Source organism: Bifidobacterium sp. LH_558 (genome assembly GCF_056356295.1).
Genome location: NZ_JBKETZ010000006.1, coordinates 57,672 through 173,014 on the forward strand (window position 1 = coordinate 57,672; position 115,343 = coordinate 173,014).

The following is a 115,343-nucleotide window of genomic DNA, read 5'->3' on the forward strand; positions in this document are numbered from 1 at the left end:
GGGACCGCCAGGACAAGCAGTCCAAAGAACTCACCGCCGCCGAACTCGACTTCGGCTACCGCATGAGCGCGCTGAAGGCCAGCATGTACGCCGCCCCCGCCATCCCTAATGCGGAGTTCTTCCCCACGCCGCGCTATGTGGTGCTTTCGGTCACCTTCGCGCTGAGGCATTCCGCCACCGGCGTGGTGGGTTACGGGCAGCTCGCCAAGGCGCTCGGCGTCGAGGTCGGCGACCGTATGGATACGCAAGCCATCCGCGACGCTGTGCTCAAGGTGCGCGCCGCCAAAGGCATGCTGGAGGACGCCACCCGCTACCTCACGTCCGCGATGGCCGAGACCAAACGCGACGACCAGATCGGACTGGCGCTTGTCGGTCAAGCCAAGTCCGAGCAGGCAGCGCAGGCCGCGCAAGACGGACAAAGCGAGCAAGACGGAAAAGCAGCGCAGGATGCCGTCGGAGCCGGATTGCCGGATCCGGATTTCAATCGCCACAGCTGCGGCAGCTTCTTCATGAACCCGGTGCTCTCCGCCGAACAGGCGGCGCGCCTGCCTGAGGACGCTCCCCGATTCGACGCGACGCTGCCCGACGGCACGCCCGGCGTGAAAACGTCGGCCGCCTGGCTGATCGACCATGCCGGTCTGCACAAAGGCCATAAGCTCGATCCGCAGGCCAAAGCGAGCCTGTCCACGCTGCACACGCTCGCCCTGACCAACCGCGGCGGCGCGAAGGCCGCCGACATCGCCGCGCTGGCCAAAGCGGTACAGGACCAGGTCGAAGCGAGCTTCGGCATCCGATTGGTTCCCGAACCCGTCGTCATCGGCCTCGACCTGCGCTAAGCGGCGGGAGCGGCGGTCGCGGCGGCCGGTGTATCGCCACGGCCCTATACTCGGCTGAGAGAACAGACGGCCGTCGGCCGCGTCACGGGAAAGCAGTGGACATGAACGTATTTCGCACCAAATCCGTCGAACAGACCTTGGCGGAAACCGGCGAGGAAGGGCATGCGCTCAAACGCAACCTCAAATGGTGGGATCTCGCCGTCATGGGCGTGGCCGTGGCCGTGGGCGCGGGCATTTTCTCGGTGGGCGCGCAGGCCGCCGCCTTCCATGCGGGCCCGGCCGTCGTCATCAGCTTCCTGATCGCCGGTCTCGTCTGCGGCGCGGCCGTGATGTGCTATGCGGAATTCGCCTCCATGCTGCCCGTGGCCGGCTCCGCCTACACCTTCACCTATACCACGGCAGGCGAGATCGTCGCGTGGATCATCGGCTGGGACCTCATCCTTGAAATGATGATGGCCGGCTCGGTCATCTCCAAATACTGGGGCGTCTACCTCAACGACTTCCTGCATCTTGTGGGACTGGACGTGAGCACCGTCGTCGCCGTCGGTTCGCTGAGCATCGATGCGGCTCCGATCATCATCGTCGCGTTCTTCACCACTCTGCTGGTGTTCGGCACGAAAATCGGCGCGCGCGTGGACGGCGCGATGACCGTGCTGAAAATTGCCATCGTGTTCTTCGTCATCATCGTCGGCTTCTTCTACGTCAAAGCCTCCAACTTCACGCCGTTCATCCCGCCGAGCGAACCCTCCGCGGCGACCGGCGACGCCGCGCTCACCACCCAGCCGTTGTGGCAGTGGATCACCGGCATGAACCCCACCATCTACGGCATCCCCGGCATCCTCTCCGGCGCGGCGCTGGTGTTCTTCGCCTTCCTTGGCTTCGATGTGGTGGCCACCACCGCCGAGGAGGTCGAGAATCCCAAGAAGAACGTGCCCTTGGGCATCTGCTCCGGACTGCTGCTCATCATCGTGATGTACGTGCTGGTCGCCGTCGTCACCACCGGCATGGTCTCCTATAAGGAACTCGCGCAATACGACAGTCCCTCGTTGGCCACCGCCTTCGAATCGGTGGGTGCCACCTGGGCCGCGCAGATCATCAGCTTCGGCATCGTGCTGGGATTGGCCACCGTGGTGATGGTGCTGCTGCTTGGTCTGACCCGCGTGGTGTTCGCCATGAGCCGCGACGGTCTGCTGCCGCGCGGCCTGTCCACCACGGGAAAGCACGGCACTCCCGCGCGTCTGCAGATCGCCGCCGGCGTGCTTGTGGCCGTGGTCGCCGCTTGCTTCCCCATCGACGTGCTCAGCGACATGGTGAACATCGGCACGCTCTCCGCGTTCACACTGGTCTCCATCTCCGTGCCCATCATGCGCAAAAAGCGCCCCGAACTGCATCGTACCTTCACCGTGCCGGGCAATCCATGGCTTCCCATCCTCATCGCCATCGCCAACCTGTGGCTGATGGTGAACCTCTCCGTGCTCACCTGGATTCGTTTCGTCGTCTGGTTGGCCCTCGGCTTTGCCATCTACTTCGCCTACGGATACCGCCACGCGCTGCTCGGCAAGAGGGAAGAGCCAGTAGTACCCTTAGAGCAGTAACGCTGTAAAGGAGGAACCATGCCATACGTTGTCGCTGAACCGTGCGTGGACGTGCGAGACAAGGCCTGCGTGGACGAATGCCCGGTCGACTGCATCTACGAGGGCTCCCGTTCGCTGTACATCAATCCCAACGAGTGCGTCGACTGCGGCGCCTGCGAACCCGTGTGCCCCACCGAGGCCATCTTCTACGAGGACGATCTGCCCGAAGCGTGGGCATGGTATAAGGACGCGGCCGTGAGCTTCTTCGCCGAAGTCGGCGACCTTGGCGGCGCTTCCGCCAATGGCCCCATCGGCAAGGACCCCGAGCAGGTGGCCGCTCTGCCCCCGCAGAACGCCTGAACCGAAGGTTCGCGCGAATCTCGCGCGTCTGACGGAGTGGGTAGGCCGCGCGCCTGCCGCAACGCTGTGACTGAAGAGGCTTCGGCTGCCGCCGGAGCCTCTTCGTGCTCTTCGCCCGACCAGCCGGTTTACGTGACCGGATAGCCGGTCGAGCCTTCCCCGACCGGAGCCCGGCGCTCCGAAACCACTACGAAAGGCCGATTCATGGGCTTCCACGCATATGAAACCCCCTACGATTGGGGTCGTATCGCCGCATACAAGACGACCGCGAAAGCCGCGCCCGGCGGCATGATCGACCTGTCCGTCGGCTCGCCCGCCGACCCCGTGCCTGCCAGCGTGCGGCAGGCTCTTGCCGATGCGGCCGACGCGCCGAACGCCTACGGCTATCCCGCCACCGCGGGAACCGCGGACCTGCGCCAAGCCATCGACGAATGGTTCCGCGAGCAGCGTGGGGTGGATCTCAAATCACTGAACGCGGGCGTGACGCCCACGGTCGGATCCAAAGAGGCGGTCGCCCTGATGGCGAGCCTGCTGCACTTGGGACCGGGCGATGTGGTCGTGCAGCCGCGCGTGTCGTACCCCACCTATGAGATCGGCACGCAGCTGGCCGGAGCGAGCGTGCTCAAAGTCGACGATGTGGCCGATGTGGACTCGTGGGCGAATGTGCCGAACGTGAAAGCGGTGTGGGTGAATTCGCCGTGCAATCCCACCGGAGCGGTGATCTCCGCCGACTGGCTGGCCGAAATCGTGGCCGCCGCCCGACGCATCGGTGCCGTGGTACTCTCCGACGAATGCTATGCGTTGATGGATTGGCGTTCCGGCGCCAGTGCTGCTCCATGCGCGCTGAACGCCCAGGTGTGCGAGGGGAGCGCCAGCAACGTGCTGGTGCTGTATTCGCTGAGCAAACAGAGCAATATGGCCGGCTATCGCACCGCGTTCATCGCCGGCGACTACCAGCTCGTGGGCGAGATGGCCGAATACCGCAAACAGATTGGCCAGATCATCCCCGGGCCGGTGCAGGCCGCCATGGCCGCGGGACTGCGCGACGCGGACGCGGTGCGCGCGCAACGGCAACGGTACGCCGCCCGCTTGAAGATGCTGGTGGAGGCGCTGCGCTCGCACGGATACGACGCCGCCATGCCGCAAGGCGCGCTGTATGTGTGGGTGAAAGCCAAGTCCGGTGACTGCTGGGCCGATATGGCCGCGCTCGCCGAACTGGGCGTCATTGCCAGCCCCGGCGAGTTCTATGGAGCACCGGAATACCTGCGGTTCTCCGCCACCGCCACCGACGAGTCCATCGCCGACGCCTGCGCCCGCCTCACTCGCTAAACTCCTCTTTCCCTAGTACGCGCCGAAACTGGCCGAATGCTTGCCGAATTTGCGTCGGACCGCGTCAAGCGCGGCCTCCGCATCGCGCAACCGGGCGGACGAGGTCTGTTCGGTCGGGCTCGCGGATTCCTCCAGCATGTCATCCAACGAAGGCTGCACTGCGGTACGTTCCGCCTCGCTGAGGCCCGAGGCGGACACTCCGGCCAATCGGATTTGTTTGGGTAGGGGAGTGTCGGGGCCGGCCGATTGCGGCATCTCCAACATGGCCTTCAACTGACTCACGCTGTGCGGGTACAGCGTACTCGCCGCATCTGTGGGGCTGTCCATCGTATGCGAGCGGGTGCGGTAGCTCAGATCGGCGAACCGCAGCTTCACCGTCAGCGTGCGCGCCACCAGACCGCGACGGCGCAACGTGCTGGCCACGTCATCGCATGCTGCGCGCAACAGGTCGCACACCACGCGCATATCGGTGGTGTCGCGTTCCAGCGTGTTCTCCGATCCGATGGATTTCTCCGGCGTGTACGGCACCACCGCACGCTCATCCAACCCATGCGAGGCCATCCACAGACCATGCGCGGCCGCCGGCGATCCCGTGGCGCGGGCGAGCGCGGTCTCGTCGAGCGCCGACAGATCCTTCACCGAATGCACGCCCCACGCGTTCAACCGCTGTTCCATCGATGGGCCGATGCCGGGAAGGCCGCGCAACGGCATCATCTGCACGAATTCGGCGGATTTCGCGGCGGGAATGAGCAGCATGCCGTTCGGTTTGGCATTGGTCGAAGCCATCTTCGCCACCAGCTTGTTGGCCGCGATGCCCACGGAACAGGTCACATGGAAGCGGCGTTCCACCTCGCGGCGAATCCATGCGCCGATCGCGCTGGGCGAGCCCCATCGCAATAAGGCGGCGGAAACGTCCATATAGCCCTCGTCAACCGAAACCTGCTCCACTTGGGGCGTGACCGCGTGGAACACGTCGGTCATGATGGCGTGCGAGACGCGGCGGTAATACGCCATATCCACCGGCAGGAAAATGCCGTTCGGGCAGAGCTGCCGCGCGCGGGCGGTCGCCATCGCGGAGTTCACGCCGTATTCGCGCGCCTCGTAACTTGCGGCGGACACCACCGAACGCACACCGGTGCCGATGATCACCGGCTTGCCTTTCAGTTCCGGGCGGCGGGCGATCTCCAGCGAGGCATAGAAGGCGTCCATGTCGATATGCAGCACCGTGCAGCCCGTCTCGTCATGGCCCCAATCGCGTTTGGCGGCTTCAAGTCTCGGTGCGGTGCTCATAACCCACCAGTGTAGTACATATGTTCGAATTATGGGTTTTCCGATTTGTTGAGCTCCGCTCGGGGACGGCGAATAACCATTATCAACGTCATCCTGAGCGGAGTCCGAAGGACGGAGTCGAAGGATCTCACGCGCGGCATGTCCGCCGTTCGGTGGTTGGGGTAGCCTAGTCCTCCGTGAAGAAGGCTGTGCTTGATGTGTTGAACCGTGTGCCGGTGGTCTGTATCGTGGTCGGACAGGCGTTGATCATCTATATGGCCACGGCCATCGCCAAACTCGCATTCACGCAGCTCGATCCCCTGTATGCGGTGTGGTACCGCGTCGGTTTCATGGCGGTGCTGCTGATGGTGTGGCGCAGGCCATGGTCCAAAACCAAGCGGGAGGCCATGTTCCATCGCACGCCGCGCGGGTGGGCGCTGGTCGCGTTGCTTGGCTGCTCGATCATGCTGATGAACACCATGTTCTATGTGGCAATCAGCAATATGGATATGGGCATCGCCGTGGCCATCGAATTCCTCGGTCCACTTGCGGTGGCGGTGATTACCGGCAATGGATGGCGCGAACGCATCGGCATCGGCATCGCCGCCCTCGGCGTGGTGCTGCTGGCCGGCATCTCGCTCACCGGTTCGTCGGGAGGCAATTTCGCGGTCGGTCTGATCGCGATTCTCATCGGTGGCACGATGTGGGGCGTATATATCGTCACCGGACGCAAAGTGGCTTCGCGTGGCAGCTCTTTGGATAACCTCGCCGTCGGCATCGCCATCGGATGGCTGGTGCAATCGCTGTTCCTTGCCGTGCCGGCGATCTCGCATGTCGTGCATCCCAAGTCGGACGCCACATGGGCGTTGGAGCCAGGCGGATCGTGGATGCTGCTCGGACTGCTGTTTTTGATCTCGCTGTTCGCCTCGTTCATCCCCTATATGGTGGAGCAGGTCACCATGCGGCGCACCACATCGGGTGCGTTCTCGGTGATGCAGTCGATCAACCCCGCCGTCGCCGTCGCGGTCGGCCTCGCGATCGGAGAAATTCCCAGCCTTGGCGAGCTCGGCGGCGTCGCCTTGGTGATTCTGGCCGTCATCATCACCTTCTCCGGTGATTCCAACCCCTCTTCTGAGCGGGATTGAGAGTTTGGTGTGTCGGGCCATCGAGCCTTGCCCATGTAAAACGATTGATTCTCGAGTTTGGTGTGCAAAATCGGCCTTGTCAGGCAAATCCGACACACCAAACTCGTTATCGCCCCATAATCCAGGTCCATCAGCCATGCCGAGATGGTTCGATCTGTAATCCACAAACCCTTGGAAATACTGGGTTTTCAGGGTGTGGGCATACGAAAAAGGGCGGTACCGCGTACCGTCCTTTTTCTCCTCGCGGAGTCAGAGGGATTCGAACCCTCGAGCCGCTATAAACGACTAACACCTTAGCAGGGTGCCCCTATCGGCCACTCAGGCATGACTCCGGCATTGCACTCGTATGAGCACAACAGCATATTACATTACCACTGGGTGTGGATACGACCCGCCGCGTCGGGAAAGTCGTGCGGAAAAACCGAAAACGTCTGCGAATCACTGTCCGTTGTCTGTCGTTCATCGTCCATTCGTCCCCCGCGCATAGTTGCTTATATTTCCAATGGCCGCAAGCCGTTCGGGCTCCTCGCCGAAGGGGCGCGTATGCGCAGCAAAGACTAGACGTGAAAACCAAATCGGAACCCCTGTAGGTGGAGTCGGAGGTACGCCTTTGTCCGTCCGTCTCCACATGACATCCTAGCCCCTCATGTCCATTGTCGAGGAGCGCGGCGCGTCCCGCCTCGCCGGACGCGCGATTTTCCAATACCTGCAATGGCCAGTAGTCTGATAGGGAATGCGTGAGAAGAGCTGGGAGTCCGACATGAAGCATGCGAACGGTTACGGCCAATACGGCGCGATGCGCGATCGCGTCAACACCGCGTGGGTGGTTCCCTTAAGCATCGTGGTCGCCATCATCGTGGTGATCGCGGTATGGTTCGCCACAAGGAGCGCCGATACGATCGGCACCACGCCCGGAGCCGATCACAGCGCCAGCGCCCAGACCGATTTGGAGAAAACCGAGGCCACTCCGACCCCGGTGGTCGAGCACCATGGCAACTCGCCGGACTGCCCCGACACCGACTGCATCGCCATGCTCGTCAACGGCGACCTGCTGTTCCACGAAGGCCTGTGGAGCCAGTTCGCCGGCGCGGACACCTCCGCCACCGACGGCACGGCGTTCAACTTCGACCCGCTGTTCGAGCCGATGCGCAAATACATCCAAGCCTCCGACATCGCCGTATGCGAATTCGAAACGCCTATCGCCCAGCGCGGCGGCCCTTACGCGGCGTACCCGATTTTCAACATCCCCGCCGAGGTGGCCGACGCGGCCAAGAACGTGGGCTATACCGCCTGTACGCACGCCACCAACCATTCGTGGGACCAGGGTGCCGACGGCATCGCCCGCCTGTGGGACACGCTGGAGGCGAACGGCATCGCCCAGACCGGCTCCTATAAAACCGAAGAGGATTCCACCAAGCCGCTCGTCATCGATTCGCCGACCGGCGGCGGCAAGCTGGGGCTGGTCACCGGCACGGTGTCGCTCAACGGCATGACCGCCGACTATGACTGGCAGGTGGACCGCCTGCGCGAATCCGGCGACCCGAACTACCAGTCGGATATCGACAAGGCGGTGGCCAAGGCCGAGGCCGCGCGCGAGCAGGGTGCCGACGTGGTGGCCATGGCGATTCATTCCGTGCAGGAATACATCGACTACGCCGATTCCTGGCAGATTTCCGAAGCCCACGCGCTCGCCGACACGGGCGCGTTCGACGTGATCTATGGCGCCGGATGCCATTGCGCGCAGCCGATCGAGAACTACAACGGCACATGGATCATCTACGGTTTGGGCAACGCGGTCACCGAATCCGCCAACACCCCTGAGACCATCGTCAACAACCAGGGCGTCACCGCCCGCATCCAGTTCGCCGGCAAGAAGGGCGTCGCCGGCTCATGGCGCGTGAACCGCATCGACTGGATCCCCACCGCGAACGTGCGTCAGGGCGGATACCAGTGGTGCTCCATCGCCGCGGACAAGCCGGATGGCCCGTGTTGGGGCGATGACCAGGATGCCCAGGTGCGGCAGCGCATATGGGACGTCATCTATTCGATGGGTGCCGACCAGAATGTGGTGCGTGAGTGGAACATCACCGAGGAGCAGGCGCAGCAGACCGCGCAATAGCGTCTTCGCTCGTCGCTTGCCGTCTGGCCTCGACCCTCGACCTGCCTTTGCTCTCGGGGCCGTCGCTTGCCGTCCGCCGCTCTGGCTGCCACCCGCCGCCGCCTTTTTCGGCCGGTATGCCTAATGTGTTGCCCATGACGCAAGTATTCGAAACCCAGCCAGACCGTGCCGACCTGCCGCTTGTGGTGATGCCTGCGGTGCTCGATGCGATGGTCGAACCGATCAAGGCCCAGTTCCCGCAACTGCGCGACATCGCCCGCGTGCGCATGTTCGAGGAGTTCACCTCCGACGACGACACGCTTGCCGAACGCGCGCAAGGCGCGGATGTGCTGCTGATCGGCGGCTACCATATCAGCGACGCGCTGCTGCGCCGCCTCGCCGACGGCGGCATCAAATGCCTGGTGTTCTGCGGCACCGGCGTGGCCAGCTACGTCAATCTCGAATTGGCTGAGACGTTGAATCTTCGCGTGTGCAACGCCGAACACTACGGCGACAACGCGGTGGCCGAACTCACCTTCGCTCTCCTGTTCGAACTTGTCCGCCGCACCGGCGAACTCGACGCGGCCACCAAACGCGGCGACTGGTCCTGGCACGGCGGCGACGGCCTGCAACTGGCCGGCAAACGCATGGGCATCATCGGACTCGGCGGCATCGGCGCCACCGTGGCCCGCATCGCCCGCGCCCTCGGCATGCAGGTGAGCGCCTGGAGCGCGCATGTGCCCGAAGAGATGTTCGCCGGCTGCGGTGCGACCCCGGTGGCCGATCTGGGCGAGCTGATCGAAGAATCGGACGCGGTCTGCGTGCATATGCCGCTGCTGGAAGGCGAGCATGGCACGTACGGCATCATCACCGCCGACCATCTGGACCGCCTGCGCCCGGGCACGCTGTTCGTCAACACGGCCCGCGCCGAGGTGATCGAGCCGGGCGCGCTGCTCGCCCGACTGCAACGGGGCGATATTCCCGCCGCGCTCGACGTATACGACCATGAGCCGCTGTCCGCGGATGATCCGCTGTGCCAGATCCCCGGCATCGTGCTCACGCCGCATGTGGGATGGCGCACCGACGGCGCGTTCGTGGAACTGACCCGTCAGATGGTCGCCTGCGCGGCCGCCTTCCTGCAGGGCGAGCGACTGAACGTCGTGGTGTCGGAACGCTGATGCGCACGATTCTGAACGCCGTGGACGCTCCGGCGCACGCCTCGCTGGTGGAGAAGAAATCCGAGTTCATCGGCGACGCCGCGCATATCGACTCGCTTGAGGATGCGCTCGCGTTTGTGGAGACGATTCGCGAGCAGCATCCCAAAGCCCGTCATGTGGCATATGCGGCGGTGACTGGTGGCGCGGACGGCCGGCTGAGCGAACGTATGAGCGATGATGGCGAACCCTCCGGCACCGCTGGCAAGCCGATTCTCGACGTGCTGCGTCAAAGCGGATCCACGGATTGCGTGGTGGCGGTCACCCGATATTTTGGCGGTATTCTGCTGGGCTCGGGCGGTTTGGTGCGTGCGTATTCGTCGGCCGCGTCGTTGGCGATGAGGGCCGCGACCACGGCGAGCATCGTGCCCTGCCAACGGTATCGGCTGGTGTTGGATTATCCTCAGCTGGCCCGTTTGCAGCAGTTGCTGGCGCAAAGCGACGGCACGCAGGATCGTGAGACCTATACGGACAAGGTCGAATTGGTGGTGTCTGTGCCGGCCGATCGTGCGGCCCGCTTCGAGGATCGGGTGCGCGAATCGTTCAACGCCGCGTTGACGCCGGAGCCGTTGGATTGCGTGAACCGCGCCGTGCCGGATGCTAGCGCGGGCGCCGGCACCGGTACCGGTGCGCTCGGCGCGTGACGCGGTTTGCTTGGCATGCGACGCGGCTCGCTTGGCATGCGACGCGGCTCGCTTAACATGCGACGTGGTTCATTCGGCGCGTGACGCGGTTCGCTCGGCATGCGACGTGGTATGCCAAAGAGACAGAGGCATGTGATACTCCTGTTGTCGACACGCCCTTTATAGGTTGCTGATCCCATGCTCCCGGCGTGGATGTTTTGCCAGTATGTGCTGTTTCATCCACGCTGAGCGATGCTTGGGTGTGGTCGATTCGTTAGTGTCTGCCCGTTCATCCACGCTGTAGAGGCCGTCAACGTGGATGATTTGTCAGTGTCTGACTGTTCGTCCACGCTGAGCGTTGCCTAGGCGTGGGTGATTCGTCAGTAGCTGCCTGTTCATCCACGCTGAGGGTCGTCAGTGTGGATGATTCGCTAGTGTGTGGCGTTTCATCCACGCTGAGGCATGGCTATCCGTGGATGTTTGGTTGGTAGCTGACTGTTCGTCCACGGCAGGGCGATGGGCGGTGGATGCGGGTAACGTCGCGGACCCTGAACTAAGCTGTTCGGTATGACCGACGAGAACAGCAATGAGACCACAGCCGCCGCGCAGGGCTTCGAGCCGCTGACGGAAACCTACGAGCGTCTGCGCCATTCCACCGATTCCGCGGAACTCAGCGAATTCGCGCGTCGCCCGTTGCCCGACCGCGCCGATCAGGCCTCGTTCTCCCGAGCCACGGCACTGTTGGAGGCCGTGGCCGGCAATCCCCACACGCCCGTCGAGGATCGACTGTTTCTTGCCCAAACCATGCCGTTCCCGAATGTGCTCATCAAACTCTCGGTTGATGCGGAGCCCGCGGTACGTCAGGCCGTCGCCGCCAACGAAGACAGCAAGAACTGGCTGCTTGGCCGCCTGACCAAGGATCCGATTCCCGAAGTGCGTGACACCGCGCTCACCAACAAGCACACGTCGTGGAAGATGCGTTTGGAAGGCGCTCAGAATCCTGAAACGGATACGCAGACCTTGGAGTATCTCGGCGCTCTCGGCACGGAGCTCGAGCCGGGCGCCTCGCCGATCCTTTCGTCCATGGTGCGCCGTGCCGTGGCGCTGAATCCCAACACCAGCGCGCAAATGCGTGAGAAACTGGCGACCGATCCGTCCGAAGAGGTGCGTCGCGCCGCCGGGAGGTAGAAGACTCCATGGGGGTGGAGGGGCCATCGGAGAGGGGTTTCAATCGTCTGGTTTCCGGTCGGAGGGCGTTCGGAGGGCGTTCGGAAGGCGTTCGGAAGGCGGGTTTTCGCTGGCTGATGTTCCGAAGGGTGTCGTCGGTTTTTAAGAGAAGACCCGCTCTCCGGTTGGTGAAAGGCGATGCTTGGCTGTGGTTTCAGGCATCTTCGCGCTGATTGTGATTGTGGCATGTTGTTGCGTCGCTACCGATAGGGGGTGTTGGGCGATGTAGGGGGTCGCGGGTGAATCTTTTTTCCATGAAACGGAGGGTTGCGGGCCGGACAATGCCCCGTCTTTTTTCATGACAACGATTGCAGAAACCGCAAAACAGCCGCGTGGCGCGGTTTGTCGGTGGTTACACTAAACACTATGACAGAGAACAACGAGAGTGAAGAACGTCTGGCACGACCGCTGATTCGTTTGGCTCGGTTGGTTGGGGTTGCCACAAGCTACACCGGTATGAGCCATGACTGGCATGAGATCGACGATGACGTTCTGATCGACGTGCTGGCCGCGCTCGGCATCGACGCCCGCGACGAAGCCGCCGCGCTCGACTCCATTCGCAGGATTCTGCGCGAACGCCACGGCCGACTGGTCGCCCCCACCGTGCTGCATATCGCCGGCCGCGAAGGCCGCGTGCTGGTGAACACCGGAATCCTGGAGATTCCCTCGGGCGCGATCACCCTGGAGAGCGGCGAGGAGTACGAAGGCGTGCTGGCTCCCGGTCCGGGCGACGGCTCCAAGGCCTATGAGGTTGACGGCAAGTTCGTCTCCACCGCCTCGCTCACCATTCCCGAAGACCTGCCGATCGGCTACCACACCCTGCATGTCACGGTCGCCGGTCGCACCGAGAGCGCCACGCTGATCAGCGCTCCCGAGCGGGTGGAGTTGCTGGACGGAATGAAGTCCGGCCAACTGTGGGGCTGGATGGCGCAGCTGTATTCCATCCGCTCCGCCGGCTCGTGGGGCGTGGGCGATTACGAGGACCTCAAAACCCTGTTGGTGGAGTCCAAGAAGCGCACGGGCGCCGATTTCATGCTGATCAATCCGATGCATGCGGCCGAGCCCGTCTCCCCGCTGACCCCGTCGCCGTATCTGCCGGTTTCGCGCAGTCTGGTGAACTTCACCTACATCCGCCCTGAAACCGTCGCCGAATACGCTCAGCTGGACGAGGCCACGCGTGCTCAGATCGACGCGCTTCACGCCGACACCGATCCGCTGAACGGCGATTCGCAGATCGTCGACCGCGACACCATGTGGGCGGCGAAGATGCGCGCGTTGTGGCTGATCTTCAAATCCGGCCGCAGTGCGGAACGCCAGGCTCTGTTCGACGCGTTCAAAGCGGAGCAGGGCGATGATCTGGAGGCATACGCCACGTGGTGCCTGTGCTATGACAAGTGGGGCGCGCCGGACGGAAGCGAGGGGAACTGGGAGCGCGTGCTCACCAAGGATTCCGAGCAGGTCGTCGCGCTCAGGGAGCAGTTCCCCGACACGCTCGACTTCTACCGTTGGATGGAATGGATCGCCGTGGAGCAGTTCAACGCGGCGCAGCAGTCCGCCCGCGAGGCGGGGATGGCCATCGGCGTGATGGCCGATCTGGCCGTGGGTGTGCATCCCAACGGCTCCGAAGTGTGGTGGAATCCCGAGCGCTTCGCCAAGGGCGCGACCGTGGGTGCCCCGCCGGACATGTTCAACCAGCAGGGCCAGAACTGGAGCCAGCCTCCGCTGAGTCCGCTCGATCTGGAACGCACCGGCTACGCCGCCTACCGACAGATGGTGCACGGCATGTTCGCCCGCGCCGGCGCGGTGCGCATCGACCATATCCTCGGACTGTTCCGCTTGTGGTGGATTCCTGAGGGCCGCAGCGCGATGGACGGCGCCTATGTGCATTACGATGCCGATACCATGCTGGGCATCCTCGCGTTGGAGGCCTCGCGTGCCGGCGGTGTGGTCGTCGGCGAGGATTTGGGCGTGGTTCCCGATTATGTGGCCGATTCGCTGTCCGCTCATGGCTTGCTGGGCTGCGCGGTCGAATGGTTCGAGCAGCGCGACGGCGTGTTCCGCACGCCGAAGCAGTGGCGCGAATACGCGCTCGCTTCGGTGAACACGCATGATATGCCGCCGGCGGCCGGCTATCTCGAATACGAGCATGTGAAGATCCGCGAGCGTTTGGGTCTGCTGTCGGGCCCGGTCGAGGAGTTCCAGACCAGCGCCCAGGCCGAGCAGGACGCGATGATCGCGATGCTGGTCGACAACGGCTACCTCGACGCGCAAACCGCCGAGGACCGCATGGCCAACGAGCAGGCGATTGTGGAGGCGCTGTACCGCGCGCTCACCGATTCGCCGTGCAAGCTGCTCGCCGCCTCGATCACCGATGCGGTGGGCGAGAAGCGCGCGCAGAACCAGCCGGGCACCAATAACGAGTACCTGAACTGGCGTATTCCGTTGGGTGACGAGCGCGGCAACGTGGTTCCGGTCGAAGGGCTCTTCGACCGCGGGTCCGTGCAGCGCATCGCAGAGATCATGCGGGGCTGACGCGCAACCCGCTGGTTGCCCAAAGTCAAGGCTGGCGATATACTAGTGGATTGTTGTGTTTCCCTAAGGGGTCCTTCAAAGCGCTTTCCCACTCGCCATCGAGGACTTTCAGGGAGCCCACGGATAATGAGGCTTGAAAAGCCGGGCTTTGCGCCGCTTCAACGCATGCCTGGACTTGGAAGGCCCGGAACACAATGAATAGAAAAGGTACACTAGTGAAAACTTTCACTCCGAAGCCAGCTGATCTGACTCATGACTGGTACGTTGTCGACGCCACCGACGTGGTGCTCGGTCGTCTCGCCTCCCAGGTCGCAACCCTGCTGCGTGGCAAGAACAAGCCGACCTTCGCGCCCCACGCCGATTCCGGCAACCATGTGATCATCATCAACGCCGACAAGATTGCTCTGACCGGCAACAAGATGGGCAAGGAACTCTACATGCACTCCGGCCGTCCGGGCGGTCTGCGTCGCGACTCCTACGCCGAGCTGCTCGAGAAGAAGCCCGAGCGCATCATCCGTTCCGCCGTCAAGGGCATGCTGCCGAAGAACCGTCTGGCCAAGGTGCAGCTCGATCGTCTGCGCATCTTCCGCGGCGCCGAGCATCCGCACGTCGCCCAGAAGCCGCAGGTTTTCGAGATCGCCCAGGTCTCGCAGCAGGCCAAGTGAACCGTAGGAGGAGATAAGAATCATGGCTGAAAACACCAACGACTCCCAGGTTCAGGAGACCGAAGAGCTCACCAGCTACACCACCGAGACCAACGCGGGTGCCGGCACCGGCACTTCCGCGATCGAGCCGGGCTACGGCACCGGTCGCCGCAAGGAAGCAGTCGCCCGCGTGCGTCTGGTTCCGGGTTCCGGCAAGTGGACCATCAACGGCCGCACCCTGGAGGAGTACTTCCCCTCCAAGCTGCTGCAGCGTGAGGTCAACTCCCCGATCGTGCTGCTGAAGCTCGAAGGCAAGTTCGACGCGATCGTCCTCGTTGACGGCGGCGGCACCACCGGCCAGGCCGGCGCCATCCGTCTCGGCGTGGCCCGCGCGCTCAACGCCATCGACCGCGATGCCAACCGCGCCACCCTGAAGAAGGCTGGCTTCCTGACCCGCGACTCCCGTGTCGTGGAGCGCAAGAAGGCCGGTCTGCACAAGGCTCGCCGCGCACCGCAGTTCTCCAAGCGTTAAGCTTGGCGCGATACGCGCTATACGAAAGGCTCTCGGATTTTCCGAGAGCCTTTCTCGTTTCTTGGAGGTCGTCATCCCACCTGTTTCATCAGGCTGATGCTCAAGGCGGGGGCGGTCCAGACATTATCGTCGGGCTGCTCCGCTGCGGTCGCGCCAGCCGTGCCTTCCGGCTGGGATTGGGGCTGGGATTGGGGTTTGTTCTTGGCGGCCGATGCGTCGCGTGCGTCGCTGTGTGCATCATCTTGCGCGCTGGTATTGCGCATGCCGGCTCCCTGCGCGATGGCCCTCTGCGTGCTGACGTCACGCATGCCGGCCTTCTGCGCGCCGCCGCCTCGCGCGGCGGGCATCGTCAGGGAACGGGCTTCGTCTTGCGCCTCGACCATCGACACCAGATGGATCGCATCGCCGTTCTCAGGCCGCTCCTGCATCCGTTTGATCAGATAATGCACGGAACTATCGGGCGGTACGTTCTTCGTCCACGAGGACTGCGAATCGTCCGTGGGGAGATCCTCCACCGTCAACCCGTGCCCGGGGCGCTGCCCCGTCGATTCCGCAGAGCTCCACACCGGCGTCCATTCGCTATCGGATGGCAGGCGGAAGGAGACATCCTCGTTCACGCCGTTGATCAGCAGCAGCACGTCCACCTCGTTGTTGGAGAGCAGTCGCATGGTGAAGCTGCGCATCCCCAGATCGAACCAGTCGCGCTCCATGGGGGTCGTGCCGTTGGGCAGGAACCACTGCACGCGGCTGGAGGGTTTGAGCAGTCCCAGCTGGCTTAATCGCGTGAAGAAATCCTCATGATGGAACATATCCAGCGAACGGCGCAGCGAAAGCAGCCGCGAGACGGTTTCCAAACGGTTCATCTGCGGTGTTTTCTCCGGCGCGAACAGCCAGTCCCACGTCAGCCAGGTGATGTCGTTGTCTTGGCTGTAGGGGTTGTTGTTGCCGTGCTGCGTGTTGCCGAACTCGTCTCCGGCGAGCATCATCGGGGTGCCGAGGCTGAGCAGCAACGTGCCCAGCATATTCATCGCCGCACGTTCGCGTTTGAGGATGATGGCGGGGTCGTCGCTCGGACCCTCCACGCCGAAGTTGGCGGAATGGTTCACATTCGAGCCGTCGTTGTTGTTCTCGCCGTTGACCTCGTTGTGCTTGACCGCGTATTGCGTCAGGTCGGTGAGGGTGAAGCCGTCGTGGCAGGCGACGTAGTTGATCGACGACGAGGCGCCGCGCCCCGGATCGGTGGCGAACAGATCCGCCGATCCGCACAGACGCGTGGCCATCTCCTGCATGCCGACGCGGCCCGTTCCGGGACCGGCTTCCACATCGGTGAGCCAGAAGGTGCGGGTCGTGTCGCGGAAACGGTCGTTCCACTCGCCGAAGGGGCTGCCGAACTGGCCGGTGCGCCAGCCGAGATTGCCCAGATCCCACGGTTCCATAATGAGTTTGAGATTGCCGAGCAGCAGATCGGAGCGCAGCGCGTACAGGAAGGGGTGGTGACGGGTGAATTCGCCGTCGAGCCGGGCGAGCGAGGCCGCCAGATCGAAGCGGAATCCGTCGATGCCGATGCGTTTGGCCCAGTAGCGCAGCGAATCGATGGCGAAGGTGATCACATGCGTGTTCGTGAAGTCGAGACTGTTGCCGCATCCCGTGGTGTCTTCGAGGCGGCCGGCGTTGTCTTTCTGGTGCCGGTAGTAGGAGATGGAGTCCAGTCCGCGCCAGCAGGCGGTCGGTCCCTCCACGCCACCCTCGCAGGTGTGGTTGTAGACCACGTCCATGATGACTTCGAATCCCGCCTCGTGCAGGGCGCGCACCATGTCGATGACCTCCTGACGCACCGCTCCGGCGCCGCGTTCGCGTGCGGCCTTGGTGGCGTAGGAGGGTTCGGGGGAGAAGTAGTTCAGGGTTGAATAACCCCAATAATTATTGCGGCCGTGCTCCTGGAGGAACAGTTCGTCCTGTTTGGCTTGGATGGGCAGCAGCTCGAGGGAGGTGACGCCGAGGTTTTGCAGATAGCTCAAGGTGATGGGATGCGCCAGGCCCGCGTACGTGCCGCGCAGCTCCTCGGGCAGCCATGGGGCGTTGGCGGTGAAACCTTTGACATGCAGCTCGTAGATCACCGTTTTGCTCCACGGCACATGGGGGTGGTCCGGGTCGCCCTCGTGCTTTTTGGAGTCGCGGTCGTCGATCGCCACCGATATGGGCATGTGTCCGAGCGAGTCGATGGTGTTCATGGGGCCGAACGCGGAACCCTTCACCTTGCCGCCCACCACGTCGCAATCATAGGAGAATGCGGCCGGACACAACTCCATGGAGCCGTCGATGCCTTTGCCGTAGGGGTCGAGCAGCAGCTTGTAGGGGTTGAACCGCACGCCGTGCTTCGGGTCCCACGCGCCGTCCACGCGGTAGCCGTAGCGCATGCCGTCCCACGCTTTGGGCAGATGCACATACCACAGTCCGTAGTTCGGCCCCTGCATGCGGAACAGCGTCTCGCGCACGTACAGCGATTCGATGACGCGCGAGCAGACGGCGAATTCCTGGATTTGGCGCACGAAGGGCACGTTGGGGGTGTCGAACAGGCGGACGGATTCGCCGAAGAAGGCGCTGGGCTGGTCGATGGGTTCCAGCACGGACAGCCAGACCTGATCGGCGGTTTCCGAACGCACGACGGCATCGGCGCCGCCATCGTCGGTGAAGTACAGACCGGGCCTCGTCGCATACCGGTGGAGTTTCGGATTTCTCATGGGTCCATTCTACCGACACGCCATGCAAAGAAGTTTTAGAAAACGAATTTGCAAAACAGAATTAAATAAGATATGCTCATTCTCAACACCGCACCGCGGAAGGTGCGGCGGCAACACACAAATCATCGTGGATCACACGCTTTCGCAGTGGAAAGGACAATCATCATGAAGGCTCTTGTGCTCACCGGCGTCAAGGAATTCGAAATCCAGGAGCTACCGACTCCGGCCATCGCTCCGAACGAGGTGCTCATCAACACCGCCTACGCGGGCGTGTGCGGCACCGACCATGACCTGTACGCAGGCCGCCCCGGCTCTGCCGCCGCTGTGCCGCCGATCGTTCTCGGCCATGAGAACTCCGGCGTGGTCGCCGCCGTCGGCGCGGAGGTGACCAATGTGGTCGTCGGCGATCGCGTGGCGGTCGATCCGAACATCTACTGCGGGCAGTGCGAGTTCTGCCTCACCCAGCGCCCCGAGCTGTGCGACCACCTCTCCGCCGTGGGCGTCACCCGCGATGGCGGCCTCGCCGAACAGTTCACCGCGCCGGCCACCGTGGTCTACAAGCTGCCCGACAACGTCTCCCTGCGCGACGCCGCCGCCATCGAACCCGTCTCCTGCGGCGTGCACGGCCTCGACCTGCTCGACCTGCATCCTTACCAGAAGGCTCTGGTCATCGGCGACGGCTTCATGGGCCAGATCTTCGCCCAGCTGCTGCAGGCCTACGGCGTGCATCAGGTCGACCTCGCCGGTATCTTCGATGAGAAACTCAAGCGTAACCAGGAGGAGTTCGGCGTCACCAACATCTACAACACCACCCGCGAAGCCATTCCGGCCGACTCCTACGATGTGGTGATCGAAGCCGTGGGGCTGCCCGCCACCCAAGCGCAGGCCGTGGCCGCCACCAAGAAGGGCGCGCAGGTGCTGATGTTCGGCGTCGGCCCGCAGGAGGCGCATTTCGAGATGAACACCTACGACATCTACAAGAAGCAGCTGACCATCCAGGGCTCCTTCATCAACCCGCTCACCTTCCGCGACGCGATCTCGCTGGTGGCGTCCGGCAAGATGAACATCGGCGGCCTGATCAGCCACGAGCTGGAACTCGAAGAGGTGCAGGACTTCCTCGACGGCAAGATCGCCGGCGTCTCCAAGGCCGTCGTCAAGCTCGGCAAATAAGCGTCTCTGTCTTCCGCTGCCGGCACCGGTCATACCCCCCGCCGGGTGCCGGCAGTCCATACAAGCAATACGCCGCATGTGCCCGCCGATGCCGTCATCGCCGGCGGGCGTATGCCTCATCAAGGAAAGAGTCAACGATGACCTCGTCTTATACCTCTTCGCGCGGCGCCGCGTCCGCCACTCCTTCGCCGAGTCTCCCGGATGGCATCGCGTTCGCCGCCGCTTCTTCGGCCAAACAACCTCGGCAGGCCCCTTCGCGAGGCGTGGCAGGGCGCACGGCGTCGCGCGGCACCACCATCGCCTTGTTCGCGCTGTCGCTGCCGCTTAACGCGTTGGGCAACGTGCTCACCGCCGTCTCCAGCAACCGCGTCGCCGGCGAAGGCGCGCAGGCCTCCTATCTCGGCGCGGCCTTCTGGACCGCCGCTGAATACAACTTCGCCGACGTGCTGCCCTCATGGCTGAACATCGGCGGTATCTTCAACCTGCAGTTCTGGTCGTTCTTCCTCGTCGGCTTGGCGGTGATCGTCGTCAACCAACTGCTGGTCGGGCGTGTGAACTGGGCTCGCATCCTCGGCAATGTGGTCTTCCTTGTGCCGTTCTCGCTGCTGGTGGGCGTGTTCACCGACTTCTTCCTTGGCCGCTACACGCCCGGTTGGAGCGGTCTGCCCTATGCCGATGCGAACATCGCCATGCATGTGGCGTATGTGTTGGTGAATTTCATCGGCGTCGCCTGCATCGCCATCGCCATTTCGATCTACCAGCGCGCCAATATCGCGCTGCATCCGGCCGACGACCTTATGCAGATTCTGCGGTTCAAATACTGCAAGGGGAACGCCGCGGTGGCCATGTGGCTGTCGTATGTGCCGCCGGCGTTGGTTGCCGTCATCTCGATTGTGATGCTGTCGGTGGCCAACGGTGGGCTGACGGTGAACTTCTTCGGACTGGGCACCGTGTTCGCCTTCCTGTTCCAAGGCGGCATCACCGGCTGGGCGGACACGCATGTATTCCCTTCGTTCACGCATCAGGCGCTCGACGTCGGTGCCGTCGCCGAATAGCGGATGTCATTCGGCGGCGATATGCCCGGCGTTGCGTCGGCGCGAGGCGTGACGCGCTGACTTACCCTAGAAAACAAGCTTTACTCAAAGGAGGAAACCATGACCACACCCATGACCGCGTTCACCACCGACCTGCAGCATTCCGGCATGCCAGCCAAGAATCTGGACGAGACCATCGAGTTCTACACCACCAAGCTCGGCTTCGAGCTGGCAGGACTGTTCAAGAACGGCGAGAACCGCTGCGCCTTCCTGCGCTACGGCCACCTGACCATCGAAACTTGGGAGGGCGATCCCGCGCCGATGACGACCGGCGCGATCAACCACTGGGCCTTCAATACGCCGGACATCGAGGCCGCGTTCGAGAACGCCAAGGCGCTGGGATTGGACTTCAAAGACACCGAGATCCAGTCCATCCCCACGTTCTGGGACAACGGCATCCGCTATTTCAACGTCTATGGCCCCAACGGCGAGACCATCGAGTTCTGCCAGATCGTGTGAGGCAGGGATCCCTCGACTGCGCTGTGCTCCGCTCGGGATGACGAGGAGGATGTTGCGCTCCGCTCGGGATGACGAGGAGGATGTTGCGCTCCGCTCGGGATGACAAGGCGCAGCGCCTCGTTGGGGATGTTGTGAGGACATCTTTCCGTCATCCCGAGCGAAGTCGAGGGATCTGGAAGACCGTGACGCGGGACTTACATGCCGCAGATTTCGTCGATATAGGTTTGGACGAAGCGTAGGGCTGCGCCGATGATGTTCTGATCATCGGCGCAGCTGCTTTTGCGTAGTTCGAAGCGTTCCGAGGCGAAGGGGCTGAGCGCGTCCACGCGGCGTTTGAGGTCGGTGATATCCGCGTCGTCGAGGTAGCGCGCTGCCTCGCCGCCGATGATGATGTCGCCGGCGAGCACGGCGCGGATGTTGGCCACCGCCTGCGCCACATTGTCCAGCCATTCGTCGAAGCGTTCGCGATGGTCGCGCTCGCCCTGCTCCAGCACGCTGAAGAAGCCTGGCAGACTTTCGCCGTCCTCCATCAGCATTTCGGGGGAGCAGTAGACGTCCACGCAGCCACGTTGGCCGCAATAGCATTCCTCCCCGCCCGGCACGAGCCGCATATGTTCGATGGTGCCATTGCATTGGTTCGGCCCTTGGTAAAGCTGCCCGCCCACGATCACCGCGCCGCCCGGCCGGCGTTCCAGATACACGCAGACCGCGTCGGTGATGGTGTGGTCGAACCACAGCTCGGCCATGGCGGAGGCGTCGGAATCGTGGATCATCAGCGTGGGATGGTCGACGCCTTGCGCGAGCGTCTCCAAGGTGAGTCCCGTGTTGCCTACGATGTTGCCGAAGGTGATGGTTCGCCCGTCAGGGGAGACGATGCCTTGGATGGAGAAGGCGACGCCGAGGATGGCGCTGCCCTGCTTGGCCACGGCATCGGCGAATTCGGTGACCATCGCGCCCAGCTTGCGGTAGTAGGCGTCGCTGTCGCGGTATTGGGTGGTTTTGTGTCTGCGGGCGATGACGTTGCCGCGCAGGTCCACGGCGCACATGGTGATGCCTCCGGCGCAGGCGGCCACGCCGATGGCGGCGTGGGATGTGGGGGAGAACTCGTAGGTCTGCGCCTTGCGTCCGCCGGTGGATTCCTGCGGGGTGCCGCGGACGATCAGCCCCTCCTGTTCCAAGGCCCGCAGATTTGCGGTGATGGTGGGCAGGCTGAGTTCCAGATCGCGTTCCAGCGTCTGTTTGGTGACGTCGTGATGCCGATAGAGATAGTCGGTGATGGCGCGGCGGTTCTGTTCCTTCAACGCGGCGACGGACGCTGTCTTCATTGTCGGCTCCTTGACCTCATGTCTATGCCGTATTTCGACGATATCTGGCATCACTTTATCAAAAGTATTTGCTGAATGTTGGGATGAGCGGACGGATGTCTTCCGCATACGGGATTTGCGCAGGTGTGGCAGAAATGGCATAATTTCAATGGTTGCTCGGGTTGGAGCGCCCGACTTTTATAAAATAGCTTTGTGTAATGTTTTCGGATGGAAAAACTTATAGAAAATAAATTTCAAAAAGTTTGTCCGAAGTGATGTTCGTTTTCGCACATTGAAGTCAACAAAATCGCTCATTTGTTTGAAAAATACTGAATAAAAGGCAAATACGGACAAAAATAGAACGTCAAACTCACAGAAGAAAACACGAAGTGTGCAACACGGCAAATATGCATAATGGGTTGTTCTCCGGTAATCTGTGACTTGGGTCACAGATAGGTTCTGCGACAACAACCACCCTTTGCGACATCCTAGATCGAGGAGGACCGAAAGTGGCAGAAGCAAAGAAGAACATCGAGGCTACCAAGCCGAGCCCCGAAGAGAAGCAGGCCGCGGCTGAGGCCGAGGTCGATGCTCTGGTCAAGAAGGGCCTGAAGGCCCTTGAGGAATTCGAGAAGCTGAATCAGGAGCAGGTCGACCGTATCGTCGCCAAGGCTTCGATCGCCGCTTTGAACAAGCACCTCGTGCTGGCGAAGATGGCCGTCGACGAGACCGGTCGTGGTCTCGTGGAAGACAAGGCCACCAAGAACATCTTCGCGTGCGAGCACGTCACCAACTACCTGGCCGGACAGAAGACCGTCGGCATCATCCGTGAAGACGACGTCATGGGCATCGACGAGGTCGCTGAGCCCGTGGGCGTGGTCGCCGGCGTCACCCCGGTCACCAACCCGACCTCCACCGCGATCTTCAAGTCGCTGATCGCGCTCAAGACCCGTTGCCCGATCGTGTTCGGCTTCCACCCCGGCGCGCAGAAGTGCTCCGTCGAAGCCGCCCGTATCGTGCGCGACGCCGCCATCGAGGCCGGCGCCCCGGAGAACTGCATCCAGTGGATCGAGCACCCCTCCATCGAAGCCACCGGCGCTTTGATGAAGAACCCCGGCATCGCCACGATTCTGGCCACCGGTGGTCCCGGCATGGTCACGGCCGCGTACTCCTCCGGCAAGCCCGCCCTCGGCGTGGGCGCCGGCAACGCCCCGGCCTATGTGGACGCCGACGTCGACATCGTGCGCGCCGCGAATGACCTCGTGCTCTCCAAGCACTTCGACTACGGCATGATCTGCGCCACCGAGCAGGCCATCATCGCCGACAAGAGCGTGTACACGCAGCTGATCACCGAAATGAAGCGTCGCAAGGCCTACTTCGTCACCAATGAGGAGAAGGCCAAGCTGGAGCAGTTCATGTTCGGCTGCACCGCCGGCAGCGGCATGAAGCCGGTGCTGAACTCCAAGGTTCCGGGCAAGTCCCCGCAGTGGATCGCCAAGCAGGCCGGCTTCACGATCCCCGAGGACGCGACCATCCTGTGCGCCGAGTGCAAGGAGGTTTCCGACGACGAGCCGCTGACCCACGAGAAGCTCGCCCCCGTGCAGGCCGTGCTGAAGTCCTCCTCCAAGGACCAGGCCTTCGACATGGCCGAGGCCATGCTCAAGCTGGGCGCCGGCCACACCGCCGCCATCCACACGAACAACGAGGATCTGGTGCGTGAGTACGGCCAGCGCATGCACGCCTGCCGCATCATCTGGAACCAGCCGAGCTCCCTCGGCGGCATCGGCGACATCTACAACGCCATCGCTCCGTCGCTCACCCTGGGCTGCGGCTCCTACGGCGGCAACTCCGTGTCCGGCAACGTGCAGGCCGTGAACCTCATCAACATCAAGCGCATCGCCCGGAGGAACAACAACATGCAGTGGTTCAAGATTCCGTCGAAGACGTACTTCGAGCCGAACTCCATCAAGTACCTGCGCGACATGTTCGGCATCGAAAAGGTCGTCATCGTGTGCGACAAGGTGATGGAGCAGCTCGGCATCGTCGACAAGGTCATCGACCAGCTGCGTGCCCGCGCCAACCGCGTCACCTTCCGCATCATCGACTACGTCGAGCCGGAGCCTTCGGTCGAGACCGTCGAAAAGGGCGCCGAGATGATGCGCGAGGAGTTCGAGCCCGACACGATCATCGCGGTCGGCGGCGGCTCCCCGATGGATGCGGCAAAGATCATGTGGCTGCTCTACGAGCACCCGGAAATCGCCTTCTCCGACGTGCGTGAGAAGTTCTTCGACATCCGTAAGCGCGCCTTCAAGATCCCGCCGCTGGGCAAGAAGGCCAAGCTCGTGTGCATCCCGACCTCGTCGGGCACCGGCTCCGAGGTGACCCCGTTCGCCGTGATCACCGACCATAAGACCGGCTACAAGTACCCGATCACCGATTACGCGCTGACCCCGTCCGTCGCCATCGTCGATCCGGTGCTGGCCCGCACCCAGCCGCGCCGTCTCGCCTCCGACGCCGGCTTCGACGCCCTGACCCACTCGATGGAAGCCTACGTGTCCGTGTATGCGAACGACTTCACCGACGGCATGGCGCTGCACGCGGCCAAGCTTATCTGGGACAACCTGGCCGAGTCCGTCAACGGTGAGCCCGGTCTGGCCAAGACCGAGGCCCAGGAGAAGATGCACAACGCCGCCACCATGGCCGGCATGGCCTTCGGCTCCGCGTTCCTCGGCATGTGCCACGGCATGAGCCACACCATCGGCGCGCTGTGCCACATCGCCCACGGCCGCACCAACTCCATCCTCCTGCCGTACGTGATCCGCTACAACGGATCCGTTCCGGAGGAGCCCACCTCCTGGCCGAAGTACAACAAGTACATCGCCCCGGAGCGCTACCAGGACATCGCCCGCAACCTCGGCATCGACACCGGCAAGACCCCGGCCGACGCCGTCGAGAACCTGGCGAAGGCCGTCGAGGACTACCGCGACAACAAGCTCGGCATGAACAAGAGCTTCCAGGATTGCGGTGTGGACGAGGACTACTTCTGGAGCGTGCTCGACCAGATCGGCATGCGCGCCTACGAGGACCAGTGCGCCCCCGCCAACCCGCGCGTCCCGATGATCAACGATATGAAGGACATCGCCATCGCCGCCTACTACGGCGTCAGCCAGGCCGAAGGCCACAAGCTGCGCGTCGAGCGCGAAGGCGAAGCCGCCACGGAGGAAGCCTCCGAGCGTTGATAGCGCCTAGGCGTTGAAGTGATTAAGGGCCCGGCTCCTGTTAGGGAGCCGGGTTCTTTTTGTATGTGTATATAGGTATATGGGGCGGGATGTAAATACAGAGTCTTGCGTCCATTTAGATATGGTCGCCTTTGTCATGGGTTGGGTTTTGTTATAAGGATGGCTCCGGCGGGTGAAAAGCCCACTGGGCTTTTCACTGGTCCGCCTCGCGCGGTCTGCTTATGCATTTCTTCGAAATGCGGCAGACCGCGTGCGACGACACGCCCGGATTCAATTAGACCGTACCTGATGCTTTAATTGAGAAGTTGCCTGTTTTGGGCTCGCATATTGGAATCAAAAAAGCGAGCGCGGACCAAGAATGACCACCAGTGGTTCTTGGAGGCCGCGCACTGATGACGGATGACCGCCAGTGGACGTATGTCCAAGGGAGGCCATGCGCGCCGGTGCCCTAAAAGAAGCAGGATTGGTAAACAGTACACGAATCGCTAGAAAGGGCGGACGGCAATGGCGGGACAGAAAATCCGCATCAGGCTTAAGTCCTATGACCACGAGGTCATCGACCAATCGGCGAAGAAGATCGTCGAAACGGTGACGAACGCGGGCGCAACTGTTGTTGGCCCCGTTCCGCTGCCGACCGAGAAGAACGTTTTCTGTGTTATCCGTTCTCCTCACAAGTACAAGGATTCTCGCGAGCATTTCGAGATGCGCACGCACAAGCGTCTCATCGACATCGTGGACCCGACCCCCAAGGCCGTGGATTCCCTGATGCACATTGATCTGCCCGCGGACGTCAACATCGAGATCAAGCTGTAAGGGGAGGAGGAACCGCTATGTCGCAACGAGCAGATCGTAAGGCCCTGCTGGGCAAGAAGCTCGGCATGTCCCAGGTGTGGGATGAGAACGGCTTCTTCGTTCCCGTCACCCTGATCGACGTGTCCACCAACGTGGTCACCGCCATCAAGACCGATGAGACCGACGGTTACACCGCGGTGCAGATCGGCTATGGCGCGATCGACCCGACCAAGGTGACCAAGCCGCTGGCTGGCCACTTCGCCAAGGCTGGCGTCACCCCGCGCCGTCACCTCGTTGAGGTGCGCGAGGACAACGCCACCGAGTATGAGGTGGGTCAGGAGCTGACCGCCGAAGTGTTCGACGAGGGCACCGAGGTCGATATCACCGGCACCACCAAGGGCAAGGGCTTCGCCGGCACCATCAAGCGCTGGGGCTTCAAGTCCTACCGCCGTACCCACGGTTCGCACAAGAACGAACGTCGTCCCGGCTCCGTTGGCGCCTGCGCCACCCCGGGTCGCATTCTCAAGGGCAAGAAGATGGCCGGCCGCATGGGCCACGTCACTTCCACCGTGCAGAACCTCACCATCGTTTCCGCGGATGTTGAGAACGGTGTTATCGCTGTCAAGGGCGCCGTTCCCGGCCCCAAGGGCGGTATCGTTCTCGTCCGTTCGGCAGTGAAGGGAGCCTGATAAATCATGGCAAACGTTACTCTGAACGTCACTGACGCCAAGGGCAAGGCCGCCGGCACCGTTGAGGCTCCGGCCGAGCTGTTCGGCATCTCCGCCGAGGACATCCAGTCCCACGTGCCGCTGGTGCACCAGGTTGTCGTGGCCCAGCTGGCCGCGGCCCGTCAGGGCACCCACTCCACCAAGACCCGCGCCAATGTTTCCGGCGGCGGCAAGAAGCCGTGGAAGCAGAAGGGCACCGGTCGCGCCCGTCAGGGTTCGACCCGCGCTCCGCAGTGGTACCACGGTGGCGTCGTGTTCGGTCCGCACCCGCGCAAGTACGACCAGCGCACCCCGAAGAAGATGAAGGCCGCGGCCCTGCGCTACGTCCTCTCTGATCGCGCCAACGCCGGTCGCATCGCCGTCGTGGACTTCGGCATCACCGAGCCGTCCACCAAGGCCGCCGTCGCCGCGCTGACCCCGATCACCGAGAACAAGTTCACCACGGTGGTCTTCACTCGTGACAACATCAACGAGTGGCTGTCCGTGCGCAACATCCCGACCGTTCACCCGATTTTCGTTGATCAGCTCAATACGTACGACGTGGTCACCGCGCAGTACGTGGTCTTCACGAAGGAAGCCCTCGAGGCTTTCGTCGCCGCCAAGACCGAGCCGAAGGAGGCCTGATTTAGATGGTCGCTATTCACAAGCCCGCACACGACGTGATTCTTAAGCCCGTCGTCTCCGAGAAGAGCTACGCCGCTTCCGACCAGGGTCAGTACACCTTCGTGGTGGCCCCGGACGCGAACAAGGTGCAGATCAAGCAGGCAATCGAAGAGATCTTCAAGGTCAAGGTGACGAAGGTCAACACCCTCAACCGCGCCGGCAAGCGTCAGCGCACCCGCACCGGTTTCGGCCAGCGTGCTTCCCAGAAGCGCGCGATCGTGACCGTCGCCGAGGGCCAGACCATCGACATCTTTGGTAACTGAAGGCTAGCCGAGAAAGTCAAAGGAAGAACTACATTATGGCTATCCGCGTTTATAAGCCGACGACTGCAGGCCGCCGCAACGCGTCCGTCTCGGATTTCTCCGAGATCACGCGCTCCACGCCTGAGAAGTCGCTGGTTCGCAAGCTGTCCAAGACCGGCGGTCGTAACTCCTATGGCCGTATGACCTCCCGCCATCGCGGCGGCGGTCACAAGCGCCAGTACCGTCTCATCGACTTCAAGCGTTGGGACAAGGACGGCGTGCCCGCCAAGGTTGCCGAGATCGAGTACGATCCGAACCGCTCCGCCCGTATCGCCCTCCTGCACTATGCCGATGGCGAGAAGCGCTACATCATCGCGCCGAAGGGCATCAAGCAGGGCGACGTCATCGAGACCGGCGCCCAGGCCGACATCAAGCCGGGCAACAACCTGCCGCTGCGCAACATCCCGACCGGTACCGTCGTGCACGCGATCGAGCTCCGCCCGCTGGGTGGCGCCAAGATCGCCCGCTCCGCCGGCACCTCGGTGCAGCTCGTCGCCAAGGACGGAAACCTCGCCCAGCTGCGTATGCCGTCCGGCGAAATCCGCAACGTCGACGCGCGCTGCCGCGCCACCGTCGGCGAGGTCGGTAACGAAGAGCACGCCAACGTGCAGCTCGGCAAGGCCGGTCGCGCCCGTTGGATGGGCAAGCGCCCGATCACCCGTGGTGAGTCCATGAACCCGGTCGACCACCCGCACGGCGGTCGTACCCGCGGCGGCAAGCCGCCGGTCTCCCCGTGGGGCAAGGGCGAAGTCCGTACTCGTCGTCCGAAGAAGGCTTCGAACAAGATGATTGTTCGTCGTCGTCCGAATGGCAAGAACCGCAAGTAAGGGAGTATCGAGAAGATGACTCGTAGCATCAAGAAGGGCCCCTTCGTCGACGCCCACTTGCAGAAGAAAGTCGACGATCAGAACGAGAAGGGCACGCACAACGTCATCAAGACGTGGTCGCGCCGTTCGATGATCACCCCGGACTTCATCGGACACACCTTCGCTGTTCATGACGGCCGCAAGCATGTTCCGGTGTTCGTCACCGAATCCATGGTTGGCCACAAGCTCGGTGAGTTCGCCCCCACGAAGACCTTCAAGGGTCACGTGAAGGACGACAAGAAGTCCCGCCGCTAAAGGAGAGAATGACACATGGAAGCTAAAGCAATTGCTCGTCACGTCCGCGTGACGCCGCGCAAGGCTCGCCGCATGGTCGACCTCATCCGAGGCAAGCAGGCGACCGAAGCCGTTACCATCCTCAAGTTCGCCCCCCAGTCCGCGGCCCTGCCGGTCCGCAAGGTTCTGGAGAGCGCCATCGCCAACGCCCGCGTCAAGGCCGATAAGGCCGGCGAGCCGTTCCGCGAGAACGATCTGGTCATCAAGGAGACCTACGTCGATGAGGGCGTGACCATGAAGCGCTTCCGCGCTCGCGCCCAGGGCCGTGCCGCTCGTATCAACAAGCGCACCTCCCACATCACGGTCGTCGTCGCTAACAAGGAAGGAGCCCGCTAAAGATGGGTCAGAAGATCAATCCGTTTGGCTACCGTCTGGGCATCACCGGAAACCACCGTTCCAAGTGGTTCTCTGATTCCAACAAGGCCGGCGAGCGTTACCGCGACTTCGTCCTTGAAGACGATCAGATCCGCAAGGAGATGAGCAAGGACCTCGAGCGTGCGGGCGTGTCCCGTATCATCATCGAGCGCACCCGTGATCGTGTCCGCGTCGACATCCACACCGCCCGTCCGGGCATTGTGATCGGCCGTCGTGGCGCCGAAGCCGAGCGCGTTCGCGCGAAGCTGGAGAAGATCACCGGCAAGCAGGTCCAGCTCAACATCTTCGAGGTGAAGAACGCCGCCCTCGACGCCCAGCTCGTCGCCCAGGGCATCGCCGAGCAGCTCGCCAACCGCGTGACCTTCCGTCGCGCGATGCGCAAGGCTCAGCAGGATGCCATGCACGCCGGCGCCAAGGGTATCCGTATCAAGCTCTCCGGCCGTCTCGGCGGCGCGGAAATGAGCCGTTCCGAGTTCTACCGCGAAGGCCGCGTCCCGCTGCAGACCCTCCGCGCCCTGATCGACTATGGCTTCTTCGAGGCCAAGACCACCTACGGCCGCATCGGCGTGAAGGTGTGGATCTACAAGGGCGACATGACTGAGTCTGAGTTCGAGGAGCAGCAGTCCCAGCAGAACAACCGTCCCGGCCGTCGCGGCGATCGCCGTCCGCGCCGTGGCAACCGTCCCGCCGCCCAGCAGCAGGCCAACGCCGAGGCTCCCAAGGCCGAAGCCGCCGCCGAAGCTCCCCAGGCAGCAGAAACGAAGGAGTGAGCAAGAATGCTTATCCCAAAGAGGACTAAGTACCGCAAGCAGCATCGCCCCACCCGTTTTGGCATGTCCAAGGGTGGCAACGAGATCAATTTCGGTGATTTCGGTATCCAGGCGCTCGCCCCGGCTTACGTGACGAACCGCCAGATCGAGGCCGCTCGTATCGCCATGACCCGCTACATCAAGCGTGGTGGCCGCGTGTGGATCACGGTCTTCCCGGATCGTCCGTTGACCAAGAAGCCGCTTGGCACCCGAATGGGTTCCGGTAAGGGTACGCCCGAATTCTGGATCGCCAACGTCCGTCCCGGTCGCGTTATGTTCGAGATCGGCGGCGTGTCCGAGGAAGTCGCTCGCGAGGCCCTGCGCCGCGCCATCGACAAGCTCCCCATGAAGTGCCGTGTTATTGCGCGTGAAGGTGGTGACATCTGATGGCAGTCGGAACCGCTGAATACTCCATCAAGAATCTCAACGAGAAGACCAACGAGGAGATCGAGGGCTTCCTGAAGAAGTCCAAGGAAGAGCTGTTCAACCTGCGCTTCCAGCATGCGACCGGTCAGCTCGAGAACACCGCTCGTCTCAAGGCCGTCAAGCACGATATCGCCCGCATGTACACCGTGCTGCGCGAACGCGAGCTTGGCATCAGCCAGGAGCCGGCCGCAACGGAAACTAAGGAGAAGTGATCATGGCGCAAGAGCGTAACTTCCGCAAGGTTCGTCGCGGCTACGTCGTGTCCGACGCTATGGACAAGACGATCGCTGTCGAGCTCGAAAAGCGTTCGACCCACCCGCTGTACGGCAAGGTCGTCCGCACCACCAAGAAGGTCAAGGTCCATGATGAACACAACGAGGCGAAAATTGGCGACCTCGTGAGTATTATGGAGACTCGGCCTCTGAGCAAGACCAAGCGCTGGCGTCTCGAAAGCATTATCGAGCGCGCTAAGTAACACAAGTTCGGCAAGGCTCCGCGCACACCGGGAACGGTGAATCCCTTACGGGAGAACCGTTCCCGGTGTGCGGGGAGAACCAGCTCGGCTAAGGAGAATCAATGATTCAGCAGGAAACGCGGCTTCATGTCGCCGACAACACGGGTGCCAAGGAAATCCTGGCCATCCGAGTGCTCGGCGGATCGAAGCGACGCTATGCCGGCATCGGCGACATCATCGTCGCCTCCGTCAAGGACGCCATTCCTGGCGGGTCGGTCAAGAAGGGCGACGTGGTCAAGGCCGTCGTCGTCCGTACCGTTAAGGAGCACCGTCGTGCAGACGGCTCCTACATCAAGTTCGACGAGAACGCCGCCGTCATTCTCGGCTCCGGCCGTGAACCGAAGGGCACTCGTATCTTCGGACCGGTTGGTCGTGAACTGCGCGATAAGCGCTTCATGAAGATCGTGTCCCTCGCCCCGGAGGTGATCTGACATGGTAGCCAAGATCAAGAGCGGCGACCTGGTGAAGGTCATCCGCGGTAAGGACCGCGGCAAGGAAGGCACCGTGACCCGTGTGCTCTCCAACGACCGACTGATCGTCGAAGGTGTGCAGATCGTCAAGAAGCACGTGCGCGCCACCCAGCAGGGCCAGCAGTCCGGCATCGTCTCCACCGAGGCGCCGATCCATCGCTCCAATGTGATGCTCATCGACCCGGAGACCAAGCAGCCGACCCGCGTGGGCGTGAACGTGAAGGAAGAGGCGCGTGACGGCAAGGTCAAGACCGTGCGCGTGCGCGTCGCCAAGAAGTCCGGAAAGGAGCTGGCATGACCGATACCACCGCTATCGAAGCGCCGGCAACTCCGCGCTTGAAGGTGCAGTACCAGGAAGAGATCGCCCCCGCGCTCATCAAGGAGTTCAACCACTCCAACCCGATGCAGGTGGCTCGTGTCGAGAAGGTCGTCGTCTCCATGGGCGTCGGCGCCGCGGCTCGTGACTCCAAGCTCATCGAGGGCGCTGTCAAGGACCTCACCCTGATCACCGGCCAGAAGCCGAAGATCACCAAGGCCAAGAAGTCCGTCGCGCAGTTCCACCTGCGTGAAGGCCAGGCCATCGGCGCGTACGTCACCCTGCGTGGCGAGCGCATGTGGGAGTTCCTCGATCGTCTGCTGACCCTCGCGCTGCCCCGCATCCGCGATTTCCGCGGCATCAACGGCCACCAGTTCGATGGCCAGGGCAACTACAACTTTGGTCTCACCGAGCAGTCCATGTTCCACGAGATCGATCCCGATTCGATCGATCACCAGCGCGGTATGGACATCACCGTGGTGACCTCCACCAAGGACGACAAGGAAGCTTACTCGCTGCTGAAGCACCTTGGCTTCCCCTTCAAGGAGAACTGATATGGCAAAAACCGCTCTGAAGAACAAGGCGGCCGCTAAGCCGAAGTTCGCTGTGCGCGCCTACACGCGCTGCCAGGTCTGCGGTCGTCCCCACTCCGTCTACCGCAAGTTCGGCCTGTGCCGCATCTGCCTTCGCGAGAAGGCCCACCGCGGCGAGCTGCCCGGAGTTACGAAGTCCAGTTGGTAAACATCGACGCTGAAGGTCCGTGGCCCGGCTCTCATCTGAGGGCGGGGCGGCGGAAACCACGGCGAGAAAGGGCGTGAAGCCCACAATGACAATGACAGATCCGATTGCAGACATGCTTACGCGTCTGCGTAACGCGAGCGCGGCAAAGCACGAGACCGTGGATATGCCGTACTCCAAGTTCAAGGCGAACATCGCTGAGATCCTCAAGCGCGAAGGCTTCATCAAGGACTTCGCCGCTAAGGAAGCGAAGGTCGGCCAGACTCTTGAGGTCACCCTCAAGTACGGTCCGAACGGCGAGCGTTCCATCCAGGGCATCAAGCGCATCTCGAAGCCGGGCCTCCGCCGTTACGCGAAGTCCGACTCCCTGCCGATGCCGCTCGGTGGCCTCGGTATCGCCATCATCTCGACTTCCTCGGGATTGCTGACTCAGAAGGAATGCCTCGACCGGGGCATTGGCGGCGAAATCGTCGCCTACGTGTGGTGAGAAAGGAGAGCTAGATCATGGCATCGCATATTGGTAAGCTCCCCGTCGCCATCCCGGCCGGCGTGGAAGTCAAGATCGACGGTCAGAACTTCGAGGCCAAGGGCCCGAAGGGTACCGCCACCTACGAGATTCCCGAAGGCGTCACCGCCTCCGTCGAAGGCACCGACATCGTGCTGACCCCCGTTGATGACCTGCGTCCCACCCGTGCCAAGCACGGTCTGGCCCGCTCCATCATGGCCGGCATGGTCAAGGGTGTGCACGAAGGCTACGCCAAGACCCTCGATATCGTCGGCACCGGTTACCGCGCCGTCGTCAAGGGCAAGGGCATCGAGTTCTTCCTCGGCTACTCCCACACCATCACGGTGAATCCGCCGGAAGGCATCGAGTTCGAAGTGCCGAACCCCAACCAGGTGATCGTCAAGGGCACCGACAAGCAGGCCGTTGGCCAGGTGGCTGCGAACATCCGCAAGCTGCGCGCTCCCGAACCCTACAAGGGCAAGGGCGTCAAGTACGCCGACGAGCGTATCCTGCGCAAGGCTGGAAAGGCTGGTAAGTGATATGAGCGTCACGATTTTCGGAAAAGGCAAGAAGGTTGCGCGTCTGCGCCGCCACGCCCGCATCAGGAAGCACATCACCGGCACCCCGGAGCGTCCGCGCCTGGTGGTCACCCGCTCCAACCGTCATATGGTCGCCCAGGTCGTCGACGACACCAAGGGCATCACTCTGGTGAGCGCCTCCACTCTGACCGCCGACTTCCAGGGCTTCGAAGGCACCAAGGTTGAGGCCGCCAAGAAGGTTGGCGAGCTCATCGCTGACAAGGCCAAGGCCGCCGGCATCACCGAGGTCGTGTTCGACCGCGGTGGCAACAAGTACACCGGTCGCGTCGCAGCTGTCGCTGAAGGCGCCCGCGAGGGAGGTCTGGCACTGTGAGCGACATCGAAACCCAGAAGGAAACCCAAGTGGCTGAAGAAACTCAGAACACTGCGGCTCCCGAGGCCAACAACGCGGACCGCAAGTCCCGTCGTGGCCAGCGTGGTGAGGGCCGTCGCGGCGAGCGTCGCAACCGTCGCGAGGAGAACCGCGGCGACGAGCTGCTCGATCGCGTGGTGACCATCAACCGTGTGTCCAAGACCCACAAGGGCGGTCGTACCTTCAGCTTCGCCGCTCTCGTGGTGGTGGGCGACGGCAACGGCACCGTGGGCGTCGGCTACGGCAAGTCCCGTGAGGTCCCGGCGGCTATCGCCAAGGGCCAGCTGGACGCCAAGAAGCACATGTTCAACGTGCCGCGCATCCGTGGCACCGTCACCCACCCGGTGATCGGTCATGACGCCGCTGGCACCGTCCTGCTGCGTCCGGCCGCCCCCGGTACCGGCGTTATCGCCGGCGGCCCGGTTCGCGCCGTCATGGAGTGCGCCGGCATCACCGACGTGCTGACCAAGTCCATGGGCTCGGCCACCGCAGTGAACATGGTCCGTGCGACCGTCGCCGCCCTCAAGCAGCTCGAAGAGCCCGAGGAGATCGCCGCCCGTCGTGGCCTCTCCCTTGAGGAAGTCGCCCCCGACGCCCTGCTGCGCGCCCGCGCCACCGGCATCGCCGAGGCCCGCAAGGCTCGCGAAGAGGCTCAGGCCAAGGCCGCCCAGGCTGAAAAGGATGGTGAGTGAGCATGGCTAACCTGAAGATTACGCTGCATCACGGTCTCGTGAACCGCACGCCCAAGCAGCGCGCCACTGCGCACACGCTGGGCCTGCGCAAGATCGGTCAGACCGTGGTCCGCCCGGACACCCCGGCCAACCGTGGCCTGGTGAACGTGGTTCGCCATCTGGTTACCGTCGAGGAGGTTGACTGATTATGGCAGATAACGAAATCCTGCAGATGCACGACCTCAGGCCCGCCCCGGGCGCCAAGAAGTCCCGTACCCGCGTGGGTCGAGGCGAAGGCTCCAAGGGTAAGACCTCCGGTCGCGGCTTCAAGGGCCAGACGAAGCGCACCCACGTGCGTGCCGGCTTTGAAGGCGGCCAGCTGCCGCTGTACATGCGCCTGCCGAAGCTTCGTGGCTTCAAGAGCCCCTTCAAGACCGAATACCAGGTCGTCAACATCTCCCGTCTGGCCGAGCTGTACCCGGCCGGCGGCGAGGTGACCGCTGAGGATCTGGCGGCCAAGGGCGCCGTGCGCGGCGGCCAGCCGGTCAAGGTCCTGGGCGACGGCGAGACCACCGTGGCCTTCACCCTCAAGGGTGTTAAGGTCTCGGCTTCCGCCAAGTCCAAGATCGAAGCCGCCGGCGGCTCCATCGAAGACTGAGGTCTTTGACGGAACACGCTGAAAAGGCATGAATATGAGAAGACCCTCTTCCGCCTTGGCGCGGACGGGGGTCATCTCATATGCGGCTTGCATATGACAGAACTTGCCCAGTCTGTTTTCAGGTAGATACTCTAGGTTACACTCGTGCGTTAGAGTTTGATTTTTCATGGCATGCTCAGGCATGCGATAGGGAGGAACCCAGGTGAGGACGCTAATCCAGGCCCTGAAAACCAAGGAGTTGAGGAAGAAGATCCTCTTCGTCCTGTTCATCATCATCATCTACCGCATCGGCTCCTTCATCCCGACGCCGGGTGTGGATTATGGTGTGGTGCAGGAATGCATAGGGGACATGAGCTCGACCTCCGAGAACTTCATCGGACTGGTGAACCTGATCTCCGGCGGCGCCATGCTCCAGCTGTCCATCTTCGCGCTGGGCGTGATGCCCTACATCACCGCCTCCATCGTGGTGCAGCTGCTGCGCGTGGTCATCCCGCGCTTCGAGGCGCTGCATAAGGAGGGCCAGTCGGGCGAGGCCAAACTCACCCAGTACACCCGATACCTCACCATCGGCCTGGCCGTGCTGCAGTCCACCACCATTCTGGTGACCGCCCGCTCCGGCGCGCTGTTCAACTACCAGTGCTCGCAGGTCATCCCCGACGGCTCCGTGTGGAACCTCGTCGTGATGGTGCTCATCATGACCGGCGGCACCGGCCTGATCATGTGGATGGCCGAGCTCGTGACCGAGAAGGGCATCGGACAGGGCATGTCCGTGCTTATCTTCATGTCCATCTGCTCCGGCTTCCTGCCGCAGCTGTGGGAGATCGGCTGGGGCACCGACGGCACCGACGGCGACTGGACCAAGTTCGCCATCGTCGTGGCCGTGCTGCTCGTCATCCTCATCTTCGTCGACTACGTGGAACTGTGCCAACGCCGCATCCCGGTGCAGTACACCCGTCGTATGATCGGCCGCAAGATGTACGGCGGCTCCTCCACCTACCTGCCCCTGAAGGTGAACATGTCCGGCGTTATCCCGCCGATCTTCGCCTCCTCCATTCTTGCGATCCCGACCCTGATCGCGCAGTTCGACTCCGACGCCGACTGGGCCGAGTGGATCAACAACAACCTCGCCGACACCACCTCCGTGTGGTACATCGCGCTCTACGCGCTGATGATCGTGTTCTTCTGCTTCTTCTACACCTCGATCACGTTCAACCCGGACGAGACCGCGGACAACATGAAGCAGTACGGCGGCTTCATCCCCGGCATCCGCGCCGGCAACGCCACCAGCCGCTACCTGAGCTACGTGATGAACCGACTCAACACCGTCGGCGCCATCTACCTGCTCTTCGTGGCGCTGATCCCCACCGTGCTCATCATGGCGCTGGGCCTCAACACCCAGCTGCCGTTCGGCGGCACCACCATCCTGATCATCGCGGGCGTCGGCCTCGACACCCTGCGCCAGGCCAAGGCCCAGACCGAACAGTTCCAGTACACGGGCTTCCTGTTCGAAAACACGGACAAGGTGGAAGGTAAGTAGCCTTTCATGGCGGTGCCGCTTTCTTCAAACAAGAAAGCGGCACCGTCGTTCATACACAACACAATCCACAATCAAAGGAACCAATATGCGTCTGCTGATCATGGGCCCGCAGGGTGTGGGCAAAGGCACCCAGGCCGCCAAGCTCGCCGAGCATTACGGCATCCCCGCCATCTCCACCGGCGACATCTTCCGCTACAACATCAAGAACAAGACCGAGCTGGGTCTTGAGGCCATGAGCTACACCGACAAGGGCGAGCTGGTGCCGGACGAGCTGACCAACAAGATCGTCAAGGACCGCTTGGCCATGGACGACGCCAAGAACGGCTGGATCCTCGACGGCTACCCGCGCAACGCCTCCCAGGTTGAGGCTCTGGACGCCATGCTGGCCGACCTCGACACGCCGCTTGACGCCGTGGTCGCGCTTGACGCCGACATGGACGTGCTGATGGAGCGCATGGCCAAGCGCGCCGCCGAGCAGGGCCGCACCGACGACACCCCCGAGGTGATCGCCAAGCGTCTGGAGACCTACGCGCAGGAGACCGCTCCGCTGCTGGACACCTATGGTGAGCGCGGCCTGCTGGTCGCCATCGACGGTGTGGGCGAGATCGACGCCATCCAGGCCAACATCGTGGCCGCTCTGGATGCGAAGGTCGCCTGACCTTTACCATCGCCACCCCAAAAGACTAGAAAACGACACGCTACGGCGTGTCGTTTCTCTATTTCGGCTAGTCTTGCAATTTGGTGTGTCTTCGGATGCGCCGTAGTAATCATCCAAAGGGACAGGAACTGCAGACACATGGCAAAAGACGGTGTGATTGAAGTCGAAGGACAGGTGGTGGAAGCGCTGCCGAACGCGATGTTCCGCGTTGAACTCGAGAACAAGCACATCGTGCTCGCCACGATCTCCGGCAAAATGCGCAAGAACTATATCCGCATCCTGCCGCAGGATCGTGTCGTGCTTGAGATGAGCCCGTACGACCTGAACCGCGGACGTATTACGTACCGCTACAAGTAAAGGTACAAGTAAAGGAAAACCATGAAGGTCAGCCCTAGTGTGAAGAGGATCTGCGAGAACTGCCGCGTGATCCGTCGTCACGGCCGCGTCATGGTGATCTGCATCAACCCGCGCCACAAGCAGCGTCAGGGCTGAGAGCAGATTCCAGCGGCATAAGAGAATAAGGCACTGAATCACAGTCCTTCGGGACTGAACCCCGGGTACGCAGGCCCGGGCCGGGAATCCGGACGATTTGGTGCAAGACCTGCGGAGTACAGAAGGAATCGCAATGGCACGTCTTGCCGGAGTCGACATCCCCAATGAGAAGCGCATCGAGATCGCCCTCACCTACATTTTCGGTGTGGGTCGCACTCGTGCCAAGGAAACGCTTGCCGCGACCGGTATCAATCCGGATATCCGCGTCAAGGATCTTACCGATGAGCAGCTGATCACGCTGCGTGACTACCTCGAGGCCAACTACAAGATCGAGGGCGATCTGCGTCGTGAGATCGACGCGGACATCCGTCGTAAGATTCAGATCAACTGCTACCAAGGCCAGCGTCACCGTAAGGGACTTCCCGTGCGCGGTCAGCGCACCAAGACCAACGCCCGCACCCGCAAGGGCCCGAAGCGTACGGTCGCCGGAAAGAAGAAGGCCACCAAGTAGTCGGTGGCACGCTCCAGGCCACGGGATGAGCTCATTCCATCGCCTGGACATCATCAAATAAGTTCGTTACTAGGAAACGAGGGTCAATGGCAGCTCCCAAGCAGGCCGCGCGCAAGCCTCGTCGCCGGGACCGCAAGTCGGTGCCGGTCGGGCAGGCGCATATCAAGTCCACTTTCAACAACACGATCATCTCGATCACCGATCCGTCCGGCGCTGTGGTGTCCTGGGCGTCCGGTGGCGACGTCGGATTCAAGGGCTCCCGTAAGTCCACTCCGTTCGCCGCTGGCATGGCCGCCGAGTCCGCCGCCCGCAAGGCGATGGAGCACGGCGTCAAGAAGGTCGACGTGTTCGTCAAGGGCCCGGGTTCCGGTCGTGAAACCGCCATCCGCTCCCTGCAGTCCGCGGGCCTCGAGGTCGGTTCCATCACCGACGTGACCCCGCAAGCACACAACGGCGTTCGTCCTCCGAAGCGCCGCCGCGTCTGAGCACTCAGAAAATCAATCCATCCAACCCGCTTTGACCGGTGAGTGCACCGCCGACCAAAAGCTGAAAGGATAACACAGTGCTTATTGCACAGCGTCCGACACTGACCGAGGAGTCCCTGAACCCGCAGCGTTCGCGTTTCATCATCGAGCCGCTCGAGCCTGGCTTCGGCTACACGCTCGGCAACTCGCTTCGTCGTACGCTCCTGAGCTCCATTCCGGGTGCCGCGGTGACCTCTGTGCGCGTTTCCGGCGCACTGCACGAGTTCACCACGCTGCCTGGCGTGCAGGAGGATGTGACCGAGATTCTGCTCAACATCAAGGGCATCGTGCTCACCAGCGAATACGATGAGCCGGTGGTCATGTATCTGCGCAAGAGCGGCAAGGGCGAGGCCACCGCGGGGGATATCACCCCTCCGGCCGGCGTGACCATCGCCAATCCCGATCTGCACATCGCCACCCTCGCCGAGGACGGCGAACTCGAGATCGAGTTCACCGTCGAACGCGGCCGTGGCTATGTGCCGGCTCAGATGAACAAGCAGGACAGCGATGAGATCGGCCGCATCCCGGTCGACTCCATCTACTCCCCGGTGCTCAAGGTGAGCTACAAGGTCGAGGCCACCCGTGTGGAACAGCGCACGGACTTCGACAAGCTCATTCTGGACGTGGAGACCAAGCCCGCCATCTCCCCGCGTGACGCGGTGGCTTCCGCCGGTTCGACCCTGGTGGAGCTCTTCGGCCTGTGCCGCGAGCTCAACATCCAGGCCGAAGGCGTCGAGGTCGGTCCGGCTCCCGTGGCCGAAGAGACCAACCCCGAGATGGCCGTGCCGATCGAGGACCTCAACCTCACCCAGCGCAGCTACAACTGCCTCAAGCGTGAGGGCATCCACACCATCGGCGAGCTCGTCTCCCACACCGAGCAGGACCTGCTCGACATCCGCAATTTCGGTATGAAGTCCATCGATGAGGTCAAGGACAAGCTGCAGACCCTGGGTCTGTCGCTGAAGACCTCGCCGATTGCCTTCGACACCACCAACCTCGAAGGCGGCACCTTCTTCTCCCCGGAAGACGAGTGAGAACAGCCGCTTTTGCATAACCGTTCGGACGATGGGTCGCGGACGCTCGGGCATATGCCCACCTGCGACCCTGCCGAACAATAAGGAGAAAACCCATGCCTACACCCAAGAAGGGCCCGCGCCTGGCGTCCAGCCCCGCGCATGAGCGCCTCATGCTGGCGAACATGGCCACCAGCCTGTTCCAGAACGGCCGCATCGTCACCACGCTGCCGAAGGCCAAGCGCCTTCGTCCGCTGGCCGAGCGCCTGATCACCTTCGCCAAGCGCGGTGATCTGCACTCCCGCCGTCGCGTGATGCGCGTCATCCGCAACAAGTCCGTGGTGCACATTCTGTTCACCCAGATCGCCGAGCAGATGGAGCAGCGTGAAGGCGGCTACACCCGCATCGTGAAGATCGCCCCGCGCGTCGGCGACAACGCCCCCGCCGCGATCATCGAGCTCGTCACCGAGCCCGTGAGCCCGAAGAAGGCCGTGGTCAAGGAAGCCGAAGCCGCCGTCAAGGTCGCCGAGGAAGCCCCGGTCGAGGTCGAGGAGACCAAGGTCGAAGCCGTTGAGGCTGCTGAGACCGAGGCCGTTGAGGCCGCCGAGGTGGAGAACACCGAGGCTGAGGCTGAGAAGGCCGAGTGAACTAGCTTCACAACGCGTTGACAAGGGTCGGAAATCCGCACAGGGTTTCCGACCCTTGTCGCTTTCCTGCGGCGGTATGGCCGTAGTATGGAAGCCATGACACGACTTCGCATTGATTTGGCGTACGACGGCGGCGGATTCTACGGTTGGGCGACGCAGCCGACGCTGCGCACCGTTCAGGGCACCATCGAGGCGGCGTTGCACACCGTGCTGCGTGTGCCGCAAGACGATCCCGACCAGCGGCTGCGGCTGACCGTGGCGGGCCGCACCGATACCGGCGTGCACGCCAGCCATCAGGTATGCCATATCGACCTCGACGAGGCGCTGCTGGACCGAGCGGTCGGCCATATGAACGTCTCCGGCATCGAGGCCTTGCATCGCAGGCTCTCGCGCATGCTGCCCGACGACATCACCCTCCATCGAATCAGCCGCGCCCCCGAAGGCTTCGACGCACGGTTCTCCGCGCTGGAACGCACCTACGTCTACCGCATCGCCGACCGGGGGAGTGAGGTCGACCCCAGATTGCGCGGCTTTGTACTGCATATCGACGACCGGCTCGATCTGGACGCCATGAATGCGGCCGCGGCGATGACCATCGGTCTGCATGATTTCGGATCCTTCGCCACGCCGAACCCGGGCGGCACCACCATCCGCGAGGTGAAATACGCGCGGTGGGAGCGCGTGCCCAGCCGCCCCCTGATCGACGCCACCGGACTGGCCTACGAAACCCCCGCCGTGGAATCCGGCCTGATGTGCCTCACCATCGTGGCCGATGCCTTCGCGCGCAATATGGTGCGCTCCCTGGTCAACGGCTGCGTGCAGGTTGGGCTCGGCAAACGCGACCTCGACTGGTTCGCCGGCAAAATGGCCGTGCCACTGCGCGAGGGATCCACCGGTCCCATCGCCCCGCAAGGGCTCACGCTGGAACATATCGCCTATCCGGCAGACGACCAGCTCGCCGCCCGCGCCGAAGCCATCCGCGCCGTGCGCACACTGTAACGGACCCATTCTGGGATACGCGAGCTATTTTCGCGCCCGTAACACAATCGCACGCTGGCGGAAACCGCGCCGCTCTAGTCTGAACGGCATGCCCGGCATCGCGCGTCTCAAAACGAGGGAGTGGCGTCGGGCCGATCCACAGGCATCCACCCAGGGAGCGGAGACGATGATTGAACGTGCGGCGCGTACACTCGCGAACGAGCTGATCAACCGACGCGAGGACATCAACCGGGAGCTCAGTCGCAACGGCGTGCGGTTCGGCGTGACCAGCGACGGGGAATACCACGATCGGCTGTTTCCCTACGACCCGATCCCGCGCATCATCGAATCCGACGAATACGACCAACTGGAAGCTGGGCTGAAGCAGCGCGTCAACGCGCTGAACGCCTACCTTGCCGACGTCTACTCCGACAAGCGCATCATCCACGACGGCGTGATTCCCGAGGAATTCGTCTACACGTCCGCCGGCTATTTTCCGCAGGTCAACGGCGTGACACCGCCGGGCGGGGTGTTCGCGCATATTGCGGGCGAGGATCTGGTGCAGGGCGAGGACGGCCGCTGGTGGGTGCTGGAGGACAATCTGCGCATTCCCTCCGGCGCCAGCTATCCGCTGTTCGCGCGCGATATCGAACGGCGCATCAATCCCAAACTGTTCCGCGAAGTGCGCGTGCGCGACAACCGCGATTATCCGAGGCTGCTGCGCAAAGCCATGGATTTCGTCTCCACCGAAGGCATCGCCGTGGTGCTCACGCCCGGCCGATACAACTCCGCCTTCTTCGAACACGCCTATCTGGCGGAGAAAACCGGCGCGACGCTCGCCTTCCCCGAAGACCTCGAAGTGATGAACAACCAGCTGTTCTTCCTTGACTACGCAGGTAACAGACATCGCGTGGGCGTGGTCTACCGCAGGCTTTCCGACGAATACCTCGACCCCTTCGCCTTCAACCCCGATTCGGTGATCGGCGTGCCCGGGCTGCTTTCCGCCTACCGTGCCGGCAATGTGGCGATCGTCAACGCGCCGGGCAACGGCGCGGCCGACGACAAGGCGATCTACTATTTCGTGCCGCAGATGATTCGCTACTACCTCGGCGAGGAGCCGTTGCTCAACAACGCGCCCACCTATATGCCGATGTTCGAGGCCGACCGCGCCGTGGTGCTCGACAGGCTCGGCGAGCTGGTGATCAAGGACGTGGCCGAGGCGGGCGGCTACGGCGTGGTGTTCGGACGTGACCTCGACCGCGCGGCCCGCGCCGAACTGGCCGAACGCATCGCCGCCGAGCCGCGCCGCTTCATCGCCCAGGAGGTGATCCAATTCAAGGATCTCGACGTGGTCGATCCGCTCACCGGCAAGGAGACCCCGCGCAAAGCCGATCTGCGCGCGTTCGTCGTCACCGGGCAGCACACGCACGTATGGTATTCGGGACTCACCCGCTACTCCTCGGTGCCGGGGCAGATGATCGTCAACTCATCGCAGGGCGGCGGATTCAAAGACACGTGGGTGCTCGCGCCCGACGACCCCAGCCACAAGCCCATCCGACGCGACGAGCATATCGAATCGGTGAACCTGGTGCCGCATTCGCGCTCGCACGCGCTGGCTTTGGTCACCGCCTCGAAAGCCGACAACCTGTTCTGGCTGGGGCGGTACACCGAACGCGCGTTCACCACGCTGGTCCAGTTCCTGCCCTTCTACGACCGTGTGATGGACACGGATGTGGACGCGTTCCGCCCCTTCGCGCGGGCTCTCGACCTGCCGCAGGATTTCGAGGACTTCGACGCGTTCATCCACAGCTTCCTGTACGACGGCGACCACCCCGATTCGGTGCGCAGCGCCATCGTCGCCGCGTTCAACAACGCGGTGATCCTGCGGCCGGAGCTCAGCTCGCGCCTGCTGCAATACATCGAACTGGCGGTGACGAACATCACCGACGCGGCCAGCCGCTTCGCCAACGCGGACGACATCTACAAGCAGCGCGACATCGCCGACAATATGCTTGCCTTCTGGGGCGGCGTCGAGAACTCCACGGTCGATCCCAGCCTCAAAGCGTTCATCTTCATCGGCAAATATGTCGAACGCATCGACCTATACACGCGGCTGAACCTGCCGGCCAGCGAGATGACGGCCCCCTTACGCAAACTGGAAACCTACTCGCGCACCCTGGACGGTATGCCGCTGCCGCAATGCTTCGCGGACGGCGTGCGTTGGCTGCTCGCCCAGCTTCCCGAACGCGGCTACCCCGAGCTGGTGGAGCGGCTGGGGATGTTCCTTGACGATTTCGGCGGGCGCTCCATCACCCCCGAAGCCAAGGAAATGGGGCGGATCAACGCCATGAATATGGACGGAGACCGGCCCTGAGCTGGGCTGGGTTGAGACTGGTGGGTCGAGCGCGCTTGGTTCGGACGGGCTTGACTCGGCCGGGTTTGGTTCGGCAGGGCTGGACTCGGCCGGGTTCGGTTCGTCAGGGCTGGACGGTAGGTAAGACGGTTCCGACCGGCGCGCCGGCGAAGCTGGTAATGTGGACGGGACGTTTCGCGCATCCTTTGAGGAGTTCGATATTCCATGAAGAAACTGGTGTTTGACTACGAGATGAGGCTCAGCTTCAGCTCCGCGGTCACCGACCACCGTTTCCAATTGCGTTGCGTTCCCGCGACGGGTCCACGCCAGCAGATCGTGGACGTGCGAATCGCGATGGAACCCGATGTGGAGTTGGAGACCACCGTCGATTCGTTCGGTTCGGTGGTCAACACGGGGTATATTCCGCAGGAGCACACGGTGTTCAACTACCGGGTGACGGGCATCGCCTTTGTGGACAACGCCCATATCAAGCCGGAGATCGACAAGCCGCTGTACCGTTTCGATTCCGCGCTGACCATTCCCGGCCCCGCCGTTACGGAACTGATCGAGGTGTGCCGTGGGCGCGTGGAGGCGCTGCCTCCCGACGCGACGCCGATTGAGCGTGCCCGCGAGGTGATGGATGAGGTGTACCGCGCCTTCGTCTACACGCCTGGTGCCACCACCATCCGCACCACGGCAGAGGAGGCGTTCGCGCAGCGCAAAGGCGTCTGCCAGGACTACGCCCACGTCATGCTCGCCGTCTGCCGCCATCTGGGATTGGGCGCGCGCTATATCGCCGGACTGCTCGGCGGCGAGGGGGCCACCCACGCATGGGTCGAGGTCTACCACGACCGGCGTTGGATCGGGCTCGACCCCACGCACAACCGTATGGTCGACGACAACTACATCACCATCGCCCACGGGCGCGATTACCGCGACTGCATGCTCGACATCGGCATATTCTCCGGCAACGACGTGCGCCAGACCCAGTGGGTGAACGCCTCCGTCCACGAACAGGAGCTGTGAGATTCGCGGGCTGACGCTTGCAAAAACTGTTCGGTTGGTGCCCAGCCTGGCGAACACCGGATCGATGGATGCCGTTTAACGAACGGATTTACGGCACGCCGGTTGCGAGCCGGGAAAAATGTGGCATAATGGACAAGTTGCTTTGCGCAATATATGGATGAGTGTCCGAGCGGTCTAAGGAGCACGCCTCGAAAGCGTGTGAGGGCGAACCCCTCCGCGAGTTCGAATCTCGCCTCATCCGCCACCAAGGGTTTTGGGCTTTGCCCAAAGCCCTTTTTCGTTTTTGCACCGATTTAGCCATAGGGGTGTGGCATCGACGAGGCTAGAGGGTTATAGACCAAATTGTGTCTGGTGGTTCCTGCTATTCGGCGGCGTCAAGGTATCGGGTGTCTAAGTTCCATATCTAACGGGCGGTCGCAATCATTTCTTGGGCGGTTGATTTGGTTCTCGGGCGGTTCCAATACCCTCGGGCGGTTCCATCATCTCTTGGGCGGTTCCAATACCGCCCGGGCGGTTACCGGATTGGGAATTCCTTGTTGCCAGATCATTCAGGGAAATCAAGAATGGCGGAATTTCAACGGTTTTGTCTCTTGTTGCGAATAGGCAGCAAGGAATACGCATAAACGTCAACCGCCCGAGGAGTATTGGAACCGCCCGAGTGAATGGCGTGACCGCCCGAAGGATTTTGGCCTATAACCCAACTTTTGGCCTGTGAGCATAATCCATGCCCGGAATCATCCTCCGCCGTACAGGTCGCGCGTCGGTCTTGGCGTTGCTATGCTGGTGCGCGATGCCGTCACATGCGGCATCCCCGTTGATATGACGGGCCGTTTACCGGCGTGAGCCGATAAGCAAAAGGCCCGGCACTACCAATACCGGGCCTTCGCGTGATTGTCGGCTTACGCCCTCAATCACAAAGGTTACGAGATGAATCATATCACGATGCACGGAAGCCTGACCGTGAACGGGCGCAGTGTGATCGTCCATGTGGGCGATGGCGAGGCGTTCGCCACGGTTGACGGGACGCGTTTCAATGTGCGTGGACTGTGGCAGCTCTACCAGCTGCTGAGGCTGCTCGTGTAGCGTTCACTAAAAGGGCGCGGCATCTCTCACAGGTGCCGTGCCCCGTAACCTGAAAATCGACACGGGACCACACCGCCAGTGCGCCCGCTGAACTAGCAATTGAATCAATTGAGAACCGTGTGATACCGCAATAAAACGTTTTTAGAACGGCAAAATGAGCGGTGAGCATGTTTGTTCATATGGTAGAAAAGCCAGTATTTTCAATACTTAAGTGTGTTTTATTGCGGAATCTCGCCTCATCCGCCACCAAGGGTTTTGCAACGACTTAGCTGCAGCCTCCGAGCTGCCAGACCTCGCACCTCGCCTCTGCCAACCAGAGAAAGGGGGTGATGGAAAGAGGGGAGTGTTTGCCTGATTTTATACATATTCTTTCTCTCAACACGCCGTCGGTCCTTGCTCGGGGGGGGGCTTGTTAGGTTGAGTCAATTATGCCGTACGTCGTTGTGCGTGCAAGAAAGAGCAGAGGTTTGATGATGCTGGAAGAGTTGCGAAAGTCCGCTGAGAAGATCGCGTTGTTCGCGGTATTGATGTTGCTTGCCGCGGTCGCCGCGGCGTTCGGTCTGGGTATGTTCCCGGCTCAGGCCCAGGCGCAGGAGCCGAGTGTGACGGTGGGCGCGTTCACGTTGTCCACCACTGACGTAAGTGGTCTGGTCAAGAACACTGATTACCGGCACGCAGGCACCACACTGACCATCACTACAGAGAAGCCCGTGACGGTGAGCATGTCCGACGCGGCGACGGAGACAATCGAATACACGGATGCCAATGGCGATCCCCAGTCAGTCTCCAACGGCACCACGACGGACAATATCGTCGTGAATCCAGGCAGCGGCAACACCGCCCATGTGACCTTCGACGGCGTGGTAATCGACCGAAGCGGCGATGGGAATCCGCCCGCCGTGCAGGTGTCTTCGGGTTCGATGAATCTCATACTTGAGGGGTCAAGCGTACTGAAAAGCGGGCGAAACCGTGCCGGTCTGGAAAACAACACGCAGCCTCTGACTATTTCCGGAGAGGGCGCGCTTGTCGCGATAGGTGGTTTTCATGGTGCCGGTATCGGCGCTGCCGAATGGGCCGATTGTTCGAATATCACCATCCAGGGTGGTGTGGTCACCGCGATAGGTGGTGGGGACGCTGCCGGTATCGGCACCGGATATGGATGGTTCCGCGTCTCGAATATAGAGATTGCCGGGGGCGTGGTCACCGCGGTGGGCGGCGTCAATGCCGCGGGCATCGGCGGCGCGAAGCTATGTTCCGACGTGGAGGTTCGGATCACCGGAGGTCGAATCACCGCTCGGGGAGAGGAACGGGCCATCGGTGTTGGTAGTGATGTGTCCGATGGGGACTCCGCCATTATTTCCATCAGCGGCGGCGAGTTTGCAGACGGTAATGCCGATACGAATCAGGTATATGGCGTGACGCCGATTGCGGGGTATGTGGTCAAGGCGAACGACGGCGAATCGGCCGACCAGCATCCCGTGCGGGTGGTGGGCAAGGCCGGTGATTTCTATGTGTCGGGTGGTCGGCGTGATTCTGACTACAAGTACGAGAGCGGCACGTTGACCATTTTGTCGGATAAGGCGTTGACGGTGAGCATGTCGCCTCAAGCGCAGGCCGACATCTCATACGAGGATGCTGAAGGTAATCCCCAAACCGTCAAGGGCACCACAGTGGACCGTATCGTCGTGGACGCGTCGGGCAAGGCCGCGAACGTGACCTTCGACGGCGTGGCGATCGACCAAAGCGAATCTTCCTGGTCGGCTGCCGTGCTGGTGTCTTCGGGTTCGTTGGACCTCACGCTTGAGGGCGTGAACGTGCTTAAGAGCGGTGAGTATCGTGCTGGTTTGCAGAACGACGAGTATCCGTTGTCCGTCTCTGGTGAGGGTTTCCTCAGCGCGACGGGTGGCCGCGGTGGTGCCGGCATTGGTGGTGGATACTATGGTTCGGGTCCGAATATCACGGTTTCTGGTGGTACGGTCGTCGCGTCGGGTGGCCGCGGGTCTGCTGGTATTGGTGGTGGATACTATGGTTCGGGTTCGGATATCACGATTTCCGGTGGTGCGGTCATTGCGGTGGGCAACGGCTGGGGTGCTGGTATTGGTGGTGGAGGTGGGGGCCATGGGGAGACCAGTGTCAAGATTTCGGGTGGTGTGGTTTCCGCGTCGGGCAGCGAGTGGGCCGCTGGTATTGGCGGCGGAGGGCATGACACCGGATCGGCCAGCGTCGAGATTTCGGGTGGTGTGGTTTCCGCGTCGGGCGGTGAGCAAGCCGCTGGTATTGGCGGTGGATACACTGCTAGGAGTGAGGTTCGCATCACGATTTCGGGTGGTCGGATTACCGCCGATGCCCGGGATGGCGGTGCCGGTATTGGCGGTGGTGCCAGCGCTCAGAGCACGAGCGATACCAGTGTTACGATTTCGGGTGGTTGGATTGCTGCCGATGGTCATGATGGCGGTGCCGACATAGGCGACGGTACCGATAGACTGGGTGATCCGGCTGTGGTTTCCATCACGGGCGGTCTCTTCGGGGATAAGACGGCGGATGCCGTGAGCAACCAGCAAGTGTATGGCGTCGATGTGGCCGAGTCGTATGCGGTCGCGGCGAATACGGATGAACAGACCGTCAGCGAGTATCCCTATCAAGTGGTGGGTAAGGCCGGTGATTTCTATGTGTCGGGCGGCCAACATGATTCCGACTACACGTATAAGGACAACGTGCTGACCATCACGTCGGAAGCGGAGCTGGCGGTGAGTATGTCGCCTCAGGCGAAGGCGAAGATCGACTACACGGATGACAAAGGCACCTCCAAGTCAGTGGACAAGGGCACCACGGCGGACCGCATCGTTGTGGACGCGGGCGAAGACAACACCGCCCATGTGACCTTCGACGGCGTGGCGATCGACCAAAACGACAACAATCATTCGGCGGCTGTGCTGGTGTCTTCGGGCTCATTGGATCTCACGCTTAAGAACGTGAACGTGCTCAAGAGCGGGAATCGTAGCGCCGGTTTGCAGAGCGACGGGCAATTATTGTCCATCTCCGGAGAAGATGACGGTTTCCTCAGCGCGACGGGTGGTTGGTTTGGTGCCGGTATTGGTGGTGGATACGAGGCTTACGCTGCGGTCAGTGTTGAGATTTCAGGTGGCACGGTCGTCGCGACAGGTGGCGCTAGCGCCACCAGCGGTGCTGCCGGTATTGGCGGTGGATACAAGGCTTACGCTCCGATCAGTGTCAAGATTTCGGGAGGTACGGTCGTCGCGACGGGCAAAAATGGGGGCGCTGGTATTGGCGGCGGAAACAGTGTTGTTACTGGTATTGGAGGCTATTCCGCTCCGGTCAGTGTCGAGATTTCGGGTGATGCGGTCATCACCGCGACGGGCGGCTGGGACGGTGCCGGTATTGGCGGCGGACACTCTGCCCAGGGTTCGGTCGCTGTTGTGATTGAAAAAGGTACGGTCACTGCGAACGGTGGCAAGTATGCTGCCGGTATTGGCGGCGGCGGTGGTGGCACTGCTTCCGCTCCGGTCAGCGTCGAGATTGCGGATGGTACGGTCGTTGCGACGGGCGGCTCCAATGCTGCTGGTGTTGGCGGCGGAGACACAGCCTCGAGTTCGACACATGTCAAGATTTCCGGTGGTAAGGTCGACGCGAACGGCGACGACGGGGCTGCTGGTGTTGGTGGCGGCAACGAAGCTAAGGGTTCGGTCGACGTTGAGATTTCAGGTGGTGAAATCACTGCGAACGGCGGCAAGTATGCTGCTGGTGTTGGCGGCGGCGACGAAGCTGAAGATTTGGTCGCTGTTGTGATTAATAGGGGTGAGGTCACTGCTAATGGTGGTGCAGGGGCTGCTGGTGTTGGCAGCGGAACTTATGCTGCTGCGGTCAGTGTTGAGGTTTCGGGTGGTATGGTCATTGCGAATGGCGGCACCAACGCTGCTGGTGTTGGTAGCGGATTCCAGGCTGGTTCGGTCGATGTTGAGATTTCCGGTGGTGAGGTCACTGCGAATGGCGACAGGTATGGTGCCGGTATTGGCGGTGGTAACAGAGCTAAGGGTTCGGTCGATGTTGAGATTTCCGGTGGTGAGGTCATTGCGAATGGCGGCATCTCTGCTGCCGGTATTGGCGGCGGAGGGAAGGCTTCCGCTCAGGTCGATGTCGTGATTTCCGATGGTGTGGTCACCGCGACGGGCGGCTGTATTGAGAGTGAGAAAAATACCGGTGGTGGTGCCGGTATTGGCGGCGGCAGCGATGCCAACGGTTTGATTAAGGTTGGAATTTCGGGTGGTCGAATCACGGCTGCGGTGAGGGACGCTAGCGTTGCTTTCATAGGCGACGGTGCCGCGAGTCAGTCCAGCGTCGAGGCTGATGTGTCCATCACGGGTGGTTTCTTCGCGGATGAGACGAAGAATGCTGTAAAGGATCAGCTGGTGTATGACCGGGAGCCTGATCGCGGTTATCTGGTGTATGCGAACGATGATGCTGATGAGGCGTTGCGTTCGGCGTATCCGTTGGCGGTGGGTCGTGATCCGGAGTTGAAGTTCAATTCCGATATGTCGTCGAAGACGTACGATGGTTCGCAGGTGTCTTCTGATGTGGCCTCTGTGTCGGGTGCTTCCGGGACTGCTGGAGTGGCGGTGTCGTTCCAATATCGTCTGGCCGATGCCACTGGCGAGGACGCGTGGAAGAACGACCTGCCGACCGATGCGGGTTCGTATGAGGTGAAGGCGTCGACCGGCACTGTGGTCTCCTGCAAAGATGATGTTTGTGTGCAGTGGGCGGCTGTGACGAAGACCGGGAAGTCGTTCACCATCGATCAGAGGCCGTTGACGTATCAGGGCGTGAGTGTGTCCGGCAAGGAGTACGACGGCACCGATGTCGCTTCGGCATCGGTCGAGTCGGCCACGCTCGATAACGTGTTGGCCTCTGATAAGGGCAAGGTGTTCTTGGAAGTCGAGTCCGCGTCATTCGAGAACGCTTCAGCGGGCGAGAACAGGCCCGTGATGGTCGTGTTGAAGCTCACGGGCGACAGGTCCGCCAATTACACGTTGGATTCGGCTGCCACCTTCTCTTCCGCGGCAGCGATCACGCAGCGTGATTTGACCGTGAAGGCCAAGGACATCGAGGTGGTGTACGGGGCGGATCCCGTGTACTCGGTCGAGGTGGTGTCCGGTTGGGTCAACGGTGAGGGTGATTCGTTGTCCGGCGTGTTGCTCGCCGCGTTGGCTTATGACTGTGATTACGTGAAAGGCTCGCCAGTCACGGAGGATGGCTACACGGTCATGCCAAGGTGGGAGACGGATGCTCCTGAGGATCTGTCGAACTATACGGTGTCATTCGAGTCGGGCACGCTGACGGTGGTGCGGGCCAAGGGCTCGCTGACCCTGTCTCCCGATACCGGCCAGTCCGCGGTCTATGGCGATGCTGGCTTCAAGCTGGTTGCCGAGTCGAACAGCGATGGCGTGGTGTCGTTCGCATCGGATGATGAGTCGGTGGCGACGGTGGATGCGGACGGCAACGTGTTGATCGTGGGTGCGGGCGAGGCGACGATCACCGCCATGTTGGCCGAGACTGTGAACTATACGGGTGCGCAGGAGTCGATTGTGTTGACGGTGTCCAAGAGCGGCGACGCGTTCCGATTGGATACGGCCGCCATCTCCAAGACATACGGTGACGAGGAATTCGCGCTCGCGCCGTTCGCGTCCATCGGCGCGGGGGCTATCACTTATTCGAGTTCCGATGAGGCCGTGGCCACCATCGACGGGTCCGGCAAGGTGTCGATTGTGGGCGCGGGCGAGGCTACCTTGACCGTGAGCTCCGAGGAGAGCGACGATTTCGAGGCGAAGCGTGTGGAGATCTCGTTGACCGTGGCGCCGCGTCCCGTGGTCGTGGAGTGGGCGTCCCCGTCTCCCGGTGATGACGTGTCCGCGGTTTCTTCCGTGTTCGTGTTCGCGTACGACGGCGCGGCGCATGCTCCCGTGGCGTCCGTGTCGAATCTGGTGGGCGATGACGAGTGCGCTCTGACGGTTTCGGGCGCGCAAGCGAACGTTGGCTCCCATGCTGCCACGGTGACCGGCGTGGCTAACGCGAACTACACGTTGGAGGGTGGATCGAACCTGAGCCAGGGCTTCTCGATCACGCCCGCCGTGTTCTCTTATACGGTCGAGGACCAGACTCTGAAGGCGGGTTCGATCGTCGCTGACCTGACCGCGCCTGACTCGGGTGTGGGCGTGACGCTGCCGGATGGTTCGGTCGAGTCGGTGCCGGGCGCGCTCGCTTGGTATGCGGACGCCGAACATGCGACCCTGTTGGATGCCTCCCATGCGTTGCGTTCCTCGGATGGTTCTCCGATTTCGTTGTGGTGGACGTTCACCCCGGATTCCGGCAACTACACGGGCACGGCGTCCGGTGTGGTGTCGGTTTCGGTTGAGCCTGTGTCGGCGGAGTCTGGCGTGGTCGTGAATCCGGACGGCACGGTGACGCTGCCCGACGATAAGGGCGTGGTCACGCCAGGCGGTGACAAGCCGGCCGTGGTGAATCCGGACGGCTCGATCACCCTGCCCAAGGGCGGAACGTTCACGCCGTCCACCGATTTGACCGGCGGTGAGACCGGCGTGGAGGTCAAGGTTCCCGAGATGAGCACCATCCATCCGAACGGCACCGTGACCGACAAGGACGGTTCCACCGTGTGGGCTCCTGTCATCGATGATCCAGACGATTCCGATAATCCGGACGATTCGGACGGTGATTCCAAGAACCCAGGCGACGACGGTTCGAACGACAAGAAGTCGGACGAGCGGTCGGAGGAACTGTCCAAGAGCGGCGTTGACGTGGCCATGCCTTTCATGGCCGTGATGGTCCTGGCCGTCCTTGGTCTGGCTGGAGCTGTTCTGCGGCGTAGGTTCTGAGATCCTTCGACTACGGCTTCGCCTCCGCTCAGGATGACGCAGCTGGAGAGGTAGCGCTCACTCCGCTCAGGATGACGGTGGACGATAATTCCTCGTCATGCTGAGCGGAGCGTAGCGGAGTCGAAACATCTCCAGAATGACGCAGCGAGAGGCGTTATTCGAAAAGGGCGAAGTCGCTGGTGGGGTAGCCGAGTTGGAAGGCCTGATAGGCGTGCTGGGCCACCAGATACGCCAGTATGGCCGCGCTTTCGGCGTCCGTGCCCGACCAGGCTGTGACTTCGGCTCGCGCGCAATCCATTTCGACCGCGGCGACCATCGGGACCTTCAGGCCGGTGACGGCATCCGTCACGGTGCCGGAATCCCCGATCAGCGTATCGACCGCATACACCTTCTGCCGAGGATCGTCGTCGGAACCTGGCATCACGCCAGCCAACGACACCAGCTGCTGCGCCGTGGTCTTATGGTTGTCGCTGGTGGTGAGATCCGCATTCGATACGCCCCGCGCGGCAAGCACCTCCATGGCGAATCCCGCGCGATCCTCCGCCTGCGCCATGGCGAGCAGCGTTTGTGAATCCACATCCAGAGACTCCACGCCGTCAAGACGGGCGGGCTGCGCCTGCTGCGAATCGTCCTGCCCCAGCTTCGCAGCCAGAGACGCTTGCGACAGTTCGGCGCGTGCGCTGAACACCGCGCCTTCGCCGAAACGTTCCGAGCATTGCGCGGCCACGTCAAGCCAGTCGGAGGGGAGAGAAAGCGAGGCGATATAACGCGCCAGCAGAGGCTCTCCGCCGTCACCATCCACCATCGAGGCGTGCGATTGCGCGTTCACATAGGCGCTTTCGCACGCGCTCATCTCCTGCTCCGCTTCGGCGCGGCCCGCAAGACGTGGGGCGTCGCATGCGGCGAGCGATGCCGTCAATCCCACGGCCGCCAGCAGCGCGACGGCACGCGTGGCCCAAGGCGCGTAAAGGGGATGGGCATGCGGGAACCGGTGACGTGTCTGCATACGAAACTACACTAGTAGTCGACTGTGACCGCATGGGCCAAGCGCTCGGAAATAACTTCATAGGAGGTCGGACGATGGATCTGGATCTGACTGGAATGCACAAGCTCGCCGCCGAGCAGGGAATCGAACCCGAGACGCTGGATGCCGCACTGGCTGAGGCTTTGCGGCTTGCCTATCTGAAAACCCCGCACGCCGCCAAGCACGCCCGCGTCGAGCTGGACGAGCGTTCGGGCAGCTTCACCGTATGGGCCGTGGACGAGATCCGCCAGGAGCCCACCGAAGACGATCCGCACCCCGCGCCCACGTTCAGCGAGGAATACGACGATACCCCGCGCGATTTCGGCCGCCTCGCCGCCGCCACCGCGCGTCAGGTCATCAGCCAGCTGTTCCGCAAGGCCGAGGACGACAAGGTGTTCGGAGCGTTCTCCGGCCAGAAGGGCAAGCTCATCACCGGCGTCATCCAGCAGGATGTCTCCGATCCGACGAATGTGCACGTGGCCATTGGCGATGTGGAGGCCATTCTGCCGCGTCGCGAGCAGGTGCCGGGTGAGCGTTACCGCCACGGCGAGCGTCTGCGCGTGTACGTGGTGAACGTGGCCCGCGGCCTGAAGGGACCGGAGATCGTCGTCTCCCGCTCCCATCCCGAACTGGTGCGCAAGCTGTTCGAGCGCGAAGTGCCGGAACTGGTGTCGGGCGCGGTGTCGATTATGGCCATCGCCCGTGAGGCCGGCGCGCGCACGAAGCTCGCGGTGAAGGCCAATACCGAAGGCGTGAACCCCAAGGGCGCGCTGATCGGCCCCGGCGGCGCTCGTGTGCGTGCGGTGATGGAGAATCTGGGACCGGAGAAGATCGACATCGTCGACTGGTCCGAGGATCCCGCCAAGTTCGTGGCCGCCGCGCTGAGCCCGGCCGTGGCGACCGGCGTGCAGGTGATCAGCGAGAAGAACAAAACCGCAATCGCCTTCATCCACGACGACCAGCTTTCGCTGGCCATCGGTAAGGAAGGTCAGAACGCGCGTCTGGCCGCCAAGCTCACCGGCTGGAAGATCGGCATCGAATCCGCCGAAGCCCATGCGCTCAAGGCCGCGGAGAACACCGAAGCGGCACCGAGCGCGGAATAACCAATACCCGAACCATGCCGTTGGATGACGCGCGGCTCGCTTCGAGAGGCGACATCCAGCGGCACGAGTATGCTTGACTTTCGATGCGGGCAGGCGCACGACGCGCCGTCATGCCCCGCGAAGAGACGAGGTAACACGATCATGGTCGCACGATGAGACAGGGTAGGCTTGCCATCATCACAGACTGACCACGCCCAATCACGCGTGGTCTCAGATAGGAGTAATTAGTGGCGAAACCACGCGTATACGAATTGGCCAAGGATTTGAACGTCGACAGCAAGGCCGTTCTCGAAAAGCTCAAGGATATGGGCGAGTTCGTGAAATCCGCTTCCTCGACGGTGGAGCCCCCGGTGGCCCGCCGCCTGAAGGCCGCATTCGCCAAGTCTGAATCCGGCGAAGCCAAGGCCGCGCCGAAGTCCCAGACTCCCGCCCCGGCAGCCAAGCCGATGGCGAAGCCGGCGGCACCCGCCCCCGCGGCACCCAAGCCCGCGGCGCAGGCTCCGGCGACCCCGGCCGCTCCGGTCAAGCCGGCGGCTCCGGCTCCGGCATCTCCTGCCGCTCCGGCCAAGCCTGCCGCCAAGCCGCAGCAGGATTCCACGCAGCAGCGCGCCGCCCGTCCGGGCCAGCAGCCGCGCAACGGCGGCGCTCCCAATGGCGGACGTCCGCAGGGCGCCACCCCGCGTCCCGCGCCCACGCCGAATGCCGGCGCAGCTGGCGCTAATGGTGCTGCCGGCGCGAATGGTTCCGCCGCGCGTCCCCATACCCCCGGCCCCCGTCCGGGCAATAATCCGTTCAGCCGCAAGCAGGGCATGCGCACGCCGACCCCCGGCGACATCCCGCGCCCGCATCCGATGGCTCGTCCGAATGTCGAAGGCGGCCGTGGCGGCCGTCCGGGTCGTCCCGGTCAGGGCGGCCAGCAGGGCGGCGGTGCCCGCGGAGGATTCCGCGGCGGTCGTCCCGGTCAGGGCGGCGCCCAGGGCGCACGTCCGGGCCAGTGGGGCCACAGCCGTCCCGGTCAGGGCCAGCAGGGCGGTGCCCAGGGTGGCGGCCGTCCGGGTCGTCCCGGTCAGGGCGGCGCTCAGGGCGGCAACAACTTCCAGGGCGGCGCGCCGAGCAACGGTCCCGCACGTGGCGGCGGCCGCGGTCGCGGCGGTGCCGCGGGCGCATTCGGCCGTCAGGGCGGCAAGTCCTCGAAGGCGCGTAAGAACCGTCTGGCGAAGCGTCAGGAGTTCGAGGAGCTGAAAGCACCGACCATCGGCGGCGTCCGCATCCCCAACGGCGGCGGTCAGACCGTGCGTCTGCGCCAGGGTGCCACGCTGGCCGATCTGGCGGAGAAGATCAACGTCAATCAGGCCGCGCTGGTGACCGTGCTCTTCCACCTGGGCGAGATGGCCACGGCCACGCAGTCCCTTGACGAGGCGACCTTCCAGATTCTGGGCGACGAGATCGGCTGGAACATCAAGCTCGTCTCCGCCGAGGAGGAAGACAAGGAGCTGCTCCAGCAGTTCGACATCAACCTCGACGAGGAAGAACTGCAGGCCGACGAGGATCTTCAGCCGCGTCCGCCGGTCGTCACCGTCATGGGCCACGTCGACCACGGTAAGACCCGACTGCTCGACACCATCCGCCGCACCAACGTCATCGCACGCGAGGCCGGCGGCATCACCCAGCGCATCGGCGCCTACCAGGTGACGGTGGAGCTGGAGGGCGAGCCGCGCAAGATCACCTTCCTCGACACCCCGGGCCACGAGGCGTTCACCGCCATGCGTGCCCGCGGCGCCGAACTCACCGACGTCGCGATCCTCGTGGTCGCCGCCGACGACGGCGTGATGCCCCAGACCGTGGAGGCCATCAACCACGCGCAGGCGGCCCATGTGCCGATCGTCGTGGCCGTCAACAAGATCGACGTGTCCGGTGCGAACCCCGACAAGGTGCGCGGCCAGCTCACCGAATTCGGCCTGGTGCCGGAGGAGTACGGCGGCGACACCATGTTCGTCGACATCTCCGCCAAGCAGGGACTGAACGTCGACAAGCTGCTCGAAGCGGTGCTGCTCACCGCGGACGCCGAACTCGACCTGCGGGCCAATCCGGATATGGACGCCCGCGGCGCCACCGTGGAAGCCCGACTCGACAAGGGCCGCGGCGCCGTGGCCACCGTGCTCGTGCAGTCCGGTACGCTCCACGTGGGCGACGCCATCGTGGCCGGCACCTCGTACGGCCGCGTTCGCGCCATGCTCGATGAGAACGGCAACCCGATGAGCGAGGCCGTGCCGTCCAGCCCGGTGCAGGTGCTCGGTCTGACCTCCGTGCCGACCGCAGGCGACCTGTTCCTTGTGGCTTCGGATGACCGCGCCGCCCGCCAGATCGCCGAGAAGCGCCAGGCCACCGAGCGCGCCGCCCAGCTGGCCAAGCGCCGTAAGGTCGTCTCGCTCGAGGACTTCAAGAAGAAGCTCGCCGAGTCCGAGGTCGATATGCTCAACATCGTCATCAAGGGCGATTCCTCCGGCTCCGTCGAGGCGCTCGAGGACTCCCTGATGAAGATCGAGGTGTCCGACGAGGTCGGCATCCAGGTCATCCACCGCGGCGTCGGCGCGATCACCCAGAACGACGTCAACCTCGCCACGGTCGACAAGGCCGTCATCATCGGCTTCAACGTGCGTCCGAACCGTCAGGTCGCCGACCTGGCCGAGCGCGAGGGCGTGGAGATCAAGTACTACTCGATCATCTACAAGGCCATCGAAGACATCGAGGCCTCCCTCAAGGGCATGCTCAAGCCGGAATACGAAGAGGTCACCACCTCGCACTCCGAGATTCGCGAGATTTTCCGCTCCTCCAAGTTCGGCAACATCGCCGGCGTGCTGGTGCAGGACGGCGAGGTCAAGCGCGGAACGAAGTGCCGCATCCTGCGCAACGGCGTGGCCACGGTCAACGACCTGGAGATCTCCTCGCTGCGTCGCTTCAAGGACGACGTCACCTCCGTCAAGGAAGGCTACGAGGCGGGTATCAACCTCGGCTCCTTCAACGACATCGAGATCGGCGACATCATCGAGACCTTCGAGATGCGCGAGGTTGAACGCAAGTAGTTCGAGCCCGCATCGCAAGGCTTTGACGGGAACGCCCGCCACCGGCTTCCGGCGGCGGGCGTTCCCACGTATATGGCACAATAACGGATAGCGAATGCGGATGGTTCCGGGAACGGGCGCGCATGGCGGCCCACGCGAACATCCGCGATACGAACACGACCCAAGGAACGAAACTTATGGCAGGAACGAACCCCCGCGCGGCGCGCATCGCCGCCCTGATTCAGCGTGTGATCGCCTCGTCGATGGAGGCACAGCTGCACGACAAGCGTCTGACGAACGTCACCATCACCGAAGTGCGCGTCACCAACGATCTGCAGATCGCCAAAGTGTATTGGACCCAGCTCGGCCACGCCGGCAAGGAGGAGGGTGAGCGCAAGCGCGCCCAGCAGGCGCTCAACCAGGCCAGCGGCCGTCTGCGCTCGCTGGTCGGCATCAAGGCCGGCCTGCGTCTGACCCCGCAGCTGCAGTTCGTCTATGACGAGGTGCCTGGTGAGGCGCATGAGATCGAGGACATTCTCGCCATCGCCCGCAAGCGCGACGAGGAGCTCGCCAAGGCGCGCGCCACCGCCCAGTACGCCGGCGACGCCGATCCGTACAAGCATGCGGATGATGACGATGACATCGACGATGAGTACGAAGACGACGATGACGATTGGGATGACGAGGAGGATTTCGAAGTCGAAGACTTCGACGCCGAAGACGCGGACGATTCCGACGATTCCGATCGCGCCGAGTGACGCCGATGGCATCGAGTGACGCCAGTACGCCGGCCGGCGGCCTGCTGATCATCGACAAGCCGCAAGGCGTGACCAGCTTCGACGCGGTCGCCGCCGTGCGCGCCGCCCTGCATACTAAGAAAGTCGGCCATGCGGGCACGTTGGATCCGATGGCCACCGGCATGCTTGTGATCGGCTTCGGCCACGCCACCAGACTGCTGACCGCAATCGTCGAACACGACAAAAGCTATGAGGCCACGATTCGCCTCGGCCAGCGCACCACCACCGATGACGCCGAAGGCGAACTCATCGCATCGCAAAGCGAGACGCCCGACGCGATAAGCCGGTTGAGCCGCGAACTGATCGAAACGACGATCCGAGAACAGTTCACCGGCGATATCGAACAGGTGCCCAACACCTTCTCCGCCATCAAAATCAACGGCAAGCGCGCCTACGATCTGGCACGCGACGGCCAGGCGGTCGAGCTCAAAGCCCGACCCGTCACCATCGGTGAATTCACCGTGCTCGACATGCGCTCAGCCACAGCCGATGATGCCGCCGGCGCTCCGGTGCCCGTGATCGATCTGGACGTGCGCGTGAGCTGCTCGTCCGGCACCTATATTCGCGCGCTGGCTCGCGATCTGGGCGAGACGCTTGGCGTGGGCGGTCATCTGACCCGATTGCGCCGCACCCGCGTGGGACGTTTCGATTTCGCCGACGAGACCGTGGCACGGCGCGCCCTCACCGCGTATGCCGAACCGTACAGCTTCACCAGCCGCGAGGGCGAAACCATCACCCGCAATAAATGCATGCTCGATACGCCCGGGCTCGCCGGCGAGCAACGCCGTGAATGGCTGCTGGGCCGCGCGCTGACCATGGCTGAAGCCGTGCGTGGCGCCATGCCGGTGGTTGAGGTCACCGCCGAAGAGGCCGCCGAACTGCGTTTCGGTCGGCGTATCGCCCGCCGTCTCGATGTGGACCAGGCCGCCGCCGTGGTGAGCGAGACTCAGGATGTGGTCGCGCTGGTCGCTCCGGCCAACGGTTCCCAAGCCAAACCCGTCACCGTATTCCCCGCGGTCTAAATCGCCGTGGCCGGCTGCTGCTAGAGTGGACGGCGGTTTTTGTGAGATACAGCACGCACAACACAAGGAAAACGTTTATGGACATCACCAGATTGACGCCGGACGAGCAGGGCATGGTCGAATGGCCCACCTTAAGCGAGGACCGCAAGGCCGTGGTCAGCGTGGGTGTATTCGATGGATTCCACCGCGGCCATAACGCCGTCATTTCGCGCGTGGTGGAGTTGGCCCGGCAGGCCGACGCCTTCGCCGTGGTGGTGATGTTCGACCCGCGTCCCGGCCTGGTGCACCGCTACGCCGCCACCCATGACGGCGCGGAACCCGCCGCCGACACCCTCGATGCCCAAGCGCTGACCGACGTGAACGAGCGTTTGCGCTTCATGGAGCAGGCGGGCGTCGACCATGTGATGATCGTGCGCTACACGTTGGCGTTCGCCGCGAAATCCTACCGCTTCTTCCTCGGCCAGATGGTAGGCAAGCTCGGCATGCGCGCGCTGGTGCTCGGCTCGGACGCCGCCATGGGCAACAATCGCGAAGGCGATGTGCAGGCGATCGCGAATCTCGCGGCCGCCACCGGCGTGTTCGAGCTCGAGGTTGTGGATGACCGCGGTCCGGGCGAGACCCGCGTGCCGCCGAACGCCCAGCCGATTGCCCCCGAAGGCTGGGGAGAGCCCGTCGATCCGCTCGCGACTATGAACAAGGCCGAACGCCGCGCATGGAGCAAAAAGCATCAGGCCAAAGCCGTGCGCGTGTGGAGTTCCACCAACGTGCGGTATCTGCTCTCGCAGGGGCGCATCAAGGATGCCAATGAGATTCTGGGGCACGCGCACGCCATCGAAGGCACCGTGGTGCATGGCGAGGAGCGCGGCCGCTCCATCGGATTCCCCACCGCGAATCTAGGCGATGACGTGACCGGTTATCTGCCGGTGGACGGCGTGTACGCCGGATGGCTGGTGGATGGGGAGCAGCGTTGGCCCGCCGCCATCTCCATCGGCACCAAGCCCACGTTCAGTGAGAAAACCGGATTGCATGAGCGTGTGGTCGAGGCCTATGCGCTCGCCGATGAGTGGCTGGACCTCTACGAGCATCATGTGCGCGTGGAATTCGTGAGATTCCTGCGTCCGCAGGTCAAATTCGAGGGGCCGGACGAACTGGCAGCCGAACTGAAGCGCAACGTCGAGGCGACGAAGCGACTCACCGCCTGATTGCGGCATTATCCCGAGGGTAGTCCTCTTTGTCATCCCGAGGGTACCTCTTTGTCATCCCGAGCGAAGTCGAGGGATCTCAGTGTGAGCTGACTGGGATTCCTCGACTTCACTTCGTTCCGCTCGGAATGACGAGGTGTTTCGCTCGAGATGACGAGGGACACCGGGTGTCATCAGTGACGGAAGTGGGAGAAGAACTCCTTGGTTTGCGGATCCTGCGATTCGTCCATCACTTCGCGCGGGGTGCCGTTTTCGGCGATGACGCCGCCGCGCAGCAACACCACGCGGTCGGCCGCGTCATGGGCGAAGCTCATCTCATGCGTGGCCATCAGAATCGTGGTGCCCTGGTTTTTCAGCTCGGCCACCATGGTGAGCACTTCGCCCACCAGCATCGGGTCGAGCGCCGAGGTGATTTCGTCGAGCAACAGCAGTTCCGGATCGGTCATCAGCGCGCGGGCGATCGCCACACGCTGCTGCTGTCCGCCGGAAAGCTGGTCGGGATAGGCTCCCGCCTTGGCGCGCATGCCGATGCGGTCGAGCAGTTCGAGCGCGCGGGCCTCGGCACGGTCCTTGCTCCAATGGTGCACCTTGCGCGCGGCCAACGTCACGTTCTTGATCACCGACATATGCGGGAACAGGTTGAACTGCTGGAACACCACGCCGATGCGCGCGCGCAGCTTGTCTTGGTCGGCGCGCGGATCGGTGATGTCGGTGTCGCCCAGCCAGATCTGACCGTCGTCGACGCGCTCAAGCAGGTTCACGCATTTCATCAATGTGGATTTGCCCGAACCCGAAGGGCCGAGCAGCGCCACGACCTCATGCTGGCGCACCTCGAAGGAGATGCCTTTAAGCACCTGCGTGGCGCCGAAGGACTTGCGGATGTTATCCAAACGCAGCACCGCGGGAGCATCGACCTGCACAGAGGCGTTCTCGGCGGGGGCGCCGGTTGCCATGGGATTGGTCATGTCGCTCATACCGTGCCTCCACTCAACTCGCGTTTGCGCAGTCGCGCCGCATACCAGTCGTTCAGCAGAATGAACGGCACGCTCATCAGAATGAACAGCAGGCTCGCCACCACATAGGGGGTGAAGTTGTAGCTGCTGGCCACCTCGATCTGGGCGGCGCGCACCGCATCCACCGCGCCGAGCACGGAGATGAGGCCGACGTCCTTCTGCATGGAGATGAAGTCGTTCATCAGCGCGGGCGCGACCTTGCGCAGCGCCTGCGGGATGACGATCATACGAGTGGTCTGCCCGGCGGTCAGGCCTAGGGAGCGTGCGGAGGCGCGCTGTGAGGGATGCACGTCGTTGAAGCCGGCGCGCAAGACCTCGGCCACGTAGGCGGAATAGCCCATAACCACGGCGATGGTGCCGAGAATCGAGGGGTCGATGCGCCCGAACAGGCCGAGTCCGGGGATGCCGAAACCGATGAGGTAGAGGATCACAATCATCGGGATGCCGCGCATCACGGTGGTGTAGACGGCGGCCAGCGCGCGCAGCGGGAACAGCACCGGATTGGTGCTGGTGCGCACCAGCGCGATCAGGGTGGCGAAGATGGCCACGCCGATCACCGCGACGACCAGCACCTTGAGGTTGAGCCACAGGCCGTCCAGAATCTCCGGGAACGACGAGGCGAAGTATTCGGCGGAGAAGAAGGTCTGCTTGACGCGCGGCCAGCCGGGGGAGAGCTTGAGGCCGGTGACCACGATGATTGCCAGCACGATGGTGCTGACAAGGCTGGTGACCACTGATTTGAGCTGCTGCTTGCGCCGCCAGTCGCGGCGGAAACGCTCGACCTCGCTTACGGCCGTGGGGTCGTAGGCGAGGTCGGCGGGCGTGTTGGTTGCCTGAGCGTTCATCGTCGTGACGGGAGTCAGGCGAGTTCGTTCAGGTCGGTGGTGTATTCGGCCAGCCACGTATCCTGCAGGCTCTGCAGTGTGCCGTCCGCGTCAAGCTCGTCCACAGCCTCGGTCACGGCGCTGGTGAGCGCGGAATCCTTCGGCAGTACGATGCCCAGACCGTCCTTGTCTTCGGAGCCGGCGATACGGCCCACCACGACGGCGTCCGCCACCTGGCCGGACTGCACCATGTAGATGCATTCGACGGTGTTGGTCACCAGAGCGTCGATCTGGCCGGCGTCAAGCGCCTGAGCCAGCGAGGCGTCGTCGTTGAAGGTCTGGATGTCGTCGGAGAGCTTCTCCTTGGCGATCGTGTAGCCCTGTGTGCCCACCATCGCGCCGATCACGGCGCCGTCGAGGTCGGCCAAGCTGGTGGCGTTGGCGTACTTGCCGTCCTTCTTGACGATGACGGACTGGGTGTCCTTGTAATAGCCGGAGGAGAAGTCGACGGCCTGCTTGCGCTCGTCGGTGATGCCGAACTGCTGGATGTTCAGATCCCAGTCCTTGGCGCCCGGAGCGATGGCCGAGTCGAAGGTGGTGCGGGTCCACACCACGTCATCCTCGTCGAAGCCGAGCTTTTCGGCCACGGCGTAGGCCACGGCGGCCTCATAGCCTTCGCCGGATTCGGGATCGTCGTTCATCACCCACGGCTCGTAGGCCGGGTCGCCGGTGGCGATGGTGAGCTTGCCCGGCGTCACGGTCTGCTGGGTGATGTCGGAGCTATCCGCGGAGGCGTTGGTGTTGGTGTCAGTGCCGGAACCGCAGGCGGCGCAGAAGGCGAGAGCGGCCACGCTCACGCCGGCGGCCAGAGAGCGGATGAAATCGTTGCGGCGCAGTGCCATATTCTCCTCTTTCCTGAATCGATCGGGAATGCGCGCAGGGGCGCGAACAAGTGGCGATTATAACGCCTTGGAGTTTCCGGCATGTCATACTTGTTATCGATGTTGCCGATAGCGCGTTATCGGCAACATCGCCTGTGGTTGGGCGCCCTGATGGCGCGCTATTCGAGGGTGAATCCCTCGAAGGTGAAGCCGGGGCTGACCACGCAGGAGACCAGTGCATCGCCCTCGCCCGGCACGGTGCGCTGCCACACGCCGGCGGGCACCACCGCATGCCCCACAACGGGAGTGACGGTGGCATCGGCGTTCTCGTCACTGCCGATGCCCGATCCCAGCGTGAAGCGCGTGCGTTTGCTCTCGTCGGATTCGGGCGCGTCGCCGTCGCCGCCGAATTCCAGCGTCACCGGCGCGGGGCCGTGCCACAGCCAGATCTCATCCGCATCCACCTTATGCCAGGCGCTTGCGTCGCCCTGCGGCAGCAGGAAATAGATCAGCGAGGCCAGCGGGCGGCCGTGCAGGCCGTCGTTGGGATCGTCGGCGCGGTAGCGGAGCGGCGACTGCCAGTCGCGCGTGTACCAACCGCCTTCGGGATGCGCCTCAAGTCCCAGCCGCTCCACGACGGAACGGGCGTAGGGGCTCATATCATCCAATGCGATGCTCATATTGATTCCTTTCGATTGTGGAGGATGGAGATCCCTCGACTGCGCTCGGGATGACGACAATGGTCGGCATGTCATCCTGTTGAGATGCTTCGACTTCGTTGCACTCCGCTCAGCATGACGAATAACCATCATCAATGTCATCCTGAGCGGAGGGCGTTAGCCCGGAGTCGAAGGATCCCATACGCAACGCACCCGTGCTCTTAGAACGCGCCGTCGTTGTAGACCACGCGGCCGGAGATCACCGTGGCCCGGTTCGTGCCGGCACCGTGGCACACCAGCGTCTCCAAGGTGTCTTCGATGCCGCGCGGCGTGGCCACATACACCGGCACGTCGAAGAACGCGAGATCGGCTGTCGCGCCTGCGTTGATCTGGCCGATGCGACCCGCGCCCACATGCATGCCCAGCACCTCGGCGCCGCCGATCGTCATCATGCGGATCAAGCGATGCGTCAGATCATCGCCCGCATAGCCCTGCTCGCGCGCCAGCTCGTAAAGCATGGCCACATCCTCCAGCACGTCGAGGCTGGGGGAGCTGGACAGCGAATCGGTGCCCACGGCCAGGAGATTCCCCTCCTCGAGATATTCGCGGATTGGCGCGTCCCGCCCGGTCACCGTGATGCGGTTCGAGCGCGGGCACAGCGCCACGCCCACGCCGCGCTGGCGCAGGATGCGGCGGTCCTCCTTGTCGGCCCACACGCCGTGCGCGATATGCACGTCGGGGCCGAGCGAGCCGAGCTGGTCGAGGAACTGGATGGCCGAAGCGCCCTTGCCCGCCTCCTTAAGCTCCTGGTAGCTCGTCCAATTCTCGTCGCGCCATTCAGCCGCCGAATATGTGGACAGAATCGTCTCGCGCTCGCCGGCCTCCATCGGTGTCTCCGCCAAATGGATATGCAAGCGCATGTCGAGCTGACGGGCGATATCGGGCAGATCGACGAAGGGCGCGGTTTCCAACGTGTAGGGCGCGTGCGGGCTGATGCCGATGCTGGGCAGCTCCTCCTGGCGCATATGCCCCAGATGGGTCACCAGTTCGGCGATGCCCTCGGTTTTCCAATCGCTGTTGCGCCAGTTCATCACCTCCCAATAGGCCACGCCGTGCATGCCCTGCGAGGCGAGCGCGCCGACCGCCTCCGGGTCGGTGACGATGTCGGCTGCCGCCGTGGTTCCGGAGCGCACCAGCATACGCGCGCCCTCCTCGGCGGATTGCCTCCACGAGCCCGTTTCGCACAAACGCTCGTATACGGGGTCGAACGCCCGCTCCCACGCGTGGAAGTCGTCGTAATCGCCGCGTCCCACCTCGGCCATATTCGTGTACTGCAGATGCGTGTGCGCGTTGATCAGACCGGGCATGATCACGCCATGCCAGTGGCGCTCCTCGATGCGCGCGCCGGCGGCCATATCCTGCTTGAGCGCCTCCAGCACCCAACGTCGGGTGCCGGCGTGCACCACGCGGCTGCCGCTGACCGCCACCGCGCCGTCGAGCAGCACCGGTCCGGTGACGGGGATGATCAACGGCGCGCTGTACAGCGTCACCTCGCTCAAGGGCGCGGGATGCGCGGCCGCATACAGCTGGTCGAACGAGTCGGTGGTCATCGCGCCTCCTTGAATCGGGTGAGCGTCCAATCGTAGCCGTTGTCGCGCACGGCATGGCTGGCATGATAGCCGCGTGTTTCGAGCGCGGCGGCGGCGATGCGTCGGTCGGTCGCCTCGTCCAGACGATGCAGGCCGGGTGCGAGCTCGCCGCGATGGCTCAACAGATGGGCCACGGCGCTTGCCTGCACGGCGAAGCTTAGGTCCATGATTTCGATGGGATTGCCGCCGCCGGCCGTGTAGTTCACGCCGTCGCCCTCCGACAGCAGGGTGAGTGTGGGGCCGCCTGGTACGGCGAGCTCGCGTCGGTCGAGTCCGGTTTGCGGGCGGAAGTCGGGGATGCAGTCGAGGGCGATTTCGTTGGCGATGCCGCCGATCACCGCCAATACGGCCCCGTCGCGCATGCGGCGCATATGGTCCAGCGTGATGGTGTGGCGCACACCGGTGGCGGAGACGACCATGTCGGCGTATTCCAGCGTGTCGTCGATGTCGTGGGCGGCGAATCCGTCGAACACCGCCTGCAATGCGGCCACCGGATTCGTATCGCACACCGTGACCCGCGCGCCCAACGCCCGCACGCGCAGCGCGAAGCCCTTGCCGACCGGGCCGTAGCCGACCACGGTGATCCGCGCGCCGTCGAAGGCATGGCTGCCGAGCAGCTCCTGCATGGTCGTCACGCAGCTTTCGCCGGTGCCGTGGGCGTTGTCGAATCCGGTTTTGAGGATGCTGTCGTTTACGGCGATGACGGGGAAGTCCAACGCGCCGGCGTCATGCATCGCCTGGAAGGCGCGCACGCCGCTGGTGGTCTCCTCGGCCACGCCGATGAGGTCGGCCATGAGTTCGGGACGCTCCGCCGCGGCCAGTCGGGCGAAGCTCGCGCCGTCATCGATGATGATCTGCGGGCGGATCTTATCCAGCAGACGCAGCGCGCCCTGATGCGTCTGCTCGGCGGTCCATGTCACGTCGGCTTCGACGACGAGGCCTTCGGCGGCGAGCTGGTCGGCCACGCGCTGGTCGGTGTCGGCGGGTTCGGCGAACACGCCGACGATGGCACCGGCCGCTTTGAGCTCACGCAGCAGCACTGCGGTTTTCGGCTCCAGAATCAGACATACGGCGATCCGCACGTCGGTGAAATCCACGCCGTCGGCGATGATCCGACGCATCAGTTCGCGCAGCACCGGCATATGGCGGTGCGCATGCTCCATCGTCTCGAATCCGGTCAGCTCGCGCGCGTCGGGAATGTCGTTCGACATGGCTTCGCCTGTGTCGTCCATCACAATGCCCCATTGCCGCGCCTGTGTGAGGGATAGGGAATCTGCTTCGTTCGGTGGGGAGAAACGCGCGCCCGCCAAGGAGCGGTTCGTGCGCTGCGAATACGCGCGCGCCCATGAGACGAAATCAAATGCGCTCTGCTCAGTCATACGCCCATCATAAGCCGTGCATGTCAACCTGCATCAGCGACGCGACAGGCCGAGGGCGGTGAGGGCTTCGGCCAGGGAACGCACTTCGATTAGGGTCAGGCCGGGGATGTCTATCGGCTTGCGGGGTGTGGGCACCACGGCGGTGGTGAATCCCAGCCGCGCGGCCTCGCGCAGGCGATGCTCCAAACGAGGGGCCGGGCGCACCTGGCCGGTCAGGGAGATCTCACCGATGGCGCAGGTGGTGCGCGCGATCGGCGTGCGGTGCGCGGCGCTCGCCAGCGCGGCCACAATGGCCAGATCGCAGGCGGGTTCCTTGGCAAGGCCGCCTGCGATGGTGGAGATGTACAGGTCGTTGTTCAGCAGGTTGATATGGCCGTGGCGGTAGAGCACCGCCGTCAACATGGCGATGCGGTTCGAGTCCACGCCGTTCACCGCGCGGCGGGGCGTGGGCAGCACGGAATTGGTGACCAGCGACTGCACCTCGATGGGCAGGCTGCGGTGCCCATCCAAGGTGAAGGTCACGCAGGTGCCCTCCACCGGCGCCTCTTGCGCGCCGCCCGAGGAGAGGAACAATCCGGCCGGGTCGTTCACCTCCTCGATGCCTTCGCCGCTCATATCGAAGCAACCCACCTCGTCGGTCGGCCCGAAACGGTTCTTCACCGCGCGCAGCATACGCAGCGCGGTTTCGCTGTCGCCCTCGAACTGGCAGACCACGTCGACCAGATGCTCCAGCGTGCGCGGGCCCGCGATTGAACCGTCCTTGGTCACATGCCCCACCAGCAGCACCGGAATATCCAGGGTTTTCGCCGTGTCGATCAGCGCGCTCGCCACCTCGCGCACCTGCGTGGAGCCGCCGGAGATGCCATCGACCTCCTGCGAGACGATGGTCTGCGCGGAATCGACGATGGCCAGCGTGGGCCGCTCCTGTTCGATCAGCCCCAACACGGTGGCCAGATCGGTGGTGGAGGCCAGCAGCAGATTGGATTCCACCGCGTTGATGCGGGTGGCGCGCAGACGCACCTGCGCCTGCGATTCCTCGCCGGAAACATAGAGCACCGAACCGCTACCGGCATGGCGTCGGGCGATATTGCCCGCGGTCTCCAGCAGCAGGGTGGATTTGCCCACACCGGGTTCGCCGGCGATCAGCACCACGGAGCCGGGCACGATGCCGCCGCCGAGCACGCGGTCGAATTCGCCGAATCCGGTGGGCACGCGGGTGACCTGCTCCGTGCCGACCTGGGTGATGGGTGTAGCCGCGCCTTTGCTGCCCGCGGGTGCGGGGATGGCCGGCTGGGTGCGCGAGGTGCGTCCGGGCGCGGCGGTGCGGGTTCCCGCGGCCGCACGGGCCTCGTGGAACTCCTCGATGGTGCCCCATTGCCCGCATTCGGGGCATTTTCCGAACCATTTCGCGCCATTCCAGCCGCATTCGGAACATACATATTGCACGGACGACTTTGCCATGGCACCGACGCTATCGGTGTTCGCCGACAAGATGCGGCCGTGGGAGAGATCCCTCGACTTCGCTCGGGATGACGAGGAGGGAGGTTCGGGATGACGGGAGGGATGGGTGAAAAGGGGAATGTTTGGGATGGCGGGAGGGAGAGAGGCCTGTGAAGCGTCGGGTTGGTGTGAGAGAATCGGGGCATGCCGAATACTCAACAAACATCCTCTTCGCATGGCAAACTTATCGCCGTGGCGGTTGCCGCCGCGCTTGTGATCATTCTGGCGGTGCTGTCCGCCTTCGTCTGGCCCGGTTGGGCGATTAAGAGCGCCGACGACCCGGCGCAGTCCGAGCAGCAGACGGAGGAGCCCACCACACCCAGCATCGACGCGGTCGCGCTCCCCGAAGACGCCACCGAGCTGCTCAAGGCGATGCTCGACAGCGTGCTCAACTACGCGCGCGTCAACGCCGAAGCCTCCACGTCTTGGAGCTCGGCCTCGCCGTTGGAGGAATACACCGTGACCTACGCGGTCTCCGAGGACTCCCAGGACCTGACGATGATCACCGCGCAGTGGTCATCCGCCGATTCCGCGAAGTCGCAGTACGACGCCGTCGCCGGCACCCTGACCGGCGAGGAACTGGCCTCCGGCAACGTGAAGGTCTCCGGCGACACCACCGGCAGCTATGTGGTGAAAACCGACGCGTCGGACGAGACCAAGGCCGTGGCCCTATGGCAGAACGACACCGTGGTGTTCCAGGTCACTGGATCCAAGGACGCCGTGATGCGGTTCTACCAGGAGTTCCCGCTGTAAACTCAGTCGACACCGACCGTCGGGCGGAAACGCAAGGGCGAGCGGGTACGTGGAATTCCCGCCCTAGCCCCAAGTCGACACCGACTCGCGGTGCGGGCGCGACCCGCAGAACGGGTGGTATGGTGTCGTAGTCGCCCAATACGTGTACTATTGGGCAAGTTGCAACTTTCACGATTAATCGGAATGGAGGCTTCAGATGGGTTCCGTCATCAAGAAGCGCCGCAAGCGGATGAGCAAGAAGAAGCACCGCAAACTGCTGCGTAAGACCCGCCACCAGCGCAAGTAGTCTTACCTGCAATCAAGGCATGAAGAAACCCCGGTCAGCATCGCTGCCGGGGTTTTGTCATATGCGCATCACTTGTTGGAGTTGGTCATCACGCGCGGGCCGTTCGGGTCGCCCACGATCACCGTGTCGACCATGTTGAGGAACAGGCCGTGCTCCACCACACCCACGGTGTTGATGAGGTCGTCGGCCAGCGCCTGCGGATGCTCGATCTTCTCCAGATGCAGGTCCACCACGTAGTTGTTCTCGTCGGTGCGCACCGGCTGTCCTTCGGCATCGAGACGCAGCACGGGCTTGTAGCCGCGCGCCTCGAACTTCTTGACGACCTGGCCCGCGCCGAAGGGGATCACCTCGACCGGCAGCGGGAACTTGCCGATGGTGTCGACCACCTTGGACTCGTCCACGATCCACACGATCTTGTCGGAGTTGGTCGCCACGATCTTCTCCCACAGCAGGGCCGCGCCGCCGCCCTTGATGCCGTCGAAGTTCTTGTCCACTTCGTCCGCGCCGTCGATGGTCACGTCGATGTGGTCCACTTCGTCGACGTCCACGATCTGAATGCCGTAGCTCTCGGCCTGCTCCTGCGTACGGCGGGAGGTGGTCACGCCGGTGAACTTCAGACCTTCCTCCTGCACGCGACGGCCGAGCTCGTCGACGAGGAATCGGACGGTCGAACCGGTGCCGAGGCCCGCGATCATGCCATCTTCGATCAGCTTGGCGGCTTCGATGCCGGCCGCCTTCTTCAGAGCGTCCTGTTGCGCCTTATCCATGGGTTCTCTCCTTGTTCTGTTCCCGAAGGAACGCGTGTTGCCAATGGTTGGAGACCTTTCCTATCCTAACGCGATTGTGCAGTGATGTGGCATCGTGTCCGTTGTATGTGCGGATGCGTGCGTTCTCATGTACGTGGCTTATGCCGCGCCATCAGGGTTCTCGCGCAGGAAGGGGGCATTGGTGATGACGAGGTTGCCGTCGCCGTCCACCAGGCCTTCGATTTCGATCACGCCGCGCACGGGCAGTGGGCGGCCGGTGAAGAAGGGGCTGGTTTTGGGCGCGGGGGAGAAGCGGAGGGCGCCCGACACCGTCAGTCCGGTCGGCAGGAACCGCGGCTGCGCCGGCGTTTCGGTTGCAGCGGATTCTTCCGCCGTGGCGGACGTCTCAGAATCGTCGGACTCCTCGGATACGTTCGCGCTGGTATCTTCGGATGAGGTGGACGCTTCCTTGCCATTGGTTTCGCTGTTGGCGTCACTCATGCCGGACTCGCCTGTGCCTGCCACCGATTCGACATGATTGGTGGGTGTTTCCTCGTTCTCTTCGTTCTCCTGCGACCGTCCGTAATCCGGCAGATCCGGCACGCCTTCGGGCTCCGGTTCGAGGAACGCGCGGGAGCGGCGTTCGGCGGATTCGCTGCCGCTCAGAACATCGTTCTCGCTTGAGGAGTCCGCGCCGCGGCCCAGATGGTAGTCCTCGGGTGTGATCGCGCCGTCGAGCAGCATCTGCGCGTCGGAGGGGATATCCAATCCTTTGGAATATTCCGAGGCGATCAGCGACTGCCAGCCCTCGCGCGGCAGATAGCCGTCGCGCGAGCCTGAGCGGCAGTCCTCGGCGAAGGTGCGCGCCAACTCGTCGACCTTCTCATTGCCGGCGTTGCCCGCGTGGCCCTTCACCCACACGAAGCGCACCGAGCCCTCGCGCGCGTTGAGCTCCGCGTCGATGGCCTTGATGATTGCCGCGTTCTTCACCGGCTTCTTCTGCGAGTTTTTCCAGCCGTTCTTCTTCCAGCCCCTGACCCAGGTGGTCGAACAGTTGATCGCGTACTGCGAATCCGTTTCGATCACCAGGGGCTCCGCGCCCGGATGCGCGCGCAAAGCCTCCAGCACCGCGCATAATTCGCCGATCTGATTCGTGCCGTTGGTGGCGCCGCCCGCGTCGCAGTCGCCCGGATGCTCGTGCCCGGGCGTGCCGCCCGCGTGCGGAGTGTGATCGGCCCATGCCCATCCCATAGGGCCGTTGGGGTTGGCGAGCGCCGAACCGTCTGTGGATACCGTAATCGTCATGCGCTCCAGCCTACGGGCGGGGCGCGAAATTGATCGGAGTCGGGGTCCGCGGTCAGCGCCACGGATGCGCCGGTCCGATGCTGGCGCGTTCGACGAATGTGGAGGGCAGCATCACCGGCTCGAGACTCGGGTGGAGCACGGTGTGGTGCAGCCGCCCGATCAGCGCGTCCACGGCGTGCTGGCCCAATTGTTTGCGGGGCAGACGCACGGAGCTAAGCCGCGGTTCGACCAGCATGCTGACGGGCAGGTCGTCGACGCCGATCACCGAAACGTCGCCGGGCACGTCGTATCCACGGGCCCGCAAGGCCGCCATGAATCCGATGGCGACGACGTCGTTGTAGGCGATGACGGCGGTGGTCGGATTGCCGAGGAACTTGGCGGCGACGCCGTATCCGCCGGCATAGGTGGGCTCGGCGCCGGGAATGCGCTTCAAGGTGATGTGATGCCGCGCGCACAGTTCGTTGATCGTCCGCCAGCGGATGCCGTCCTGCCAGGAGGCCACAGGGCCGGAGAGATACGTCAGCGAATCATGGCCCATAGTGATCAGCCGTTCGATCGCGTCGGTCAGGCCGGGGGTGGGGTCGCCGCTGATGGACTGCAATCCGCGCACCGGTCTGTTGATGGTCACCACGGGTTTGATTTCGGCGATTTTGCGGATGGTGACGTCCGAGGCACGCGATGAGGCGAGGATGAAGCCGTCCACATGCGCGTGGGCCAGCTGCAGCGCGTTGCGTTCGATGGCGCTGGTCTCCTCCGCGTCGATGACCATCAGTCCGAACCCCTTGCGCATGCATTGATGCTGCGCGCTTTTCACATAGTCGGCGAACACCGGATTGGCGATATCCGCCACGCTGATCGCCAATATGCCATGCAGCCGCCTGCCGTCGGCGGGGGCGGGGGTGTCGACGGCACGCGCGCGATACCCCAAGGCGTCGGCCGCGGCGAACACACGTTTGGCGGTGCTCGCGCTCACCCTGCCAGGTCTTGCGAAAGCCCGCGACACCGTGGATATGGATACGCCGGCGGCTTCGGCCACGTCGCGGATGGTGACGGTGCTTTCGGGGTCTGGTGCGCTCATATCGCCCAGCCTACACCGCAGGCAACGTAAGGCGAGGAAAACCATGGCAAATCCACACGGTCGGCCTTGCGAAATCCACATAATAAAGGCCATCACATGTTCTTTGAAAGAAGGATCCAATGGTGCATCTCAACGATGATCTCAAGCTTCACGCCGATCAGTGGCAGCAGGCCGGAATCGCGGTTCCCTCATTCGACGTCGACGCGATGCGCGAGACGACGGCCGCCCACCCTTACTGGCTGCATTTCGGCGCGGGCAATCTGTTCCGCGCGGTGCACGCGCCGATCGCCCAAGCGCTGATCGAAGCGGGGGAGACCGGCTCCGGTGTGCTCGCGGCCGAAACCTTCGATCCCGACATCATCGAGCAGGCGTACCGCCCCTTCGCCGACCGCTGCCTGCAGGTGGTGCTGAAGGCCGACGGCTCCGTGGAATCCACGTTGATTGCCTCGGTGGCTGGTTCCTTCGGCGTGCGCGCGCATGACGAAGAGTGGAACGCTTTGGAGCAGGTGTTCACGAATCCCGAACTGCAGTTCGTCACCGTCACCATCACGGAGAAGGGCTATGCGGTCGAAGGCGCGGACGGCAAGCCCCTGCCGTGGATCGCGCCGGAAGTCGAGAACGGGCCCGAGACGGCGGTGAGCGCGATGGGCGCGATGACCGCGCTGCTGTTCGCCCGATTCAACGCGGGCGGCACTCCGATCGCGATGGTGAGCACGGACAACTTCTCACAGAACGGCGACCGCTTCGGCGCGGCCATCCGTCGCTTCGCCGAGCTGTGGCTCGAGCGTGGATTCGTGGGCCAGGACTTCGTCGACTGGCTGGCGGACCCGACCAAGGTGAGCTTCCCGCTGTCCATGATCGACCGCATCACCCCTAATCCGGCCGCGTCGGTGGCCGCGATGCTTGAGGAGCGCGGCTTCGAGGACACCCAGCTGATCCGCGGCGAGCGCGGCACGAATATCGCGCCTTTCGCCAACGCGGAGGAGACCTGGTATCTGGTTGTGGAGGACGCTTTCCCGAACGGCCGCCCCGCGCTGGAGAAGGCGGGTGTGTACGTGGCCGACCGCGACACGGTGAACCTGGCCGACGAGATGAAGGTGACCACCTGCCTGAACCCCCTGCACACGGCGGTGGCGACTTTCGGCATGCTGCTGGGCTACGAATCCATGTCCCAGGCGATCGCCGACCCCTCGCTCACGGCTTTGGCGGAGCGTCTCGGCTACGACGAGGGACTGCCGGTGGTGGCCGATCCGGGCATCTTTTCGCCGCGCGAGTTCCTGCGCCAAGTGGTCGAGGTGCGCATCCCGAATCCGAACATCCCCGACACCCCGGCGCGCATCAGCACCGACACCTCGCAGAAGATCCCCGTCCGCTACGGCGAAACCATCAAGAAGTACCTCGCCGATCCCAACCTCGACGTGGCCGATCTCATCGCGATTCCGCTGGCCATCGCCGGCTGGCTGCGTCTGCTCATCGGCTCCGATGGCAAGGGCACGCGCGACGACGGCACCGCGGTCGCAATCAGCCCCGATCCGCGTCTGGCCGAAGTGCAGCGCGCCCTGGCCGGTCTGAGCGTCGGCGAGCACCACAGCCATGCGGCCGTGTCCTCGGCCATCGCGCCCCTCCTCGCGGACGCGAGCCTGTTCGGCGCCGACCTGACCAACACCGCCTTGGCCACCGCGATCACGGACTATCTCGTCCGGTTCACGGCCGGCACCAACACCGTCCACACCGTCATCAACGAAGCACTGGGACTCTAAGAGCCCCCCGAATCCGACCTCCAAAGAAAGGAACCCACCCATGCATATGTCATTCCGCTGGTACGGCGAGGGCAACGACACCGTCTCGCTGAACGATATCCGCCAGATTCCCGGCGTGGAAACCATCGTCTGGTCCCTGCACCACAAGCAGGCCGGCGAATTGTGGACGCCGGAGGAGATCGAGCGCGAGATGGCGCTGATCACCGGCCTGTCCGAAGCCGAGCGCAAGGCCGGCGTGACCAAAACCTTCAACGCGGACGTGGTCGAATCCGTCAACGTGCACGAATCCATCAAAACCGGCACCACCCTGCTGGGCATGAGCCGCGACGAGGCGCTCGACAACTACATCAAGACAATCGAGAACCTCGGCCGCGCCGGCGTGAAGGTCGTGACCTACAACTTCATGCCCGTGTTCGACTGGCTGCGCACGGAGATGTTCCACCCCTGCCCGGACGGCTCCACCGCCCTGTACTACGACGCGAACGTGGTGGCCCAGCTCACCGATCCGCAGGCGCTGGTCGACGAGACGCTCAACGGCGCCGGCGACCTGACCATGCCCGGCTGGGAGCCCGAACGCCTCGCCCACCTGCCCGAATTCATCGAGGCGTACCGTGGCATCGGACACGACGAGTACTACGAGAACTACAAGGTCTTCCTCGACGCGGTGATCCCCACCTGCGAGAAGTACGACGTCAAGCTCGCCGTGCATCCCGACGATCCGGCCTTCGACCTGTTCGGATGGCCGCGCGTGGTCAGCTCCAAGGAAGGCATCCAGCGCGTGCTCGACCTGAACCCCAGCCCCTACAACGGCCTGTGCCTGTGCCTGGGATCGTTCTCCTCGCGCCGCGGCAACGATCCGGTCGACGCCGTGAAAACCTTCATGGACCGTATCCACTTCTCGCATGTGCGCAACATCAAGTTCCTCGACGCCGCCGGCTCGTTCAGCGAGGTCGGCCACCGCGCCTCGGAGGGCGACGTGGACACCGTGGGCATTATGAAGGCCTACGCCGAAGCCGGCTATGAGGGCTACATCCGCCCCGACCACGGCCGCCACTTGTGGAGCGAGAACACCGAAGAGGGGCGTCCCCGCCCCGGATACGGCCTGTACGACCGTGCGCTGGGCATCCAGTATCTGCTCGGCGTGTGGGATTCCTTCACCTACGGAGACGCGCGATGAGCTGGATGGTGAACGATGTCCGCCCCGGCAAGGTGCTGCTCGTCGGCGAGGCGATGGGATTGTTCACCGCCGGCGAGGAGGGCCCGTGCAGCCAGGTGGGCGCGTTCGGCGCGTCCGTGGCCGGCGCCGAGCTGAATGTGGCGATCGGATTGCGCCGCTTGGGGCAGGATCCGCTGTATATGACCAAAATCGGCGATGATCCGCTGGGCGAACGCATCCGGCTGTTCATGGAATCCAACGATCTGGACACCTCGCTGGTCGAGCTGTACCGCGAACGCCACACCGGCTTCATGATGAAGACGAAGGAAAGCGAAGGCGATCCGAAAACCTATTACTTCCGTGAAGGTTCCGCGGCTTCGACCATCGGCGCGGGCGACGTGCGCGCCCTGGACCTGACCGGAGTGAGCGTGCTGCACCTGACCGGCATCCTGCCGCCACTGTCGGACTCATGTCTGGATGCAAGCAAGGAGCTGCTGTGCGCGGCCCGCGCGAACCACATGTTCATCTCCTTCGACCCGAATCTGCGCCCCGTGCTGTGGCGTGACGCCGAAACGATGCGCTCCACCCTGCGCTCCCTTGCCTCGCATGCTGACCTCATACTGCCCGGCATCGGCGAAGGCGTCGAACTCTTCGGCGTGGAACGTGTGGAAGACATCGCACAGGCCTTCCTCGACAACGGCTCGCGCATTGTGGTCGTCAAGGACGGCCCGCGCGGCGCGTACGTCAGCGACGGCAACCAGAGCGCGTACGTGCCGGGCTTCGTGGTCGACCGTGTGGTCGACACCGTCGGCTGCGGCGACGGCTTCGCGGCCGGCGTGCTCTCCGGTCTGCTCGAGGGGCTGCCCCTCGAGGCCGCCGTGGAGCGCGGCTGCGCGTTGGGCGCCATCCAAACGCAGCATGTCTCGGACAACGAGGGACTGCCGACCCCGCAGGAACTCGCCGCGTTCACCGCCTCCCACGCGCGGGTCGCCCTGTAAGGCGGCTCTCGACGGGCGGGAACCGCGCGCGGCAAACGCATCACCATCATCCATACGACAATCCACACGACAGTCCCCACAGGAGAAGAAAAGAACACCGATGAGCACAACACACAACACCGAAATCATCGCGCAGCTGGCGCAATTGGGCATCGTTCCGCTGGTGACCCTGAACACCGTGGAGGAGGCCGTTCCGCTGGCCGAGGCCTTGGAGCGCGGAGGCGTGCCGGTGGCCGAGGTCACCTTCCGCTCGTCCTGCGCCATCGAAGGCATGAAGCGCATCCGCGACCATGTGCCCGGCGTGATGCTGGTCGCCGGCACCGTGCACACCGTGGACCAGGCGAAGGCCGCGGTCGACGCCGGCTGCGTGGGTCTGGTGACCCCCAGCTTCGACGAGCCCGTGGTCGACTGGGCTCTGGAGAACGACGTGCTGATCCTGCCCGGCACCGCCGTGCCCTCGGATGTGGAGAAGGCCTACGACCGTGGCCTGCGTCACGCGAAGTTCTTCCCCGCCGAGGCCTATGGCGGCGTGAAGACGCTTAAGGCCCTCGCCGGCCCGTTCTCCGAAATGAGCTTCCTGCCCACCGGCGGTGTGAGCCTGAAGAACGCGCAGGAATACATCGCATTGAAGAACGTGTTCGCCATCGGCGGCTCGTTCCCCGTGCCTTCGGCCGCGCAGGCCGCAGGCGACTGGGATGCGATCGCCCAAGCCTGCCGCGACAGCCGCGCCATCGTCGATCCCATCATCGCGAGCAAAGCCAGCTGACCCCGGCAATCGTCGGGCCGGCCGTCATTGTGCCATCGGCAGCCGGCCCGACCACCCTATTCACCGGTGGCTTCGCCCACCCATCCGAACGAGTCGAAGAGGATTCATCACATCATGCAGACCCTGAACCCCGACCGCCTGTTTCCTGCCGAGCCGACGCAGCGGCGCATCGCGCGCGACCTGTACGACTCGGTGAAGGATATGCCGATCATCTCTCCCCACGGGCATGTGCCCATCGAATGGTTCGCCACGGACTACCACTTCAAGAATCCGACCGAACTGTTCATCACCCCGGATCATTACGTCACGCGCCTGATGCACGCGCATGGCGTGGAACTCGCCGATCTGGGCGTGAACCAGCGCGACTTCAGCGAAAGCCAGGCGCGTGAGGCCTTCCTGACCTTCGGTCGCTGCTGGCGCCACTACGCGGGCACGCCGATGCGCTACTGGTTCGAGGATTCGCTGGAGCGCGTGTTCTCCATCACCGAGCCCTTCGGCCCCGATAGCGCCGGCCGCATCTACGACCAGATCAACGAGATGCTCGCCTCGCCGGAATTCTCCACCAGAGCGTTGGTGCGCCGCTTCAACATCGAATCCATCTCCACCACGGATGATCCGGTGGACGACCTGCGCCTGCACGATCAGGTGATCGCCGATCCGGAGTTCGGCACCCTGCTCGCCCCGGCCTTCCGTCCCGACCGCTATCTGGAACCGGCCGCGCCCGAATGGGCCGGACTGGTCGACTCGCTGGGGCAGGCCGCCGGCGTGGACGCCTCCGACTACGCGGGCTTCCATGAGGCGATGCGCCGCCGTCGCCGCTTCTTCAAAGACCATGGTGCGGTGCTTTCCGACCATTCGCATATGGATGTGGCCTGCGAGCGTCTCACCGACGACGAGGCCGCCCGCTTGTTCGCCCTCGCGTATGCGGGAGACATCACAGCGGCCGACGCCGCCCGTCTGCGCGCACATCTGTTCAACGACCAGGCGTGCCTGGCCCAGGAGGACGGGCTGATCATGACGTTGCACCCCGCCGTGCACCGCAGCTACGACCAATACGGCCTGGAGACCTACGGACGCGACATCGGCGCGGATATCCCCGCCCGGTCGGAGTTCACCCGCGCGCTGAAACCCATCCTGAACGCCTACGGCAACGATCCCACGTTCCGTCTGGTGCTGTTCACCATGGATGAGACGGTGTTTTCGCGCTCGCTGGCGCCGTTGGCCGGCTACTACCCGTCCGTGTTCGTGGGCGCGCCGTGGTGGTTCCTCGACCAGCCGGAGGCGATGCTGCGCTACTTCGAAGACGCGGTGCCGATCTGCGGCTTCGGCAAACTGTCCGGCTTCATCGACGACACGCGCGCGCTGTGCTCGATTCCTTCGCGGCACGACACCAACCGCCGCGTCACGGCGCGTTATGTGGCCTCCCTGGTGGCCGACCACCGTCTGCCGCTGGACGAGGGATGCGAGGTGATGCGCGGCATGATCCAGACGCAGCCGCGCGAGGTGTTCCGCCTCAATCCCTGATAATTCCAATCTTTGCTGGTGATTATGGTTCAACGGCGAGGGGCGGATGGCTTGGAATTCCAAGCCATCCGCCCCTCGCTTATTTCGTATGTGGGTGTCGCGTCAGCCGCGCGTCACTCGCCCAAGGCCTTGTCGACGACGACCGTGGCCTCGTCGAGCACCTTGTCCAGCGCCTCGGGGGAGACGAAGGACTCGGCGTACACCTTGTAGATGTTCTCGGTGCCGGAAGGACGCGCCGCGAACCAGTTGTTCTCGGTGGTGACCTTCAGGCCGCCGATCTTCGCGCCGTTGCCCGGCGCTTCGGTGAGTTTGGCGGTGATGTCCTCGCCGGCCAGCGTGGCGGCCGTCACATCCTCGCCGGACAGGGCGGCGAACTTCTGCTTCTGCTCCAGCGTGGTGGGGGTGTCGACGCGCTTGTACCAGCTTTCGCCGAATCGCTCCACCTGCTCGACATGCAGCTGGGCCGGGTTCTTGCCGGTTTTGGCGGTGATCTCGGCGGCCAGCAGGTCGGGGATCAGACCGTCCTTGTCGGTGGTCCACACGCGGCCGTCCTTGCGCAGGAAGCTCATGCCGGAGCTCTCCTCGCCACCGAAGGCCACCTCGCCCTTGAACAGCGGGTCGACGAACCACTTGAAGCCCACCGGCACCTCGATCAGCTTGGCGCCGATGGAGGCGGCCACGCGGTCGATCAGCGAGGAGCTCACCAGCGTCTTGCCGATGCCCGCGCCGGCCGGCCAGTCGGGACGCGCTCCGCCGAACAGATACTCCACGCACACGGCGATGTAGTGGTTCGGGTTCATCACGCCCCAGTTCGGGCAGACGATGCCGTGGCGGTCGGCGTCCGGATCGGTGCCGCCCACCAGATCGTACTTATCCCACGCGCCGGCGTTGAGCTGGTCCACCAGGCCCTTCATCGCGTGCGGCGAGCTCGGATCCATACGGATCTTGCCATCGTGGTCGAGGGTCATGAAGCGCCAGGTCGGATCGACCTCGGGGCGCACCACGCCGATGTCGGTGCCGTACTTCTCGTTCATCAGCGGCCAGTAGTTCACCGAAGCGCCGCCGAGCGGGTCGATGCCCAGACGCACGCCGGAGGAGCGGATCAGGTCGAAGTCGATCACATTGGCCAGATCGGACACATAGTGGTCGCGGAAGTCGAAGCCCTCCACGAATTCGGACTTGATGGCCTGCTCGTAGGGCACGCGCTTGATGGACTTGTAGTCGCCGAGCAGTTCGTTGGCGCGTGCGGCGATGGCGTTCGTCACCTCGGAGGGCGCGGGGCCGCCGGTGACCGGATCGTACTTGAAGCCGCCGTCGGTGGGCGGATTGTGGCTCGGGGTCACCACGATGCCGTCGGCCAGGCCTTCGCCTTCGAAGCGCTGGGTGCCGTCGGCGGCGCGGTTGTGGGTAAGAATCGCCTGGGAGACGACCGGCGTGGGCACGAAGTCGCCGCGGGAGTCGACGCGCACATGCACGCCGTTGGCGACCAGCACCTCGATGGCGGTTTTCTCGGCCGGCTCACTCAGCGCGTGCGTGTCGCGGCCGATGTACAGCGGGCCGGTCACGCCCGCGGCCTTGCGGTATTCCGCGATGGCCTGGGTGATGGCGACGATATGGGCCTCGTTGAACGAGGTCTTCAGGGACGATCCACGGTGGCCGGAGGTGCCGAAGATGACACGCTGCTCGGGAACCGAGGGGTCGGGGACGACGTCGTAGTACTTGCCAATGACCTCGTCGACATTGATCAGATCTGCTGGGGTGGCGGGCATACCCGCATTGTTTGCTACCATACCCAACGATTGTACGCGAGGATGCGCGCCGGAACGTGCTGGAATCCGGTCTGTGTCGCGGTTCGGTCGCGTTCGGCCGCAGTTCGGTCGCGGTTCGGTCGCGGTTCAGTCGCGGATGGGGGCGATGACGCCGGTGTGCTCCGCGAAATCGGCGGTGGCGTTCGCCTGGGCGGCCTGCGCCGTCGTGCCGGCGAGCGGCATCTCCGGCACACGCACGATCAACGCGCGATGCTCCACCGAGAAGCGGATATGCCGCGTCTCGCCGAGCATATCGCCATCCACCTGCGCCAACGCCGGCTTCTCCAGCATGACTTCGGCGCTGGCACCTTGGATCTGGTCGACCGTGGAGTTGGTCGAAAGCGGATTCTGCTCCGCGCGCCCGGTGATGGTCTGGTGCAGCACATCGCCGAACAGGTTGGCCCATCCGAGGATGCCGCCCGTGGTGTCGATGATTTCGAAATCGAGCAGGCCGTCGTCGAAGGAGGCGTTCGGCATCAGCGAGAAGACGGGGATCTGACCGCAGTTGCCCGCCATCAGGGTGCGGAAGGCGAGCTCGTTCGTCGTATGGCTCGATCCGTCGGCGCGGGTGATGGTCACGCTGCCGCGGTATTTCGGCGCGAACAGGTTCTTCACGCCGCCCACGAAGTAGGCGAGCCAGCTGATGTTCTTCTTGAGTTCGGGATCGGTGTCGTCGATCATCGCGGCGTCGAAACCCATCCCCGCGATGATGAGGAAGGCGTGGCCGTGGTCCTCGTCGGGGCGGTCCAGCAGCGTGGCGCGCCCCATATCCACCAGACGCGAGCCATGCGAGGTGGCCACGGTCAGGGCCGCGTCGATGTCGTCGATCGGAATGCCCATATTACGGGCGAAAAGATTGCCCGTGCCGATCGGCACGATGCCCAGCGCGTGCCCGGTGCCCGAAACGGCGCTCGCCACCGTGCGCACGGTGCCGTCGCCTCCGACCGCCACCACCACGTCGGCGCCGTTGCTCAGCGCTTCGAGCGCGCAGGCGCGGCCGTCCTTGTCGAGCTGCGTTTCGATGAACTGCACCTGCGTCAGGCCCTTCGCCTGGCAGAATCGTTCGATATACGCGCGATGGGCCTCGGCTTGCGGTTTCGAAGGGTTGATGATGAACGCGTAATGCACTTCGTCGTCCCGACGCTTGTCCAATGAGGCGGCGAGGGCGCGCCTGCGGTGCAGTCGCACGCCGACGAAGCAGGCGACGGCGATGACGATACAGGCGGCGATGACGGCGATCGTGATGTACAGTGCAGAAGGCATGCTGTCCATTCTTGCCTGACCGGGGCGCGCAACCGCGCACGCCCCGTCGAATTTCTCCAATTCTGCACGAAGCCTGAACGTATGGTGCGGGAGGTGCGGGAGCGGGGAGGCGAAGGAAGCGCGAGGAGGGAGTCCGCGGCCACGATGCGTCGCCCGCACGTTCGCATGATGCTCTTGCGGAATTCGCCGCCGCATATCGGCGTGTCTAAAGTCCGGCATCGCTTACACTATCCGCTAGTTACTTGATTAGCAGGGTTGCTACTCGACAACGAGGCAAGACCTGAGACCTGGCGCAAGCCATGTCTCAGGTCTTTTTTGTTGTCCGGGGGCATCTCCCCGGGCGGCCCCCGCGTCAGGGAACGGACGAAGACGAGAATCCAAACGTTTGGGCGCGGCGTGCGCCCGGCGGCACACACACGAGACAAAGGAGTAGCGGTGCGATTCCCATTGAACAACACGTTCATCTTCCTCTTCGGCGCGCTTGGCGGCATGCTGTTCGGCTTCGACACGGGCATCATCTCCGGCGCGTCGCCGCTGATCGAAAGCGACTTCCAGCTCAACGCCGCGCAGACCGGATTCATCACCTCGTCGGTGCTGATCGGCTCGATGATCGGCGCGCTCACCATCGGCGGCCTGTCCGATAAATACGGGCGCAAGAAGCTGCTGATCGTATCATCCCTGCTGTTCCTGGCGGGGTCGGCGCTGTCCGCCACCGCGGCGGGCTTCGTGTGGATGGTCGCCGCCCGCATTCTGCTCGGCCTCGCCGTCGGCGCCGCCTCCGCGCTCACCCCGGCCTATCTGGCTGAGCTGGCCCCCAAGGAGCGCCGCGGCTCGCTGTCCACGCTGTTCCAGCTGATGGTGACGCTCGGCATTCTGCTGGCCTACCTGTCGAATCTCGGCTTCCTCGACCGCCATCTGCTGGGCTGGGACGACTGGCGTTGGATGCTGGCCTCCGCGCTGATCCCGTCCGCGCTGCTGTTCCTCGGCGGCCTGCTGCTGCCCGAATCGCCGCGCTATCTGGTCAAGCAGGGCGATATGCGCAACGCGTTCAAGGTGCTGCAGCTGATCCGCAAGGATATGGACGCCGCCGAGGTCACGGCCGAACTCGACGAGATCGAGCGCGTCGCCTCATCCGAGCGCGCGCAGCGCCAGGGCGGCGTCAAGGAGCTGTTCACCACCGCGCGTCCGGCCATTATCGCGGCCGTCGGCATCATGCTGTTCCAGCAGCTTGTTGGCATCAACTCGGTGATCTACTTCCTGCCGCAGGTGTTCATCAAGGGCTTCGGCTTCCCGGAGGACCAGGCGATCTGGGTGTCCGTCGGCATCGGCGTGGTCAACTTCCTCTCCACCATCGTCGCCACGTTGTTCATGGACCGCTTCAACCGCAAAACCGTGCTGGTGTTCGGTTCCGTGGTGATGGCCGTCTCGCTGGTCGCGCTCGCGCTGCTGAACTTCCTGGGCGACGTAAGCGGCGCCGCCGTGCCCACCATGGTGCTGATCGCCGTCTATATTCTCGGCTTCGCCGTCTCGTGGGGCCCGCTGGCTTGGGTGATGATCGGCGAGATCTTCCCGCTGTCGGTGCGCGGCATCGGCACCTCAATCGGTTCGGCGGCCAACTGGATCGGCAACTTCATCGTCTCCCAGTTCTTCCTGATGCTGCTGGCCGCGTTCGGCAACAATGTGGGCGGCCCGTTCGCCATCTTCGCGGTGTTCTCAGTGCTGTCCATCCCGTTCGTGCTCAAGTTCGTGCCCGAAACCAAGGGCAAGTCCCTGGAGCAGATCGAGGCGGAGCTGGTGGGCCGCGGCGTGTAGGCGATTTGGGGCCGATCGGATCCCACGCCTAGGGTTTGCGTAAGTGGTGTTCGTCGGACACTATGGAACCAACCTGAAGGGGAAGGAGCACGGATGCCCGCAAACGGCGAGGTCGCGGCCTCCATCATCGCAGCCGTAGGTGGCGGGGCGAACGTGCGCGGACTGTCGCATTGCGCCATGCGGCTGCGCTTCGAGCTCAACGACGGAGGCAAAGTCGACCTGGCCGGGCTTGAGTCCATCGGGCCGGTGCTGGCCGCCCTTCCCCAAAGCGGCAACCGTTGCCAGGTGGTGGTCGGCGGCGGCGTGGAGGCGCTGTATGAAGCCTGTCTGGCATTGCCGGATATGCGCGGCGTACGCGCCCACGACGCCGCCGATGCCATCGCGGACGCCACGCGCGCCGCTCGACGCGCCAAAGCATCCGACTCGCCCCACCCCTCGGCCAGGCCGCATGCCTCCATCGCCTGGCTGGACTCCTTCTTCGAATATCTGGCCGACTCGTTCCGCCCGATTCTGGGCGTGCTGCTGGCGGCCTCGATTATCATCGCCATCGTCAACCTGCTGATTTCGCTGGGGCTTGTCTCGGGCGACGAGGCGACCGCCGGACTGATGTTCGTCAAGGCGCTGTGGGAGGGCGTCTTCTACTTCATGCCGATTATGGTGGCCTACAACGCCGCCAAAAAACTCGCCGTGGACCCATGGGTGGGCGGGGCGATTATGGCGGCGCTGATGACCCCGCAGTTCGCCTCGCTCTCCGACTCCTCGCGTTGGGGCGACGCCGTGACCTGCGTGGGCAACGCGGCGCTGGGCACCACATCCTGTTCCGTAAGCGTGTTCGGACTGCCCATGCAGTTGAACGACTACTCCGGCAACGTATGCGTGCCGCTGATGATGGCCGCCGTGCTGGGACTGGTCTACCGCGGCTTGCGGCGCGTGGTGCCGCCGGAGATGCGGCTGGTGTTCGTGCCGTTTCTCTCGCTGATCGTCGTGGGTGCGCTGACCGCGTTCGTGATCGGACCATTGGGCGTATGGGTCGGCAACGGCCTGGGCGTGGCGTTCGCCTGGCTGAACGCCCATGCGCCGTTTGTCTTCGCGCTGGTGGTGCCGCTGCTCTACCCGTTCCTGGTGCCGCTCGGCCTGCATTGGCCCCTGAACGCTCTGATATTGATGAACATCCAATCGCTGGGCTACGACTTCATCCAAGGGCCGATGGGCGTGTGGAATTTCGCCTGTTTCGGCACCACCGCCGGCGTTCTGGTGCTCGCGTTGCGCGAACATGACGTGCAGATGCGCCAGACCTGCGTGAGCGCGTTGGCCGCCGGACTGTTCGGCGGCGTGTCCGAACCAAGCCTGTACGGCATTCATCTGCGCTATAAGCGCATCTATTCGCGTATGCTGGCCGGCTGCGCCGTGGGCGGCGTCACCATTGCCGTGCTGGGATGGCTGTTCCCCTCCGCCGTCTCAGGCGGATCCGTGCATGGGGTCACCACCACCGCGTTCGCCTTCACTTCATTGCTGACCATTCCGGCCTTCCAGCGCATGTGGGTATACGGCGTGTCCATCGCGGTGGCGTTCGTCCTGCCCATGGTGCTGATCGTCATATTCGACTACCGCGAACCGGAAGCGGTCGGGGAGAGAACGCGGCCATCGCAGGGGGAATCTTCGGCGGAACACTCGGCGATGTCTTATGCCGACTCCGTAGCGGACCCGCCTTCGGGTGTCTCGGAACCGCCTGCGACTGTTGTGGACCCGCTTGTTGCAGACGTGTCTGCCGTCGCCGCGGAATCATCTGTGACCCGCGCCGTGCTCGCACCGATCGCGGGCCATGTGATCGCCCTTGACGACGCCGGCGACAAGGTGTTCGCCTCCCGGGCCCTCGGCGAAGGCGTGGGGGTGGAACCCACCGATTCGCGCGTGGTGGCGCCGGTAAGCGGCGTGCTCACCACCGTGGCCAGAACCGGTCATGTGTTCGGCATCAAAACGGACGACGGCGTCGAAGCGCTGGTGCATGTCGGCCTCGACACCGTGCGGATGGGCGGGGAGGGATTCGCCGTGGCCGCGGCCAAAAAACAGCGCGTCCACGCCGGCGACCTGCTGGTCGAGGTCGATTTCGAACGAATCCGCGCGGCCGGTCATGCCGCCACCGTTATGATGACGGTAATCAACAGTTCGAAATTCACCGCCGTCTCACCCCGCGTCGGCATCGACGTGCGGGCCGGCGATCCGGTGATCGACGTAAGGCGTTAGAGTGCGGCCGACGAAAGGAGCCCCATGAAAATCCTGCGCGTGTTCAACAACAATGTGGTGTTGGCGTTGGATCATGGCTCCGAAGTGATCCTCACCGGGCGTGGCATCGGATTCCAAGCCAAACCCGGCATGCGCGTCGACGAGAGCAAAGTGGTGCGCACCTTCGTGCCGGCCGACGGACGCGACCCCGACCATATGGCGCAACTGCTGTCTGATATCCAGTCGGAGACGATCCGCGCGGTCTGCGAGGCGATGGGGGAAGCCGGGCTGAGCGACGACATGCAGGGCAGCGCCACGTTGGTGATGGCGGTCGCCGACCATGTGGACAACGCGCTGGTGCGGCTCGCCCGCGGCATCGAGGTCGACTATCCGCTGGTGGGCGAGGTGTCCAATCTCTACCCGAAGGAATACGAGCAGGGATGCCTGCTGATGCGGGCGCTGAACCGGAGGCTGGACGTTGCTTTGCCGGAAGGGGAGGCTATCGCCCTGGCCCTGCATCTGGTGAACGCCGGCTTCTCCACGGGAGACCTGACCTACACCTATCAGATGACCGGCGTGATCCAACAGATCATCACCATCATCGAAGAGACGTACGAGGTGGAGCTGGACCGCTCGTCGGTGAATGTGGGACGATTCATCACGCATCTGCGGTACCTGTTCGTGCGCATCAACCAACATCGGCAGCTCGTCGACGAACCCGAATCGATCGTCGGCGCGATCCGCGAATCCTATACGGAGGCGGTGCGGTGCGCCTCGTATATCGCGACGGTGCTGGAACTGCGTTTCGACGCGGACATCACCGAGGACGAGATCGCCTATCTGGCGCTGCACGTCGCCCGCGTCGCGGATAACGGACAACATGGCCGGAGTGTCGGCTTGCGGGACTAGGCTTATGGCTCATGCTTGATATTCAATTCATTCGCGAACACGCCGACATCGTCAAGGAATCGCAGCGCAAGCGCGGCGAATCCGTGGAACTGGTGGACGAGGTGCTCTCCTCCGACGAGACCCGCCGCACGGCCCTCAAGGAATTCGAAGCCGCCCGCGCCCAGCAGAAGGAAATCGGCAAGAAGGTCGCCGCCGCTCCGGCCGACGAGAAGGCCGCGCTGATCGCGCAGACCAAGGAACTGTCCAACAAGGTGGCCGAGTTCAAGGCCTCCGCCGACGCCGCCTCCGAGGCGTACACCACCGCGATGTGGAAGCTGTCCAACATCGTCGAGGACGAGGCCCCCGCCGGCGGCGAGGACGATTACGTCGTCGTCAAGAAGGTCGGCCAGATCCGCGACTTCGCGGCCGAGGGCTTCGAGCCGAAGGACCATATGACCCTGGGCACCGGCGTGGCCGGCATCGACACGCGCCGCGGCGCGAAGGTCGGCGGCTCCCGCTTCTACTTCCTGCGCGGCGCCGTGGCCCGCATGCAGATCGCGATGCTCACCATGGCCGTCGACCAGGCCGAGGCGAACGGCTTCACGCTCGCCATCACCCCCACGCTGGTGCGCCCCGAAGTCATGCGCGGCACCGGCTTCCTCAACTCCCACGCCGACGAGATCTACCGCCTGCGCGAGCCCGACGACCAGTACCTCGTCGGCACCTCCGAAGTGGCGCTCGCCGGCATGCATGAGGACGAGATCCTCGACCTGTCGGGCGGTCCGCTGCGCTACTGCGGCTGGTCCTCCTGCTACCGCCGCGAGGCCGGTGCCGCCGGTAAGGACACCTCCGGCATCATCCGCGTGCACCAGTTCGACAAGGTGGAGATGTTCGTCTACGCCCCGCAGGAGAGCGCCCGCGAGGAGCACAAGCATCTGCTCGCCATGGAAGAGGAGATGCTCGGCAAGGTCGAGCTGCCCTACCGTGTGATCGACACCGCCGCCGGCGATCTGGGATCCTCCGCCGCCCGCAAGTTCGACTGCGAGGCGTGGGTGCCCACCCAGGGCAAGTACCGCGAGCTGACCTCCACCTCGAACTGCACCGAATACCAGGCCCGTCGTCTGAACATCCGCGAGCGCGTCGAGGGCGGCACCCGTCCGGTCTCCACGCTCAACGGCACGCTGGCCACCACCCGCTGGCTGGTCGCGATCCTCGAGAACCACCAGCAGGCCGACGGCTCCATCGTGATCCCCAAGGCCATGCGTCCGTACATGGGCGGCAAGGAAGTGATCGAACCCACCGCGTGGGAGGCCTGATCAGGCCGGTCGAAAACAACGATTTAGCCACCCGCCATATTCCAGCAGCGCCATTGCGCCGTTTTGCTTGGACGAAAGAGCGTCGGTGGCTAAATCGTTGTCAGGACTCCCGCTAATCGAGGGGTGCGATTAGCATATGTGACTCGAGGACAGATGTCTGAGCGGTCTAAAGAGACGGTCTTGAAAACCGTTGAGGGGCAACCCTCCGCGAGTTCGAATCTCGCTCTGTCCGCCAACAAAGGGTTTTGGGTTTTCCCAAAGCCCTTTTTCCATATCGGGGATTTGGTCCCGCTTTATGGTGTGACATGGTGTGACGTGGCAGGCGAGGCAAGTTGCTAAGGTAAGCGGATATGGGGAAAGCGATAACCGATGTCATCTTCGATTTCGACGGCGTTTTGATCGACTATCAGCCGCGGCTTGCGTTGGAAGGCCAATATCCGCCAGGCGTGATCGACATGGTGCTCGATCCCGCCGATCGGTTCGGATTTGAGTATTACGCGCGCCGCTCCAATCTGGGGTGGAGCGAGGCGCAAGTCCTCGCCGATTACGAGACGCAGCACGGGCCTGCGGTGGCGTGGGTGCTGCGCGTGTTCTTCGAGCGTCAGGAGATGGCGCTCGCCGGCATGATGTCCGGCATGGGGGAGCTGTTGCGTGATCTAGACGCGATGGGGATCCGCATGTGGGGGCTGGCGAACGCCACCAGACGCCATGTCGACAGCGCCCGTGAGCGGTTTTCCGAACTGGGTTTGCTTGAGGATGTGGTGGTTTCGTCCGAGGAGGGGATGGTCAAGCCGAATCCGAGGATTTTCCGCCGTGCCGTCGAGCGGTTCGGCGTCGATCCCGCCTGCGCGTTGTTCGTGGAGGGGGAGCGGCGCAATGCCGAAGCGGCCGGGAAGGCGGGCTTGCGCGCGGTGTGTTTCGCCGACGCTGAACGATTGCGTCAGGAACTGCGTTAGGGGAGTGCGCTAGGGAACTGCGCTGTGGAACTGCGCTTGGAAACCGCGTTTGGGAGCCGTGCTGGGGAAGTGCGCTATAAGTTGCGAGCAAAGGAGCGTTAACAAAATCGTAAAACGTTGCAATTAGCCGTAATGTAGGGCTTATTTTGCGCCGTTTTTCGCAAGACATGCGGTTATTGTTAGCTAAGTTGACATTTATTCTCGACCACCGTATAGTGATACTCAGCTATCACAGAGGAGTGATGGTGAATCATTCACAAGGAGTAGAGATATGGTTTCGCACAACAAACGCTTTATAGCCGCTCTGGCCTCCGTCGCCGCTATGGGTATCGCCCTGTCCGGCTGCGGCAGCGCGGGTGGCGACACCGCCAGCGACGGCGGCTCGACCTCGGGCGAACCCGTCGAGATCACCTACATGCACCGTCTGCCCGATAACGACGGCATGACGCTGGTGAACGACATCGTCAAGAAGTGGAACGACGAGCACCCGGACATCCAGGTCACCGCCACCAAGTTCGACGGCAACGCCTCCGATATGATCAAGAAGCTCGAGACCGACGTCAAGTCCGGCGAGGCTCCCGACCTGGCCCAGATCGGCTACGCCGAGCTGCCCGAGGTCTTCACCAAGGGCATGCTGGAGGACGTCACCGAAGAGGCCGCCAAGTATGCGGACGACTTCGCCGAGGGCGCCTTCAAGCTGATGCAGGTCGGCGGCAAGACCTACGGCCTGCCGCAGGACACCGGCCCGCTGGTCTACTACTACAACGCCACCGCGTTCGAGGAGCTCGGCCTGACCGTGCCCACCACGCAGGAGGAGCTTATCGAGTCCGCCAAGAAGGCCGCCGAGCAGGGCAAGTACATCCTGTCCTACCAGGCCGACGAGGCCGGCAACATGCTCTCCGGTCTGGCCGGCGCCTCCGAGGCGTGGTACACCGTTGAGAACGACGCCTGGGTCGTCAACACCGAAACCGCCGGCTCCGACGCCGTCGCCTCCGTGTTCCAGGAGCTGATCGACAGCAGCGCCGTGGCCACCAGCCCGCGCTGGGATCCCTCCTTCGACGCCTCCCTGCAGGACGGCTCCCTGATCGGCACCATCGGCGCCGGCTGGGAAGCCCCGCTGCTCATGGACTCCATCGGTGAGGCCCAGGAAGGCCAGTGGCGCGTCGCCCAGCTCGGCGACTGGTTCGAGAACGACGGCAAGTCCGGCCCCGACGGTGGCTCCGGCGTGGCTGTGATGAAGGGCTCCGAGCATCCGGCCGAAGCCATGGAGTTCCTCGACTGGTTCAACACCCAGGTCGCCGATCTGGTCTCCCAGGGCCTGGTCGTGGCCGCCAGCACCGAAGCCGCCAAGACTCCGGACACCTGGTCCAAGTTCTACGGCGGACAGGACGTGATGGCTGAGCTCGCCACCGCCAACGAGAACATGGGTGAGTTCACCTACATGCCCGGCTACTCGGCAGTGGGCGCCGCGATGAAGGAAACCGCCGCCAAGGCGGTGGATGGTTCCGGCAAGGTCGCGGATGTCTTCTCCGTGGCTCAGACCACCTCCATCGAAACGCTCAAGAACCTCAATCTGTCCGTAGCTGAGTAACGGATCGGTGAGCCGTCGGGGCCTTTCCCGACGAGCGTGATCCGTCCCACACCTCACAACCGAAAGGCCGGAGCTTCAAACCCTCCGGCCTTTTGTTTGTCCAGGCCAATGTCGTCCTCATTTCCTTGAAAGACAGGGTATTTGCAATGACTGCAACCACACAATCCGCGAAGGCCTCGGGCGCACGCAGCGCAGCCAAGCCGAAGCGGTCGAACGCCGCCAAGCGCGAGAACCGCACCGGCTGGGCGTTTATGGCACCTTTCGGCATTCTGTTCGCTCTCGTATTCATCCTCCCCATCATCTGGGCCATCTATTCCAGCTTCTTCCGCCAGGTGTCCACCGGCGGCGCGTACGGCGGCGGCGAACTCGTCAACCAGTTCGTCGGCCTTGAGAACTTCCAATACGTCATCACCTCATCCAACTTCTGGAGCGGCGTCGGCCGCGTGCTCATCTACACGCTGTTCCAGGTGCCCATCATGATCATCGCCGCCCTCGCGCTGGCCATGCTCATCGACTCCTTCATCGTCAAGCACGTCACCGGCTTCCGTCTGGGCTACTTCCTGCCCTACGCGATCCCCGGCGTCGTCGCCTCGATCATCTGGGTCTACCTCTACAACGGCCAGATCTCCCCGATCGTCAAAGGCCTTGCCGCCCTCGGCGTCAACGTCGACTTCTTCGCCGACAACATCGTGCTCGCCTCGATGGCCAACATCACCACCTGGACCTTCACCGGCTACAACATGCTGATCTTCCTGGCCGCGCTGCAGGCCATCCCGCACGATCTGTACGAGGCGGCGCGCATCGACGGCGCGAACGGCTTCCAGATCGCGATGAAGATCAAGCTGCCGAATGTGCGCTCCGCCGCCCTGCTCGCCATGCTGCTCTCCATCGTCGGCACCATCCAGCTCTTCAACGAGCCGCAGATCATGCAGACCGCCGACCCCGGCATCTCCAAATCGTTCACGCCGATGATGATGGCCATGAACACCTCGCAAGGCACCCTCACCCCCGGCGGTGACGGACCGGCCTCGGCCATCGCCATCGTGATGGCGCTGATCGCAGGCGTGCTCGCCATGGCCTACGCCCTTATCGAAAGGAAGGTGAACGCGGAATGAGCGCCACGACCGCAAACGCCCGCGCCCGCAAGAAGGCCGAAAAGCTTCAGGCGAAGGCCGCCAACGACCTGCCCCGCTCGATGCGCCCCTCGCCGGCCGTCAAAGTCATCACCATCGTGGTGCTCGTCGCGGCGCTGATCTACTTCCTCTTCCCGATCTACTGGGCGATCGTCGCCTCGACGAAGAACCCCTCGCAGATGACCGGCAGCAACGGCCTGTGGTTCGCCGTGGGCCTCGACCAGCTGCCCGACGCCATCGCCACCAACTATTCCAAACTGCTGGGATGGACCCGTGGCCAGTTCTGGCGCTGGGTGCTCAACTCGCTGATCTACTCGGGCGTCTCCGCCGCCATCGGCACCATCGTGTCGGTGATGGCCGGCTACGCCACCGCGAAGTTCAACTTCCGCGGCAAGAACGCCGCCATCGGCCTGATCATGGGCTGCATGCTCATGCCCGCCGCCCTGCTGACCATCCCGCAGTACTCGATCTTCCACGCGGTGCACCTGACCAACACCATGCTCGCGGTGATCATCCCCTGCTCGGTCTCGCCCTTCGGATTCTTCCTGGGCCGCGTGTACGCGCAGAGCTCCGTGCCGAACGAACTGCTGGAGGCCGCCCGCATCGACGGTGCCGGCGAGGCCCGCATCTTCTTCACCATCGTGTTGAGAATCCTCGCCCCCGCCATGGTGACGATCTTCCTCTTCCTGTTCGTGGCCACCTGGAACAACTTCCTGCTGCCGTTGATGATGCTCTCGTCCGATTCGCTCAAGCCGGTCACGCTCGGCCTGTACGGCATGGTCTCCCTGGCCACGTTCAACGACCGAGGTGCGTTGATGATGGGCGCGCTGCTCGGCGTGCTCCCCGTGATCGTGCTCTTCCTCGGCCTGCAGCGCTACTGGCAGGCCGGCCTGGCCGCCGGAGCGGTCAAGGGCTGACAACCCACTTGCCATGTCGGGCGTCGCATCGGCGTCTTGTGCAGTCAGGGAGGCCGACGCGCCGCCCGGCATGGCAACCTATTCCCCTCCCACCTCTCAAGGAGACACAACCATGACCACTACTGGTCGTTTCACCCTTCCCAGCGAAGAGAACTTCGCCGAGAAAACCAAGGAACTCGCCGAACTGTGGGGCGCCGACGCCATCCGCAACTCCGACGGCACCCATCTGGACGAGGCGGTGCTGGCCCTCGGCAAGAAGGTGTATTCCGCCTACTTCCCGACCCGCGCGCACAACGAGTGGATCACCCTGCATATGGACGAGACCCCGCAGGTGTTCCTGCTCACCGGCCGCGTGCTGGCGGAAGACTCCGCTGTGGACGTGCCGTTGATGGACAACTTCTACGAGGAGCAGCTCGCGCCCAACCGCGACGCCGACCCGCACAAGTACTGGGAGGTCGTGGACCGCACCACCGGCCAGATCGTGGACGTCTCCGATTGGACGCTCGACCCCGAATCCGACACGGTGCATATCGTGAACGCCGTGCCGATGCACGAGTACACGGTCACCTTCCTCGCCTACATCATCTGGGACCCGGTCGAGATGTACAACCATCTGACCAACGACTGGGGCGACAAGGAACACGAGATCCCGTTCGACATCTACCACGACGCCACCCGCGGCTTCGTGTTCGACACCTTCCGCGAATGGCTGAAGGACAACCCGCAGGTCGACGTGGTGCGCTTCACCACCTTCTTCTACCAGTTCACGCTGCTTTTCGACGAGAAGCACCGCGAGAAGATCGTCGACTGGTTCGGCTGCTCCTGCACCGTGAGCCCGAAGGCGCTTGACGACTTCGAGGCCGAATACGGCTACCGCCAGCGCCCCGAGGACTTCGTGGACGGCGGCGCCTACAACTCCGCCTGGCGCGTGCCCCGCAAGGCCCAGCGCGACTGGATCGACTTCCTCTCCGGCTTCGTGCGCCGCAACGTCAAGGAACTCGTCGACATGACCCACGCCGCCGGCAAAGAGGCCATGATGTTCCTCGGCGACCAGTGGATCGGCACCGAACCCTACAAGGAGGGCTTCGACGAGCTCGGTCTCGACGCGGTGGTCGGCTCCATCGGCGACGGCACCACCACCCGCATGATCGCGGACATTCCCGGCGTCAAATACACCGAGGGCCGCTTCCTGCCGTACTTCTTCCCCGACACCTTCTATGAGGGCAACGACCCGAGCATCGAAGGCCTCGACAACTGGCGCAAGGCCCGCCGCGCCATCATGCGCAGCCCCATCTCCCGCATGGGATACGGCGGCTACCTGAGCCTGGCCGCCAAATTCCCCAAGTTCGTCGACACCGTGACCCACATCGCCGATGAATTCCGCGACCTGCACGAGCGCACCGGGGGAGTGGCCGCCGAAGGCGAACTCAACGTGGCGATCCTCAACAGCTGGGGCAAGATGCGCTCCTGGATGGCCTACACCGTGGCGCACGCGCTGCCCAACAAGCAGACCTACTCCTACTACGGCATCCTCGAAGCCCTCTCCGGCATGCGCGTCAACGTGCGCTTCATCAGCTTCGACGACGTGGTTTCGGGCGGCGTGGACGGCGACATCGACGTGATCATCACCGGTGGTCCGGTCGACACCGCCTATTCCGGCGGCGACGCGTGGGCCGACCCGAAGCTGGTCGAAACCCTGCGCGCCTGGGTGCGCGGCGGCGGCGCGTTGGTGGGCGTGGGCGAGCCGAGCTCTCTGGCGCGATTCCAGGCGGGCCGATTCTTCCAGCTGGCCGACGTGTTCGGCGTGGACGAGGAACGCTTCCAGACGCTTTCCGTCGACAAGTACTTCCCGCCGGTTGCGGAAAGCCACTTCATCACCGAAGACGTCGCGGTCGAGGCCGGCGTGATCGAGGCGGCCAACGCGGCCCGCGCGATTCCGCTGTCCGGCTGCGGCGGTGGCCAGGGCGGCGTCGTGGGCGGCATCGACTTCGGCGAGCCCATCGCCAACACCTACCCGATCAACGAGGATGTGACGCTGATCCGCGCCGACCACGGCCAGGTGCAGCTCGCGGTCAACGAATACGGCGAGGGACGCGGCGTCTACCTGTCCGGCCTGCCGTATTCCGCGGCCAACGCCCGCCTGCTGGAACGCATCCTCTTCTACGCCAGCCACAACGAAGACAAATACGACGCGTGGAGCTCGACCAACCCCGAATGCGAGGTCGCGTACTTCCCCCAGTCGCATGTCTACTGCGTGATCAACAACACCGACCAGCCGCAGACCACCGAGGTGCGCCTCGGCGACGGCACGTCGGAACGCTTCGAACTCGCCTCCAGCGCCATCGCCTGGCGCGAGGTGTGACAGCGGGACCAGGGCCGCGTTTTTTCTCTCCTCCGAGCGCGGCCCGTCGGTCCACCCCTTAACGCCTTACGGGAGGAGGCAACATCGCCTTACGGGCGAGCAGCTCATCGCCCGCCCGTAAGGCCCGAAGAAAGAAGAGTCCCATGGCCCAGCATGACGCCCAGCTCGACGCGATCGTCGAGCGCTTCCCCCTCGAAGGAACCATCGAAAGCATCGCCCCCTACGGCGACGGCCACATCAACACCACCTATCTCGTCACCACCAGCGACCGCCGGTACATTCTGCAGAAGATGAACACCGACATCTTCCCCGACACGGCGCAGCTGATGCGCAATATCGAACTCGTCACCGGCTTCCTGCGCTCGCAGGGCCAGGAGACGTTGGACATCATCCGCACCACAGGCGGCGCCACCTACTATGAGGCCCCGGACGGCCCGTACCGTGTGTTCGCGTTCATCGAGAACACCATCTCGTACAACCTCGTGCCCGACGCGGGCGTGTTCCGCGACGCCGGCGCGGCGTTCGGCCGCTTCCAGAACCAGCTGGCGCGCTTCGACGCTTCCCAGCTGACCGAAACCATCGCCAACTTCCACAACACGCCGAGCCGCTTCAGGGACTTCCAAGCCGCGGTGGAGGCGGACGCGAAGGGCCGCGCCGACGGCTGCCGCGCCGAAATCGACTTCTTCATGAACCATGCCAGCGAATACTCGGTGATTATGGATGGTCTGGCCGACGGTTCGATTCCGCTGCGTGTGACGCATAACGACACCAAGCTCAACAACATCCTGATGGACGCGGACACGCATCAGGCGCGCGCCATCATCGACCTCGACACCGTGATGCCCGGCTCCATGCTGTTCGACTTCGGCGACTCCATCCGCTTCGGCGCCTCCACGGCGCTTGAGGACGAGAAGGACCTCGACAAGGTGCATTTCAGCACCGAACTGTTCCGCGCGTACGCGGAAGGGTTCGTGGGCGAGCTGCGCGACAGCATCACCGCGCGCGAGGCCGAACTGCTGCCGATGGGCGGCAAGATGATGACCATGGAATGCGGCATGCGCTTCCTGGCCGACTATCTCGCGGGCGACACCTACTTCGCCACCAAGTACCCCGAACACAATCTGGTCCGCGCCCGCACGCAGATCAAGCTTGTGCAGGAGATGGAGCAGAAGGTGGACGAGACCCGCGCCATCGTCGATGAGATCATGAACGGGACCCACTGACATGGCCGGGCAAGGCGAATTGGAGCAGGTGTACGCCGGCGTTGACGCGCTGGTGGACTACGCCTGCGACCGTCTTGCGTTGGATCGGCGCGACGCCGATCTGACGCGCAACCGCATCTTCGAACTCTTCGACCTCAACTCATACGCGCCGACCGGTGCGGTAGCCAGCGGGCGTTCCGCGGACGAGCTGCTGGGCGAATTCCGCGCGGCCGCGGTCGAGGCCGGCCTGTTCGAGGCCGAGGAAGGGCCTGTGATCGCCGACATCGTGATGGGCATCCTCTCCGCGAACCCCTCCGTCTTGCAGAACCGCTTCCTCGAAGTGGAACGCGACTGGGGAGGCATGGCCGCCATGCGCTGGCTGTACGACTACTGCGTGGCCAACACCTACGTCAAGCGCGCGCAGCTCGACGCCAACCCGCGGTTCGACTCGCACGGCCTGGTCGTGACCATCAACCTCGCCAAACCCGAATTCAAGGATATGAAGAAGGCGGCGGCGGGCAACGCCGTGGCCGGAGGCTATCCGCAGTGCACCATCTGCCATGAGAACGAAGGCTTCGCCGGACGCAACAAGCGCACGCTGCGCACGCTGCCGGTCGACCTCGGCGAGGAATCGTGGTTCTGGCAGTTCTCGCCCTACGGATACTTCGACCAGCACGGCATCTGCGTGAACACCACGCATACGCCCATGCACGTCGACCGCGACACCTTCGGCATGCTGCTCGACTTCGTGGACCGGTTCCCCGGATACTTCCTCGGATGCAACGCGGCCCTGCCGCGCATCGGCGGATCCGTGCTCGCCCACGACCACTTCCAAGGTGGCGGCGAACTGCTGCCGATGCACACCGCGCCCGCGTTGCGTGAACTGCGCTTGGAGGCGTTTCCCGACGTGGCGGTGGAGATGCTCGACTGGCCCGGCACCGCGGTGCGCGTCGTCTCCAAATCGCGTCAGAGCCTGATCGACGTATGCGATCTGATCCGCGAGGGATGGGTGAACTATTCGAATCCCGAGCTCGACATCGTGTGCGAAGGCGAGGACGGCAGGCGTTCGGCGCTTTCGCCCAGCGCGATCGTCACCGAACGCGGCTACGAGATGAGCCTGATCTTCCGCAACAACGGCGTGAGCGAGGAATACCCCGACGGCATCTTCCACGCGCATCCGGAGTTCTACCCGGTCAAGCAGGAACCAATCGGCCTGATCGAGGCGCAGGGCCTGTTCATCCTGCCCGGACGTCTGGTCGAGCAGTTGGGTCATATCGAGGACGCGCTGGTGGCGGGCGAAGGACTGCCCGAAGCGGAAAGCGAATTCACCTTGGAATGGGACGAACTGGTCGAGCAGCTTGCCGGATCGCGCGACCGCGAAACCATCCGCGCCGCCATCCAAGACGAACTCGGCAGCGTATGCCACCGCATCCTGCGCAACACGGCCGTGTTCAAAACCCCCGAACTCACCTTCGACTTCCTCTCCTCGCTCGGCCTGCGCGCCGTATAGCGGGCGCAAGGCACGGCCGTGACGCGCGGCGCGCCGTGCCTCAAGCAACCACACGTACCCGTGCGAAACCAAGCGAACCGTAACGGTTGGTGGGCGTCGTCGCCGACTGTTCACCCGACCGTTACGGTTCGCGCTTCACTTCCGCGGTGAAGAAGAGGATAATACAGACTGGAAAAGGAGAATACTATGACCACAATTCTGGTGACCGGCGGCGCCGGCTACATCGCCACCCATACCGACATCGAACTGCTCAACAAGGGCTACGACGTGGTGTCGGTCGACAACTACGGCAACTCCTCGCCCGAGGCGCTGCGCCGCGTCGAGGAGATCACCGGCAAAACGGTGAAGCGCTACGACGGCGACGTGCGCGACGAAGCGCTCATGAACCGCATCTTCGACGAGAACCCGATCGACTGGGTGATCCACTTCGCCGGCCTGAAGGCCGTGGGCGAGTCCGTGGCCAAGCCGATCGAATACTACGACAACAACCTGTACTCGACGCTGGTGCTGCTTAAGGTGATGCGCGCGCATAACGTGAAGAAGCTCATCTTCTCGTCCTCCGCCACCGTGTACGGCGATCCGAAGGAACTGCCGATTCTGGAGACCACCCCCACCGGCGGCACCACGAACCCCTACGGTACCTCCAAGCTGTTCCAGGAGCAGATTCTGCGCGACGTGGTCGTCTCCGACCCGGAGTGGACCGTGGTGCTGCTGCGCTACTTCAACCCGGTGGGCGCGCACGAATCCGGTCTGCTGGGCGAGGATCCCAAGGGCATCCCCGCGAACCTCACGCCGTATGTGGCCAAGGTGGCGGTGGGTGAGCTCGCCGCCGTGCAGGTGTACGGCACCGACTACAACACTCCGGACGGCACCGGCGTGCGCGACTACATCCACGTGGTCGATCTGGCCAAGGGCCATGTGGCCGTCGTGGACCACATCGACCAGCCGGGCGTGCACGTGTACAACCTCGGCACCGGCCACGGCTACTCCGTGCTGGAGGTCATCAAGGCCTATGAGCAGGCCGCCGGACATCCGATTCCCTACGAGCTCAAAGACCGTCGCCCCGGAGACATCGACGCCTGCTACGCCGACGCCTCCAAGGCCGAGAAGGAACTGGAGTGGAAGGCCGAGCTGACCATGGAGGATATGGCCTCCTCGTCGCTCAACTGGCAGACCAAGAACCCCAACGGATTCCGCACCGCCTGATTGCGGTTTTTCCGTCAAGCCCCTCCTTCGGGAGGGGCTTTCTTATACGATGCGGCGGTCGGCGGCCCAGCGGGTCAGTTCGGTGCGGTTCGACAACTGGAGTTTGCGCAGCACCGAACTGACGTGCGTCTCCACGGTTTTGATGGAGATGAACAGTTCGGCCGCCACCTCCTTGTAGGTGTATCCGCGGGCGATCAGCCGCATCACCTCCTGCTCGCGCGCCGAAAGCCGATCCAATTCCTCGTCGCGCGCGGGCACGCCCGAATCCTCGGCCAACGGCGCTCCCTGGAACGCGGAAAGCACGAATCCCGCCAGCTTGGGCGAGAACACCGCATACCCCTCGTTGACCTGCTTGATCGAGGAGATCAGATCGTCGCCGGTGATCGTTTTGGTCACATAGCCGCGCGCGCCCGCGCGAATCACCGAACCCACATCCTGCGGGGAATCGGAGACGGAAAGCGCGAGGAACACCGACGCGGGGGAGAGTGGCCGCGACTTCATGAGAATCTCCGCGCCGCCACCGCCTTCGCCGCCGGGCACATGCACATCCAGCAGCACCACATCGGGTTTGATGTCGGCGATCATCGCCACCGAGCCCTCCATGTCGGCCGCTTGGCCGACGATGCTGAAATGCGGCCGCAGGGTGGCGATCACGCCCGCACGGAACATCTCATGATCGTCGACGACCGCCACGCGGATCGGCTCGCCTGTGGATGCCTGAGATACGCTCGCGTCTGCGTCCGTGTCCGAGGCGGTGGCGGTGGCGTGCGGTGTGTTATTCGGCATGGTCATAGGAGTTCTTTCCCTTGTGCGTGTTCTTCGCGCGGTCTTCTTCGTCTCGGGTGGCGGCGGTGTCGGTGTCACCCTGCTGTTGTGGTTGTTGGGGCTGTTGGGCCGCGGTCGGGGCGGCGGTGATCGGGATATGCATGCGCACTTCGGTGCCCCAGTCGGGCCGCGACACCACCTCCACTGTACCGCCGCGACGGCGGATGCGGCCGATGATTGACTCACGGATGCCCAGCCGGTCCGCGGGCACCGCGTCCATATCGAATCCGTCGCCATGGTCGCGCACGAACACCTCCACCAGGGTTTCGCTCGCTTCGCAGTAGACGGAAATAGGTTCGCCGCCATGCGTGACCGCATTCACCAGCGCCTGGCGCGTCGCGTCGAGCAGCGCGTCCGTTTGCGCGCAGGGCTGTGCGTCGCCCACGGTGACCACATCGATCGGCTTGCCATGCTCGTCTTCGATGGCGGCGGCGATTTGCTTCAATCCGGCGTTCACCGAACGGTCCGAGGTGGAGCGCGTCTGATACAGCCATTCGCGCAGTTCGCGCTCCTGCCCGCGGGCCAGGGTGAACACCGTGTCCGGTTCCTTGGCATGCAGCTGAATCAGCGCCAGCGTCTGCAATACGCCGTCATGCAGATGCGCGGTCATATCGGCGCGCTCCTCCTCGCGCTCCTTCAGCGCGCGTTCGGCGGAGAGCGAGCGGATCATCGCATTGGCCCACGGCACGAGCGCCAAACCCACGCCGGCGAGCATCGCCAACCCGGCGGCGATCAGGCTCAGCGGGGTGGAGCCTCGGTCGGAATACATGACGTTGATCACGTAGGTCGCATAGGCGAGGAAGATCAGCGCGATGCCGCCGACCATCGTCGGCATTTGCCCCTCCTTGGCGTCGTAGCGGGCCCATGCCACCAAGAGTCCGGCTATGGCGAACACCAGCGGCATCACCAGCGCCTCATGATGCGAATACGTCATCGCCGCCGCCAGCATCAGCAACGCGAGTCCGGCTGTGGCCACCAAAGCGGGTTTGGGCGCGCGGCGCAACGCGTCGACCACGGTCTCCTGCGAGCCGGCGTCGGCCAGAAGTGAGTCGCGGTCTTCGGCATCATCGGCGGCATCAACGGCGACGGCGTCGAAATCGATGCCGGAGGAAGCGGCCGTGGATGCCGTGGGGAACGTCGCGTTGCCGCGGGAAAGCGGCGCGCCCGTCGCGGCGTCGCGCGCTTGGTGGCGTGCGGCCTCGACCGGATCGCCCGCCGGGGTGAATATCCACAGGAACAGATAGGCGACTAATCCGGTGCCCCACAGGCAGGCGGCGGCGAGGAACACCAGACGCACCCACACCACCGAAACGCCCAGATGCAGGGCGATGCCCTTGCACACGCCGGTCAGCCAGCGGCCTTGCTTGGGGCGCATCAGTGGCAGCTTGGCCGGAATCATCGCCGTGGGGGCGTATGGGGCGTGCGCGGGCGCGGGAGGATTCGCAGGTCGGGTCATGGTTCCATTGTGCCGCTTTGCGGGGCGGAATCGGGGCTTTTCCCCAAGGTTCAGGGAACAATCAGGGTGTTCCCCGACGGTTTTTCGCGCGCCGGCTTGGTGTAATGGAAACATGAACGATATGTATGGCGGCCCGCAGCCCGGGTCTTACTCAACTTCCGAAACGAACGGCCAGACCGGTTCGGCCGGCCAGTATGGACAACCTTGCCAGACGAGCCAATCGGGACCATACGGCCAGTCAGGTCAAACCGACCAATCCAATAACGCCGGTCAGGCTGGCTATGCTGGTCCGTACTCCCAGTACGGCCGGTACGGCAATCCGAATCAGCCGGGCCAGCCGGGCCAACGTCGTCCGCGCGCGGACGAACGCTTCTTCTCTTGGGTGCGTTCCAGCGCCATCACGCGCGGCGACGACCGCTGGGTCGGCGGCGTATGCAGCGGACTGGCCCGCCGCCTAGGCTGGAGCCCCACCCTCGTGCGCGCCCTGGTGCTCGCCTCCGTGCTGCTTTTCGGCTTCGGCGCGGCGCTGTACGCCATCGGCTGGATGCTGATGCCCGACGGTCGCGACGGTCGCATTCTGGCCGAGGAACTCATCGCCGGGCACTGGGATTGGAGCTGCGTGGGCGCGTTCGCCTGCCTGGCGCTCGCGATCCTCATCCCTGGCGCGGGCTGGCTGGCCATCGCTCTGGCCTTGTTGACATTGTGGATTCTCGCCCAAGGCGGCATCCGGCAGCAGGAGGGTTACGGCTTCGCCCATCGCGGTCCCGCACCACAGACGGGTGTTCCCGGTGCCTCCGCGCAATCCGCGGCGGGCGCTCCCGGTATGGGCGCTCCCGGTATGGGCGCTCCATCCAACACAGCCGGAACCGCATCGCAATTCACTGCGCCTGCCGCCCAACAGCCTACTTTTGCCGCAGCTTCCGCCGCTCCCGCGACGATGGCCTATGCTCCCGCCGGGCCGGCGACGACGTATGCCATGCTGCTCCCGGTCACGCCGAGTCCTGTCAAACCGCGCGTCGCCCGCCGCAAGCCGGCCGGACCCGTTGTGGTGTTGACCCTGTTCGGACTGATCCTCATCTCCGCGGCCCTGCTGATGGGCGGATTCGTCGCTCCCTTCGGAATCGACGGTCTGGAGCAGCTGGTCACCTACGGCACTATGTGGATCGGCGCGGTGTGCGTGCTGCTGGGTGTGGTGATCATCGTGCTCGGCCTGATTGGACGGCGCACCGGCGGCCTGCACCCATTCGTGTGGATCGCCGCGTTCCTGGCCTTCTGCATGGTGTGCCTCTCCGCCGCCTACTCGTATGTCTACGATGACCTGCGCCTGCTGTGGGCGCGGGATGGCTATGAGAGCGTGCACCTCGGCGACGACGTCTACGGTTTTGACTCCAGCGAGCGGCAGATGCAAGCGTTTAGCGACGGCGTGGTGTTCCGTGGAAAAAGCTACGACCGCAGCATCGCGAACGTCGACCTGACTGACTGGGAGGAGCGTTACGGCACGCATGAACTGACGACGCAGCGCTTGGATGGCGAAAGCAAAACCGTGGAGTCGGGATGCCCGGCGGGGCAGCTGAACATCAGCGCCACCAAGGCGCAGGTGCAGGTGACGATCCCCGACGGATGCACTTGGTCGTGGGGTGAAAGCGGCGACAGCTTCATTCACGGCTTCTCGGCGCTTGGCGGACCATACACCGCCATGACCGACAGCGGCATGGGCGCGTCCATCGGATTCTCCTCCGGCGAATACTGGGTCAACAGCTACGATTCCAACTACCAGTGGCTGGACTACGACAATGAGATCGTGAACGGGGTCGATTTGTACATCAACGTGGAGAATGTGACCGGAGCGCAGGTGCGCGTCGTCTACGAATCCGACAGCACGCTGCCCAGTGCCGCGTCGATATCGGCCTTTGCGAAGGAGAACTGATCATGAGCGACGAAACCGAAACCACAGTCATGCCGATCCCCTCGGATGACGAGCGCACGCAGACCATCGATGCCGTGCCCGCCGAAACCACGGCGATCGACACTGCGATCTTCGAGAGTGTTCAGACTGAAACCCTCCCACTTGAGACGGTGGTCGATGAGACCAAGCCCCTCGAGACGGTGCGGGATAACGTCGATGGTTCGAATGAAACGAGCAGTTCGGACGATTCCGTCGATATGGCTGACGAAACCCAGCTAGTTGAAGATTCCCGACTGGCCGACGAATCCCAGACGGTCGAGGAATCCGCCGCGGCGGACGACCTTGATATGACGAAGCCGCTTGACGAATTGGCTCGGGAGAAGGCCGAACGGGATGCTCGGAACACCCAGACGGTTCCGCAGGTGCCGTTGTACGCCACCCAGCCGCCGTCCGGCGGTTCGGCGGCGCGCGGCGGATCCGTTCCGCAGGGCGGCAATCCTTGGGCGCAACCCGGCCCCCAGCCCTTCGTGCAGGTGCCGTCGCAGCCGGTGACGGAACGTCCGGTAATCCATAAAACCGGTCCGAGCGGCGCAACCATCGTGCTGGGCGTGCTGCTCGCGATAATGGGTGTGATCGCCATCGTGTTCGGCATGGAGACGCCGATTCTGAGTCTGAATCTCGTCGCCGATTCGCGCATGATGGTCGGTGTCATATTCGGCGCTGTCGGCGGTGGGCTGGTGCTGATCGCCATCATTTGGGGCTTGGTGGGATTGATTCGATCCAAGAGCCGGAGCGCCGAAGGCGACGAAGACTCCGACGGTCCGGAGATAGGCAAGCGGGCGTAGCGATCGTTACTGCGCCGCTTCGGCCTCGTCAAGGCTGGTGAAACCGCCGAGCCGCACGGTATTGAGGATGGTCTCCTCGGTCAGGTTGCGGCCGGCGGTTTCGACTTCGCGGACCATCCGCTCGTAGAGCTCCAGCGTGCGTTCGGAATACGTGCCGAGTTCGCCACGCAGATACGTCTCGAACGACGTCGCCTCGGGTGTGTCTTCGGCGGTGGCGAGCACGCGCATGGCGGCCCCGAGCTTGGGGTAGCGCTGGCGGAAATCGGCCGCCCACGCCACCTGCGTGGCGATGACCTTCTCCTGCACGGCAATACGCTTGTCGGATAACGGCGGAATGTGCGGTTCGATGTTCTCTCTGTATTCTTCGGGCGCTGTGGAAGCCATCATGCGCCCGTATTTCTCGGTGATGAGATTGCGGCCTGCGCGGTCGGCCTCCACCAAATCGTTCCGGTAGCTTTCCAGCAAAGGCAGTTCCCAAGTGAGGAACTGGCTGGCGCGCATCTGGCGGAACATCGGCCAATTGCCTTGGCAGGCGGCGCGGCCGCCCTCATTGTTGGTGCGCTGGAACTGATCCCATTCCAGCCGCACGATGGCATCGACGAGTTCGCTCATGATGACTCCTTAACTTCCTTATGACTTCTTACATGCTGTGCAGGCAGGCGGCGTCGCTGGCGATATGTTGTTCCACGTAAGGCCGCTGCCATTCCAGGAACGTCTCATCGCTGTCGGTGAGCCCTTCGCGGCGCAGTTGCAAAACGATATTGACGCAGACGTGTTCGACCGTGGCGATGACGGCGTCGGCGGCCGGAGCCGCGCCCTTGCCTCCTTCGCCGAATCCCTTGCCGCCGAAACAGGCGGCGGAGGAGAGTCGCAGTATCGACTCCAACTGTTCGCACACATCGGGCAGCCGGGTTGCCATACGGGAGGAAAGCCTTCGCAACGCGGCGAACTGCCATTTGTAATACGGCATATAGCCCGCCGAAACCGGCTCGTTGAGCAGGAATACCAGCGAACTTGCGGCCGTGACGAACTCCTGAATCGACAGCCATGCCGCCGCGCCGTCGCCGCGCGCCAAGCTGCGAGGCAAGTTGTACTGCCCCGCCTGCGCAATCATGCCAAGCCGTTTGGAGATCAATGACAGTCGCACGTCCTCGGGCATAAGCTTGAATCCCTGACGGGTTTTCGAGAACTCGCCCAGCGGATCCGCGAACACTTGCCCGTTCGTGGCCGCGGCCAGCGTCGCCTCATCCAACATCAGCCATTCATGCGGCGCGTCCGCCAGCGGCGCCTGCCGGTATCCGGTGATCGACTCGAAGAAATCGCCGATGCGGAACACGCCGTCACGCCGGCCCGTTCCTCGCGCGCGAGGTGTGGATTCGTGCGGTCCGAAGCCCTTGAACTCCTGCGGCAACGCGTCATAGTCGGCTTGCAGACGTTCGCCGATGGCGGCGTAATCCTCGTCGGTGAGCCACAGGCAGAACCGCGGGCCGAAATCATGGTCGTGGGAGAATTCGTCGTCGAAGCCATAGCATTCCGAACCGTGGCCCACGAGTCCGGCCGCGATGCGGCCTTGGTATTCGGGGTAGCGTTCGGCGATCAGCGGCTTGCCATAGGCCAGCCAGTATTGGCGGGCGAGTTCGAGACCGAGGATGCGTGTTCCGTCATCTTCATGGATGCCCGTTCCATCGTCACCGTGGTTGCGCATTCTTTCGTCACCGTGGTTGCGTCCCCCTCCGTCATCCCGAGCGGAGTCGAGGAATCTCTGAGATGCTTCGACTCCGCTCAGCATGACAGAAGAGGATCCGCTCGGACTGACGGAGGCGTTTGGGACATCGGCGGATGGGACTGCGTGATGCTCTTCGTGGGCCAGTTCTTGCGCTTGGCGGAGGTTGGATTCGGTGATGCGGTAGTAGTCGGTATCCCTGCCGTAGCATTCCTCGATCACCGTCAACGCCTTGCGATAGTGGGCCACCGCGTTGTCGTAGCGTTCGCGCGCGCAGGCGACCTGCGCGTATCCGGCCAACGCCGAAGCGTAATGCGCGGAATGCTCCAGATGCCCGGTGCGGTAGATGCGCAACGCCTCTGCGGCATGTTCCTCCGCCTCATCCAGTGTCTCGCCGTGCTGCGGATTTTCATCGGACTGGGCTATGGCGAGCAGGGCGAGGGCGAGGTTCGTGTGGGTGGAGGCTACGTCGATATCCTCGTTTGGGTTCACGCTGGAGGATTCGAGGATATGCAGCGCCGTCTCCAATTCGCGTCGCGCCTCGGGTGCGCGCGAGGTTTCGGAATACAGCATCGACAGATTGTTGTGCAGGGCGGCGAGCCGGCGGTCGGTGGGGGAGAACGCGGTTTCGGCGGATTGCAGTGCCATGCGGTACAGCTCCTCGGACTGAGGATATTCCCCGGCGGCTCGCATCGCCGTGGCGCAATTAATCAGTGTGGTGGTCCATGATTGCGGATCGTCGGCCGGCAGACCCATGCGCGAGGCGAGTTCCATGGCGCGCTGCACGATCCACTGGTTCTCCCGATGTCTGCCTTGCGAGCGATAGAATCCCATCGTCTCGTTGAGCACGGTGAACAGGCCGGCCTCGTCGCCCGCGTTCTCCGCGTCGATCATCGCCTGCTCCAAGTACGGACCCGCCTTGGTGGAGGCCTCATGCGCGTCGAAAATCGCGTCAAGTCTCGCGAGAAACGCCTCAGTGCCTTGCCAGGACGGCATTGCATCGGTGTCGTCCGCGTCACCCGGCCCGTGCGCGAACTTCGCGGCGAACTGGGCCAGCAGCGCTTCATCGTCGGCCATAACAAAACCTCCTCGTCGAACTTCCACCAGTCTATTGGTTTCGTTCGGCGAGGAGGCGACGATACTCTGTGAGCTTGCTCTCAAACAATCAACGTCATCGGCGTGGAGATGCTTGCGCCTCGTTGCACTCCGCTCAGCATGACGGGGCTAATCAGACTTGGATTTCGCGCATGCGGTGGATGGCGTCGGTGTCCGTTTCGCAACGCAGCGAGTAGAAGGCGAGCAGCGCCACGGCCGCGGCGGCGAACGGCATGCCAGCCAAGCCGGTGGAGTGGTAGTCCATAGAGGACATGGTTAGCGCCATGCCGCCGACGACCGAACCAACCGCGTTGCCCGCGTTGAACGCCACCTGCACGGCCGCGCCGGCGATCAGCTCGCCGCCGCCCTGACCGGCCTCCACCATCAGCAGCTGCTGCGGGGAGGAGATGAAGAACAGTCCGAACGCGATCCAGAACGTGAGAATCAGCGTGGAGATATGGTTGCCGGGCAGCAGGAACACCAGCAGCAGGCCAACGCAGGAGAAGAACTGTCCAAGCGCGGCGGTGCCGGCGGATCGCCAACGGTCGCAGATGCGGCCTCCGATCAGACCACCCAACACCATGCCGAATCCGGCGAGCATCATCATCGCGGGCACCAGATCGGAACCCCATCCACCGGTCTGCTGCAGCCAGGGGGAGACGTAGCTCCACCAGCAGAACACACCGGTGTTGCCCACGAACACGGCGGCGAGAATCACCCACGGGCCGCGGCGCTTCAGGAATCGGAACTGGCCGGCCAAACCGACGTCCTTCACCGGCGGCACATTCGGCACCCACGCCAGCACGAGACCGATGGTCATCGCGGCCCACGCGGCGAGCACGCCGAACGCCAGACGCCAGTTGAGATATTCGGCCATCAGCGTGCCCGCGGGAACGCCGAGCATATTCGCCACGGTCTGCCCGGTGACCATCAGCGAGACGGCCTGCGCCTCCTTGCCCTTGTCGGCGACGGTTTTGGCGATCAGTGTGGCCGTGCCGAAGAACGCGCCATGCGGCAGACCCGAGATCAGACGAGCGGCCAGCAGTATCGGAGAATTCACCGCCACGGCGCTCAGCAGATTGCCGGTAAGCGCCAACAGCATGAACAGGATCACCAGATGCTTCGGCGGCACCTTGCGTCCGAACACGAGAATCAGCGTGCCGATGCACACGCCGATCGCATACGCGGAGATGTAATTGCCGGCGGTGGGGATGTCGACGTTCATCGTGGCGGCCGTCTGGGGCAGGATGCCCATCATCACGAATTCGGCGGCACCGAGGATGAACGCGCCGGAAGCAAGCGCGAGCAGGCTTTTCTTCATGGTTGTTCCTGAGCGGTAGTGGTGGAATATGTGGTGCGGGTGCGGCGAGTCGGGATCAGGCCGGATAAGAAAAGGGTCAGACCTTTGCTAGGCAAGGATCTGACCCAGTTGTCGGGCTGGCGGGATTTGAACCCGCGGCCTCTTCGTCCCGAACGAAGCGCGCTACCAAGCTGCGCTACAGCCCGTTAGACAACGTCGTAGATAATACAACGAACCCGAAGACAAACACAAATCGGCGTGCCGCGCTGCCGTGGAATGCTCCGCGGGCGCTTCCGTCACCCTGAAGCCGTACACTGTCTTTCTATGTCTGAACTTGTCGAAAACACCGAAATCACAGAGAACGTCGACGGCTTGGAGAGCGTCGAAAGCGAATCCGCCGTACCTCAGATGACCACCGTCGAACGCGCCGAAATGCTGTTGGCGCAGGACGCCGCCATTCGCGAGCGCATCGAGGGCGGTGCCACATTGGATGAGGCCATCGACCCGGGCAACAAGGAATTCGGCCCGCTCGCGCATCCCGAGCAGGTGCAGATGCGCGTGGCCAAGCGCGCCCTCATGCTCAAGGAAGGGCTCAACCCCTATCCGGTGGAGCTGGACGTCACCACCTCCATCGAAGCCCTGCGCGCCAAGTACGACGGCACGCTGGAGGCCGGCGCCGAAACCGAGGATGTGGTGGGCATCGCCGGCCGCGTGCTCTTCATCCGCAACGCGGGCGGCCTGAACTTCGTGCAGCTCGCCGCCGGCGACGGCACCAAAATCCAAGGCATGATCTCCAAGAAGGAGGTCGGCGCCGACTCGCTCAAGCAGTTCAAGCAGCTCGTCGACCTGGGCGACCACCTGTATCTCAAGGGTCGCGTCATCTCCTCCAAGACGGGCGAGCTAAGCGTGTTCGCCACCGAATGGGCCATCGCCACCAAGGCGCTGCAGCCGCTGCCCGCCCTGCATAAGGACCTGAACGAGGACACCCGCACGCGCAAGCCGTACATCGGCATGATCGCGGATACCAACATCCGCAACATGGTGCGCAACCGCTCCAAGGCCGTGGCCTCCCTGCGCCGCACCTTCGACGGCCACGACTTCATCGAGGTGGAGACCCCGATGCTGCAGACCGTGCACGGCGGTGCCGCGGCCCGTCCGTTCACCACGCATATGAACGCCTTCGACCTGGACCTGTACCTGCGCATCGCTCCGGAACTGTTCCTGAAGCGCTGCCTGGTCGGCGGCATCGACCGCGTGTTTGAAATCAACCGCGACTTCCGCAACGAGGGCGTCGATGCCACCCACGCTCCCGAATTCACCATGGTCGAGGCCTATCAGGCGTACGGCAACTACAACACCATCGGCGCGCTCGTCAAGGAGCTCGTGCAGAAGACGGCCATGGACGTGTTCGGCTCGCATGTGGTGACGCTGCTCGACGGCACCGAATACGACTTCGGCGGCGAATGGAAGTCCATGAGCATGTACGACTCGCTGTCCGAAGCGCTGGGCGAGGAGATCGTGCCTCACGATCCGGAGAACCCGGAGCCGAACGGCACCTCCGTGGAGCATCTCGGCGCGCTCGCCGACAAGCTCGGCGTGGAACGCGATGACGTGGAGAACCACGGCAAGCTCGTCGAACACCTGTGGGAGCACTTCTACGAGGACAAGCTCTACGAGCCGACCTTCGTGCGCGACTTCCCCGTGGAGACCTCGCCGCTGGTCAAGGGCCACCGGTCCAAGCCCGGCGTGGTGGAGAAGTGGGATCTGTACGTGCGCGGCTTCGAGCTGGCCACCGGCTACTCCGAGCTCAACGATCCGATCGTGCAGCGCGAACGTTTCGTCGCCCAGGCCAAGGCCGCGCTCGCCGGCGATGAAGAGGCCTGCGACATCGATGAGGACTTCCTGGAGGCGCTCGGCGTGGGCATGCCCCCGGCCGGCGGCACCGGCATGGGCATCGACCGTCTGCTGATCGCGCTCACCGGCGCCACCATCCGCGAGACGATCACCTTCCCGCTGGTGAAGCCGCTGAACTAAGCGCAGCTTAGTTCATATCGGCTTCACGCGAGGCGGAAAAGAAAACAGTCCAGTGGACTGTTTTCCCGCCGGAGCCATCCTTATAACAAAACGCAAGCACAGCAAAACGCAACCACAGCTAATGGAAGAATCCATCAGTCTGTGGTTGCGTTCTGTTATAAGGATGGCTCCGGCGGCACGGAAGCCCACTGGGCTTCCTCTACGGCCGCCTCGCGCGGTCTGCTTGTATATTCCTTCGGAATATGGCAGACCGCTGTCAGCTTTCTGTGACCTTTCTGAGAAAGCCCGGTTCCGCCGGGCTTTCGTCGTAGGATGAGGGACAGCGAACGAATCCCTCAATCCAGGAGCGCCACAACATGAATCCCGACCAGACTCCGACTCCGAACCTGAACGTCAATCCCACCCCGAACGTCAATCCCACCCCGAATCCATTCTCTCCGACCGGTCCGAACACCGCCGGCGCTCCTAAGAAAACCGCCTCCGACTTCATGCGCAAAGTGGAAACCTTCGAGGTGACCATCGCCGGCCGTTCGTATGGCGTTCCGGCCATCGTCGCGGCCGCTGGATGCGTGCTGACGATGCTCGCGTGCTTCTTCCCGGCCGCGTCCCTGCGGATGAGCGGCTTCTCCGCCAGCCTCAACCTGATGAGCGCCGGCGACGGCTGGGTGTTCATTATTCTGGCGGTGGCCACGCTTGCGGTGCTGGTGTTCAAGAAGCATCTGGCATCGATGCTGCTTGGCATCGGATCCTTCGTGGTCAGCCTCTACGCGGTTATCCAGGTGGTCGACTGGGTCGATGAGGTCGGCTTCGGTCGCATCGACAGCGGCCTCTATCTGCTGATGCTTGGTGCGATCGCCATGCTCGCCGGCACTGTGGTGGAGTTCGTCATCGATTATCGCCGCAAGAAGGCACAGATTCAGGTTCAGCCCATGCCCATGGCCGCCATGCCGGGACAGCCGTATGGCCAGCCGCCGATGCCGGGTCAGCCGTATGGCCAGCCGCCGATGCCGGGTCAGCCGATGCCCGGGCAGGCATATGCCCCGCAGCAGGGCCAGCCCTACGCGCAGCCGTATGGTCAGCCGCAATACGCTCAGCAGCCTTACGCTCAGCCTTATGGACAGCAGTACCCTGCTCAGCCGATGAACGCTCAGCCGGTGAACGCCCAGCAGCCATATGGTCAGCCGATGGCCCAAGCGCCGTATGCCCAGCCGCAGTCCGACCAGTCATTCACTCAACCTGCGGCAGCGCAGCCTCAGCCGATTCCGCCGGTGGATGCTCAGTCAGTGTCCGACCAGCCTGTGCCCGAGCCGGTTCAGTCGACCGAACCTGTGAACGCTCAGTCTGAATCCGAGCAGCCCTCCAACGAAGATTCCGACACCCATCCGGCCCAATAGAAACGGTGTGATACACGGTATTTCGAGTTTGGTGTGTCGGGTCTGAAGGCATTGCTCACTTAAAACGATTGATTCGCGAGTTTGGTGTGAGGAATTGGCCTTGTCAGGCAAATCCGACACACCAAACTCGTTTTTGCGTTCTATCGGGATGGTTCGTGAGGCGATGCAACCGATTGCGGTGATGAATGAGGTGGACATTCAAGCCCTTCCAATCGCACTGGGAGAAGCCGTCCCATATCAACGCTTTGGGCATCGAACCGTCACCCCCCCCCAATTACAATGGGAAAAGGTTGGGCGCGTCAACGAAGTCGGCTTCCGACCTGTGGTGGGATATACGATGGCTTCAAAGCGTCAAGGGGAAGAAGAAATGGGTATTGCGATGTGGATGCGTGGCATGCGGCCACGCACGTTGCCGGCATCGATCGCTCCGGTGCTGGTCGGTGCGGCAGCGGCTTGGACAGGTTCGATGGAACAGCGGTGGTATTGCGATGCGTTGGGACAATCCGCCGTCGAGGTTGCCGGCGGCTGCGATACGCCGGCTGTGGCCGGGGGCGCTCCTTCGGCATGGTTCTGGATGGCCTTCGTGGCATGCCTCATCGTGGCTCTGGCGTTGCAAATCGCAGTGAATTTCGCGAACGACTATTCCGACGGTATCCGAGGCACGGATGCGGGCCGCGGCGGAATCGAAGGGAATGCCTCGGCCGTCGGACCCGCCCGTCTTGTGGCGTCGGGTGTGAATCCCAAACACGTGCTGGCGGCAGCCGGTATTGCGTCCGCCGTGGCCTGCGTGGCCGGACTTGTAGTGATTATCGGCGGCCAACGCTGGTGGCTGCTGGCGGTGGGCGTCGCCGCCTTGGCCGCCGGCTGGTTCTACACCGGCGGCAAACACCCCTACGGATATGCCGGATGGGGCGAGGTCTTCGTGTTCGTGTTCTTCGGTTTGGTCGCCACGGCCGGCACCTGCTACGCCATCACGGGCTTGCTTATCGCCGACCATCTCTGGACAGGCGCCATCGTCGCGGGACTGAACGCGGTGGCGCTGCTGATGATCAACAACATCCGCGACATCCCCTCCGACCGTGCCTCCGGCAAACGCACGTACGCCGCGCGCATCGGCTTGGGCAAGGCGATGACGTCGCTGTATGTGGTGTTGGTGTTATCCGTTCTGCTCAGTCTGATGGCGTTCTATTCGATGCCGATGCGGTGGGGCGGCGTGAGGATGCCCGGCGTATTGCTGGCGGTACCGCTGGCGTATGCCGTGTACGTCGGCATGTGCGCGCGCAAGTCCGACTATCGCCGGGCCTTAGGTGCGGCCGGAATATACGCGCTGCTGTCCGCCCTATGCTGGGTGGCGGTGTTCGTTGGCCATGCGCAATTCCTCGCGTCGTGGTGAATGTAGCGGATACGCCCCGCCACAGGGCGGAATTCTGTTGCGATTCGTCTCCAAGGTCGCCTAGACTAAAGCCATGTCTTACAAACTAGTACTGCTCCGTCACGGACAGAGCGCATGGAATAAAACCAATCAGTTCACCGGCTGGGTCGACGTCCCGCTGACCGAGCAGGGTGTCGAGGAAGCCAAGAATGGCGGCCGCCTGCTCAAGGAGAAGAACGTCCTTCCCGACATCGTCTTCACCTCGATGCTGCGTCGCGCCATCAACACCGCCAACGTCGCGCTGGATGAGGCTGATCGCCTGTGGATCCCCGTCAAGCGCAACTGGCGTCTCAACGAGCGTCACTACGGCGCTCTGCAGGGCAAGAACAAGACCGAGATCCGCGAGGAGTACGGCGACGAGAAGTTCATGCTGTGGCGTCGCTCCTACGCGACCCCGCCGCCGGAGATCGATCCGAGCGACCAGTACTCCCAGAGCGGCGATCCGCGTTACGCGGGCGATCCGGTTCCGGAGACCGAGTGCCTGGCCGACGTGGTCGAGCGCGTGAAGCCGTACTTCGAGTCCGACATCATTCCGGAGCTCAAGTCCGGCAAGACCGTGCTGATCGCCGCCCACGGCAACAGCCTGCGCGCCATCGTGAAGATGCTTGACGACCTCACCGAAGAGGAGATCGCCAAGGTCAACATCCCGACCGCGATGCCGCTGCTGTACGAGCTGGACGAGAACTTCAAGCCGATCAAGCCGCGTGGCGAGTATCTGGATCCGGAGGCCGCCGCCGCCGGTGCCGCCGCCGTCGCCGCCCAGGGCCAGAAGTGATCTGAAGCCGACAACGCATAAGAGGGACGTTCCCAATCGGGAGCGTCCCTCTTTCGTATGTCGCTTCGTATGTCGCCAGCCTTACGGCACATCCTGACATCAGACGTCAAAAGGGCTCGTGAAATACCAAGTTCGATGGTGTTTCACGAGCCCTGCTGTGGCACCCCCGTCGGAATGTGCCGTAAGGCGATCAGTCGATATCGGTGCCTTCGTCGCGGGTCGGCTCCTTGCTCGGGTCGAAGCCGGAGACGATGAACACCACGCGACGCGCGGCGGAGACGGCGTGGTCGCCGAGTCGCTCCATAAAGCGGCCGAGCAGAATCACGTCGATCACCTGCTGGCGGGACATCGGCGTGTTCTCGTCCGAGGCCAGCGCGAAGGTCTGGCTGTGCAGCACGTCGAGCTGGTCGTCGTCCATAATGACCTGCTCGGCGGTTTTGGTGTCACGGTCGGAAAGCATGGTCACCATACGGTCGGCGGTGACGTTCAGGAAGGCCTGCATCTGGGCGAACACCTCCTGCGCCTCGGCGGGCAGCGGGGAGGCCGGATAGGTACGGCGCGCGGCCTCGGCCAGATGGCGGGCCAGATCGCCCATGCGTTCGAAGGTGGCGGCCAGGCGCAGTGTGGAAACCACCACGCGCAGATCGGTGGCGACCGGATTCTGCTTGGCGAGCAGCTTGACGCACTGG

The 115,343-nt window shown here is 63.5% G+C and carries 102 protein-coding genes and 4 tRNA genes (2 of these 106 cut by a window edge); 82 read left to right on the forward strand and 24 right to left on the reverse strand.

The window, feature by feature from the left end; all coding sequences use genetic code 11:
* The 4 genes from AC1AV0_RS08650 to dapC all read left to right on the forward strand — a co-directional run.
* Window positions 1-836, forward strand: the 3' portion of a protein-coding gene (locus AC1AV0_RS08650) for a UDP-N-acetylmuramate dehydrogenase (protein ID WP_476573092.1). It extends 436 nt beyond the left edge of the window; 836 of the gene's 1,272 nt are visible here — the last part of the coding sequence; its start codon lies off the left edge, out of view; it ends in the stop codon at window positions 834-836.
* A 101-nt stretch (window positions 837-937) separates the two neighbouring features.
* Complete coding sequence (locus tag AC1AV0_RS08655; RefSeq protein ID WP_476573094.1) at window positions 938-2,431, forward strand: amino acid permease; 1,494 nt, start codon at window positions 938-940, stop codon at window positions 2,429-2,431.
* A gap of 18 nt (window positions 2,432-2,449) precedes the next feature.
* Window positions 2,450-2,770: a ferredoxin gene (gene fdxA, locus AC1AV0_RS08660; RefSeq protein ID WP_476573096.1), complete on the forward strand. Its 321-nt coding sequence runs from the start codon at window positions 2,450-2,452 to the stop codon at window positions 2,768-2,770.
* Window positions 2,771-2,974: 204 nt separating this feature from the next.
* Window positions 2,975-4,099: a succinyldiaminopimelate transaminase gene (dapC, locus tag AC1AV0_RS08665; protein ID WP_476573098.1), complete on the forward strand. Its 1,125-nt coding sequence runs from the start codon at window positions 2,975-2,977 to the stop codon at window positions 4,097-4,099.
* 12 nt (window positions 4,100-4,111) lie between these two features.
* Here dapC and dinB read toward each other — a convergent pair whose 3' ends face one another.
* Entirely contained in the window at window positions 4,112-5,389 is a 1,278-nt protein-coding gene (dinB, locus tag AC1AV0_RS08670; RefSeq protein ID WP_476573100.1) for a DNA polymerase IV, read from the reverse strand.
* Between the two features lie 176 nt (window positions 5,390-5,565).
* Between dinB and AC1AV0_RS08675 the strand changes: the two genes are divergently transcribed.
* Window positions 5,566-6,513 carry an EamA family transporter gene (locus AC1AV0_RS08675; protein WP_476573102.1) on the forward strand — a complete coding sequence of 316 codons (948 nt, stop codon included), beginning with the start codon at window positions 5,566-5,568 and terminating at the stop codon, window positions 6,511-6,513.
* 244 nt (window positions 6,514-6,757) lie between these two features.
* Here the strand turns inward: AC1AV0_RS08675 and AC1AV0_RS08680 are convergent.
* Window positions 6,758-6,845 (reverse strand) — tRNA-Ser (locus AC1AV0_RS08680).
* 428 nt (window positions 6,846-7,273) lie between these two features.
* Here AC1AV0_RS08680 and AC1AV0_RS08685 point away from each other — a divergent pair.
* The 7 genes from AC1AV0_RS08685 to rpsI all read left to right on the forward strand — a co-directional run bounded on the left by AC1AV0_RS08685 (window position 7,274) and on the right by rpsI (window position 15,383).
* A complete protein-coding gene (locus tag AC1AV0_RS08685) occupies window positions 7,274-8,632 on the forward strand; it encodes a CapA family protein (protein WP_476573104.1) in 1,359 nt (452 codons plus the stop codon).
* A 134-nt stretch (window positions 8,633-8,766) separates the two neighbouring features.
* Window positions 8,767-9,789, forward strand: a complete 1,023-nt coding sequence (locus tag AC1AV0_RS08690; protein ID WP_476573106.1) for an NAD(P)-dependent oxidoreductase — start codon at window positions 8,767-8,769, stop codon at window positions 9,787-9,789.
* Entirely contained in the window at window positions 9,789-10,469 is a 681-nt protein-coding gene (locus AC1AV0_RS08695) for an IMPACT family protein (protein ID WP_476573108.1), read from the forward strand. The genes AC1AV0_RS08690 and AC1AV0_RS08695 overlap by 1 nt, the downstream gene beginning before the upstream one ends.
* Window positions 10,470-11,015: 546 nt before the next feature.
* Window positions 11,016-11,636: an AbrB family transcriptional regulator gene (locus AC1AV0_RS08700; RefSeq protein WP_476573110.1), complete on the forward strand. Its 621-nt coding sequence runs from the start codon at window positions 11,016-11,018 to the stop codon at window positions 11,634-11,636.
* A 405-nt stretch (window positions 11,637-12,041) separates the two neighbouring features.
* Window positions 12,042-14,207 carry a 4-alpha-glucanotransferase gene (gene malQ / locus AC1AV0_RS08705; RefSeq protein ID WP_476573112.1) on the forward strand — a complete coding sequence of 722 codons (2,166 nt, stop codon included), beginning with the start codon at window positions 12,042-12,044 and terminating at the stop codon, window positions 14,205-14,207.
* A gap of 215 nt (window positions 14,208-14,422) precedes the next feature.
* Window positions 14,423-14,872, forward strand: a complete 450-nt coding sequence (rplM, locus tag AC1AV0_RS08710; protein WP_476573114.1) for a 50S ribosomal protein L13 — start codon at window positions 14,423-14,425, stop codon at window positions 14,870-14,872.
* Window positions 14,873-14,894: 22 nt separating this feature from the next.
* A complete protein-coding gene (rpsI, locus tag AC1AV0_RS08715; RefSeq protein ID WP_476573117.1) occupies window positions 14,895-15,383 on the forward strand; it encodes a 30S ribosomal protein S9 in 489 nt (162 codons plus the stop codon).
* 71 nt (window positions 15,384-15,454) lie between these two features.
* Here the strand turns inward: rpsI and glgX are convergent, their stop codons facing one another.
* Window positions 15,455-18,124, reverse strand: a complete 2,670-nt coding sequence (gene glgX, locus AC1AV0_RS08720) for a glycogen debranching protein GlgX (RefSeq protein WP_476573118.1) — start codon at window positions 18,122-18,124, stop codon at window positions 15,455-15,457.
* A gap of 165 nt (window positions 18,125-18,289) precedes the next feature.
* Between glgX and AC1AV0_RS08725 the strand changes: the two genes are divergently transcribed.
* The 3 genes from AC1AV0_RS08725 to AC1AV0_RS08735 all read left to right on the forward strand — a co-directional run bounded on the left by AC1AV0_RS08725 (window position 18,290) and on the right by AC1AV0_RS08735 (window position 20,847).
* Window positions 18,290-19,294 carry a zinc-dependent alcohol dehydrogenase family protein gene (locus AC1AV0_RS08725; protein WP_476573120.1) on the forward strand — a complete coding sequence of 335 codons (1,005 nt, stop codon included), beginning with the start codon at window positions 18,290-18,292 and terminating at the stop codon, window positions 19,292-19,294.
* Between the two features lie 137 nt (window positions 19,295-19,431).
* On the forward strand, window positions 19,432-20,349 hold the full coding sequence (locus tag AC1AV0_RS08730) for a DUF6198 family protein (protein ID WP_476573121.1): 918 nt from the start codon (window positions 19,432-19,434) through the stop codon (window positions 20,347-20,349).
* 99 nt (window positions 20,350-20,448) lie between these two features.
* Window positions 20,449-20,847 (forward strand): VOC family protein, encoded by a 399-nt coding sequence (locus AC1AV0_RS08735; RefSeq protein WP_476573123.1) that lies wholly within the window; start codon window positions 20,449-20,451, stop codon window positions 20,845-20,847.
* A 194-nt stretch (window positions 20,848-21,041) separates the two neighbouring features.
* Here the strand turns inward: AC1AV0_RS08735 and AC1AV0_RS08740 are convergent, their stop codons facing one another.
* Window positions 21,042-22,172 (reverse strand): ROK family transcriptional regulator, encoded by a 1,131-nt coding sequence (locus tag AC1AV0_RS08740; protein WP_476573125.1) that lies wholly within the window; start codon window positions 22,170-22,172, stop codon window positions 21,042-21,044.
* 488 nt (window positions 22,173-22,660) lie between these two features.
* Between AC1AV0_RS08740 and adhE the strand changes: the two genes are divergently transcribed.
* From adhE to AC1AV0_RS08920, 36 genes are all read left to right on the forward strand, one after another.
* Window positions 22,661-25,390, forward strand: coding sequence for a bifunctional acetaldehyde-CoA/alcohol dehydrogenase (adhE, locus tag AC1AV0_RS08745; RefSeq protein WP_476573127.1), 2,730 nt, complete (start codon window positions 22,661-22,663; stop codon window positions 25,388-25,390).
* Window positions 25,391-25,894: 504 nt separating this feature from the next.
* A complete protein-coding gene (gene rpsJ, locus AC1AV0_RS08750) occupies window positions 25,895-26,203 on the forward strand; it encodes a 30S ribosomal protein S10 (protein ID WP_003827292.1) in 309 nt (102 codons plus the stop codon).
* Between the two features lie 17 nt (window positions 26,204-26,220).
* Window positions 26,221-26,871: a 50S ribosomal protein L3 gene (gene rplC / locus AC1AV0_RS08755; RefSeq protein WP_072724839.1), complete on the forward strand. Its 651-nt coding sequence runs from the start codon at window positions 26,221-26,223 to the stop codon at window positions 26,869-26,871.
* A 6-nt stretch (window positions 26,872-26,877) separates the two neighbouring features.
* On the forward strand, window positions 26,878-27,534 hold the full coding sequence (rplD, locus tag AC1AV0_RS08760) for a 50S ribosomal protein L4 (protein WP_476573129.1): 657 nt from the start codon (window positions 26,878-26,880) through the stop codon (window positions 27,532-27,534).
* Between the two features lie 5 nt (window positions 27,535-27,539).
* Window positions 27,540-27,836 (forward strand): 50S ribosomal protein L23, encoded by a 297-nt coding sequence (gene rplW, locus AC1AV0_RS08765; protein ID WP_476573131.1) that lies wholly within the window; start codon window positions 27,540-27,542, stop codon window positions 27,834-27,836.
* Between the two features lie 35 nt (window positions 27,837-27,871).
* Window positions 27,872-28,702, forward strand: coding sequence for a 50S ribosomal protein L2 (rplB, locus tag AC1AV0_RS08770; RefSeq protein ID WP_476573133.1), 831 nt, complete (start codon window positions 27,872-27,874; stop codon window positions 28,700-28,702).
* Between the two features lie 15 nt (window positions 28,703-28,717).
* The gene (gene rpsS, locus AC1AV0_RS08775; RefSeq protein ID WP_072724847.1) at window positions 28,718-28,996 is read left to right on the forward strand and encodes a 30S ribosomal protein S19; all 279 of its coding nucleotides are present in this window, start codon (window positions 28,718-28,720) and stop codon (window positions 28,994-28,996) included.
* Window positions 28,997-29,011: 15 nt separating this feature from the next.
* Window positions 29,012-29,371 carry a 50S ribosomal protein L22 gene (gene rplV / locus AC1AV0_RS08780; protein ID WP_476573135.1) on the forward strand — a complete coding sequence of 120 codons (360 nt, stop codon included), beginning with the start codon at window positions 29,012-29,014 and terminating at the stop codon, window positions 29,369-29,371.
* A 2-nt stretch (window positions 29,372-29,373) separates the two neighbouring features.
* On the forward strand, window positions 29,374-30,180 hold the full coding sequence (gene rpsC, locus AC1AV0_RS08785; RefSeq protein WP_476573138.1) for a 30S ribosomal protein S3: 807 nt from the start codon (window positions 29,374-29,376) through the stop codon (window positions 30,178-30,180).
* Between the two features lie 6 nt (window positions 30,181-30,186).
* Window positions 30,187-30,606: a 50S ribosomal protein L16 gene (gene rplP / locus AC1AV0_RS08790; RefSeq protein WP_072724853.1), complete on the forward strand. Its 420-nt coding sequence runs from the start codon at window positions 30,187-30,189 to the stop codon at window positions 30,604-30,606.
* A complete protein-coding gene (gene rpmC, locus AC1AV0_RS08795) occupies window positions 30,606-30,857 on the forward strand; it encodes a 50S ribosomal protein L29 (protein ID WP_072724855.1) in 252 nt (83 codons plus the stop codon). The genes rplP and rpmC overlap by 1 nt, the downstream gene beginning before the upstream one ends.
* 2 nt (window positions 30,858-30,859) lie before the next feature.
* On the forward strand, window positions 30,860-31,120 hold the full coding sequence (rpsQ, locus tag AC1AV0_RS08800; protein ID WP_072724857.1) for a 30S ribosomal protein S17: 261 nt from the start codon (window positions 30,860-30,862) through the stop codon (window positions 31,118-31,120).
* Window positions 31,121-31,221: 101 nt separating this feature from the next.
* Complete coding sequence (gene rplN / locus AC1AV0_RS08805) at window positions 31,222-31,590, forward strand: 50S ribosomal protein L14 (protein WP_072724859.1); 369 nt, start codon at window positions 31,222-31,224, stop codon at window positions 31,588-31,590.
* A gap of 1 nt (window position 31,591) precedes the next feature.
* Complete coding sequence (gene rplX / locus AC1AV0_RS08810) at window positions 31,592-31,927, forward strand: 50S ribosomal protein L24 (RefSeq protein WP_476573142.1); 336 nt, start codon at window positions 31,592-31,594, stop codon at window positions 31,925-31,927.
* Entirely contained in the window at window positions 31,924-32,499 is a 576-nt protein-coding gene (rplE, locus tag AC1AV0_RS08815; protein ID WP_476573144.1) for a 50S ribosomal protein L5, read from the forward strand. Before rplX ends, rplE begins: the two co-directional genes overlap by 4 nt.
* A gap of 1 nt (window position 32,500) precedes the next feature.
* Window positions 32,501-32,686, forward strand: a complete 186-nt coding sequence (locus tag AC1AV0_RS08820; RefSeq protein WP_072724865.1) for a type Z 30S ribosomal protein S14 — start codon at window positions 32,501-32,503, stop codon at window positions 32,684-32,686.
* Between the two features lie 85 nt (window positions 32,687-32,771).
* Complete coding sequence (rpsH, locus tag AC1AV0_RS08825) at window positions 32,772-33,170, forward strand: 30S ribosomal protein S8 (RefSeq protein ID WP_072724867.1); 399 nt, start codon at window positions 32,772-32,774, stop codon at window positions 33,168-33,170.
* A 17-nt stretch (window positions 33,171-33,187) separates the two neighbouring features.
* Window positions 33,188-33,727, forward strand: coding sequence for a 50S ribosomal protein L6 (gene rplF, locus AC1AV0_RS08830; protein ID WP_476573146.1), 540 nt, complete (start codon window positions 33,188-33,190; stop codon window positions 33,725-33,727).
* A 1-nt stretch (window position 33,728) separates the two neighbouring features.
* On the forward strand, window positions 33,729-34,100 hold the full coding sequence (gene rplR, locus AC1AV0_RS08835) for a 50S ribosomal protein L18 (RefSeq protein ID WP_072724871.1): 372 nt from the start codon (window positions 33,729-33,731) through the stop codon (window positions 34,098-34,100).
* Window positions 34,097-34,831 carry a 30S ribosomal protein S5 gene (gene rpsE, locus AC1AV0_RS08840; protein WP_476573149.1) on the forward strand — a complete coding sequence of 245 codons (735 nt, stop codon included), beginning with the start codon at window positions 34,097-34,099 and terminating at the stop codon, window positions 34,829-34,831. Before rplR ends, rpsE begins: the two co-directional genes overlap by 4 nt.
* A gap of 2 nt (window positions 34,832-34,833) precedes the next feature.
* Complete coding sequence (gene rpmD, locus AC1AV0_RS08845) at window positions 34,834-35,016, forward strand: 50S ribosomal protein L30 (protein ID WP_072724875.1); 183 nt, start codon at window positions 34,834-34,836, stop codon at window positions 35,014-35,016.
* 2 nt (window positions 35,017-35,018) lie between these two features.
* Window positions 35,019-35,468 (forward strand): 50S ribosomal protein L15, encoded by a 450-nt coding sequence (rplO, locus tag AC1AV0_RS08850; RefSeq protein WP_476573151.1) that lies wholly within the window; start codon window positions 35,019-35,021, stop codon window positions 35,466-35,468.
* A gap of 202 nt (window positions 35,469-35,670) precedes the next feature.
* A complete protein-coding gene (gene secY, locus AC1AV0_RS08855; protein ID WP_476573153.1) occupies window positions 35,671-37,005 on the forward strand; it encodes a preprotein translocase subunit SecY in 1,335 nt (444 codons plus the stop codon).
* A gap of 85 nt (window positions 37,006-37,090) precedes the next feature.
* The gene (locus AC1AV0_RS08860) at window positions 37,091-37,663 is read left to right on the forward strand and encodes an adenylate kinase (RefSeq protein WP_476573155.1); all 573 of its coding nucleotides are present in this window, start codon (window positions 37,091-37,093) and stop codon (window positions 37,661-37,663) included.
* A 138-nt stretch (window positions 37,664-37,801) separates the two neighbouring features.
* Window positions 37,802-38,020 carry a translation initiation factor IF-1 gene (infA, locus tag AC1AV0_RS08865; RefSeq protein WP_003808114.1) on the forward strand — a complete coding sequence of 73 codons (219 nt, stop codon included), beginning with the start codon at window positions 37,802-37,804 and terminating at the stop codon, window positions 38,018-38,020.
* Between the two features lie 21 nt (window positions 38,021-38,041).
* Window positions 38,042-38,155 carry a 50S ribosomal protein L36 gene (rpmJ, locus tag AC1AV0_RS08870; RefSeq protein WP_003842636.1) on the forward strand — a complete coding sequence of 38 codons (114 nt, stop codon included), beginning with the start codon at window positions 38,042-38,044 and terminating at the stop codon, window positions 38,153-38,155.
* A gap of 133 nt (window positions 38,156-38,288) precedes the next feature.
* Window positions 38,289-38,666 (forward strand): 30S ribosomal protein S13, encoded by a 378-nt coding sequence (rpsM, locus tag AC1AV0_RS08875; protein ID WP_014484255.1) that lies wholly within the window; start codon window positions 38,289-38,291, stop codon window positions 38,664-38,666.
* An 86-nt stretch (window positions 38,667-38,752) separates the two neighbouring features.
* Window positions 38,753-39,151: a 30S ribosomal protein S11 gene (rpsK, locus tag AC1AV0_RS08880; RefSeq protein ID WP_476573157.1), complete on the forward strand. Its 399-nt coding sequence runs from the start codon at window positions 38,753-38,755 to the stop codon at window positions 39,149-39,151.
* 77 nt (window positions 39,152-39,228) lie between these two features.
* Entirely contained in the window at window positions 39,229-40,224 is a 996-nt protein-coding gene (locus AC1AV0_RS08885) for a DNA-directed RNA polymerase subunit alpha (protein WP_476573159.1), read from the forward strand.
* A 95-nt stretch (window positions 40,225-40,319) separates the two neighbouring features.
* Entirely contained in the window at window positions 40,320-40,850 is a 531-nt protein-coding gene (rplQ, locus tag AC1AV0_RS08890) for a 50S ribosomal protein L17 (RefSeq protein WP_476573161.1), read from the forward strand.
* Between the two features lie 87 nt (window positions 40,851-40,937).
* Window positions 40,938-41,849, forward strand: coding sequence for a tRNA pseudouridine synthase A (locus AC1AV0_RS08895; RefSeq protein WP_476573163.1), 912 nt, complete (start codon window positions 40,938-40,940; stop codon window positions 41,847-41,849).
* Between the two features lie 166 nt (window positions 41,850-42,015).
* A complete protein-coding gene (locus tag AC1AV0_RS08900; RefSeq protein WP_476573165.1) occupies window positions 42,016-44,202 on the forward strand; it encodes a circularly permuted type 2 ATP-grasp protein in 2,187 nt (728 codons plus the stop codon).
* Between the two features lie 204 nt (window positions 44,203-44,406).
* Window positions 44,407-45,207, forward strand: a complete 801-nt coding sequence (locus tag AC1AV0_RS08905) for a transglutaminase-like domain-containing protein (RefSeq protein ID WP_476573168.1) — start codon at window positions 44,407-44,409, stop codon at window positions 45,205-45,207.
* A gap of 155 nt (window positions 45,208-45,362) precedes the next feature.
* Window positions 45,363-45,451 (forward strand) — tRNA-Ser (locus tag AC1AV0_RS08910).
* Window positions 45,452-46,134: 683 nt separating this feature from the next.
* A complete protein-coding gene (locus AC1AV0_RS08915; RefSeq protein ID WP_169171460.1) occupies window positions 46,135-46,290 on the forward strand; it encodes a hypothetical protein in 156 nt (51 codons plus the stop codon).
* 470 nt (window positions 46,291-46,760) lie between these two features.
* On the forward strand, window positions 46,761-53,195 hold the full coding sequence (locus tag AC1AV0_RS08920) for a YDG domain-containing protein (RefSeq protein WP_476573170.1): 6,435 nt from the start codon (window positions 46,761-46,763) through the stop codon (window positions 53,193-53,195).
* A 154-nt stretch (window positions 53,196-53,349) separates the two neighbouring features.
* Here AC1AV0_RS08920 and AC1AV0_RS08925 read toward each other — a convergent pair whose 3' ends face one another.
* Complete coding sequence (locus AC1AV0_RS08925; RefSeq protein ID WP_476573324.1) at window positions 53,350-54,048, reverse strand: hypothetical protein; 699 nt, start codon at window positions 54,046-54,048, stop codon at window positions 53,350-53,352.
* A 227-nt stretch (window positions 54,049-54,275) separates the two neighbouring features.
* On the opposite strand from AC1AV0_RS08925, the gene nusA reads away from it, so the two are divergent.
* From nusA to ribF, 5 genes are all read left to right on the forward strand, one after another.
* Window positions 54,276-55,322: a transcription termination factor NusA gene (gene nusA, locus AC1AV0_RS08930; protein WP_476573172.1), complete on the forward strand. Its 1,047-nt coding sequence runs from the start codon at window positions 54,276-54,278 to the stop codon at window positions 55,320-55,322.
* A 227-nt stretch (window positions 55,323-55,549) separates the two neighbouring features.
* Window positions 55,550-58,405: a translation initiation factor IF-2 gene (infB, locus tag AC1AV0_RS08935; protein ID WP_476573174.1), complete on the forward strand. Its 2,856-nt coding sequence runs from the start codon at window positions 55,550-55,552 to the stop codon at window positions 58,403-58,405.
* Window positions 58,406-58,581: 176 nt separating this feature from the next.
* On the forward strand, window positions 58,582-59,142 hold the full coding sequence (gene rbfA / locus AC1AV0_RS08940) for a 30S ribosome-binding factor RbfA (protein WP_476573176.1): 561 nt from the start codon (window positions 58,582-58,584) through the stop codon (window positions 59,140-59,142).
* A gap of 5 nt (window positions 59,143-59,147) precedes the next feature.
* On the forward strand, window positions 59,148-60,203 hold the full coding sequence (gene truB, locus AC1AV0_RS08945) for a tRNA pseudouridine(55) synthase TruB (protein ID WP_476573178.1): 1,056 nt from the start codon (window positions 59,148-59,150) through the stop codon (window positions 60,201-60,203).
* Window positions 60,204-60,280: 77 nt separating this feature from the next.
* Entirely contained in the window at window positions 60,281-61,405 is a 1,125-nt protein-coding gene (gene ribF / locus AC1AV0_RS08950) for a bifunctional riboflavin kinase/FMN adenylyltransferase (RefSeq protein WP_476573180.1), read from the forward strand.
* 173 nt (window positions 61,406-61,578) lie between these two features.
* Here ribF and AC1AV0_RS08955 read toward each other — a convergent pair whose 3' ends face one another.
* The 7 genes from AC1AV0_RS08955 to radA all read right to left on the reverse strand — a co-directional run bounded on the left by AC1AV0_RS08955 (window position 61,579) and on the right by radA (window position 69,271).
* Entirely contained in the window at window positions 61,579-62,379 is an 801-nt protein-coding gene (locus AC1AV0_RS08955) for an amino acid ABC transporter ATP-binding protein (RefSeq protein ID WP_476573182.1), read from the reverse strand.
* Window positions 62,376-63,263, reverse strand: coding sequence for an amino acid ABC transporter permease (locus tag AC1AV0_RS08960; protein ID WP_476573184.1), 888 nt, complete (start codon window positions 63,261-63,263; stop codon window positions 62,376-62,378). The genes AC1AV0_RS08955 and AC1AV0_RS08960 overlap by 4 nt, the downstream gene beginning before the upstream one ends.
* A gap of 14 nt (window positions 63,264-63,277) precedes the next feature.
* Window positions 63,278-64,144 (reverse strand): ABC transporter substrate-binding protein, encoded by an 867-nt coding sequence (locus AC1AV0_RS08965; RefSeq protein WP_476573186.1) that lies wholly within the window; start codon window positions 64,142-64,144, stop codon window positions 63,278-63,280.
* A gap of 158 nt (window positions 64,145-64,302) precedes the next feature.
* Window positions 64,303-64,803, reverse strand: a complete 501-nt coding sequence (locus AC1AV0_RS08970; protein WP_476573188.1) for a cupin domain-containing protein — start codon at window positions 64,801-64,803, stop codon at window positions 64,303-64,305.
* 200 nt (window positions 64,804-65,003) lie between these two features.
* Window positions 65,004-66,392 (reverse strand): amidohydrolase family protein, encoded by a 1,389-nt coding sequence (locus AC1AV0_RS08975; RefSeq protein WP_476573190.1) that lies wholly within the window; start codon window positions 66,390-66,392, stop codon window positions 65,004-65,006.
* The gene (locus tag AC1AV0_RS08980) at window positions 66,389-67,810 is read right to left on the reverse strand and encodes an adenosylhomocysteinase (protein WP_476573193.1); all 1,422 of its coding nucleotides are present in this window, start codon (window positions 67,808-67,810) and stop codon (window positions 66,389-66,391) included. The genes AC1AV0_RS08975 and AC1AV0_RS08980 overlap by 4 nt, the downstream gene beginning before the upstream one ends.
* 33 nt (window positions 67,811-67,843) lie before the next feature.
* Complete coding sequence (radA, locus tag AC1AV0_RS08985) at window positions 67,844-69,271, reverse strand: DNA repair protein RadA (RefSeq protein WP_476573194.1); 1,428 nt, start codon at window positions 69,269-69,271, stop codon at window positions 67,844-67,846.
* 183 nt (window positions 69,272-69,454) lie between these two features.
* Here radA and AC1AV0_RS08990 point away from each other — a divergent pair, with 183 nt between their 5' ends.
* Window positions 69,455-70,063, forward strand: a complete 609-nt coding sequence (locus AC1AV0_RS08990) for a hypothetical protein (protein WP_476573195.1) — start codon at window positions 69,455-69,457, stop codon at window positions 70,061-70,063.
* 196 nt (window positions 70,064-70,259) lie between these two features.
* The gene (locus tag AC1AV0_RS08995; protein WP_004268639.1) at window positions 70,260-70,349 is read left to right on the forward strand and encodes a 30S ribosomal protein bS22; all 90 of its coding nucleotides are present in this window, start codon (window positions 70,260-70,262) and stop codon (window positions 70,347-70,349) included.
* 68 nt (window positions 70,350-70,417) lie between these two features.
* Here the strand turns inward: AC1AV0_RS08995 and rpiA are convergent, their stop codons facing one another.
* The 3 genes from rpiA to AC1AV0_RS09010 all read right to left on the reverse strand — a co-directional run bounded on the left by rpiA (window position 70,418) and on the right by AC1AV0_RS09010 (window position 73,478).
* A complete protein-coding gene (rpiA, locus tag AC1AV0_RS09000; RefSeq protein WP_476573196.1) occupies window positions 70,418-71,116 on the reverse strand; it encodes a ribose-5-phosphate isomerase RpiA in 699 nt (232 codons plus the stop codon).
* A gap of 138 nt (window positions 71,117-71,254) precedes the next feature.
* Window positions 71,255-72,400 (reverse strand): ribonuclease H family protein, encoded by a 1,146-nt coding sequence (locus tag AC1AV0_RS09005; RefSeq protein ID WP_476573197.1) that lies wholly within the window; start codon window positions 72,398-72,400, stop codon window positions 71,255-71,257.
* Between the two features lie 52 nt (window positions 72,401-72,452).
* Window positions 72,453-73,478, reverse strand: a complete 1,026-nt coding sequence (locus AC1AV0_RS09010; protein WP_476573200.1) for a LacI family DNA-binding transcriptional regulator — start codon at window positions 73,476-73,478, stop codon at window positions 72,453-72,455.
* A gap of 119 nt (window positions 73,479-73,597) precedes the next feature.
* Between AC1AV0_RS09010 and AC1AV0_RS09015 the strand changes: the two genes are divergently transcribed.
* From AC1AV0_RS09015 to uxaC, 5 genes are all read left to right on the forward strand, one after another.
* Entirely contained in the window at window positions 73,598-75,238 is a 1,641-nt protein-coding gene (locus tag AC1AV0_RS09015) for a mannitol dehydrogenase family protein (protein WP_476573202.1), read from the forward strand.
* A gap of 40 nt (window positions 75,239-75,278) precedes the next feature.
* A complete protein-coding gene (gene uxuA / locus AC1AV0_RS09020) occupies window positions 75,279-76,415 on the forward strand; it encodes a mannonate dehydratase (protein WP_476573204.1) in 1,137 nt (378 codons plus the stop codon).
* The gene (locus AC1AV0_RS09025; protein WP_476573206.1) at window positions 76,412-77,392 is read left to right on the forward strand and encodes a sugar kinase; all 981 of its coding nucleotides are present in this window, start codon (window positions 76,412-76,414) and stop codon (window positions 77,390-77,392) included. The genes uxuA and AC1AV0_RS09025 overlap by 4 nt, the downstream gene beginning before the upstream one ends.
* 100 nt (window positions 77,393-77,492) lie before the next feature.
* A complete protein-coding gene (gene eda / locus AC1AV0_RS09030; protein ID WP_476573208.1) occupies window positions 77,493-78,158 on the forward strand; it encodes a bifunctional 4-hydroxy-2-oxoglutarate aldolase/2-dehydro-3-deoxy-phosphogluconate aldolase in 666 nt (221 codons plus the stop codon).
* Window positions 78,159-78,272: 114 nt separating this feature from the next.
* Entirely contained in the window at window positions 78,273-79,682 is a 1,410-nt protein-coding gene (uxaC, locus tag AC1AV0_RS09035; RefSeq protein ID WP_476573210.1) for a glucuronate isomerase, read from the forward strand.
* A gap of 113 nt (window positions 79,683-79,795) precedes the next feature.
* On the opposite strand, the gene pgm is transcribed toward uxaC, so the two are convergent.
* Together pgm and AC1AV0_RS09045 are read right to left on the reverse strand one after the other, a co-directional pair.
* The gene (gene pgm / locus AC1AV0_RS09040) at window positions 79,796-81,472 is read right to left on the reverse strand and encodes a phosphoglucomutase (alpha-D-glucose-1,6-bisphosphate-dependent) (protein ID WP_476573212.1); all 1,677 of its coding nucleotides are present in this window, start codon (window positions 81,470-81,472) and stop codon (window positions 79,796-79,798) included.
* A gap of 105 nt (window positions 81,473-81,577) precedes the next feature.
* On the reverse strand, window positions 81,578-82,762 hold the full coding sequence (locus AC1AV0_RS09045; protein WP_476573214.1) for a diacylglycerol/lipid kinase family protein: 1,185 nt from the start codon (window positions 82,760-82,762) through the stop codon (window positions 81,578-81,580).
* A 366-nt stretch (window positions 82,763-83,128) separates the two neighbouring features.
* Here AC1AV0_RS09045 and AC1AV0_RS09050 point away from each other — a divergent pair, with 366 nt between their 5' ends.
* The 13 genes from AC1AV0_RS09050 to galE all read left to right on the forward strand — a co-directional run bounded on the left by AC1AV0_RS09050 (window position 83,129) and on the right by galE (window position 99,869).
* On the forward strand, window positions 83,129-84,565 hold the full coding sequence (locus AC1AV0_RS09050) for a sugar porter family MFS transporter (RefSeq protein WP_476573326.1): 1,437 nt from the start codon (window positions 83,129-83,131) through the stop codon (window positions 84,563-84,565).
* 93 nt (window positions 84,566-84,658) lie between these two features.
* Window positions 84,659-86,809 (forward strand): glucose PTS transporter subunit IIA, encoded by a 2,151-nt coding sequence (locus AC1AV0_RS09055; RefSeq protein ID WP_476573216.1) that lies wholly within the window; start codon window positions 84,659-84,661, stop codon window positions 86,807-86,809.
* Window positions 86,810-86,833: 24 nt separating this feature from the next.
* Window positions 86,834-87,697 carry a PRD domain-containing protein gene (locus AC1AV0_RS09060; protein WP_476573218.1) on the forward strand — a complete coding sequence of 288 codons (864 nt, stop codon included), beginning with the start codon at window positions 86,834-86,836 and terminating at the stop codon, window positions 87,695-87,697.
* A gap of 11 nt (window positions 87,698-87,708) precedes the next feature.
* A complete protein-coding gene (gene serS, locus AC1AV0_RS09065; RefSeq protein ID WP_476573220.1) occupies window positions 87,709-88,992 on the forward strand; it encodes a serine--tRNA ligase in 1,284 nt (427 codons plus the stop codon).
* Window positions 88,993-89,139: 147 nt separating this feature from the next.
* Window positions 89,140-89,227, forward strand: a tRNA-Ser gene (locus AC1AV0_RS09070).
* 115 nt (window positions 89,228-89,342) lie between these two features.
* The gene (locus AC1AV0_RS09075; RefSeq protein WP_476573222.1) at window positions 89,343-89,948 is read left to right on the forward strand and encodes an HAD family hydrolase; all 606 of its coding nucleotides are present in this window, start codon (window positions 89,343-89,345) and stop codon (window positions 89,946-89,948) included.
* Between the two features lie 271 nt (window positions 89,949-90,219).
* Window positions 90,220-91,539: an ABC transporter substrate-binding protein gene (locus AC1AV0_RS09080; protein WP_476573224.1), complete on the forward strand. Its 1,320-nt coding sequence runs from the start codon at window positions 90,220-90,222 to the stop codon at window positions 91,537-91,539.
* 146 nt (window positions 91,540-91,685) lie between these two features.
* Window positions 91,686-92,654, forward strand: coding sequence for a carbohydrate ABC transporter permease (locus AC1AV0_RS09085; protein WP_476573226.1), 969 nt, complete (start codon window positions 91,686-91,688; stop codon window positions 92,652-92,654).
* Window positions 92,651-93,589 carry a carbohydrate ABC transporter permease gene (locus AC1AV0_RS09090; protein WP_476573228.1) on the forward strand — a complete coding sequence of 313 codons (939 nt, stop codon included), beginning with the start codon at window positions 92,651-92,653 and terminating at the stop codon, window positions 93,587-93,589. The genes AC1AV0_RS09085 and AC1AV0_RS09090 overlap by 4 nt, the downstream gene beginning before the upstream one ends.
* Before the next feature lie 112 nt (window positions 93,590-93,701).
* Window positions 93,702-95,951, forward strand: coding sequence for a 1,3-beta-galactosyl-N-acetylhexosamine phosphorylase (gene gnpA / locus AC1AV0_RS09095; protein ID WP_476573230.1), 2,250 nt, complete (start codon window positions 93,702-93,704; stop codon window positions 95,949-95,951).
* A 143-nt stretch (window positions 95,952-96,094) separates the two neighbouring features.
* A complete protein-coding gene (locus tag AC1AV0_RS09100; RefSeq protein ID WP_476573232.1) occupies window positions 96,095-97,174 on the forward strand; it encodes a phosphotransferase enzyme family protein in 1,080 nt (359 codons plus the stop codon).
* 1 nt (window position 97,175) lies between these two features.
* Window positions 97,176-98,663, forward strand: coding sequence for a UDP-glucose--hexose-1-phosphate uridylyltransferase (locus AC1AV0_RS09105; protein ID WP_476573234.1), 1,488 nt, complete (start codon window positions 97,176-97,178; stop codon window positions 98,661-98,663).
* Window positions 98,664-98,849: 186 nt separating this feature from the next.
* A complete protein-coding gene (galE, locus tag AC1AV0_RS09110) occupies window positions 98,850-99,869 on the forward strand; it encodes a UDP-glucose 4-epimerase GalE (protein ID WP_476573236.1) in 1,020 nt (339 codons plus the stop codon).
* A gap of 42 nt (window positions 99,870-99,911) precedes the next feature.
* On the opposite strand, the gene AC1AV0_RS09115 is transcribed toward galE, so the two are convergent.
* Window positions 99,912-100,661: a LuxR C-terminal-related transcriptional regulator gene (locus tag AC1AV0_RS09115; RefSeq protein WP_476573238.1), complete on the reverse strand. Its 750-nt coding sequence runs from the start codon at window positions 100,659-100,661 to the stop codon at window positions 99,912-99,914.
* Entirely contained in the window at window positions 100,645-102,150 is a 1,506-nt protein-coding gene (locus tag AC1AV0_RS09120) for an ATP-binding protein (protein WP_476573240.1), read from the reverse strand. The genes AC1AV0_RS09115 and AC1AV0_RS09120 overlap by 17 nt, the downstream gene beginning before the upstream one ends.
* Window positions 102,151-102,262: 112 nt before the next feature.
* On the opposite strand from AC1AV0_RS09120, the gene AC1AV0_RS09125 reads away from it, so the two are divergent.
* Both AC1AV0_RS09125 and AC1AV0_RS09130 read left to right on the forward strand, forming a co-directional pair.
* Window positions 102,263-104,077, forward strand: a complete 1,815-nt coding sequence (locus AC1AV0_RS09125; protein ID WP_476573242.1) for a PspC domain-containing protein — start codon at window positions 102,263-102,265, stop codon at window positions 104,075-104,077.
* Between the two features lie 2 nt (window positions 104,078-104,079).
* Window positions 104,080-104,901 (forward strand): DUF308 domain-containing protein, encoded by an 822-nt coding sequence (locus AC1AV0_RS09130; RefSeq protein WP_476573244.1) that lies wholly within the window; start codon window positions 104,080-104,082, stop codon window positions 104,899-104,901.
* A 6-nt stretch (window positions 104,902-104,907) separates the two neighbouring features.
* On the opposite strand, the gene AC1AV0_RS09135 is transcribed toward AC1AV0_RS09130, so the two are convergent.
* The 4 genes from AC1AV0_RS09135 to AC1AV0_RS09150 form a co-directional block, all read right to left on the reverse strand.
* Entirely contained in the window at window positions 104,908-105,513 is a 606-nt protein-coding gene (locus AC1AV0_RS09135; protein WP_476573246.1) for a DUF4125 family protein, read from the reverse strand.
* 28 nt (window positions 105,514-105,541) lie between these two features.
* Complete coding sequence (locus tag AC1AV0_RS09140) at window positions 105,542-107,701, reverse strand: DUF4037 domain-containing protein (protein WP_476573248.1); 2,160 nt, start codon at window positions 107,699-107,701, stop codon at window positions 105,542-105,544.
* Window positions 107,702-107,852: 151 nt separating this feature from the next.
* A complete protein-coding gene (locus AC1AV0_RS09145) occupies window positions 107,853-109,040 on the reverse strand; it encodes an MFS transporter (RefSeq protein ID WP_476573250.1) in 1,188 nt (395 codons plus the stop codon).
* Window positions 109,041-109,151: 111 nt separating this feature from the next.
* Window positions 109,152-109,225: transfer RNA gene (locus tag AC1AV0_RS09150), tRNA-Pro, on the reverse strand.
* Window positions 109,226-109,343: 118 nt separating this feature from the next.
* Here AC1AV0_RS09150 and lysS point away from each other — a divergent pair.
* The 4 genes from lysS to AC1AV0_RS09170 all read left to right on the forward strand — a co-directional run bounded on the left by lysS (window position 109,344) and on the right by AC1AV0_RS09170 (window position 114,654).
* Complete coding sequence (gene lysS, locus AC1AV0_RS09155; protein ID WP_476573252.1) at window positions 109,344-111,053, forward strand: lysine--tRNA ligase; 1,710 nt, start codon at window positions 109,344-109,346, stop codon at window positions 111,051-111,053.
* A gap of 356 nt (window positions 111,054-111,409) precedes the next feature.
* On the forward strand, window positions 111,410-112,447 hold the full coding sequence (locus tag AC1AV0_RS09160; protein WP_476573254.1) for a hypothetical protein: 1,038 nt from the start codon (window positions 111,410-111,412) through the stop codon (window positions 112,445-112,447).
* Between the two features lie 367 nt (window positions 112,448-112,814).
* Window positions 112,815-113,840 (forward strand): 1,4-dihydroxy-2-naphthoate octaprenyltransferase, encoded by a 1,026-nt coding sequence (gene menA, locus AC1AV0_RS09165; RefSeq protein ID WP_476573256.1) that lies wholly within the window; start codon window positions 112,815-112,817, stop codon window positions 113,838-113,840.
* Between the two features lie 73 nt (window positions 113,841-113,913).
* On the forward strand, window positions 113,914-114,654 hold the full coding sequence (locus tag AC1AV0_RS09170; RefSeq protein ID WP_476573260.1) for a phosphoglyceromutase: 741 nt from the start codon (window positions 113,914-113,916) through the stop codon (window positions 114,652-114,654).
* Between the two features lie 190 nt (window positions 114,655-114,844).
* Here AC1AV0_RS09170 and phoU read toward each other — a convergent pair whose 3' ends face one another.
* A protein-coding gene (gene phoU, locus AC1AV0_RS09175) for a phosphate signaling complex protein PhoU (RefSeq protein ID WP_476573262.1) crosses the window boundary here: on the reverse strand, window positions 114,845-115,343 show its 3' portion. The gene runs 182 nt beyond the window's last position; only the last 499 of its 681 coding nucleotides appear in the window; the start codon falls outside the window, past its right edge; the stop codon is at window positions 114,845-114,847.

Bases quoted from the DNA above. Each gene is read 5' to 3' on its own strand.
- AC1AV0_RS09025 (WP_476573206.1), top strand. From the start codon at position 76,412: ATGAGCTGGATGGTGAACGATGTCCGCCCCGGCAAGGTGCTGCTCGTC.
- radA (WP_476573194.1), bottom strand. From the start codon at position 69,271: ATGGCAAAGTCGTCCGTGCAATATGTATGTTCCGAATGCGGCTGGAAT.
- AC1AV0_RS08730 (WP_476573121.1), top strand. From the start codon at position 19,432: ATGACCTCGTCTTATACCTCTTCGCGCGGCGCCGCGTCCGCCACTCCT.
- fdxA (WP_476573096.1), top strand. From the start codon at position 2,450: ATGCCATACGTTGTCGCTGAACCGTGCGTGGACGTGCGAGACAAGGCC.
- AC1AV0_RS09015 (WP_476573202.1), top strand. From the start codon at position 73,598: ATGGTGCATCTCAACGATGATCTCAAGCTTCACGCCGATCAGTGGCAG.
- AC1AV0_RS09045 (WP_476573214.1), bottom strand. From the start codon at position 82,762: ATGGACAGCATGCCTTCTGCACTGTACATCACGATCGCCGTCATCGCC.
- AC1AV0_RS09010 (WP_476573200.1), bottom strand. From the start codon at position 73,478: ATGAGCGCACCAGACCCCGAAAGCACCGTCACCATCCGCGACGTGGCC.
- AC1AV0_RS08905 (WP_476573168.1), top strand. From the start codon at position 44,407: ATGAAGAAACTGGTGTTTGACTACGAGATGAGGCTCAGCTTCAGCTCC.
- AC1AV0_RS08655 (WP_476573094.1), top strand. From the start codon at position 938: ATGAACGTATTTCGCACCAAATCCGTCGAACAGACCTTGGCGGAAACC.
- AC1AV0_RS09005 (WP_476573197.1), bottom strand. From the start codon at position 72,400: ATGACGATTACGGTATCCACAGACGGTTCGGCGCTCGCCAACCCCAAC.
- rplP (WP_072724853.1), top strand. From the start codon at position 30,187: ATGCTTATCCCAAAGAGGACTAAGTACCGCAAGCAGCATCGCCCCACC.
- AC1AV0_RS08695 (WP_476573108.1), top strand. From the start codon at position 9,789: ATGCGCACGATTCTGAACGCCGTGGACGCTCCGGCGCACGCCTCGCTG.
- dapC (WP_476573098.1), top strand. From the start codon at position 2,975: ATGGGCTTCCACGCATATGAAACCCCCTACGATTGGGGTCGTATCGCC.
- rplR (WP_072724871.1), top strand. From the start codon at position 33,729: ATGAGCGTCACGATTTTCGGAAAAGGCAAGAAGGTTGCGCGTCTGCGC.
- AC1AV0_RS08725 (WP_476573120.1), top strand. From the start codon at position 18,290: ATGAAGGCTCTTGTGCTCACCGGCGTCAAGGAATTCGAAATCCAGGAG.
- menA (WP_476573256.1), top strand. From the start codon at position 112,815: ATGGGTATTGCGATGTGGATGCGTGGCATGCGGCCACGCACGTTGCCG.
- uxaC (WP_476573210.1), top strand. From the start codon at position 78,273: ATGCAGACCCTGAACCCCGACCGCCTGTTTCCTGCCGAGCCGACGCAG.
- AC1AV0_RS09085 (WP_476573226.1), top strand. From the start codon at position 91,686: ATGACTGCAACCACACAATCCGCGAAGGCCTCGGGCGCACGCAGCGCA.
- glgX (WP_476573118.1), bottom strand. From the start codon at position 18,124: ATGAGAAATCCGAAACTCCACCGGTATGCGACGAGGCCCGGTCTGTAC.
- AC1AV0_RS08955 (WP_476573182.1), bottom strand. From the start codon at position 62,379: ATGAGCGACATGACCAATCCCATGGCAACCGGCGCCCCCGCCGAGAAC.
- rplC (WP_072724839.1), top strand. From the start codon at position 26,221: ATGTCGCAACGAGCAGATCGTAAGGCCCTGCTGGGCAAGAAGCTCGGC.
- AC1AV0_RS08735 (WP_476573123.1), top strand. From the start codon at position 20,449: ATGACCACACCCATGACCGCGTTCACCACCGACCTGCAGCATTCCGGC.
- ribF (WP_476573180.1), top strand. From the start codon at position 60,281: ATGGACATCACCAGATTGACGCCGGACGAGCAGGGCATGGTCGAATGG.
- AC1AV0_RS09075 (WP_476573222.1), top strand. From the start codon at position 89,343: ATGGGGAAAGCGATAACCGATGTCATCTTCGATTTCGACGGCGTTTTG.
- AC1AV0_RS08860 (WP_476573155.1), top strand. From the start codon at position 37,091: ATGCGTCTGCTGATCATGGGCCCGCAGGGTGTGGGCAAAGGCACCCAG.
- serS (WP_476573220.1), top strand. From the start codon at position 87,709: ATGCTTGATATTCAATTCATTCGCGAACACGCCGACATCGTCAAGGAA.
- rpsK (WP_476573157.1), top strand. From the start codon at position 38,753: ATGGCAGCTCCCAAGCAGGCCGCGCGCAAGCCTCGTCGCCGGGACCGC.
- rplN (WP_072724859.1), top strand. From the start codon at position 31,222: ATGATTCAGCAGGAAACGCGGCTTCATGTCGCCGACAACACGGGTGCC.
- AC1AV0_RS09140 (WP_476573248.1), bottom strand. From the start codon at position 107,701: ATGGCCGACGATGAAGCGCTGCTGGCCCAGTTCGCCGCGAAGTTCGCG.
- AC1AV0_RS09170 (WP_476573260.1), top strand. From the start codon at position 113,914: ATGTCTTACAAACTAGTACTGCTCCGTCACGGACAGAGCGCATGGAAT.
- AC1AV0_RS09090 (WP_476573228.1), top strand. From the start codon at position 92,651: ATGAGCGCCACGACCGCAAACGCCCGCGCCCGCAAGAAGGCCGAAAAG.
- rplF (WP_476573146.1), top strand. From the start codon at position 33,188: ATGGCATCGCATATTGGTAAGCTCCCCGTCGCCATCCCGGCCGGCGTG.
- AC1AV0_RS09130 (WP_476573244.1), top strand. From the start codon at position 104,080: ATGAGCGACGAAACCGAAACCACAGTCATGCCGATCCCCTCGGATGAC.
- AC1AV0_RS08960 (WP_476573184.1), bottom strand. From the start codon at position 63,263: ATGAACGCTCAGGCAACCAACACGCCCGCCGACCTCGCCTACGACCCC.
- AC1AV0_RS08740 (WP_476573125.1), bottom strand. From the start codon at position 22,172: ATGAAGACAGCGTCCGTCGCCGCGTTGAAGGAACAGAACCGCCGCGCC.
- rplO (WP_476573151.1), top strand. From the start codon at position 35,019: ATGGCAGATAACGAAATCCTGCAGATGCACGACCTCAGGCCCGCCCCG.
- rpiA (WP_476573196.1), bottom strand. From the start codon at position 71,116: ATGGATAAGGCGCAACAGGACGCTCTGAAGAAGGCGGCCGGCATCGAA.
- AC1AV0_RS09125 (WP_476573242.1), top strand. From the start codon at position 102,263: ATGAACGATATGTATGGCGGCCCGCAGCCCGGGTCTTACTCAACTTCC.
- rplQ (WP_476573161.1), top strand. From the start codon at position 40,320: ATGCCTACACCCAAGAAGGGCCCGCGCCTGGCGTCCAGCCCCGCGCAT.
- AC1AV0_RS08920 (WP_476573170.1), top strand. From the start codon at position 46,761: ATGATGCTGGAAGAGTTGCGAAAGTCCGCTGAGAAGATCGCGTTGTTC.
- AC1AV0_RS08915 (WP_169171460.1), top strand. From the start codon at position 46,135: ATGAATCATATCACGATGCACGGAAGCCTGACCGTGAACGGGCGCAGT.
- AC1AV0_RS08900 (WP_476573165.1), top strand. From the start codon at position 42,016: ATGATTGAACGTGCGGCGCGTACACTCGCGAACGAGCTGATCAACCGA.
- rplW (WP_476573131.1), top strand. From the start codon at position 27,540: ATGGTCGCTATTCACAAGCCCGCACACGACGTGATTCTTAAGCCCGTC.
- rplV (WP_476573135.1), top strand. From the start codon at position 29,012: ATGGAAGCTAAAGCAATTGCTCGTCACGTCCGCGTGACGCCGCGCAAG.
- rpmD (WP_072724875.1), top strand. From the start codon at position 34,834: ATGGCTAACCTGAAGATTACGCTGCATCACGGTCTCGTGAACCGCACG.
- AC1AV0_RS09160 (WP_476573254.1), top strand. From the start codon at position 111,410: ATGAATCCCGACCAGACTCCGACTCCGAACCTGAACGTCAATCCCACC.
- AC1AV0_RS09145 (WP_476573250.1), bottom strand. From the start codon at position 109,040: ATGAAGAAAAGCCTGCTCGCGCTTGCTTCCGGCGCGTTCATCCTCGGT.
- rpsM (WP_014484255.1), top strand. From the start codon at position 38,289: ATGGCACGTCTTGCCGGAGTCGACATCCCCAATGAGAAGCGCATCGAG.
- AC1AV0_RS08690 (WP_476573106.1), top strand. From the start codon at position 8,767: ATGACGCAAGTATTCGAAACCCAGCCAGACCGTGCCGACCTGCCGCTT.
- AC1AV0_RS09135 (WP_476573246.1), bottom strand. From the start codon at position 105,513: ATGAGCGAACTCGTCGATGCCATCGTGCGGCTGGAATGGGATCAGTTC.
- nusA (WP_476573172.1), top strand. From the start codon at position 54,276: ATGGATCTGGATCTGACTGGAATGCACAAGCTCGCCGCCGAGCAGGGA.
- rpsC (WP_476573138.1), top strand. From the start codon at position 29,374: ATGGGTCAGAAGATCAATCCGTTTGGCTACCGTCTGGGCATCACCGGA.
- AC1AV0_RS08980 (WP_476573193.1), bottom strand. From the start codon at position 67,810: ATGACTGAGCAGAGCGCATTTGATTTCGTCTCATGGGCGCGCGCGTAT.
- rplE (WP_476573144.1), top strand. From the start codon at position 31,924: ATGACCGATACCACCGCTATCGAAGCGCCGGCAACTCCGCGCTTGAAG.
- AC1AV0_RS09115 (WP_476573238.1), bottom strand. From the start codon at position 100,661: ATGACCATGCCGAATAACACACCGCACGCCACCGCCACCGCCTCGGAC.
- rpsQ (WP_072724857.1), top strand. From the start codon at position 30,860: ATGGCGCAAGAGCGTAACTTCCGCAAGGTTCGTCGCGGCTACGTCGTG.
- rbfA (WP_476573176.1), top strand. From the start codon at position 58,582: ATGGCAGGAACGAACCCCCGCGCGGCGCGCATCGCCGCCCTGATTCAG.
- AC1AV0_RS09120 (WP_476573240.1), bottom strand. From the start codon at position 102,150: ATGACCCGACCTGCGAATCCTCCCGCGCCCGCGCACGCCCCATACGCC.
- AC1AV0_RS09060 (WP_476573218.1), top strand. From the start codon at position 86,834: ATGAAAATCCTGCGCGTGTTCAACAACAATGTGGTGTTGGCGTTGGAT.
- AC1AV0_RS08990 (WP_476573195.1), top strand. From the start codon at position 69,455: ATGCCGAATACTCAACAAACATCCTCTTCGCATGGCAAACTTATCGCC.
- AC1AV0_RS08970 (WP_476573188.1), bottom strand. From the start codon at position 64,803: ATGAGCATCGCATTGGATGATATGAGCCCCTACGCCCGTTCCGTCGTG.
- eda (WP_476573208.1), top strand. From the start codon at position 77,493: ATGAGCACAACACACAACACCGAAATCATCGCGCAGCTGGCGCAATTG.
- AC1AV0_RS09080 (WP_476573224.1), top strand. From the start codon at position 90,220: ATGGTTTCGCACAACAAACGCTTTATAGCCGCTCTGGCCTCCGTCGCC.
- AC1AV0_RS09105 (WP_476573234.1), top strand. From the start codon at position 97,176: ATGGCCGGGCAAGGCGAATTGGAGCAGGTGTACGCCGGCGTTGACGCG.
- rpsI (WP_476573117.1), top strand. From the start codon at position 14,895: ATGGCTGAAAACACCAACGACTCCCAGGTTCAGGAGACCGAAGAGCTC.
- AC1AV0_RS09055 (WP_476573216.1), top strand. From the start codon at position 84,659: ATGCCCGCAAACGGCGAGGTCGCGGCCTCCATCATCGCAGCCGTAGGT.
- rpsS (WP_072724847.1), top strand. From the start codon at position 28,718: ATGACTCGTAGCATCAAGAAGGGCCCCTTCGTCGACGCCCACTTGCAG.
- AC1AV0_RS08895 (WP_476573163.1), top strand. From the start codon at position 40,938: ATGGAAGCCATGACACGACTTCGCATTGATTTGGCGTACGACGGCGGC.
- rpsH (WP_072724867.1), top strand. From the start codon at position 32,772: ATGACAATGACAGATCCGATTGCAGACATGCTTACGCGTCTGCGTAAC.
- AC1AV0_RS08965 (WP_476573186.1), bottom strand. From the start codon at position 64,144: ATGGCACTGCGCCGCAACGATTTCATCCGCTCTCTGGCCGCCGGCGTG.
- rplX (WP_476573142.1), top strand. From the start codon at position 31,592: ATGGTAGCCAAGATCAAGAGCGGCGACCTGGTGAAGGTCATCCGCGGT.
- uxuA (WP_476573204.1), top strand. From the start codon at position 75,279: ATGCATATGTCATTCCGCTGGTACGGCGAGGGCAACGACACCGTCTCG.
- AC1AV0_RS08975 (WP_476573190.1), bottom strand. From the start codon at position 66,392: ATGACCACCGACTCGTTCGACCAGCTGTATGCGGCCGCGCATCCCGCG.
- AC1AV0_RS08995 (WP_004268639.1), top strand. From the start codon at position 70,260: ATGGGTTCCGTCATCAAGAAGCGCCGCAAGCGGATGAGCAAGAAGAAG.
- rpsJ (WP_003827292.1), top strand. From the start codon at position 25,895: ATGGCGGGACAGAAAATCCGCATCAGGCTTAAGTCCTATGACCACGAG.
- AC1AV0_RS08700 (WP_476573110.1), top strand. From the start codon at position 11,016: ATGACCGACGAGAACAGCAATGAGACCACAGCCGCCGCGCAGGGCTTC.
- AC1AV0_RS09100 (WP_476573232.1), top strand. From the start codon at position 96,095: ATGGCCCAGCATGACGCCCAGCTCGACGCGATCGTCGAGCGCTTCCCC.
- malQ (WP_476573112.1), top strand. From the start codon at position 12,042: ATGACAGAGAACAACGAGAGTGAAGAACGTCTGGCACGACCGCTGATT.
- galE (WP_476573236.1), top strand. From the start codon at position 98,850: ATGACCACAATTCTGGTGACCGGCGGCGCCGGCTACATCGCCACCCAT.
- AC1AV0_RS08820 (WP_072724865.1), top strand. From the start codon at position 32,501: ATGGCAAAAACCGCTCTGAAGAACAAGGCGGCCGCTAAGCCGAAGTTC.
- pgm (WP_476573212.1), bottom strand. From the start codon at position 81,472: ATGGTAGCAAACAATGCGGGTATGCCCGCCACCCCAGCAGATCTGATC.
- gnpA (WP_476573230.1), top strand. From the start codon at position 93,702: ATGACCACTACTGGTCGTTTCACCCTTCCCAGCGAAGAGAACTTCGCC.
- infA (WP_003808114.1), top strand. From the start codon at position 37,802: ATGGCAAAAGACGGTGTGATTGAAGTCGAAGGACAGGTGGTGGAAGCG.
- lysS (WP_476573252.1), top strand. From the start codon at position 109,344: ATGTCTGAACTTGTCGAAAACACCGAAATCACAGAGAACGTCGACGGC.
- rpmJ (WP_003842636.1), top strand. From the start codon at position 38,042: ATGAAGGTCAGCCCTAGTGTGAAGAGGATCTGCGAGAACTGCCGCGTG.
- AC1AV0_RS08685 (WP_476573104.1), top strand. From the start codon at position 7,274: ATGAAGCATGCGAACGGTTACGGCCAATACGGCGCGATGCGCGATCGC.
- rplD (WP_476573129.1), top strand. From the start codon at position 26,878: ATGGCAAACGTTACTCTGAACGTCACTGACGCCAAGGGCAAGGCCGCC.
- rpmC (WP_072724855.1), top strand. From the start codon at position 30,606: ATGGCAGTCGGAACCGCTGAATACTCCATCAAGAATCTCAACGAGAAG.
- truB (WP_476573178.1), top strand. From the start codon at position 59,148: ATGGCATCGAGTGACGCCAGTACGCCGGCCGGCGGCCTGCTGATCATC.
- rplB (WP_476573133.1), top strand. From the start codon at position 27,872: ATGGCTATCCGCGTTTATAAGCCGACGACTGCAGGCCGCCGCAACGCG.
- AC1AV0_RS08925 (WP_476573324.1), bottom strand. From the start codon at position 54,048: ATGAGCGCGTGCGAAAGCGCCTATGTGAACGCGCAATCGCACGCCTCG.
- dinB (WP_476573100.1), bottom strand. From the start codon at position 5,389: ATGAGCACCGCACCGAGACTTGAAGCCGCCAAACGCGATTGGGGCCAT.